Below are 115,343 nucleotides of genomic sequence, written 5' to 3' on the forward strand. Positions count from 1 at the left end.
TTGTTGCAAAAGGTCAGCAGCGCCTGGCCGTCGACGACCGCCAGCGGCCCTTGCGGGCTTTGCAGCAGCGGGCGCTGACGATACAACTGCGCGGCGCGCCGCTCCGCCAGGCGGACACTTAGGTCAAAGCCCATATCGGTCAGGCCGAGACGGCGTTGTAGAACATCGAACTGCTCTTTTGCTCCACCAGTGCCTGCTCGATGGCGGCCTGATGCACTTCGTCGGCATGCTCCTCACGCTCTTCGGGCTTGATGCCCAGGCGGGCGAACAACTGCATGTCGCGGTCAGCCTGCGGGTTGCCGGTGGTCAGCAGTTTCTCGCCGTAGAAGATCGAGTTGGCGCCGGCAAAGAACGCCAGTGCCTGCATCTGCTCGTTCATTGCTTCGCGGCCCGCCGACAGGCGCACGTGGGATTTGGGCATCAGGATGCGCGCCACGGCCAGCATGCGGATGAAGTCGAACGGATCGACGTCTTCAGCGTTTTCCAGCGGTGTGCCGGCAACCTTGACCAGCATGTTGATCGGCACCGACTCCGGATGCTCGGGCAGGTTGGCCAACTGGATCAGCAGGCCGGCCCGGTCGTCCAGCGACTCGCCCATGCCCAGAATGCCACCAGAACAGATTTTCATGCCCGCGTCGCGCACATAGGCCAGGGTCTGCAGGCGCTCGCTGTAGGTGCGGGTGGTGATGATGCTGCCGTAGAACTCCGGCGAGGTGTCGAGGTTGTGGTTGTAGTAGTCAAGGCCCGCATCGGCCAGGGCTTCAGTCTGTTCACGGTCGAGCTTGCCCAGCGTCATGCAGGTTTCCAGGCCCATGGCCTTTACGCCTTTGACCATTTCCAGCACGTAGGGCATGTCTTTGGCTGACGGATGTTTCCAGGCCGCGCCCATACAGAAACGGGTCGAGCCAATCGCCTTGGCCCGTGCCGCTTCCTCAAGCACCTTCTGCACTTCAAGCAGCTTCTGCTTGTCGAGGCCGGTGTTGTAGTGGCCGGACTGCGGGCAGTACTTGCAGTCTTCAGGGCACGCGCCGGTCTTGATCGACAGCAGGGTCGAGACCTGAACCCGATTGGCATCGAAGTGCGCACGGTGCACGGTCTGCGCCTGAAACAGCAAGTCATTGAATGGCTGTACGAACAGCGCCTTGACCTCGGCTAAAGTCCAGTCGTGACGCAGGGTAGCTGTAGTGCTGGCGCTCATCGGCGGCTCCTTTTATTGAACGGACTCTGCGCCCGGGCGAAAGACCACAGACACGACACGGTTGTCCGGCGAGATTTTTCGGAATGATTAGGGAACGGCCATGCCATGTCAACCACACAAAGAAACACAGGTTTACATCTGGTTAAATTTCACTCAATTCTGTTTGTTATGCGATGAGCCCAGCGATACATCGCTGGCCATCTGTGTGGCTTGCGAAGCCGAGCTGCCCTGGCTGGGCGATCATTGCCTGTGTTGCGCGCTGCCGCTGACAGGATCAGGCTACGGGGCTGGCGAATGTTGCGCGCAGTGCGATCAACGGCCACCGGCGTTCAGCCAGGTCATCACGGCCTGGACCTACGAGTTTGTCGTCGACCGACTGATCACCCGCTTCAAGCATCGCCAGCAGTGGCCATTGGGCAAGCTGTTGGCAGAGTTACAAGGCCAATACCTGCAACATCGCTTCGACGAAGGCCTGCCAAGACCCGATGCGTTACTGCCGGTGCCCCTGGCCAGGCAGCGCTTGCGCCAGCGCGGTTTCAATCAGTCGGCGATGCTGGCCAACTGGCTGGGTGAACAGTTGCAACTGCCCGTGCAAGCGCGGCAATTGCTGCGCACCCGCGATACGCCCTCACAACAAGGCCTGAGTGCCAAAGCGCGCAAACAGAATCTGCAAGGTGCCTTCAGCCTGACCGACAGTCACTGGGTACAGGGTAAGCACCTGGCGCTGGTCGATGACGTGCTGACCACCGGCACCACAGCCCATAGCCTCGCGCAACTGCTGACCGGCGCCGGGGCGCGGCGGGTGGATGTGTATTGCCTGGCCAGAACACCCGCGCCCGAGGACTGAACACTAGGGGCTGTTGCCGTTTCATCACAGCCGCGCCGAGGTCTGTTTTGTCGGCTTGCACAATCTTCATTCAGTTGGAGACGGGGCGACAAAACAGCCACGGCCCTACGGGTTGCGCCCCAAATCGCGTCATGCTTCGTCGGAGGACTTGAAAAGGGAGTGACCATTTCCTGCGTCCTCCGCCTCGCCTGACACGATTTGGAGCTGCAACGCAATCTGCACTGAAACGGCAACAGCCCATAGGTTTTGGCATAGACTCTGGCAATCTCTGCTTTGCTGGTCGTCTGGTCATGCCGCTATCGTCTTCCCTGAGCCAATACATGGTGCGTCGCCCGCAGCGCCTCGCGCTGTTGCAGCACATTGCCGAGCAAGGCTCGATCACCCGCGCAGCCAAGAGTGCCGGGCTGAGCTACAAAGCCACCTGGGATGCGATCGATGAGCTGAACAATCTTGCGCAAAAACCGCTGGTCGAGCGCAGCGTCGGCGGCCGCGGCGGTGGTGGTGCCAGGTTGTCGGTCGAAGGCGCACGTATCCTGCGTCTTTATCAGCGCCTGCAAGCCCTGCAGGCTCAGGTGCTGGAGGCTGCCGAACAGGACAGCGACCTGCAATTGCTCAGCCGTCTGACCCTGCACACCAGCGCCCGCAACCAGTTGCTCGGTAGCATCCAGAACATTACCCGGCAAGGCATCAATGATGTTGTGCGCCTGACCCTGGCCGGTGGTGAATGCATCGACGCGCAAATTACCCATGACAGCACCCAGCGCCTGGCGCTGGAAAACGGCAGCGAAGTGATGGCCCTGATCAAGGCCGGCTGGCTCGAACTGCTGGCCCCTGAGCAGACGCCTGAAACGGGCTACAACAGTTTGCGGGGCCAGTTGCAAAGCATTCTCGATGCGCCCGACGGTCCCAGCGAAGTGCGGATCGCCCTGGCCAATGGTCAGACGCTCTGTGCCCTGGCTGCGCCGCAGCGGCTTGCGGCACTGGGGTTGACCCAAGGCAGCGCAGTGCAGGCCCGGTTTTTGCCCTCACAAGTGCTGTTGGGCACCGTGGTGTGAAGCATCCGGGCGTCATACCGCCGACATAATTTAGTAATACTGAATACTTAATGTTACGGCCACATTCGTGGGAGCCGTGATGATGAAATTATTAGAAGAAAACCAGTCTACCGACCTCGAAAAAATGGTCGGCCTCACCCGCCGCAGTTTTATCGGTGCAGGCACCCTGGCCGGTGCCGCGCTGTTTCTCGGCGGCGACCTGCTCAGCCGCAGCGCCCTGGCCATCGGGGTCAGCGAAGCCAACAGCAAACTGCTGGGGTTCGACAGCATCAAGGCCAGTGTCGATGACAGCATCAGCCTGCCGCCTGGCTACCGCTCGTCGGTGCTGATCAGTTGGGGCCAGCCGCTGCACAAGGACGGCCCGGCCTTTGACCCCAGTGGCAAGGGCACCGCCGAAGCGCAGGAGTTGCAGTTCGGCGACAACAACGACGGCATGAGCCTGTTCCCGATGACCGGCCAGCCTGACCGCGCGCTGCTGGCGATCAACAACGAATACACCAACTACCGCTACCTCTTTGAGCACGGCAAGAACCCGGAGTCTGCCGAAGAAGTGCGCAAGGCACTGGCCAGCGAAGGCGTTTCGGTCATCGAGATCAAACGCAGTAACGGTCAGTGGCAGTTCGTTCAGGGCTCGTCGTATAACCGACGCATCCACGGCAACAGCCCGATCACCCTCAGCGGCCCGGCGGCCGGCCACGACTGGCTGAAAACCAGCGCCGACGCCAGCGGTCGCCACGTGCTGGGCACCTTCCAGAACTGCGCCAACGGCAAGACCCCATGGGGCACCTACCTGACCTGCGAAGAGAACTTCACCGACTGCTTCGGCAGCAGCGATGCCCAGCAGAAGTTCGATGCCGGCCTCAAACGCTACGGTGTAGTGGCCGCCAGCAAGGACATCAACTGGCATCAGCACGATCCGCGTTTCGACGTGGCCAAGAACCCCAACGAGGTCAATCGCCACGGCTGGGTGGTGGAAATCGACCCGTTCGATCCCAAGTCTACGCCGGTCAAACGCACAGCCCTGGGCCGCTTCAAGCACGAGAACGCCGCCCTGGCGCAGACCAAAGGCGGCCGCGCCGTGGTCTACATGGGCGACGACGAGCGTGGTGAGTTCATCTACAAGTTCATCAGCCGCGACAAGATCAACCACGACGATCCGCAGGCCAACCGCACCCTGCTCGACCACGGCACCTTGTATGTCGCGCAGTTCGATGACGGCGACAACAACCCGGATCATCCGAAAGGCAAAGGCCGCTGGGTCGAACTGACGCATGGCAAGAACGGCCTGGACGCCGCCGCCGGTTTCAACAGCCAGGCCGAGGTACTGATCCATGCGCGGCTGGCCGCCAGCGTGGTCAAAGCCACCCGCATGGACCGCCCGGAGTGGATCGTGGTCAGCCCCAAGGACGGCCAGGTGTATTGCACCCTGACCAACAACGCCAAGCGCGGCGAGGACGGCCAGCCGGTCGGCGGGCCAAACCCGCGAGCCAAGAACCAATACGGGCAAATCCTGCGCTGGCGCGAAAACGCCGATAACGCCTCGGCGATGGCGTTCGACTGGGACCTGTTTGTGGTGGCTGGCAACCCCACGGTCCATGCCGGCACGCCGCAAGGCGGATCGAGCAATGTCACGCCGCAGAACATGTTCAACAGCCCCGACGGGCTGAGCTTCGACGCGGCGGGCCGGTTGTGGATTCAGACCGACGGCGACAGCAGCAACAAAGGTGATTTTGCCGGCATGGGCAATAACCAGATGCTCTGCGCCGACCCGGTCAGCGGCGAGATCCGCCGCTTCATGGTCGGGCCGATCGGCTGTGAAGTCACCGGCATCAGCTTTACGCCGGACTACAAAACCATGTTCGTGGGCATCCAGCACCCTGGCGAAAACGGCGGTTCGACCTTCCCAGAGCACCTACCCAACGGCAAGCCGCGCTCTTCGGTGATGGTCATCACCCGTGACGATGGCGGTGTGATCGGCGCCTGAGGCATCGCCCAACGTGCAGGAGCGGCTTCAGCCGCGAATAGCCCCACGCCAGGCGAAAGATGTATTGCCCGGGCGGCAACTTTCGCGGCTAAAGCCGCTCCTACCGGGCCGTTGTCTGCGTTACCATCAGCGGTCTACGCAGCTGTTCGTTGCGCATAGGAGTCCGCATGTCCCATCCTTTCGCAGCACTCACCCCTGATCTGGTTCTCGACGCAGTCGAGAGCATCGGTTTTCTCAGCGACGCCCGGGTACTGGCCCTCAACAGTTACGAGAACCGCGTCTATCAGGTCGGTATCGAAGACCAGCAGCCGCTGATTGCCAAGTTCTACCGCCCAGGGCGCTGGAGCGACGAGGCGATTCTCGAAGAACACCGTTTCACTGCAGAACTCGAAGCCGTCGAGGTTCCGGTGGTCGCACCGTTGACGCATGACGGCCAGACCCTGTTCAAGCATGGCGACTTTCGCTTCACCCTGTTCCCGCGCCGTGGCGGTCGCGCCCCGGAGCCGGGCAACCTCGATCATCTGTACCGGCTGGGGCAGTTGCTCGGCCGCTTGCATGCGGTAGGCACCGCGCGTGATTTCGAACACCGTGAAACCCTCGCTGTGCAGAACTTCGGCCGCGACTCGCTGGACTACCTGCTCAATAACAATTGCATCCCCCGCGACCTGCTGCCCGCTTACGAGTCCGTCGCCCGTGACCTGCTCAAACGCATCGAAGACGCCTACGCCGCAACGTCCCACAGCAACATCCGCATGCACGGCGACTGCCACCCCGGCAACATGATGTGCCGCGACGAGATCTTTCATATCGTCGACCTGGATGACTGCCGCATGGGCCCGGCGGTGCAGGACATCTGGATGATGCTGGCCGGCGACCGCCAGGACTGCCTGGGGCAACTGTCGGAGCTGATCGACGGCTACGGCGAGTTCCACGACTTCGACCCGCGCCAACTCGCCTTGATCGAACCGCTGCGCGCCCTGCGCCTGATGCACTACAGCGCCTGGCTGGCACGCCGCTGGGACGACCCGGCGTTTCCACGCAGCTTTCCCTGGTTCGGCAGCGAACGGTACTGGGGCGATCACATTCTGGCCCTGCGCGAACAGCTCTCGGCGTTGCGTGAAGAGCCGCTGAAGCTGTTTTGACGTCACTGTTTTATCGCCAGGCTCTCCCTCACAACAGGGCAGCACCAAGGACCATCATGCAAACTGCCAACCTGCGTCGCGGCTACATTCTGGGTCTGACGGCCTATACCATCTGGGGTCTGTTCCCGCTGTACTTCAAAATCGTCCAGTCGGTTCCGGCCCTGGAAATCATCATTCACCGGGCACTGTGGTCGGCGCTGTTCGGCTCGCTGCTGTTGATGGTCTGGAAACACCCCGGCTGGTTCCGCGAGCTGCGCGACAACCCGCAGCGCCTGGCAGTGCTGGCCTTCAGCGGCACGTTGATCGCCAGCAACTGGCTGATCTACGTCTGGGCGGTGAACAACGGTCGTATGCTTGAAGCCAGCCTGGGCTACTACATCAACCCGCTGGTCAACGTGCTGCTGGGGCTGTTGCTGCTCGGTGAGCGCCTACGCCGCCTGCAATGGCTGGCCGTCGGCCTGGCCGCGACCGGTGTCGCGCAACAGGTCTGGCAGGTCGGCAGCTTACCGTGGATCTCCCTGAGCCTGGCACTGACCTTCGGCTTTTACGGCCTGATCCGCAAGAAAGCCCCGGTCGCGGCGCTGCCCGGCCTGGTGGTGGAAACCTGGATGCTGGTACCGTTGGCCCTGGGCTGGCTGTTGCTGCACCCCGACGCCAGCAGCCTGCAACCGCCGATCATCGACAGTTCGATGATCTGGTGGCTGGCCGCCGCAGGTCCCGTGACACTGGTGCCGCTGGTGTGCTTCAACGCCGCCGCGCGCCACCTGCCGTTTGCCACCCTGGGCTTTCTGCAATACATCGGCCCGACCCTGGTCATGCTGCTGGCGGTGCTGGTGTATGGCGAGCATCTGGCCACCAGCACATTGGTAACCTTCGCATTTATCTGGGCCGGGCTGGCGATCTACAGCGTCGATGCCTGGCTCAGCTTGCGCAAACGCCGCTGATCAAAAAACGAACAACTCTTTGCAGACCTTGAATCACAAGGCCTGCAAAGGGTTACCCCAACCTTATCCACAGCCTCGCTCAATGTAATTGTGCACAAGCCTTTGAAATTGCCGGTTTTTTAACCAAAGTTCGGCAAGCCTTGCCACACAAGGCCCGGCGCCGGGAACCCCCAGGTTATCCACAGGCACATGCAAGAAAAAGCTGAATAACCCTCCTTCTCCTCCTGCTTCATTTCGAAAGCGTTTTCTAACGGATGTCTCTCTTATCCGTATAAAGACAGCCATCACCACGCTCAAATTATCTGATTTAATTTTTAGCGAGACAAAATGAAAACATTTGAGAAATTTGAAGACTACACCGAAGCAGAGTTTCTAGAGTTTGTCACAAAGATTTGCATGGCCGATGTCAAATCGGAACGAGAGCACATTCAACTCGTAAAACACTTTGAAAAAATCACAGAGCACCCTCAAGGAAACGGTGTGATTTTCTATCCAGATCCTGAGATTGAAGACAGTCCGCAAGGCATTACTGATTTTATAAAGCGCTGGAGAGAAGCTAACGGCAAACCCGGTTTCAAGCGCTCGCATTGACATCCTCCCCGCCCTAAAGGGCGGGGATTCCCACAACTGGACGCTCATGCCCGAGCGCGAGAATGTTCTTTGCGGCGTTGACGTCGCGGTCGTGGGTGGCACCACACCCACAACAAGTCCATTCCCTTATTCCAAGCCCTGCGATACCTCTCGGCCTCGAGTCCGGCAATTGCTTGCAGCTCGAACAGGTTTGGGTGGTGTTTCTTTCGCTGACAACCTTGAAAACCGTGCCTGCGTGATCGCATTTGTATTCCAGCATGGTTTTCAATTGGCCCCAGCCGGCGTCCAGCACCGACTTGGCCATCCTGGTTTTCGCGAGTTTCAGTGAGCTCACATCGCCCACCACAATGACGCCACAACGCGCTACCAGCGCGTTGCTGAACTTATGCAGGCAATCCTTGCGGCGGTTCGCAATTTTGGCGTGAATCGCCCGCACACGGGCCGTCTTGCCGGCCCGCTGGGCCGTGCCCAGGGCGCTCTCCAGATCCCGGTAGAACCTGCCGCTTTCAAGGCGATCACCGTCGCTGCAGGTGGCCGTGGTTTTCAGTCCGAGGTCGATACCCACCGCGTCCTGGCCTGGCGATAACTGCCGGTCGACCTCGACCACGACGTTGAAATACCAGCGTCCACGGCTGTCCTCGTTGAAGCTACCGGATCTGAATTTAAAGCCCGCCAGGCCGTAGCTGTCCCAGACCTTGAAGTGCTGTCTGTTGAAGACGACCTGGCCGTTTTTCCAGACAGCCGCGCCGACCTTGAAGGGCACCCAGCCCAGACTGCGCCGGGCGCCGCCCGAGCAGCGCCAGCGTAGCTGGCGCTTTTTGAACTGCTTGCGCCGTGTGACATATTCGTCGGCAACAGCCTGCACCGATTGGCTGTGCAGTCCCAGGTCTTTGCCGGCCCCGTTGGTGTACTTGTGAATGTCGAACGCCGACAGAAAACGACCATGCTCACGAATCGAGCGACAGCTCAACTCGTTCACGTAGTTCCACACAAAATTCACAGCGCGAGAAGCTTCACGCAGCTGCGCTGCGTGCTTGTCTCGCACTCGAACCTTGAGGGTTCTGGTCGCGTTCATTTCAGTCATGAAACACAGAATAGGGGCGATTTTTGGGATCTTAACCCCTATGACCGCTTCGCGGTTCCGCTTTCATCCCCCACCTGAAGGAAGGGGCTTTTCGCACCAGCTTGGTAAATATCAAACTCCAGCCTCGACGTTGAGTCGAGGCCGGCCCCAAATAACTACCTTCAATAACCGCCTCACTCCTCCTCGCGTAACACCAGCTCCACCATCAGATCATCCGCCAGGGTCTCCAGCTTCGCCTGCAGTTCATCCAGGCTCAGGCTCAGCGGCACGCCCAATACCGCGTCGGCGCGAAATAGCCATTCGCCGCTCATCGGTGCGGTATGCACGTCAGTCACCAGTTTTTCGACGTTGACGCCTTGCCCGGCCAGCAGGCGGGTAATGTCGCGCACGATTCCCGGCCGGTCGTTGCCGACCAGCGACATCTGGATCGGTTTGCAGCTACCAGCCGGTTCTACAATGCTTTCTGCCAGCAGCACACGGATGTCGTAGGCGGCCAGTTGATGCAGGGCGGTGATCAGTTCGTCGTGCTGCTCAGGCGGCACACCGACTCGCAGGATGCCGGCAAACTGCCCGGCCAGCCGTGACATGCGGCTCTCCAGCCAGTTGCCACCGTGCTCGGCGATGCAGTGGGCGATGCGTTCAACCTGCCCCGGTTGGTCAGGGGCAACCACGGTAATGACCAGATGATCCACAGGCGAGTCCTCATTCAAGCGATGGTCAAGCCAGTATAGGCAAGCCTTGCAGTTCGACCTTGGGGGCGAGCATTCGTGACCAGAAAGAAAAATCCAGTCGCTTGGTGACGTATTTAGTCGCATGTTCACCCGGCAAATGATCATGTAGTATTCGCCAGCGCGCACTACATAAACCGTCCCCCATCATCAATGTGCTCGTCAAAGGGGCGCAATACCGCTGAGCAAAGTGAGGCAAGTGCAATGACTGAATACGTTCAAGTCGGCGACCTGCAGGTCGCCAAGGTACTGTTCGACTTCGTGCAGAACGAAGCAGTCCCCGGAACCGGCGTCGATACTGCGGCGTTCTGGAGTGGGGCGGATGCACTGATTCACGAGCTGGCACCGAAAAACCGCGCACTGCTGGTCAAGCGCGACGAGCTGCAGGCCCGGATCGATGCCTGGCACCGGCAACAGGCCGGCCAGGCGCACGACGCGGCCGCCTACAAGGCCTTTCTGGGCGATATCGGTTACCTGCTGCCGGAGCCGGCAACGGTGCAAATAAGCACCAGCAACGTCGACGAGGAAATCGCCAGCATGGCCGGCCCGCAACTGGTGGTGCCGGTGATGAACGCCCGCTTTGCGCTCAACGCCGCCAACGCCCGCTGGGGTTCGTTGTATGACGCGCTGTACGGCACCGACGCCATCAGCGAAGAAGGCGGCGCCGAACGCGGCAAGGGCTACAACAAGGTACGCGGCGACAAGGTCATCGCCTTTGCCCGCGCGCTGCTGGATCAGGCCACACCACTGGCCAATGGCTCCCATGTCGATTCCACCGCCTACGGCCTGATCGACGGCAAGCTGGTGGTGACGCTGCAAGACGGCAGCCAGACCTTGCTCAGCGAGCCCACCCAACTGATCGGTTTTCAGGGCGAGGCCAGCGCGCCGATTGCCATCCTGCTCAAGCACAACGGCCTGCACCTGGAACTGCAGATCGACGCCAGCAGCCCGATCGGCCAGACCGACGCCGCCGGGGTCAAAGACATCCTGATGGAAGCGGCGCTGACCACCATCATGGACTGCGAAGACTCCATCGCCGCCGTGGACGCCGACGACAAGACCCTGGTCTATCGCAACTGGCTGGGCCTGATGAAAGGCGACCTGGCCGAAACGGTCACCAAGGGCGGCGAAAGCTTCACCCGCACCATGAACCCCGACCGCGTCTACAGCACGCCGGACGGCGGCGAAATCACCCTGCATGGTCGTTCGTTGCTGTTCATCCGTAACGTCGGTCACCTGATGACCATCGATGCGATCCTCGACAAGCACGGCAACGAAGTGCCGGAAGGCATTCTCGACGGCCTGATCACCAGCCTGATCGCCATCCACAACCTCAAAGGCGACACCACACGGGCCAACAGCCGCAGCGGCTCGGTGTACATCGTCAAACCGAAGATGCACGGCCCCGAAGAGGCGGCGTTCACCAATGAGCTGTTCGGCCGCATCGAGCAGGTACTGGGCCTGGCACGCAACACCCTGAAAGTCGGGATCATGGACGAGGAGCGGCGCACCACGCTGAACCTCAAGGCCTGCATCCAGGCGGCCAGCGAGCGGGTGGTGTTCATCAACACCGGCTTCCTCGACCGCACCGGCGACGAGATCCACACCTCCATGGAAGCCGGCCCGATGGTGCGCAAGGCGCAGATGAAGGCCGAGAAATGGATCGGTGCCTATGAGAACTCCAACGTCGATATCGGCCTGCGCTGCGGCCTGCCAGGCCGGGCCCAGATCGGCAAGGGCATGTGGGCCATGCCTGATCTGATGGCGGCGATGCTCGAACAAAAAATTGCCCACCCGCTGGCCGGCGCCAACACCGCCTGGGTGCCCTCACCGACCGCTGCGGTACTGCATGCCCTGCACTACCACAAGGTCGATGTGTTCGCCCGCCAGGGCGAGCTGGCCAAGCGCGAGCAAGCGTCGGTCGATGACATCCTGAGCATTCCACTGGCCAGCGATACCGGCTGGTCGGCCGATGAGCTGCGCAATGAACTGGACAACAACGCCCAGGGCATTCTCGGTTACGTGGTGCGCTGGATCGATCAGGGCGTGGGCTGCTCCAAGGTGCCGGATATCAACGACGTGGGCCTGATGGAAGACCGCGCCACCCTGCGTATTTCCAGCCAGCACATTGCCAACTGGCTGCACCACGGTGTGGTCAGCCGCGAGCAGGTGCTGGAAAGCCTTGAGCGCATGGCCGTTGTCGTGGACCGGCAGAACGCCAATGACCCGCTGTACCGCCCGCTGGCGCCAGACTTCGCCAGCAACATTGCGTTCCAGGCGGCGCTGGAGCTGGTTCTTGAAGGCACCCAACAGCCTAACGGCTACACCGAGCCGGTGCTGCACCGTCGGCGCCGGGAGTTCAAGGCCAGCCAGAAGTAACCGCTCTCTGTAGGAGCGACCTTGGTCTGGGCGCATTGCGACGAAGAGGCCGGGACAGCCACAGCAGATGCTGCGGCGTTACCGGCCTCTTCACGAGCAAGCTCGTTCCCACATTATTTCAAGTCACAACCGAAGTGGGAGCGGCCGGGCGGCGATCCGTCGAGGTCGCTCCTGCTAGTCAAGCGATCCCCAATTCCCGCTTCACCACCTTCACCAACTGCTTGGTATTGAGCGGTTTCAACAGGAAATCGACCACGCTCAGGTGCATGGCGTCGATGGCGTCGCGCACGCTGGCATCGCCCGAGACGATGATGATCGGCAGTTCGGCACGTGCCGAGTCGCGCACTTTGCGGATCAGCTCCAGGCCGTCGCAAGGCGCCATGCGCAGGTCGGTGATCAACAGGCCGATCGATTCGCGGCTCTGCAACAGCTGCAAAGCGCTGCTGCTGCCCGCCGCCGTCAGGCAACTGATGTCATTGAGGTTGAGAATCTCAGCCAAGACTTCGCGCGCATCGGTGTCGTCATCGACGATCAGGACACGTTGCGGCACATCACACTGAGGCGCAGACATCACTTCGTTGAGTGCGTCGCGCTCTTCGTCGCTGAGAATATCGTGATCGGACATGGAAATCTCATCATTGCCTGGGCTTATCCTGCCAGCCGTTCATAACTATCCTGTGACGCCTTGCAGGCGCCGGGGTCTGGTCCTTAAGACTTACGTCCAATGGGCACTGGACGCCAAGCGACCGACCATGGTCATGAATAACAAAAAAAGCGGTGCACGTCATGAGTAAAGCAGATGCCTTCACCGAAGCAGGAAAAACCGCCGTGTTGCAGAACATTCACGGCACCATGCAGTTCCTGCAGCGGTTCCCGCCGTTCAACCAGATGGAAAGCGCGCACCTGGCGTATCTGGTCGAACAGTGCCAGTTGCGTTTTTATGGCGCTGGAGAAAGCATCATCAAGCCTGCCGACGGCCCGGTTGAGCACTTTTATATCGTCAAGCAAGGCCAGGTGGTCGGTGAGCGCCCACATTCGGCCCGGCGCGGAACCGAGACCACCTTCGAGATCACCAGCGGCGAGTGCTTCCCGCTCGCTGCGCTGTTGGGCGAACGCGCCACCCGTACCGAACACCTGGCCGCCGAAGACACCTTTTGTCTGCAACTGAACAAGCAGGCGTTCATCAAGCTGTTCTCATTGTCGACCTGCTTTCGCGACTTCGCCTTGCGCGGCGTCAGCAGTCTACTCGATCAGGTCAATCAGCAAGTCCAGCAACGCGCCGCAGAAACCCTCGGCACTCAATACTCGCTCAATACCCGGCTGGGCGAACTGGCCATGCGCCACCCGGTCATGTGTGCCCCGGACATGCCCATGCGCGAAGCGGTGAAGCTGATGCATGACCAACAGGTCGGCAGCATCGTGATCGTCGATGAACGGCAGGCACCGCTGGGCATCTTCACCCTGCGTGATCTACGTGAAGCGGTGGCTGACGTAAATGCCGACTTCAGCGAAGGCATCAGCCAGTTCATGAGCCCCTCGCCGTTTTACCTGAGCCCGGATGCCAGCGCCTTCGATGCGGCCATTGCCATGACCGGCCGACATATTGCCCATGTCTGCCTGGTACGCGACGGGCGACTGTGCGGGGTGGTTTCAGAGCGCGACCTGTTCTCGCTGCAACGGGTCGACCTGGTCCATCTGGCGCGCACCATCCGTAACGCGCCACGTATCGAAGCGCTGGTGCATCTGCGTGGCGATATCGTGCAACTGGTCGAGCGGATGCTGGCCCACGGGGCTTCATCCACGCAGATTACCCAGATCATTACCCTGCTCAACGATCACACCGTGTGTCGGGTCATCGAACTGACCCTGGAAGAAAAAGGCGACCCCGGCATACCGTTCAGCTGGTTGTGCTTCGGCAGTGAGGGCCGTCGCGAGCAGACCCTGCACACCGATCAGGACAACGGCATTCTGTTTGAAGCCAGCGATGCCAAACAGGCGGCTGAAATCCGTGCCCTGCTGCTGCCGATCGCTGAACGTATCAACCAGAGCCTGGCCCTGTGCGGTTTCAGCCTCTGTAAAGGCAACATCATGGCCGGCAACCCCGACCTGTGCCTGTCACGCAGCGAATGGGCGCGGCGCTTCTCGGCGTTTATCCGCGAAGCCACCCCGGAAAACCTGCTGGCGTCGAGTATCTACTTCGACCTGCGGGTGGTGTGGGGCGAAGAAAGCGGCGGCGAGTACCTGCGCCGCAGCATTCTCGATCAGGTCGCCGATAACCGACTGTTCCAGCGCATGCTGGCCGAAAACGCCCTGCGCCATCGTCCGCCGGTCGGGCGCTTCAAGGACTTCGTGCTGGCCCGCAAGGGCAGCGACAAAGACACCCTGGACCTCAAGACCGAAGGCCTGACACCGTTCGTCGACGGCGCCCGCCTGCTGGCGCTGGTCAACAATATTGAAGCCATCAATACCCTGGAGCGCCTGCGTCAACTGGTCGAGCGTGAGGTCATCGACCCGCTCGATGGCGCTGCCTACGAAGAGGCCTACCACTTCATCCAGCAGACCCGCATGCAACAGCATCAGTTGCAGAGCCGGCAGAATCTGCCGTACTCCAACCGCATCGATCCCGACACCCTCAACCATCTGGACCGGCGCATCCTGCGTGAGTCCTTCCGTCAGGCTCAACGCCTGCAATCGAGCCTGAGCCTGCGCTATCAACTATGAACCTGTTCCAATGGCTACGCCCCGTCGTCAAGAAAACGCCTCTGGATGAACACCAGAAACAGCGCCTGGCCGCACTGCCGGGCGGTGCAGTGCTCGATGAGCGGCCGCTGCGCCAGCAGCGCTGGGTGGTGCTGGACCTGGAAACCAGCGGGCTGAACATGAACCGCGATCAGGTGCTGTCAATCGGGGCGGTGGTCATCGAGGACGGCGCCATCGATCTGGGTCAGCTATTCGAATGCACGATTCAACGCGTGGATCACAAGCTCAGCCCCGCCGTGCTGATCCACGGTCTGGCGCCCAGCGCGATTGCCGCTGGCAGCGAACCGGTCGCAGCGCTGCTGGATTTCATGGAGTTTGTTGGCGACAGCCCGGTGTTGGCGTTCCACGCGCCATTCGACCAGCACATGCTGGCCCGGGCCCTGAAGGAAAGCCTCGACTACCGCCTGCAGCATACCTTTTTCGACGTTGCCGAGATTGCCCCGATGCTCTGCGAACAGGCCAACCTGCGCAAGGCCGGCCTGGACGACTGGACCCGCCACTTCGGCCTGCATGCCGAAGAGCGTCACCATGCCAGCGCCGATGCCCTGGTCACCGCAGAACTGGCGCTGATCCTGTTCAGCCACGCCCGCCGCCAGGGCATCGACAGCCCGGCCCGCCTGGAGCAAAGCCTGAGCCAGTGGCGCAGGCGCATGCAAACGCATTCCTTTTAGGGGCTGTTGCCGTTTCATCACAACCGCTGAAACGGCAACAACCCCTAGCCAACAATTGCAGAGCCACGAGGCGCTGACTAGTCTATGACTCTGTCGCCATCGAGGATCATTCATGTCAGCACCTACCATGACCCTGTACACCAACCCGGCATCGCCGTTTGCCCGCAAGGTGGTCATCCTGCTTCATGAAACCGGTCAGCTCGACAAGGTTCAATTGCAGTCTACGGTCCTGACTCCGGTAAGCCCCTCTGCCGAGCTTAACCATGACAACCCGGCGGGCAAGATTCCGGCGCTGCGTCTGGCCGACGGCAATGTGATCCATGACAGCCGGGTGATCCTCGACTACCTGGACCACCAGCACACCGGCACGCCATTGATTGCCCGTGACGGCCCGGCGCGCTGGCGGCGCCTGTCCCTGGCCTCGCTGGCCGATGCGCTGCTTGATGCGGCCCTGCTGATCCGCTACGAAACCGCGCTGCGCCCCAAGGAGCTGCACTGGCCGGTATGGCTGGACAACCAGCAGAGCAAGATCGAACGCACCCTGACCTACTTCGAACAGGAGGCGCTGACCGAACTGGGCGCCACTTTCGACATTGCCTCGATCAGTGTCGCGGCGGCACTGGGTTACCTGGATTTCCGCCAGCCCGATCTGAACTGGCGTAACAGCTACCCGCGCCTGGCCAACTGGTATTTTGACGTCAGCCAGCGGCCTTCGATGCAGGCCACCCAGCCTTCGGCCTGAGCACCTGCCCGGCTGCCCGCGGCGCTGCGGGCAGCAAACCGATCAGCCCGTCCAGCAGCCGCCTGGCCTGGCGGCGCTCCTGACGCAACAGCGACTCTTCGTTCATGGCGCTGGCTCCGCAGCCGGTTTGTGGCTGATGCCCGGCGCAATGCCGTACCAGTCGAGCTTGCGGGTCAGGACCATGAACACGCCCAACAGGCCGAACAGCAACAACGAGCCCATCAACAATGCGTAGTCCTCAGCACTGAGCAAGCCGTACAGCAGGCCATACAGCGCCGCCAGCCCCAGCGCAAATCCCACGCCCTGGCGCACACCACGCAGCACATGGCTGACATAGAAGCCGATCAACAGCACGCAACCAGCCGCTGACAACAGGTAAGCCGTGGCAAAGCCCAGATGCTCGGACAGCGACAGCAACATCAGGTAGAACAGCGCCAGCGCCGCGCCCACCAGAGCGTACTGCACCGGGTGCACGGCCATGCTCTTGAGTACCTCAAAGAGAAAGAAGCCGGCAAAGGTCAGGGCGATGAACAGCAAGGCATATTTGATCGCTCGGTCACTCTTCAGGTATTGATCCACCGGATCGATGAAGCTCACACCGAAACTGCGGCCGTGCAAATCTGCGCACTGATCGCTGCGCAGGCATTTGTCGAAGGCCTCTTCAAGGTTGGTGGAGAAGAACGAGGTCTGCCATTGCGCGCTGAACCCTGCTGCGCTGACTTCCCGCTGGGTCGGCAGGTAGTTGCCGATAAAGCTTGGATGCGGCCAGTCAGCGACCAGTTTTACCGTGCTGGACTTGCCCACCGGGGTGACGTTCAGCTGCCCGGTGCCTTGCAGGTTCAGGTCAAAGGCAAAGCTCAGGCGGGTCGGCTGCTTGCCGTCAATGGCCGGCAGAGTGGCACTGACCCCCTCACCGAGACGACTCAGCCGCGTGCCCGGCTCGAACTCCAGCGTCTGGCCGTTCATCTGCAGGGTCAGGGCATTTTCGATGCCGCGGATATCACTCAGGCCCACCGCCAGATAAGGCCGCTCGAAGCTGTACTCCTCGAAGCTGTCATCCAGGCCAAGCTTTTCCGGCAGCGCGAAATGCCCGCTGATCTGGCTTTGCGCATGGTACAGGCGCGCCTCGTAGATGCCGCGTGAACGCAGCTCGGTGCGCACCTTGCCATCCACCTCGAAACGCTCGGGCAGAAAGTGCAGGTAACCGCGCTCAATCTCGGTTTCCTGGTAGCGCTCATCGCTTTGCGCCTTGACCTTCCAGACCTGCACGCTACGCCGGTAAGGAATCACGACCACCGGGCCGGTGATCTGCTGGCTGTAACTGGAACTGCGCGCAATGTCATCAAGCACCGTATCGCGCTGCGCCTGCCGCTCGCTGATCAGCCCGCCGATCATCATCAATGGAATCAACAACAGCATGATCAGCAAAGCGATCATGCCCAACTTCATGGCCAGACTTCGATTCATGCTTGTATTCATGGGGACTCTCCCTGTTTGCTATGGGGAAAGTCTGCGCGGGCTATGTGGGGTGATGATGGGGGCTGTGTGGAGATTGTGTGGAAATACGTGTGGCATAGCGGACCGGCATCGTCTGCGTAGGAGCTGCTTCAGCAGCGAACAGCATCATTCGCGGATAAATCCGCTCCTACGCCAGCCACAGGCTCACCAACACCCCACCCTCCACATTCTCGATCCGCAGTTCGCCGCCATGCAGCTGCACCACCTCGGCGACGAAGTTCAGCCCCAGTCCGGTGCTTTTACGCCCGGTATGCGGACGCGGCAGGGAGTAGAAGCGCTCGCACAAACGCGGCAAGGCATAGTCGGGAATCGGTTCGGCGGTGTTGAACAGCGAGAGGTAAATACGCCCGTCCCGGGGTTCGGCCGCCAGGCGCAGTAACCCGCCGGTCGGGGTGAAGTCCAGCGCGTTGTCCAGCAGGTTGGCCAGCGCCTGGCTGAGCAGAAAGCGTTCACCGTGCAGGCACAGCGAGGTGTTGATCTGCCGCTCGACCTTCAGATCCAGGCGCTCGACGGCCAGGCTGCGGGCCAGCAGCAGTTCATCGAGCAGTTCGGCCAGCGGCAAGGCCACTCGCTCTTCAAGCTCCTGGCGCTGCTCGACCATCGCCAGGTTCAGCAGGCGTTCGATCAACTGCTGCATGCGCTGGCTTTCATCTTCGATATTGCCGGCAAAGCGCTGGCGCTGGGCCGTCGGCATATCGTCGTGCAATAGTTCAGCGGCGCCGCGGATCGCCGCCAGCGGGCTTTTCAGTTCGTGGGTCAGGGTATGCACGTAACGCTCGACATAGGCCTTACCTTCGAGCTGGATGCGCATGCGCTCCACCGCTGTGGATAACTGCTCCATCTCGCCGCCCCGGTAATGCGGCAGCTCAGCGCGCCGCCCTTCGCTGACCGCCTGGGCATAACGGGTCAGGCGCCGCAGCGCAGAGCTGAGCCACCAGGAAAACAACGCCCCCAGCAGCAGGCCCAGCACCATCAACCCGCCGCCATACCACAGCAAACGTCGCTCGGCCCGCTCAATGTAGGGCTGCAACGAGCTATTGGGCTTGGCCACAGTCACCACACCAATAATCTGTCCTTGGTCACGAATCGGCGCACCGACATGCATCACCGACGAGTTGGGGTCTTCAGGGTCGCTGCGAGTCGAGCGTGCACCGTATTGGCCGCGCAGGGTCAGATACACGTCGTTCCAGCGCGAATAGTCCTGGCCGACCGCCTCGCCACTGGAGTCCAGCAACACGACGCCCTTGGCATCGGTCACGTAGATACGGTTGCTGACCTGATTCTTCGGCAGTTCCCAGATGGTTGCCTGCGGCTGACGCACGCCGTAATCCTGCAGCACTTCGTTGAAGCGGCTCTGCCCGAGCGTGCCATCACGCACGTCAGCGCGGAAGATTTCCGCCAGCAGGTTGGCGGTGTCTACCAGGGTTTCCTCGGTTGACTGACGCACGCCGGGGCGAACTTCCTTCATCACCGTGCTGAGCACGAAATAGCCGGTCAGGGCGATGAAGACCGCGTAGACCAGAAATATCCGGATGCTCAGCGACATTCAGCTGTTGCCCGGACTGAAGCTGTAACCGATACCGCGATGGGTCTGGATCGGCTCGGCATCGGCGGCGACCGCCCGCAGCTTGGCGCGCAGGCTCTTGATGTGGCTGTCGATGTTGCGCTCGTAGCCGGCATCGGCGACCACCCCCAGGGCATCGAGCAACTGCTCGCGGCTGAATACCCGCTCAGGCTGCTCCAGCAGGCATTGCAACAGGCGAAACTCGTGACGGGTCAGGCTCAGCGGCTGCTGGCGATAGCTGATCTGGAAGCGCTCCAGATCGACCTGAAACAGCCCGCTGCCGCTCGCAGATACCACCACCGGCAGTTCACGGGGCAGCATGCGCTTGAGAATCGCCTTGACCCGTGCCGCCACTTCACGGGGGCTGAACGGCTTGACCACATAATCGTCGGCGCCAATCTCCAGGCCCACCACCCGGTCGATCTCGGCATTGCGCGCAGTGAGGAACATCACCGGCACATCGCTGAAGCGGCGCAATTGTTTGCAGGTTTCAAAACCGCTGATATCCGGCAGGCCGACATCGAGAATGATCAGGTCGGCCGGGGTCTGACGCTGATGTTCGACCGCAGCCTGGCCGAGGCTCAGCCAGGTGCTGGTAAAACCCTCGCCTTGCAGGGCATAGATCAGGGTGTCGGCAATCGCGACTTCGTCTTCGACAATCAGGATATGCGGCATGATTTCGGGCATTGAACGGGACCGACAGAAGGTGCGCGATCCCACCCTGTTCGTCAATCAGGTGCCTTTAAAACGTAGGCGAGGCAGTCAGCGCAAGGCAAAAACAAGCGAGGAAGCGGAGTGTACTGGAGTACATGAGCATTCCGAGCGTGTTTTTAACGCAGCGCTGACGCGCGTAGCGCCACAGGCGCCCAGCCAGTAGGTAGTTTTAAAGGTGCCTGATCAGCAATCCGGTTGTTTGGCGGTATAGCGCTTGGCCGGGTCCACCGCTGCATCAAACTCACGCAGTGCCTTGGCGCCGATCAACAGCGGATAGTTGAAGTGGCTGCGGTCTACCAGATTGACCTCGACGGTGCGCTGCTGCTTGCCCAGGCACAGTTGCAACTCGACCACCGGGCGCTTGGCCGGGTCGATGCGGTCTTCGTCCTCGTCGTCTTCGTCGGCACGGCCTTTGATCTTGCTGACCCGCGCGACCTTGTGTTCGAACAGCTTGTTACTGGCGCCGTCAGCGGCCAGGCGAAAACGTACCCACTGCTCACCGTCGCGCTGGAACAGCTCGATATCCTTGGCCGATAACGAAGCGGTCAACGCACCGGTATCCATCTTGGCCTTGAAGGTTTCGCCCACCTCCGCAATCTTGATGTGCTCGTAGCGGCCGTACAGGGTCGGGTCGGCCGCCAGAGCCGGCATCGCCAGCAGAGACAACAGCACGAGAGTGTTCTTCACTTGGAGGACTCCTTAGAGTATCGGGCGCCCGGTTGGCGTCCGGTTTTAGACAGCAGCGCCGTGCTTGGTTCGCCGACCGGAAACATTTGTCAGCATCTGTTTCATTGGCGCGTCAGACCGGGCTATTTATCATGACTGACCGCCAATATCCCAGAGATGCCTATGCGCCGCGCCCTCACCGGCTGTTTCGTCACCCTCTTGCTGCTGCTCAACACCCTGATCCTGATCGGGCCGCTGCTGGCATTCGCCCTGCTCAAGCTGATCTTTCAGGGCGACATGCGCGACCACTGCTCCAGGGCCGTGATGTGGATCGCGGAAACCTGGGCAGAGATCAATAAACGCATTTTCGCACTCACCCTGCCCACCCAATGGGACATTCGTGGCGCCGCACAACTGCGCCGTGATACTTCCTATCTGGTGATCAGCAATCATCAGTCCTGGGTGGATATTCCGGCGCTGGTTCAAGCGCTGAACCGCCGCACGCCATTTTTCAAGTTCTTCCTGAAAAAGGAGCTCATTTGGGTGCCGTTTCTGGGGCTGGCCTGGTGGGCGCTGGATTATCCGTTCATGAAGCGCTACAGCAAGGCTTTCCTGGCCAAAAAACCGCAACTCAAAGGCCAGGATCTGGAAATCACCAAGGCGGCCTGCGAGCTGTTCAAGCGCCAGCCGGTAACCATCGTCAATTATCTGGAAGGTACCCGCTTTACCCAGGCCAAACACGCCGCCCAGCAGTCGCCGCATCAATACCTGCTCAAGCCCAAGGCCGGTGGCGTGGCCTTTGTGCTGGCGGCGATGGGTGAGCAACTCGATGCGATCCTCGATGTGACCGTGGTCTACCCCGGCAGCCCGCCGCCCGGTTTCTGGGATTTGCTGTGCGGGAGCGTGCCCAAGGTGGTTGTCGATATCCAGACCCGCGCGCTCGACCCCGCACTGTGGCAGGGCGACTACGAGAACGATCCTGAATTTCGTGGCCAGGTCCAGACCTGGGTCAACCAGCTATGGGTCGAGAAGAATGCGCGGATCGCGCAGTTGAAGCAGGAAATGAATCGCGGTGAATGAAGCGGATCGCGGCTGAAGCGGATCGCCGCCCGGCCGCTCCTACAGGTAGGAGCGGCTTCAGCCGCGAATTACATCAAGCGGCGCTGAAGGTCTTGTGCGGGTCGATGACGAATTTCTTCGGCACGCCTGCATCGAACTCGCCGTAGCCAGCCGGTGCCTGATCCAGGCTGATCACCTGCACGCCAACGATTTCAGCGATGTTCAGACGGTCCCACATGATCGCCTGCATCAGCTGGCGGTTGTACTTCATGGTCGGGGTCTGGCCGGTGTGGAAGCTGTGCGACTTGGCCCAGCCCAGGCCGAAGCGGATGCTCAGGGCGCCGTTTTTGGCCGCCGCGTCTACTGCACCCGGATCTTCGGTCACGTACAGGCCCGGAATACCGATCTTGCCCGCCACGCGAGTCACCTGCATCAACGAGTTGAGCACCGTGGCCGGCGCCTCGTGCTTGGCACCTTCATGGCCGTGGCCACGGGCTTCGAAGCCCACGGCGTCGATCGCGCAGTCCACTTCCGGCTCGCCCAGCAGCGCGGCGATCTGTTCATGCAGCGGGGTGTCGGTCGACAGGTCGGCGATTTCAAAACCCTGGGCCTTGGCATGCGCCAGACGCGCAGGGTTCAGGTCACCGACGATCACCACGGCAGCGCCGAGCAGGCGCGCCGAAGCGGCAGCGGCCAGACCCACAGGGCCGGCACCGGCGACATAGACCGTGCTGCCTGGGCCAACGCCAGCGGTCACCGCTCCGTGGAAGCCGGTAGGCAGAATGTCCGACAGGCAGGTCAGGTCACGGATCTTTTCCATGGCCTTGTCGCGGTTCGGCAGTTTCAGCAGGTTGAAGTCGGCGTAGGGCACCAGCACGTACTCGGCCTGGCCACCGGTCCAGTCGCCCATGTCAACGTAACCGTAAGCACCGCCCGGACGGGCCGGGTTGACGGTCAGGCACACGCCGGTGTGCATCTCTTTGCACGAGCGGCAACGACCGCACGCCACGTTGAACGGCACCGAGACCAGGTCACCGATTTTCAGGCTCTCGACGTCCGAGCCTTTCTCGATCACTTCACCGGTGATCTCGTGGCCCAATACCAGACCGATCTGCGCCGTGGTACGGCCACGCACCATGTGCTGGTCGGAACCACAGATGTTGGTGGCGACCACCTTGAGGATCACACCGTGCTCAATCTTCTTGCCGCGCGGGTCCTGCATTTTCGGGTAATCGATTTTTTGTACTTCGACCTTGCCAGCGCCGAGATACACCACACCGCGATTTCCAGACATCTTGTCACCTCTCTAGTTTTTTTTAACGAGGAGTCGCCGCACGCTTGGTGCTCAGTGTCGAATCTGGCCAGGCATCGGCCCGCCACTGAACCTGCCACGCACAACGTGTCGCTTGCAGCTAAGGATGCGCCGATTCAAACCGGGCTTTTTCGGTCACACCGCCCTCAGCTATCTCAAAAACGACAAGCACAGAAATAAGCCGCGATTTTGTCCGGACCTGAATTTCAGCCAGGCCAAAACGCCGGAATTGAGCATAGAAGCTCATCCGGGATTTGCGTGTTTAAAACGACAGAGCCTCAGCCCGCAAAGCGGACTGAGGCACGGAGGTAAACCTGAGAGGCCGGGTTACAGAACGACGGTGCGGTTGGCGTTGAGAAACACCCGCCGCTCGATGTGATAACCCACAGCCCGCGCCAGCGTCAGGCACTCGATATCGCGGCCCCTGGCGATCAGGTCTTCGGGGTAGTACGAGTGGTCGACCACTTCCACGCCCTGGGCAATGATCGGCCCTTCGTCGAGGTCGTTATTGATGTAGTGCGCCGTGGCGCCAACCATCTTCACGCCCTTGTTGTAGGCCTGGTGATAAGGCTTGGCGCCCTTGAAACCCGGCAACAGCGAGTGGTGAATGTTGATGGCCTTGCCATCGAGCTTGCGGCACAACTCCGGCGACAGGACCTGCATGTAACGGGCAAGAATCACCAGCTCTGCGCCGGACTCTTCGACCACCTGCAGCACCTTGGCTTCCTGACCCGGCTTGTCGTTCGGATCCAGCGGGAAGTGATAGTAGGGAATCGAATGCCAGGCGGCCAACGGCTCCAGATCCGGATGGTTGGAGACCACCGCGACCACGTCCATCGACAACTGATTGATCCGCTGGCGGTACAGCAGATCGTTGAGGCAATGATCGGCCTTGGAGACCATGATCACGACTTTGGGGCGGTAGTTGGGGGCCGTCAGCTCGAAGACCATCCCGAATCCCGCGCCACGCTCGGCAAGGCCACTGCGAAAGGCAGCCTCGTCAAAGCCATCTGGCTGGCGGAATTCGACACGAATGAAAAAGCGCGCGGACAACCGGTCATCGAACGAATGATGCTCGGTGACATAGCAGCCCTGCTCGAACAGGTAGCGCGTAACCGCATCAACAGTACCCAAGACGCTGGGGCAGTCGGCGGTGAGAATCCAGGTATCGGGGGCACGGCTCATGAGTCATCCTTTTTGCAGATGTGAAACCGGCAGGAGCGGCTTTAGCCGCGAAAGGGTCAGGCCCGATCGCGGCTAAAGCCGCTCCTGCGACAGATCAATCAGCCCTTGATACCCAGGCCGTATTCCGCCGAAGCATCCTGCAGCCACAGCCACCAGTAGTCGGAGAAGCTGCGGCGCACCAGCAGCTCCCAGGTTTCTTCGCCGGTGCGGCGAATCACCAGTTGCGACTTGGCGAACACCGTACCCACGGCCTTGCAGACCGGGAAGTTGCTGGGGTGAACATCGTAGCTGGTGGATTTTTTCAGCACATCGACCACGTTCGGGCCGCTCAGCTCAAGAATCGACCAGCCGCCGCTGACGTTGACGATAGCAATATGCTGACCGTCCAGCGCAGCGCGCAGCTTCTGCTCGGTTTCCAGTTCGGTCCCGGTCGGTACGATCAGTACCCACTCATCGGGGCCAAGCCATTGCAGCGAGCGCTCGCCGTCGATCACCAAACCCAGCGGGCCTGGCAGTTCCAGACCCAAGGCTTTTTTAACGCCGGTTGCGAAAGCCTTGTCATGACCATTACCACGAATGGTCAGGTGACCCAGCAGGTTCTTGTCGCGCAGCGACACGCCAGGGTTGGTGTTGCCTTTACCAACCAGTTTGTCCAGGCCCGCGTGGAACAGCGGTTGCTCGGCCTTGGCACCGGTGGTTGGACGTTGCTGGTATACGTTGACTGTAGTCATGACGCACCTGTTATCAATTCTGTTGTACAACCGGGCTTCGACTCTGTAGGAGCGACCTTGGTCGCGAAGGTCTTCGCGAGCAAGGCTGCTCCTACAGACCTCCCATTACTCGATGTTCTGGCGCTCGTTCTTCGGATCGAAGAACACGGTCGAAACGATCTCGGCCTCGATCACGCTGCCATCGGCCAGCGGTGCGTAGACCTTCTCGCCCATACGGTTGATACCGCCTTTGACCACGGCCAGGGCAAACGAATAGCCCAACGAGTTGTGCGCGTAGCTGGAGGTCACGTGACCGACCATCTTCATCGGGATCGACTGGTTAGGATCGAACACCAACTGGGCACCTTCCGGCAGCCAGCGTTTCGGGTCCAGCGGCTTGAGACCGACCAGTTGCTTGCGCTGCTCGCGCACGCAGTCTTCGCGGTTCATGCCACGCCAGCCGATCCACGAGAACGGTTTGGTGCGGCCCACACACCAGCCCATGTTCAGGTCGTCCGGGGTCATCGAGGAGTCAGTGTCCTGGCCTACGATGATGAAGCCCTTCTCGGCCCGCAGCACGTGCATGGTTTCGGTGCCGTACGGGGTCAGGTTGTACTTCTTGCCGGCCTCGGCGATCTTCTCCAGCACACCCATGGCGTAGTCAGCCTGGACGTTGACTTCGTACGACAGCTCGCCGGTGAACGAAATCCGGAAGATCCGCGCCGGTACGCCGGCCACTTCGCCTTCTTTCCAGGTCATGAACGGGAACGCTTCACGGCCCAGGTCGATGTCGGTCAGTTCCGACAGCAGTTTGCGACTGTTCGGGCCCGACAGGGTCAGGGTCGCCCAGTGGTCGGTCACGGAGGTGAAGTACACCTTCAGGTCCGGCCATTCGGTCTGCTGATACAGCTCCAGCCACTGCAGAACGCGCGCCGCGCCGCCGGTGGTGGTGGTCATCACGAAATGGTTGTCGCCGACACAGGCGGTCACGCCGTCGTCGAATACCATGCCGTCTTCTTTACACATCAGGCCGTAACGCGCCTTGCCCACATCCAGTTTGGTCCAGGCGTTGGTGTAAACGCGGTTGAGGAACTCGCGGGCATCCGGGCCCTGGATGTCGATCTTGCCGAGGGTCGAAGCGTCCAGCAGGCCGACGCTGTCACGCACTGCCTTGCACTCACGGGCCACGGCCGCGTGCATGTCTTCACCACCTTTGGGGAAGTACCAAGGGCGCTTCCACTGGCCGACGTCTTCGAACTCGGCGCCGTTTTTCACGTGCCAGGCGTGCAGTGCGGTGAAACGCACTGGCTCGAAGAGGTGACCGCAGTGACGGCCGGCGACCGCACCGAAGGTCACCGGTGTGTAGTTGGGGCGGAACATGGTGGTGCCCATCTCGGGGATGGTCACGTTCAGCGAACGGGCGGCGATGGCCAGACCGTTGACGTTACCCAGTTTGCCCTGATCAGTACCGAAGCCCAGCGCGGTGTAGCGCTTGACGTGCTCGACCGACTCGAAGCCCTCACGGGTTGCCAGTTCAATGGCCGCTGCGGTGACGTCGTTCTGCAGGTCGACGAACTGCTTCGGCGCACGGGCGGTGCCCTTGTCGTGCGGCACCTGGAACAGCGCGACAGTCGGCTCTTCGGTACGACTTACGGTTTTCGGCAGCACGCCTTCGACCGCCTGGAAACCGGCTTCGCTGGCCGCACGCACGCCACCTTCGAAACCATCGGCCAGGGTGTCGCCCAGGCTGTAAACGCCGTTCAGACCACCGACGCAAACACGCTTCTGAGGGGCATCGCCGGCCACGAAGCCAAGAATGTCTTCACGCCATACCGGCCGGCCGCCCAGGTGCGAAGCCAGGTGCACGACCGGGCTGTAGCCGCCGGAGCTGGCGATCAGGTCAGCATCGAGCCATTCACCAGGGCTGGTGACTTTCATGCTTTTCAGGTCGATGGCCGCCACGCGGGCACCGGTCACACGCTTGGTGCCACGGGCTTCGATCACCGCACTGGAGGTCAGGATGCGCAGGCCTTTGGCACGCGCCTCTTCAACCAGCGAACCACGCGGGTTATGACGGGCATCGGCAATCGCCACCACTTGCAGTCCGGCATCCAGCCAGTCCAGCGCCACGCGGTAGGCATAATCATTGTTGGTCGACAGCACCAGCTTCTTGCCCGGTGCCACGCCATAACGACGCACGTAGGTCGACACGGCACCGGCCAGCATGTTGCCCGGTACGTCGTTGTTGGCGTAAACCAGCGGCCGCTCGTGGGTACCGGTGGCCAGCACAACCCGCTTGGCACGTACACGGTGCACACGGTGGCGAACCTGGCCGATCGGCGCACGGTCACCCAGGTGGTCGGTCAGACGCTCGTGAATGGTCAGGAAGTTGTGGTCGTGGTAGCCGTTGACCGTAGCGCGAGGCAGCAGCACGACGTTCTTCAGGCCCGCCAGTTCGGCAACCACGCTGGCAACCCATTCGGTGGCCGGCTTGCCGTCCAGGCTTTCGCGGGTGTCGAGCAGGCTGCCGCCGAACTCTTCCTGTTCGTCAGCCAGGATCACCCGGGCACCGCTGCGCGCAGCGGCCAGGGCTGCGGCCAGACCGGCAGGGCCGGAACCGACCACCAGCACGTCGCAGTGCTGGTTGTAGTTGTCGTAACGGTCAGGGTCGTTTTCCAGAGGAGAACGGCCGAGACCTGCGGCCTTGCGGATGTACTTTTCGTAAGTCATCCAGAACGACTGCGGGTACATGAAGGTCTTGTAGTAGAAGCCCGGTGGCATCATCTTGCCGCCGACTTTACCCAAGATACCCATCACGTCGGTGTTCACGCTTGGCCAGCCGTTGGTGCTGGTGGCGACCAGCCCGGTGTACAGCGCCTGTTGTGTGGCCCGCACGTTCGGAATCTGGGTGGCCTCGGTGGCACCGAGTTGCAACACAGCGTTCGGCTCTTCGGCACCGGCGGCAAAGATGCCGCGCGGGCGCGAGTACTTGAAGCTGCGGCCGATCACATCAACGCCGTTGGCCAGCAGAGCGGACGCCAGAGAGTCACCGGCAAAGCCTTGGTAGGTCTGACCGTTGAAGGTGAAGTTCAGCACCTTGCTACGGTCGATACGGCCGCCATTGGGCAGACGATTGGTCTGGCTCATACCTTTTCTCCCTCGGCGGTGAACTGTGGCTTGGCGCCAATCGGATAGGTTTCGAGAATTTCGTAGGTCACGGTATTGCGGGTGACGTTGAAGTACTGACGGCAGCCGGCAGCGTGGTCCCACAGTTCATGGTGAATACCGCGCGGGTTATCACGGAAAAACATGTAGTCGCCCCACTGCTCGTCGGTGCAGGCATTGGGGTCCAGCGGGCGCGGAATGTGCGCCTGGCCGGCCGAGTGGAATTCCTCTTCGGAGCGCAGCTCGCCACAGTGAGGACAGAAGATTTGCAACATGTTCGGACTCTCCTGTTAGTGAGCGACGGCAGCAGCGCCGTGTTCGTCGATGAGGGCACCGTTGTGGAAACGGTCGATGGAGAACGGTGCCGCCAACGGGTGCATCTCGCCCTTGGCAAGACTGGCGGCAAACACGTTGCCCGAACCCGGCGTGGCCTTGAAGCCACCGGTCCCCCAACCGCAGTTGAAGAACATGTTCGGCACCGGTGTCTTGGAGATGATCGGGCAGGCATCCGGCGAAGTGTCGACGATCCCGCCCCACTGACGGTTCATGCGCACCCGCGACAGGATCGGGAACATCTCGACGATGGCCTGGATGGTGTGCTCGATCACCGGGTACGAACCGCGCTGGCCGTAGCCGACCCAGCCGTCGATACCGGCACCGATCACCAGGTCGCCCTTGTCGGACTGGCTGATGTAACCGTGTACGGCGTTGGACATGATCACGCTGTCGATGATCGGCTTGATCGGCTCGGAAACCAGCGCCTGCAGCGGGTGCGATTCCAGCGGCAGACGGAAGCCCGCCAGTTTGGCCATGTGCCCGGAGTTACCGGCAGTGACCACCCCGACGCGCTTGGCGCCAATGAAGCCCTTGGTGGTTTCGACACCGATGCACACGCCGTTCTGCTTGCGAAAACCGGTCACTTCGGTCTGCTGGATCAGGTCGACGCCCAGGGCGTCGGCGGCACGGGCATAGCCCCAGGCCACAGCATCGTGACGAGCCACGCCGCCACGGCGTTGTACGGTGGCGCCGAGGATCGGGTAGCGGGTGTTCTTCGAGCAGTCCAGGTACGGAATCTCGGCCGCGACCTGTTCAGTGTTGAGCAGCTCACCGTCCACCCCGTTGAGGCGGTTGGCGCTGACCCGACGCTCAGAATCACGGATGTCCTGCAGGGTGTGGCACAGGTTGTAGACGCCGCGCTGGGAGAACATCACGTTGTAGTTGATGTCCTGCGACAGGCCTTCCCACAACTTCATGGCGTGCTCGTACAGGTGGGCCGATTCGTCCCACAGGTAGTTGGAGCGCACGATAGTGGTGTTACGGGCGGTGTTGCCGCCGCCCAGATAACCCTTCTCGATCACCGCCACGTTGGTGATGCCGTGTTCCTTGGCCAGGTAGTAGGCGGTCGCCAGACCATGGCCGCCACCGCCGACGATGACCACATCGTAGACCTGCTTGGGCGTTGGCGTGCGCCACATGCGCTGCCAGTTCTCGTGGTGGCTGAGGGAGTGCTTGAAAAGGCCGAAGCCCGAATAACGTTTCATGTAAGGCGACTCCTGACTCAGCGGTAAACCGGGAAATCGGCGCACAGGGCGGCAACATGGCTGGCGACGTTAGCCTCGACATCGGCATCGCCGAGGTTGTCGAGGATGTCGCAGATCCAGCCGGCCAGCTCGATGCATTGGGTTTCTTTGAAGCCACGGCTGGTGACAGCCGGGGTGCCGATCCGCAGGCCCGAAGTCACGAACGGCGACTGCGGGTCATTCGGTACGGCGTTCTTGTTGACGGTGATGTGCGCGCGGCCCAGGGCCGCGTCAGCATCTTTACCGGTCAGGCCCTGACGGATCAGGCTGACCAGGAACAAGTGGTTGTCAGTACCGCCGGAGACCACGTCGAAGCCGCGGTCGATAAACACCTTGGCCATGGCCTGGGCATTATTGATGACCTGCTGCTGGTAAGCCTTGAAGCCTGGCTCCAGCGCCTCTTTGAAGCACACGGCCTTGGCGGCGATGACGTGCATCAGCGGGCCGCCCTGAGCGCCGGGGAATACGGCGGCGTTGAGTTTTTTCTCGATCTCTTCGTTGGCCTTGGCCAGGATCAGGCCGCCACGTGGACCGCGCAGGGTCTTGTGGGTGGTGGTGGTCACCACGTCAGCGAACGGGATCGGGTTGGGGTACAGGCCCGCTGCGACCAGACCGGCCACGTGGGCCATGTCGACGAACAGCAGCGCACCGACCTTGTCAGCGATGGCGCGAAAGCGCGGGAAGTCCAGGGTCTTGGAGTAGGCCGAAAAACCGGCAACGATCATCTTTGGCTTGTGCTCGACGGCCAGGCGCTCGACTTCGTCGTAGTTGATCAGACCGGTGTCGGTGTCGATCCCGTACTGCACGGCGTTGTACAGCTTGCCCGACGAAGAAACCTTGGCACCGTGGGTCAGGTGACCGCCATGGGCCAGGCTCATGCCCAGGATGGTGTCGCCGGCTTGCAGCAGCGCCAGGTAGACCGCCGAGTTGGCCGAGGAGCCGGAGTGCGGCTGGACGTTGGCGTAATCAGCGCCGAACAGTTCCTTGGCGCGATCGATGGCCAGTTGCTCGACCTTGTCGACGTGCTCGCAGCCGCCGTAGTAACGCTTGCCCGGATACCCTTCGGCGTACTTGTTGGTCAGGCCACTGCCCTGCGCTTGCATGACGCGCTTGCTGGTGTAGTTTTCAGAGGCGATCAGTTCAATGTGGTCTTCCTGACGCTGCTCTTCGGCATTGATGGCCGCCAACAGTGCATCGTCATAACCCTGAATCTGGTCTTGTTTGCTGAACATCGCGGTCTCCCCAGCGGCGTCGCGGCGCCATTCATTATTGGATAGGGTGGGTTCATCACCCAGTGGCTGAGATGGTAGGCCGGCGGCGTCCTGCCCAGATGCCTGCACACGCCACGCAAAGGTGCTTTTACGACATGGATTTGACGGCGTGGAACATTCCGCCATGCGCCGTCGTCGCGGCGCCCCTGAAAAGCCCTGCAAGTGACGCGCAAAGCCCTGTAAACCGTGCCTTTGCGCGATCAGCAGGCGAGCCGCAGCAACCGAGGGCTGCGGCGGTTTTACCGGGAAAAAGAGGGGAATCGGGAGAGGAGAATGGCGTATTCAGACAAGTGACGCGGGTCATTGCAGGAGCGGCTTTAGTCTTCGCGGATAAATCCGCTCCTGCAGGCAACGGCTATCAGGCGTCCGGCTTGCCCGGTGCCTGTGCATCAGCACGGAACATGGCGCGGATGCCGCGCACCGCCTGACGGATCCGGTCCTGGTTCTCGATCAGGGCAAAACGCACATGGTCGTCACCGTATTCACCAAAACCGATACCCGGCGAGACGCACACCTTGGCCTCGGCCAGCAGCTTCTTGGCGAATTCCAGCGAGCCCAGATGGGCATAAGCCTCGGGGATCTTCGCCCAGACGTACATCGAGGCCTTGGGGTTCTCGACCATCCAGCCCAGCTCGTGCAGGCCCTTGACCAGCACATTGCGGCGCTGGCGATACTGTTCGGCGATATCCAGCACACACTGCTGGTCGCCTTCCAGTGCCGCGATGGCTGCTACCTGCAGCGGCGTGAAGGTGCCGTAGTCGTGGTAGCTCTTGATTCGCGCCAGGGCGCCGACCAGTTCCGGATTACCGACCATAAAACCAATCCGCCAGCCGGCCATGTTGTAACTCTTGGACAGGGTGAAGAACTCCACCGCAATGTCCTTGGCACCCGGAACCTGCATGATCGAGGGTGCCTGCCAGCCGTCGTAGACGATGTCGGCATAGGCCAGGTCGTGAACCACCAGCACGTCGTACTGCTTGGCCAGCGCAACCACGCGCTCGAAGAAATCCAGCTCAACGCATTGCGCGGTGGGGTTGGACGGGAAGCCGAGGATCATCATCTTGGGCTTGGGAATCGAGCCACGAATGGCCTTTTCCAGCTCGGCGAAAAAGTCCACGCCCGGCACCAGCGGCACCGAACGCACCTGGGCGCCGGCAATCACGGCACCGTAGATGTGGATCGGGTAACTGGGGTTGGGCACCAGCACCGTATCGCCCTGGTCGAGGGTGGCGAGCATCAGGTGCGCCAGGCCTTCCTTGGAACCGATGGTGACAATGGCTTCGCTTTCCGGGTCGATATCGACTTCGTAGCGCTTTTTGTACCAGTTGGAAATCGCCCGACGCAGGCGTGGAATACCCCGTGAAGTGGAGTAACCGTGGGTGTCTTCGCGCTGGGCGACGGTGACCAGCTTTTCCACGATGTGCGGTGGCGTAGCCCCGTCGGGGTTACCCATGCTCAGGTCGATGATGTCTTCACCGCGACGACGAGCAGCCATTTTCAGCTCGGCGGTGATATTGAAGACGTACGGGGGGAGTCGATCGATGCGCGCAAAGCGGCGCGGCGAACCTTGGTCAGCCATGAGAATCTCGCAAACGTAAGCGCCCGGAACCGTCCGAGCGACGCAGGCCGCATGAGGCGGCCTGCGCGCAAGATAAGCGCAGTGCCAGTATCTTGTCTACACCCTTGGGTTTCGAACGCTGGTTGCCAGCAGCGCAGTCCCCACCCAGAGCGGTGGCAGCCTTTGACTGCTGGTCAGCGCTTCAGGCCCCGGCGGCTTCGGCCTTGTCCTTGACCGGGGCTTTTTTCGCCGGTTCGGTCTTGGCGGGTGCCTTGTTGGCCGGTTCCTTTTTCGCAGGTTCTTTCTTTGCCGGTTCTTTCTTTGCTGGCTCTTTCTTGGCCGGTTCCTTGTGCGCTGGCGCCTTATGAGTGGCCTCTTTACTGGCCGGCTCTTTCTTCACCGCGTCCTTGGCTGGCTCGACCTTGGCCGGAACCACCGGTGCAGGTGCTGGCTCCGGCGCCACGACAGGTGCAGGTGCTACCGGTGCAGGAGCGGCTGGAGCTGGCGCTTTCTCGGCAGGTTTGTCTTCGCCACCAAACATCCGCGAGAAGAAGCCCGGTTGCTCGTCCTTTTTCGCCGGCGCCACTGCCGGAGCCGGTGCCGGCGGGATCACTTTCGGCTCGAACGACTTGCCGGCCGCCAGATCCTGCACCTGGCTGGCTGCGCGCTGGCCGCTGCGCAGCGCGCCTTCCAGGGTGCCGGGGTACAGGGTGTCGGTGTGCTCACCGGCAAACGCGACGCGCTGCACCGGTTTTTCCCAGACCCGCCAGAACTTGCTGATCTGCCCCGGACCATAGGCCAGGTACGAACCGCCCATCCCCGGATCGACGCTGTAGCGGCGGATTTCATAACCGGTATAGGCACCGCGTGCCTGTGGATAGAACGCATGCAGGCGGATCAGCACCTGATCGACCAGTTGCTTGTCACCAAACGCCTGCATGATCCGCGCGTTGTCGCCCGACAGGTTGATCACCACGTTGGCGCCGCCTTTGAGCGCCGGTTCGATCCACAGCATGCCAAGCCCGGTATTGCTGAAAATCTCGCCCGACAGGCGCGCCTTGCTATCCCATACCGGGGTTTTGAACTTGAGCATGATCTGGTCGCGCCAACCGTAGTTGGTGCTGCGCAGCGCGCCCAGGTATTTGTCGCCCAGCGCCGGGGTCATCTGGATTTTCGCCAGCGCCCGCAGCGGCACGGCCAGCACCACGTAATCGGCGCTGTAGCCGACGCTGCCAACCTTGACCGTCACGCTGTCCTTGTCCTGAATAATCGCCGACACCGGCGACTGAGTCTTGATCGATTTCAACTGCCTGGTAAACGCCTCGGTCAGCACCGCGCTGCCACCGGGCAACCGCGCCGCACGACGGTCGCGGTCATCGACGCCACGGTACACCCGGGTCTGCTGGGCAAAGTACAGCAGCGACAGGCGCGAAGGCTCGTCGTAGCGGGTACGGATTTGCTGGTTGATCAACTGCCGGGCGGTTTCTGGCAGATTCTGCCGGTCCAGCCAGTTGGACACGTTGATCTGGTCCAAGGCAAACAGCGTGCTGTTGGCTGCCGGGTTCTCCGGGTCGTCGATGGAGCGCGCCAGATTATCCAGCGTCTCTTCGTAACGCTTGAGTGCCTCGGCAGTGGCAGGCTGCTTGACGGCCAGGTCTGCGGCGCTGAAGTGCACGCCGTCGATCAGGTAGCTGGGCGTGCGGACAAACTCCGGCGCAGCAACGCTGGTCAGCTTGAAGGTGTTCAGGTACTGGTTGAGCAATGGCTGAACCTTGTTGCTGCCGATCCACTCGCTGGTGGCCAGGCCCGAACGCCCGCCGGTGCTGCCTTTGGCCTCCAGCACAGTGACCTGCCAGCCCTTGGCCTGCAGTTCATAGGCGGCCGTCAGCCCCGCCAGTCCGCCGCCGACCACGATGGCGGTCCGGGGTTTGTCGCTGGCCAGTGCATTAAAGCTGACCAGCCCTATCACCAACAGCGCACAGCCGCGTAGCAAAGCGAAACGCATTGCGCAAACTCCGATAAAAAATGTGGGAAAGTTCAGGAAATGTCGCGAAGAGCCGCGAGCATACGTGACTGACGAAAGGCCTGCCAGCGATCAAAGGTTGTCCCTGAGCCGGGCATTCACTAGGCTTGCGCGATTCGCTTAATGGAGAGCGCCCATGGGCCTGAATGATCAGTGGATGCAACGTGACCTCAAGGTCTTGTGGCACCCCTGCACGCAGATGAAAGATCACGAACAACTGCCGCTGATTCCGATCCGCCGTGGCGAGGGTGTGTGGCTGGAAGACTTCGAGGGCAAACGCTACCTGGACGCGGTCAGCTCCTGGTGGGTGAATGTGTTCGGCCACGCCAACCCGCGCATCAACCAGCGCATCAAGGACCAGGTCGATCAGCTCGAACACGTGATCCTGGCCGGTTTCAGCCATCAGCCGGTCATCGAACTGTCGGAGCGGCTGGTCAAGCTGACCCCGGAAGGCCTGACCCGCTGCTTCTATGCCGACAACGGATCGTCGTGCATCGAAGTGGCCTTGAAGATGAGCTTTCATTACTGGCTCAACCGCGGCCAGCCCGACAAAAAACGCTTCGTGACCCTGACCAACAGCTACCACGGCGAGACGGTGGCGGCGATGTCAGTAGGCGATGTGGCGTTGTTTACCGAGACCTACAAGTCGCTGCTGCTCGACACCATCAAGGTGCCCAGCCCGGACTGCTATCACCGCCCCGAAGGCGTGAGCTGGGAGCAACACTCGCGCACGATGTTCCAGGCCATGGAGCAGACCCTGGCCGAACATCACGCCAGCGTCGCGGCAGTGATCGTCGAGCCGCTGATTCAGGGTGCCGGTGGCATGCGCATGTACCACCCGGTCTATCTCAAGCTGTTGCGCGAAGCCTGCGACCGCTACGGCGTGCACCTGATCCACGACGAAATCGCCGTGGGCTTTGGCCGCACCGGGACGATGTTCGCCTGCGAACAGGCCGGTATCCGGCCGGATTTTCTCTGCCTGTCCAAGGCGCTGACCGGCGGCTACCTGCCGTTGGCGGCGTGCCTGACCACCGATGAGGTGTACAGCGCGTTCTACGACGAATACCCGACCCTGCGCGCCTTCCTGCACTCGCACAGCTACACCGGCAACCCGCTGGCCTGCGCCGCCGCGCTGGCAACGCTGGATATCTTCGAACAAGACAATGTGATCGAGGCCAACAAGGCCCTGGCCCAGCGCATGGCCAGCGCCACCGCGCACCTGGCCGACCACCCGAATGTCGCCGAAGTGCGCCAGACCGGCATGGCCCTGGCCATCGAGATGGCGCAGGACAAAGCCGGCAAGACCGCCTACCCGTGGCAGCAGCGTCGGGGCCTGAAGGTGTTCCAGCATGCCCTGGAGCGTGGCGCGCTGCTGCGCCCGCTAGGCAACGTGGTGTATTTCCTGCCGCCTTATGTAATCACCCCGGAGCAGATCGACTTTCTGGCCGAAGTGGCCAGCGAAGGCATCGACATCGCCACGCGTGAAACCATCAGCGTGGCAGTACCGGAAGGCTTCCACCCGGACTTTCGCGACCCCGGCTGAACCCGACTAGCCCCGTAGGAGCGGCTTTAGCCGCGAAGCTTCACGGATCGCGGCTAAAGCTTCGCGGCTAAAGCCGCTCCTACAGCCGCAAATAGCTGCCCAGAATATCCAGAGATCCCCCCATGAGACTGTCCCGCTTCTTCATCGATGCCCCACTGAGCCTGGGCGAACACACCTTGCCAGAAGCCCAGGCCCATTACATTGGCCGGGTGTTACGCATGACCGAAGGTCAGGCACTGCAACTGTTCGACGGCTCGGGCAGCGAATATCGCGCCACCCTGCTGGAGGTCGGCAAAAAGCAGGTGCGCGTGCAACTCGATGAGTCATTTGCCGGGCAGCCCGAATCGCCGTTGCGCATTCATCTGGGCCAGGGCCTGTCGCGTGGCGAGCGCATGGACTGGGCGATCCAGAAAGCCACTGAGCTGGGCGCCACAGAGATCACGCCGATTGTCAGCGAGCGCTGCGAGGTGCGCCTCAAGGACGAACGTGCCGAGAAGCGTCAGGCTCACTGGCGGCAGATTGCAATCAGCGCCTGCGAGCAATGCGGCCGTTCGGTGGTGCCGGTGATTCATTCGCCTATACCGCTGGGCGAATGGCTTAAAACCACTCAGGCCGACCTCAAGCTGGTACTGCATCCGGTTGCCGCGCCGCTGACCAGCCATCCAGCGCCGCAGAGCCTGGCCTTCCTGATCGGCCCGGAAGGCGGCCTGAGCGATGCCGAGGTCGAGCAAGCCAAAGCCAGCGGTTATCACGCCGCCCGCCTCGGCCCCAGGGTCTTGCGCACCGAAACCGCCCCGGTGGTGGCCTTGAGCGTGGCGCAACAGCTATGGGGCGATTTTCTGCAGGGCAATTGAAGACCCGTAGGCCCTGCTTCAGTAGGGAAGCCTTCGCGGCTGAAGCCGATCCTACGGATTAAATACAAGCCAGATGCTTCACGATGGGTAGCCGCGCCGCTGTGGTGCGCGATAAGCGTGCATAAATGCACGGCCTCAACCGACGGTATCGAACGGCGCAGGCCAACACGCCTTCATGCGACGGCTGCAAAGCCAGTACCACAAGGGCCTGCGAGGCTTTCACAAAATAGAAAGCGGGTTTCCACAAAACTGGCACGCGACCTGCAATATCTCTTGTACCTACCAGTTTTGGGGGCCTTGGTACAGGCAGGCCGGGGATTCCCCTTTTTATTGCTCACGGAGGCTGACTTTCAGCCTCCAGCGCCCGTCCACCTCGTCAGTGTGCCAGTCACCCTGCAACGGACGGGCCGCCAGCAGCGTCAGCACCAGTCCTTTATCCCCCCGCTCGATGCGCCAGCGCGCCACTTTGTTGTCCATGCGCAACTGGCCGTTCCAGGGCCGTCCGTACGCCAGCAGATGCAACACCACGGCGCCGTCCACGGTATCGCCTTCTACTGTGGGTTCTTCGTCGAACCACAAGGCCAGCCCGGTGGGCAGCTCTTCGATCTGCACCAGTTCAACCGGCTCAGGCTGGGTCAGACGACCGATCATCATGCCCACCGAAAACCCGACAATCGCCATCGAGCCCAACACCCGCGGCCAGAACTTCGGCCTGGGGTCTTCTTCAGGAGTAGAATGCATCCCGTCATTTCGTTCGGAGCCGTGCATGTTTCACGTCATCCTTTTTCAACCAGAAATTCCGCCGAATACCGGCAATGTCATCAGGCTCTGCGCCAATAGTGGCTGCACCCTGCATTTGATCGAACCGTTGAGTTTCGAGCTGGACGACAAACGGCTGCGCCGCGCCGGGCTCGACTACCACGAGTATGCCACGCTGCAAACCCACCCAAGCCTGGCCAGTTGCCTGGAAAAACTCGGCCACCCGCGGCTGTTCGCTTTCACCACCAAGGGCTCGCAGCCATTTCACGACGTCAGCTTTCAGCCTGGCGATGCGTTTATCTTCGGCCCGGAAAGCCGTGGCCTGCCCACCGAAGTGCTCGACACCTTCAGCCCGGACCGGCGCCTGCGCCTGCCCATGCGTGAAGGCTGCCGCAGCCTGAACCTGTCCAATACCGTGGCCGTGGCGGTGTATGAGGCGTGGCGGCAGCAGGGTTTTGCCTGAAGTGCACCTCTAAAAACTACCTGCGTTGCCATCACTGCGTTAAAAACAGGCTCACAATGCTCATTGACAACTGGTCAACTCCGCTTGCTCGCCTGTTTTTGCCATGCGCTGGCTGCCTCGCCTACGTTTTTAGAGGCCCTCTGAAGGACACCTTGAACACCGCTGCATAAAAAAAGCGCCTGCAAAGGCGCTTTTTCATGAGCGGTGCGATCAGGCCGAAGGCGCTTCGCCCGACTCTTGCAGACGCTGCAGCTCTTGGGCATACAGGGCGTCGAAGTTCACTGGCGAGAGCATCAGCGCCGGGAACGAACCACGCACCACCAGGCTGTCGATGGCTTCGCGCGCGTACGGGAACAGAATGTTCGGGCAGAACGCACCCAGGGTGTGGCTCATGGACGAAGCATCCAGACCCTTGATCAGGAAGATGCCGGCCTGTTGCACTTCAACGATGAAAGCAGTCTCGTCACCGTTGTTCACAGTAACCGACAGGGTCAGTACAACTTCGTAGAAGTCGTTTTCCAGCGCTTTCTGGCGGGTGTTGAGGTCCAGGCTGACCGAAGGGGTCCACTCCTGACGGAAGATGGCCGGGCTTTTCGGTGCTTCAAACGACAGGTCACGAACGTAAAGACGCTGCAGCGAGAATTGTGGTGCGTTGTCTTCGTTGGCAACAGCGCCGTTGGTGGTTTGTTCGGTCATGTCGGATCCTTCTCGAAATTAGGGTTTGCAATAAAGTTGAGTCAGGCCTGAAGCAGCTCATCGAGTTCGCCGGCACGCTCCAGAGCAAACAGGTCATCACAGCCGCCCACATGGGCGTCGCCGATCCAGATCTGTGGCACCGAAGTACGCCCGGCCTTCTGGGCCATGGCTGCGCGCACCTGGGGTTGGCCATCGACGCGAATTTCTTCGAAGGCTACGTTCTTGCTCTTGAGCAACTGCTTGGCGCGGATGCAATAAGGGCAATAGTCACTGGAATAGACGAGGACATCGGCCATTTACTTCACCAATGGAAGGTTGTCGGCACGCCAGGTGGAAATACCGCCCGACAGCTTGGCCGCCTTGAAGCCAGCCTTGATCAGCTCGCCGGCGGTGCTGCCTGCATGCTGCCCCATGGCGTCGACCAGAATCAACGTCTTGTCCTTGTATTTGTTCAGCTCCGAAGTACGGCTCAGGACTTTGTCCTGCGGGTAATTGAGCGCGCCAACGATGTGGCCTGCGGCGTAATCCTTGGCGGAACGAACATCGATCACCACGCCCTGGTCGCTGTTCACCAGCGCGGTCAGTTGGCCAGTGCTGATACCGCGGGCACCTTTGCTCACTTCATAAGCGATCAGCAACGCCAGCAGAATCACGAAAGCGCCGGTGATCAGATAGTGGTTTGTGATGAATTCAAGCAGTTGAGCAACCATCTTTAGGTTCCAGGGCGTTAAAATGCCGGCCAGTATACACACCCCCCAAGGACCACCAAAGGGTGCACGGCAGTGACGCCGGGGGAACTTGTCCCTAAAATGCCGATCTTTTCCCTACTTCCCATTTTGCAAAGCAGGCCGTTCGAAACCGGGACGACGTTCCCGACTGAAGCGGCCGGCAAACGAGGGTTTCTATGACTGCTGCGCCCAAACCTCTGGTTCTGATCATTCTCGACGGCTTCGGCCACAGCGAGAACCCCGAAGGCAACGCCATCATGGCGGCCCGGATGCCAGTCATGGAACGTCTCTACGCCAGCAAGTCCCACGGGCTGATTTCCGGCTCCGGCATGGACGTCGGCCTGCCCGACGGGCAGATGGGCAACTCGGAAGTCGGTCACATGAACCTCGGCGCCGGCCGGGTGGTATACCAGGACTTCACCCGGGTCACCAAGGCCATCCGCGACGGCGAGTTCTTCGAAAACCCGGCCATCTGCGAGGCAGTCGACAAGGCCGTTGGTGCCGGCAAGGCCGTGCACATCATGGGCCTGCTGTCGGACGGCGGGGTGCACAGCCACCAGGATCATTTGGTCGCCATGGCCGAACTGGCAGCCAAGCGCGGCGCCGAGAAAATCTACCTGCATGCGTTCCTCGATGGCCGCGATACGCCACCGCGCAGCGCCGAAAGCTCGCTGCAACTGCTCGACGACGCGTTTGCCCGGTTGGGCAAGGGCCGCATCGCGACGATCATCGGCCGGTTCTTCGCCATGGACCGCGACAATCGCTGGGATCGCGTTTCGGCGGCCTATAACCTGATTGTTGACGGCACTGCCGAATTCACCTCAGACAACGCCGTAGCCGGTCTGCAGGCGGCCTATGCCCGTGACGAGAGCGACGAGTTCGTCAAACCCACGGCCATTGGCGAGAAAGTCACCGTTGAAGACGGCGACGCCGTGGTATTCATGAACTTCCGCGCCGACCGCGCCCGCGAACTGAGCCGGGTGTTCGTCGAGGATGACTTCAAAGAGTTCGCCCGCGCCCGCCAGCCCAAGACCCATTACGTGATGCTGACCCAGTACTCGGCCAGCATCCACGCCCCGGCCGCTTTCGCGCCGGGCAGCCTGAAAAACGTGCTGGGCCAGTACCTGGCCGACAACGGTAAAACCCAACTGCGCATCGCCGAAACCGAGAAATACGCCCATGTGACGTTCTTCTTCTCCGGCGGCCGCGAAGAGGAATTCCCTGGCGAAGAGCGCATCCTGATCCCGTCGCCCAAGGTCGCCACGTACGACCTGCAGCCAGAGATGAGCGCACCGCAAGTCACCGACCGCATCGTCGATGCCATCGAAAACCAGCGTTATGACGTGATCATCGTCAACTACGCCAACGGCGACATGGTTGGCCACAGCGGTGTGATGGCCGCGGCGGTCAAGGCCGTGGAGTGCCTGGACGAGTGCCTGGGGCGCATCACCACCGCGCTGGACAAGGTCGGCGGCGAAGCGCTGATCACCGCCGACCACGGTAACGTCGAGCAAATGACCGACGACCATACCGGCCAGGCGCACACGGCGCACACCTCGGAACCGGTGCCGTTCATCTATTATGGCAACAAGCCTTTGAAGGTCCGTGAAGGCGGTGTCCTGGCCGACGTGGCCCCGACCCTGCTGCTGTTGCTGGGCCTGGACAAGCCCGAAGAAATGACCGGCCATTCGATTCTGGTGGCCAAATAGCATCTCAATCGTAGGAGCGGCTTCAGCCGCGAATGCCGTGAAAGGCCGCTCCCACCTACCAGCTTCATTTGTTTTACCGGATAGCGCGGGCATACTAAGCCTGTCGTTCCATTCACCCATTGCCCGGTATCGCCCATTCACATGCTCCGCGCCCTGACCGCCCTTGTTCTGATCTGCCTGCTCAACCCGGCATTCGCCGAGGATGAACGCGCTCAGACACAAAAACAGATAGAGGCTGCCCGCCAGGACATTGCCGAGCTGCAAAAGACCCTGAGCAAACTGCAGGCCGAAAAGAGCGGGGTCCAGAAGGACCTGCGCGCCACTGAAACGGAAATGGGAAAGCTTGAAAAGCAGGTCGAGGTCCTGCAGCTGGAACTAAAAAAGACCGAAGCCGAGCTGCACAAGCTCGACCATGACAAGAAACAGCTCAACAACGCCAAGGTCGATCAGCAACGCCTGATCGCCATCCAGGCCCGTGCTGCCTACCAAGGCGGCCGCCAGGAATACCTCAAGCTGCTGCTCAATCAGCAGCACCCGGAAAAATTCGCCCGCACCCTCACCTATTACGACTTTCTCAGCAAAGCGCGTCTGGCCCAGCTTGAGCAATTCAACGAAACCCTGCGCCAGCTGGCCAATGTCGAAAAAGACATCGACCGCCAGCAGGCGCAACTGCTGGTCCAGAAAAGCGACCTTGAGCGCCAGAACAACGAACTGGCCAAGGTCCGCGAAGAACGCCAGAAGGTGCTGGCTACCCTTAATCAGCAGACCAGGGCCAGCGATCAGAAACTGGCGGCCCGCCAGCAGGACCAGGCCGAGCTGAACAGCGTGCTCAAGACCATCGAGGAAACCCTCGCCCGTCAGGCCCGTGAAGCCGAAGAAGCACGCCAGAAAGCCCTCGCCGCCGCCCGTGAGGCCGAGGCCGCCGCCGAGCGTCAGCGCCAGCAGGCACTGGCCCGCAACAATCGCAGTGACGATGAAGAGCCTGCGCCCAGGCGCCCGGCCAGAACCCCCGGCATTGCCGTGTCCAGCGACGGCGCGGTGTATGGCGGCGTTTTTGCTGAGGCCAGGGGTAAACTTCCATGGCCGATCAATGGTCGATTACTTGCACGGTTCGGCGAAGCCCGCGGCGACGATGAACGCTCACGCTGGGATGGCGTAATGATCAGCGCTGCCGCTGGCAGCCAGGTCCGCGCTGTCCATGGTGGCCGGGTGGTTTTCGCTGACTGGTTGCGTGGCGCCGGACTTCTGGTCATTCTCGACCATGGCAACGGTTATCTGAGCCTGTATGGCCACAATCAGAGCCTGCTCAAGAAGGCCGGTGATATCGTCAAGGCCGGTGAAGCGATCTCCACAGTAGGTAGTAGTGGCGGTCAGGACACCGCAGCGCTGTACTTTGCCATTCGTCAGCAGGGTCGTCCGACCGACCCGGCCCAATGGTGCCGTTCTCAAGGATAAGTCGGCACCACTCAAGATCAGGAGCTTGTCACATGCTGCATTTGCCCCGCCTTACCTCGCTGGCCCTGGCGATTGCCCTCGTGATCGGGGCACCGCTGACTCAGGCCGCCGAGCCAGCCCCTGCCGCCCGAGCGGCGGAGCCTGCCGCTGCGGCCAACGCCAAGGCACCGTTGCCGCTGGACGAGCTGCGCACCTTTGCCGAGGTACTGGACCGGGTCAAGGCTGCCTACGTCGAGCCCGTGGACGACAAAACCCTGCTGGAGAATGCGATCAAGGGCATGCTCAGCAACCTTGACCCGCACTCTGCCTATCTCGGCCCGGAAGACTTCCAGGAGCTGCAAGAGAGCACCAGCGGTGAGTTCGGCGGCCTGGGCATCGAAGTGGGTGTCGAGAACGGCATGGTCAAAGTGGTCTCGCCCATCGACGACACCCCGGCCTCGCGCGCCGGCATCGAAGCCGGTGACCTGATCGTCAAGATCAACGGTGCACCGACCCAGGGCCAGACCATGCAGGAGGCCGTGGACAAGATGCGCGGCAAGGTCGGCGAGAAGATCACCCTGACCCTGGTGCGCGATGGCGGCAACCCGTTTGACGTGACCCTGTCGCGGGCCATCATCCAGGTCAAGAGCGTCAAGGCGCAGCTGCTTGAAAGCGGCTATGGCTATGTGCGCATCACCCAGTTCCAGGTCAAGACCGGCGACGAAGTGGGCAAGGCGCTGACCAAGCTGCGCAAGGACAACGGCAACAAGAAACTCAGCGGCATCGTCCTGGACCTGCGCAACAACCCAGGCGGCGTGCTGCAATCGGCGGTCGCCGTGGCCGACCACTTCCTGACCAAAGGCCTGATCGTTTACACCAAAGGCCGGATCGCCAACTCCGAACTGCGCTTCTCTGCCGACCCGGCCGATGCCAGCGAAGGCGTGCCACTGGTGGTGCTGATCAACGGCGGTAGCGCGTCGGCCTCGGAAATCGTCGCCGGTGCCTTGCAAGACCAGAAGCGCGGCATTCTGATGGGCACCGATACCTTCGGCAAAGGCTCGGTCCAGACCGTGCTGCCGCTGAACAACGACCGCGCCCTGAAGCTCACCACCGCGCTGTACTACACCCCTAACGGTCGCTCAATCCAGGCGCAGGGCATCAACCCGGACATCGTGGTGCGCCGTGGCAAGGTCACCAGCGAAGCCGATGGCGAGAACTACAAGGAAGCCGACCTGTACGGCCACCTGGGCAATGGCAACGGCGGGGCCGACAGGCCGACCGTCAAGGGCAGCGCAGCCAAGAGCCGTCCGCAGGATGAAGACTATCAGCTCAATCAGGCGCTCAGCCTGCTCAAGGGCCTGAGCGTCACCCGCGGCAACTGATGCGCGGGTTCCTTCACCTTGGGCTCGCTCTGGTGCTGGCGGCTGTGTCTTGCGCAGCCGCTGCCACTGAGGCGCCGAAAGCCTACCTGAGCCTGATCATCGACGATCTGGGCCAAAACCCCAGCCGCGATAGCCGGACCCTGGCCCTGCCGGGGCCGGTGACCCTGGCGATCATGCCTGACACACCGCATGCCACCGACTTCGCCCGGCAGGGCCATAAGGCCGGCAAGACGGTGATCCTGCATATGCCCATGGACCCGGCCACCGGCCCCTACGCCTGGCATCCTGGCCTGCCCACCAGCGAGCTGGAAAGCCGCCTCAACGCGGCATTGCTCAAGGTGCCCTACGCCGCCGGCATCAACAACCACATGGGCAGCCGCATGACCGCCGAGCCTGAGGCCATGAGCTGGCTGATGGCCGAACTGCAACGGCGCCACCTGTTCTTTGTCGACAGCCGCACCAGCGCCCGCACCGTGGCCGCCGCCAAGGCTCAGGAACTGGGCCTGGCGAGTGTCTCGCGGGATGTGTTTCTCGACGACGAGCGCACTGCCGAGGCCATCACCCGGCAACTGCACAGCGCCGTGCGCCTGGCCCGCGAGAAAGGCACTGCCGTGGTGATCGGCCATCCTTACCCGGTGACCCTCGACGTCCTGGAACGCGAAATGCCCAGGCTCAAGGCCCAGGGCGTGGAATGGATCGAGTTGCGCCACATGATCAGCCTGCGCGGCAACAAGGCCATGCCGGCTCATGGCAAAAATGGTGTGTATCGCTAAGAGGGTGCCTACAAAATGGCTGCACTCGGCAATACTGCGTTGAAATCGACCTCAAAATGCTCATGTACTTATGTACACTGCGCTTTTTCGCCCGATTTCGCCTTGTCTTGCCTTCGTTCGCCTATTTTGTAAACACCCTCTGAGAGGGCGCCTACAAATACTGATCGGTGATCTTGTCGATCAGCCCTTCACGGCGAATCTGATCGAGGGCTTTTTGCAGCCGCTCGACGATCGGCTGCGGGGTGTCTTTATTCAAGGCCAGGTACAGCTCGGCCCTGTTGAAGCGCAGTACGCTCTTGAGGCCGGTGATGCCGTCCTGACGCGCCAGCCAGCGCCCGGTCGGGTCGGCGGTGGCCCACAGGTCGATCTGGCCGCTGACCAGCCGGCGCGGGTTGTCCTGGTCGCGCAGCATCAATACCGGATCAAAGCCTTTGAGCAACAGATGCTCGGCCACCGCATCGCCTTTGTAGGCGCCGACCCGGTAGCTTTTCGCCTGTTCCAGGCTGCTGAGCGAGACAATCGGGCTGTCGCCACGGGCCAGCAGGACCCATTGGACCGTCGAGATCGGCCCAACCCATTTGAACAGGGGCTCGCGTTCCGGGGTGCGGACGGTGGAGAACACCGCATAGCCAGGCTTTTCCAGCGCCAGCTTGTAGACCCGTTCCCAGGGAAAGCGCAGGGTCAGGTTGTACTCGACACCGGCACGCTTGAAGGTTTCGCGCATCACCTGCACGGCGATGCCGTCGAGGTTGTCGCCCTGAGCGAAGTTCTTGCCATCCAGGGCCATGTTGTACGGCGGGTAGTTCTCGGTCAGCAGGACGATCTTGCGCACTGCCGCTTCGCTGCCAGACACCAGCGGGCTGAGAAACGGGATGAGGCCAATCAGTACAAGCAGAAGACCCTTGAACATATTCCGGGACTCGAACAAGACGACCGATGCAGAGTGCCGTGAAGCGGGTGGACTGTCTACCGGGATGACTACTTTTGATACATCCCGGCAGAAAATCGTTTCAGCGCACCACAATGCCCCGTGCGGCCATGTAGGCCTTGGCTTCGGGAACCGTGTATTCACCGAAGTGGAAGATGCTCGCCGCCAGCACCGCACTGGCGTGGCCTTCCAGTACACCGGCTGCCAGGTGCTCAAGGTTGCCGACGCCGCCTGAGGCGATCACCGGAATACCCAGCGCATCGCTGATGGCGCGGGTGACGCCCAGGTCGAAGCCGTTCTTCATACCGTCCTGGTCCATGCTGGTCAGCAGGATTTCTCCGGCGCCCAGATCTTCCATTTTCTTCGCCCACTGGACCGCATCCAGCCCGGTCGGCTTGCGCCCGCCATGGGTAAAGATCTCCCAGCGCGGCGCTTCGCCCGGCCCGCTCACCTTCTTGGCATCAATGGCAACGACGATACACTGCGAACCGAAACGATCGGCCGCTTCACCGACGAACTCGGGGTTGAACACCGCTGCTGTGTTGATCGACACCTTGTCGGCGCCAGCGTTGAGCAGGTTACGGATGTCCTGAACCGTGCGTACACCACCGCCGACGGTCAGCGGAATGAACACCTGGCTGGCCATGCGCTCGACAGTGTGCAGCGTGGTGTCACGGCCATCGACGCTGGCCGTGATGTCCAGAAAGGTGATCTCGTCCGCGCCCTGCTCGTTGTAACGCCGGGCGATTTCCACCGGGTCACCCGCATCGCGGATATTTTCGAATTTCACACCCTTGACCACCCGACCGTTGTCGACGTCCAGGCAAGGGATGATGCGTTTGGCTAGAGCCATTGGGTCTGATCTCCGATTCTCGTAGGAGCGGCTTTAGCCGCGAAGGCCGCGAATGGTCATGAATAGCCACGACCTGGCCAGCCTGCTTCGCAGCTAAAGCTGCTCCTGCCGGGTCTGTCAATTGCCGTAGTTATCGCAGAAGGCCTGGGCCTCGGCGACGTCGAGGGTGCCTTCGTAGATCGCCCGGCCAGTGATGGCGCCGATGATGCCGGGGGTTTTGGCGTCCAGCAGGGCCTGGATGTCGCCCAGGTTGTGGATGCCGCCCGAAGCGATCACCGGAATTCGCGTGGCCTGGGCCAGTGCGGCGGTGAAAGGTACGTTGCAGCCCTGCATCATGCCGTCTTTGGCGATGTCGGTGTAGACGATGGCCGACACACCATCGGCTTCGAAGCGCTTGGCCAGGTCGATGACCTGTACGGTGCTGACTTCAGCCCAGCCGTCGGTGGCGACGAAGCCGTCTTTGGCGTCCAGACCGACAATCACTTTGCCAGGGAACGCGCGGCAGGCTTCAGCCACGAACTCGGGCTGCTTGACCGCCTTGGTGCCAATGATCACGTAGCTCACACCGGCCTTGACGTAGTGCTCGATGGTTTCCAGCGAGCGAATACCGCCGCCGATCTGGATCGGCAGCTGTGGATAACGCTTGGCGATGGCGGTGACCACCTCACCATTGACCGGCTGACCTTCAAAGGCGCCGTTGAGGTCAACCAGGTGTAGGCGGCGGCAGCCACCGTCGACCCACTTGGCCGCCATGCTCACCGGATCGTCGGAGAACACCGTGGAATCTTCCATACGGCCCTGGCGCAAGCGAACACAGGCACCGTCTTTGAGGTCGATTGCAGGAATAATGAGCATGCTTTTTTCCTTTGTCGTAGGAGCGGCTTTAGCCGCGAATCGCAGTGTCTGTTTCGCGGCTGAAGCCGCTCCTACAGGGTCATCACGATCGTTAATCTTTTTCCAGTGCCCACAGGTCGCTTTCAACGGCTTCGAAGCGTTCCTTGAGCAACTGCTGGGCATCGAAAATCGCCCGGTTGTAGTAGTACGGGGCGATCTCGCGCCCGAACAGCTCCAGTACCTCGGCCACCTCAAAGGTGCCCAGCTCCAGCTCGAAGCGCTCGGCGAACAGGCGCTTGAGCTTGTGGGTCGCTTCCTGCTCCTGTTCCGGGGTCAGCTTGAGAATCGGCGCGCGGGTTCTGGAGCGGCTCATGGTCTTACCAGCGCCCGTCCCAGGCCACGAAGTTCTGCAGCAGTTGCAGGCCGTGGGTATGGCTCTTCTCGGGGTGGAACTGCACGGCGAAGCGCGAACCGTCGGCCAGTGCTGCGGCGAAGTCCACGCCGTAATGACCACGGCCCACCACCTGACCGGGTTTGCCGGCTTCGATGAAGTAGCTGTGTACGAAGTAGAAGCGGGCCAGATCCGGAATGTCGTGCCACAGCGGGTGGTCGACACTCTGGCTGACTTCGTTCCAGCCCATGTGCGGCACCTTGAGGTGTTCGCCGCCTTCGCTCAGATCCTTGCCGAAGAACCTGACCTGGCCGGGAAACATGCCGATGCAGTCAACGCCGTCGTTTTCTTCACTGCGATCGAGCAATGCCTGCATGCCGACGCAGATCCCCAGAAACGGACGGTCCTTGCTGACTTCCTGCACCAGGCTGTCAAAACCCAGCCGGCGGATCTCGGCCATGCAGTCGCGGATCGCGCCGACACCGGGAAACACCACGCGGTCGGCTTCACGGATGACCTTGGCGTCGCTGCTGATCAGCACCTTGCCGGCGCCGACGTGCTCAAGCGCCTTGGCAACCGAGTGCAGGTTGCCCATGCCGTAGTCGATGACCGCAACGGTCTGCATCAGAGCACCCCCTTGGTGGAAGGCATCTGCCCGGCCATACGCTCATCGAGCTCGACAGCCATGCGCAGTGCGCGGCCGAAGGCCTTGAACACGGTTTCGATCTGGTGGTGGGTATTGGTGCCGCGCAGGTTGTCGATGTGCAGGCTGACCAGCGCATGGTTGACGAAGCCCTGGAAGAATTCCTGAAACAGGTCGACATCGAACCGGCCGACCACCGCACGGGTGTAGGGCACGCGCATCTGCAGGCCGGGGCGGCCGGAGAAGTCGATGACCACCCGCGACAGCGCTTCGTCCAGCGGCACATAGGCATGGCCATAGCGACGAATGCCTTTCTTGTCACCAATGGCCTTGGCAAACGCCTGACCCAAGGTGATGCCGACGTCCTCCACGGTATGGTGGTCGTCGATGTCCAGGTCGCCCTTGCACTCGATATCCAGGTCGATCAGCCCGTGCCGGGCGATCTGGTCAAGCATGTGCTCAAGGAAGGGAACCCCGATATCGAATCGGGCCTTTCCGGTGCCATCCAGGTTGATCGAGACCTTGATCTGGGTTTCCAGAGTATCGCGCTCGACGGATGCCTTACGTTCGGCCATCACCAGCTCCGCAAAATCAGTAGCGAAAAAGGCGAGCATTATAGGCGCAGAAGCGCCCGGCATGAAGTAAAGAGGCGACGAGAAGGCAAGATGATAGCGACCAGGCTGCTCAGAACTACCTGAAACCGCTCAACCGATGGGCGAACAAAGCTCTACCAGCGTGCCGTCCGGGCAGCGCACATACGACACCGTTTGCCCCCAGGGCTTGGTCTGCGGGCTGGCCAGTTCGGTTGCACCGGCCTGCACGGCACGCGCGTGAGCCGCCGCAACATCGTCGGTGACCAGCGCGACTTCCATGCCCAGCGGTTTGCTGGAACTGTGTGCGGCAACGTGACCGGTGCTGAAATTTGATTGCGCCAGTTCATCGGCAGCAAAGGCCAGCGCGGTTGCACCGGTTTCCAGCTCGCCGTAGGTGCCGGACTCATGGACAAAGCGGGTTGCCAGGCCGAACGCCTGGTTGAAGAACGCCAGGGACGCGGCAACGTCGGGGACGTAAATGATGGTGTAGCCGAATTTCATGCGCTGGACTCCTTGTCTGGATGCAATGGTATTCGTATCGCGACATCGGCAACGACACCCCGTAGGAGCTGCTTTAGCAGCGAGCCCTTTCGCTGCTGAAGCAGCTCCTACGGGCGAGGCCAGGTGTCGGGCCGCAATGCTTACGCGAACAGGCTGGCGATGGCGTCGGCGACTTTGTCGACGTTGCTGTCGTTCAGGCCGGCCAGACACATCCGGCCGCTGCGGATCAGGTAAACGCCGTGTTTGTCGCGCAGTTCATCGACCTGTTCGGCGCTCAGGCCGGTATAGCTGAACATGCCGCTCTGCTCCAGGATGAAGCTGAAGTCCTTTTGCGGCGCCTTCTGCGCCAGCACCTCTACCAGGCGTTGGCGCATTTCAATGATGCGCACGCGCATGGCCTCAACTTCGGCCAGCCAGTCAGCACGCAGCGCCGGGCTATTGAGTACCCGCGCCACGATCTGCGCGCCATGCACCGGCGGGCTGGAGTAGTTGCGGCGCACGGTGGCTTTCAATTGGCCCAGCACTCGCTCAGCCAGTTCGGCGCTTTCGCAGACGATCGACAGGCCGCCGACCCGCTCGCCATACAGCGAGAAAATTTTCGAGAACGAGTTACTGACGATGGTGGTGGCGCCCGCCTCGGCCATGGTGCGGATCGCGTAGGCATCCTGCTCCATGCCTTTGCCAAAGCCCTGATAAGCAATGTCGAGGAACGCGATCAGTTCGCGGCCTTTGACCACCTCAACCACCTGATCCCACTGCGCTGGCGTCAGGTCGGCGCCCGTCGGGTTATGACAGCACGGGTGCAACAGCACGATGCTGCGCGCCGGCAGGCCTTGCAGCGTGCCGAGCATGGCCGCGAAGTCGACACCGCCGGTACGTTTGTCGAAGTACGGGTAGCTGTTGACCTTGAAGCCCGCACCGCCGAACAGCGCGATGTGGTTTTCCCAGGTCGGGTCGCTGACCCACACCTGAGAATCCGGGAAGGCGTATTTCAGGAAGTCCGCGCCGACCTTCAGCGCGCCCGAGCCGCCCACGGTCTGGATGGTCGCCACACGGCCAGCCTTGAGCAGCGGGTTCTCGGCGCCGAACAGCAGGTTCTGAATCGCCTGACGATAAGGTGCCAGGCCCTCCATCGGCAGGTATACGCAAGCGCTCTGCTCACCGGCATCGATCTCGTGCTGGGCGCGGACGGCGGTGTCCAGGCGTGGAATGTGACCCACGGCGTCATAGTAGAGGCCAATACTCAGATTGACCTTGTCAGTGCGCGGATCCTTGCCAAAGGTTTCCATCAAGGAAAGGATCGGGTCACCGGCGTACGACTCCACGTGGGCAAACATGCGGACAAACTCCTGAAAGTAAGGGAAATCAGGCCGAGTAACGGTCGGCCCGGTGGTTCTGCGCAATGATGAAGTTCAGCAGTATGGCGCCCAGCACCGAAACGCCCAGCACCGGCAAACTGATGAACGCCAGGGACGCGATCAGCACGCTGATGTCCACGCCCATCTGCAACCAGCCAGCCTTGAAGCCATACCGGTCCTGAACATACAGGGCAAGGATGTTAACACCACCCAGACTGGCCTTGTGACGGAACAACACCAGGAACCCGACGCCCAGCATCACGTTGCCCACCAGCGCGGCATAGAACGGCTGCAACTGATCAATGTGGATAAACAGCCCGTGGCGATCAGAGAAGTACGACACCAGCCCCACCGCACAAAAGGTCTTGAGGGTGAACACCCGCCCCATGCGCCGCAACGCCAGATAATAGAACGGCAGATTGAGCATGAAGAAGGCAGCACCGAACGGTAAGGCCCAGGCGTAATGCAGGTACAGCGCAATGCCCGCCGTGCCGCCAGTCATCACCCCTGCCTGACGCAGCAGCATGACGGCGAAGGAAATCATCGCGGTCGCGATAACAATCGCAAAGATGTCTTCCTGGAGCGAGTGGCGGGTATCGACAGGTTTGGCGGCGGCAACGGTCGTGGTCATGGGTGTCGCTCGGGCAGGATCGGGGCTCATAAGGACGTACGCCACACAGCGCGCGCCTCACACAATGAGCGCCAATACTATCCACAACATCAATTTTGCGCGAATAAATAACGATAAACGCACAAACAAGACACAAAACAAATAATAAATGCACTAATTACGCGCAAAATTGATTTTCATGCATCAACACAGCGCAGTCTTGCCCCCGACCAGCGCGGTGACCTCGCTGTTTTCCTTCAGGCGCTCCAGCACCACTGCGGTCTTGATATGCGCCACCGCATCGCTGGCGGTGATCAGCTCCATCAGGCGATTGAGGCTGTCCAGATTGTCGACCGCGACCTTGAGGGTGTAGTCCGCATCGCCGGTGGTTTTGTAGGCATCGATGATCGAATCAAGGGTCGTCACCAATGAGTGAAATTGTTCGCGATGCTCGGTGCGGTGGCTGGTCAGGCGCACCTCGATCATCGCCAATACCTCGCGGCCCATGGCCTGCGGGGCAATGCGGGCGTGATAGCCCTGAATCAACAGGCTCTGCTCCAGGCTGATACGGCGCCGTGAGCATTGCGAAGCGGACAAGCCGACCAGATCGCTCAACTCCTGATTGGTCAGGCGGCCATTGGCTTGCAAGAGCGTAAGGATTTTCAGATCAAAGTCGTCGATTTCATTCATTTTCATTGTGGTAATCGCCCAGGCTTTAAATGTTTCCAGGCCGCGCAGCCTATCAGCTTAAATGACCTATCCGCGAACCCGCTCAGAGTGCAGAATCACGCCCCTGAAAAATGGCACCGCATTTGCTGTGTCAGCGCCTTACAAGAGCCCGGCTGCAAGCGGGCCATTTGTCATTCATTGCTATGGAAAATCCAATGACCCAAGCAACGCTGCACCGCGGCCTGAAAAACAGGCACATCCAGCTGATCGCCCTGGGCGGTGCCATCGGTACCGGGCTGTTTCTGGGCGTCGCCCATACCGTCAGCATGGCCGGCCCGTCGGTCATCCTCGGCTACGCCATCGCCGGCCTGATTGCCTTCTTCATCATGCGCCAGCTCGGCGAAATGGCCGTCGAAGAGTCGGTGGCCGGGACCTTCAGCCACTTTGCCAACACCTACTGGGGGCCGCTGGCCGGTTTTATGTCGGGCTGGAACTACTGGGTGCTCTATGTGCTGGTAGGCATGGCAGAACTCACTGCCGTGGGCCTGTACGTCCAGTACTGGTGGCCAGAGATTCCGACCTGGATGTCGGCGGCAGCGTTCTTCGTGATCATCAACCTGCTGAACCTGAGCAGCGTGAAAACCTACGGTGAGACAGAATTCTGGTTCTCGATCATCAAGGTGGCCGCGATCATCGGCATGATCGTGTTCGGCGCCATTCTGCTGGCCAGCGGCAACGGCGGCCCGCAAGCCTCAATCAGCAACCTGTGGCAGAACGGCGGCTTCTTCCCCAACGGGGTCAAAGGCCTGCTGATGGCAATGGCCTTCATCATGTTTTCGTTCGGCGGTCTGGAACTGATCGGCATCACCGCCGCCGAAGCCCAGGACCCCAAGCGCAGCATTCCCAAGGCCACCAACCAGGTGATCTACCGCATCCTGATTTTCTATGTAGGCGCGCTGACCATTCTGCTGAGCCTCTACCCGTGGGAAAAGGTCGTCACCGGCGGCAGCCCGTTCGTGCTGATTTTCCATGACCTGGACAGCAACATCGTCGCCACCGTGCTCAATATCGTGGTGCTCACCGCCGCGCTGTCGGTCTACAACAGTTGCGTGTACAGCAACAGCCGCATGATGTTCGGCCTTGCTGCGCAGGGCAACGCGCCCAAGGCGATGCTCAAGGTCAACGCCCGTGGCGTGCCGGTCAACTCGCTGGCCGTGTCGGCCACAGCCACCGGCCTGTGCGTACTGATCAACTACCTGATGCCCGGCGAAGCCTTCAAGTTGCTGATGGCCCTGGTGGTCGCCTCGCTGGTGATCAACTGGGTGCTGATTACCATCACCCACCTGAAATTTCGCGCCGCCAAGCGTGAGGCCGGCCAAGTCACTCAATTCCAGAGCATTGGCTACCCGTTCACCAACTACCTGTGCCTGGCATTTCTGCTCGGCATCCTGGTGATCATGTACCTGACGCCAGGCATCAGCAGTTCGGTGGTCATCATGCCGTTCTGGCTCGCCTTGCTGATCGCGGCCTACAGGCTCAAGTGCAAGAGCGCAGCACAGCTGTCCAAGTCGTCCTGAGTTTTACAGCGCCCACAAAAAAGCGCCTGCATGCAGGCGCTTTTTTTATAACTTCTGACTGATCGGTATATCTGTAGGAGCAGCTTTAGCTGCGAAGCCTTCGTCGTATTCGCGACAAACGTGCCGAGGCTACAGACCTCTTCGCGACTAAAGTCGCTCCTACGTGGATCAGTTAAACAGTACCGCTGTTTTCTGCAGGGTCACCCACACACCCCACGCCAACGGGATGCCCACGGCCAGCCAGGCCGCGATCACAAACGGCGTGGTACCGGCAGCGGCTTTCCATTCCAGCACGGTAGTGCCTTCGCTGCTCTTGTCGTGACCGATGGCGCGCTCGGCGGCCAGTTCGGCGTCGGTCATGAAGTACTTGTCGGCCACCGGACGGATCATCAGGTTGCAGATAAAGCCCAGCACCAACAGACCGGCAAGGATGTACAGCGTGATGTCATAGGCATCGGCCCGCGCCACACCGTGGCTGAGCTGGTACTCACGCAGGTAGTTGACCAGTACCGGACCCAGCACACCGGCTGCCGCCCAGGCGGTCAGCAGACGACCGTGGATCGCACCGACCATCTGGGTACCGAACAGGTCAGCCAGGTAAGCCGGCACAGTGGCAAAGCCGCCGCCGTACATCGACAGCACCACACAGAAGGCCGCCACGAACAGCGCGATGCTGCCCCAGTGACCCAGCGTTGGCACCGAGGCGTACAACACGAAGCCCAGCGCGAAGAAGATGAAGTAGGTGGCTTTACGGCCCAGGTAGTCCGAGCACGAGGCCCAGAAGAACCGGCCACCGATGTTGAACAGGCTCAGCAGACCGGTGAAGCCGGCGGCGATCGCCGCAATGGCCTTGAGCTGGTCAGCATTCAGTTCGCTGAAGGTCAGGTCATTGCCCAGCAGCTTGCCGGCGAACACTTCCTGCAGCAGCGGCGATGCCATGCCCAGGATGCCGATACCAGCCGAAACGTTCAGGCACAGCACCAGCCAGACCAGACGGAACTGCGGGGTTTTCCAGGCCACACTGACATGCACGTGGCGGTCAGTGATCATCGCGTTGCTGGCTTTCTTGGCAGGCGCGGTCCAGCCTTCAGGCTTCCAGCCGGTTGGCGGTACGCGGTAGCCCAGAGCGCCACCCATCATGAACACGAAGTAGATCACCGCCATGACCGCGAAGCTCTGCCATACACCTACGCCGTCAGCGCTGGCGAAGTGGCTCATCAGTGCAGTGGCCAGCGGTGCACCCACCATCGCGCCGCCACCGAAGCCCATGATCGCCATGCCGGTAGCCATGCCGCGCTTGTCCGGGAACCATTTGATCAGGGTCGACACCGGAGAGATATAACCCAGGCCCAGACCGATACCGCCGATGACTCCGGAACCCAGCCACATCAGCCAGATCTGGTGGGTATAGATACCCAGCGCGGAAATCAGCAGACCGCCACACCAGCACAGTGCCGAGACGACACCGGCCTTACGAGGACCTGCGTGCTCCAGCCAGCCACCCCAGATAGCTGCCGAACAGCCCAGGAAAATGAAGAACAGCGTGTAGATCCAGCCCAGCATGGAGATCTGCCAGTCACAGCTCGACGCAAACATCTGTGCGAAGAAACCCATGTCCGGGGTGCAGGCGACAGGAGCGGTGATACCGACAGCCTTGGACAACGGCAACCAGAACACCGAGAAGCCGTAAGCCATACCAATACACAGGTGGATGGCCAGAGCGGCGGGCGGAACGAGCCAGCGGTTGAAACCCGGCTTGGCAATAATGCGTTCTTTGGACAAGAACGCAGGCTGGGCAGATTGGCCACCCAACGCTGTGCTTGTACTCATTGTATTAACCCCAATGTATGCAATGCTCGCAGGACTTTTAACGCCGACCCACCCTCAGTCTTCCATGAACGAAAGCCCGGAGCTTTTATATTCAATAGGTTACGGTTATGTGGCAAAAAGCCGCACCTGATCAGCGATGGCGCAAGAGTAGCACTTACAAGAGGCAGTTAGTGTTTTGTTACAGGTTTTTTTCGACTTTTCTCAATAAGCTTTTTCTATGATGCAATAGATCTAACCGATCATAAAAAACATGCCCCATAGATCAATAAATCAGGGCGCTTAGTTGTCACACAAAGTCCGTTGCTTCGTGCAATTTACCCGACCCAATCGGCGACCAGCCGGCAGACCGACCGCCATCCTGCCGGCTTGTGCGCCCGACAGCCTGACGACAACGGTATACTCACTGACCCATTTCGAGCGACCGACCACAAGGACCCGCCCATGAAAGCGTTCGGCAAAATCCTGGGACTGTTTATTCTCGGTTTGTTGCTGATCATCGTGGCTCTCGGCTTTGCCTTGACCCATCTGTTTGATCCCAACGACTACAAAGACGAAATCCGCCAACTGGCCCGCGAGAAGGCCAATGTCGAGCTGACCCTCAACGGCGATATCGGCTGGAGCCTGTTCCCCTGGCTGGGCCTGGAATTGCACGACGCCCGGGTCGCAACCCTCAATGCGCCAGACCAACCGTTTGCCGACCTGCAGATGCTTGGCCTGTCGGTCAGGGTGCTGCCGCTGATCCGGCGCGAAGTGCAGATGAGCGATGTTCGCGTCGAAGGCCTGAACCTGACCCTCAACCGTGACAAGAACGGCCATGGCAACTGGGAGGACATCGGTAAACCGGCGACCCCGGCCAGTACCACGCCAACCGCCCCGGCCGGCGAGAGCACTCCGCCAGCACAAGACACTGCGCAAAAACCTTCCAGGCCCGTCAAGCTGGATATCGACAGCCTGACCGTCAACAATGCCCGCGTGCTGTATACCGATGAAGCGAAGAACCAGACCTATACCGCCGAAAGCATCCAGCTGAGCACCGGCCCGGTTCGTGAGGGCAGCGACATCAGCCTGAAGCTCACCGCGTTCCTCAGCGGCAACCAGCCTGCATTGCGCGCCCGCACCGAACTGACCGGCAACCTGCGCCTGGATCGGGCCCTGCAGCGCTACCAGTTCGAAGACATGCGTCTGTCCGGTGAACTGGCCGGCGAGCCGCTGCAAGGCAAGACCGTCACCTTTGTTGCTCAAGGCCAGTTGCTGGCTGACCTGGCGGCCAATGTGGCCGAATGGAACAGCCTGAAAATCACCACCAATCAACTGCGCGCGCTGGGCGAACTGCGCGCCCGCGATCTGGACAAGACCCCGCAGCTCAGCGGCGGCCTGTCGGTGGCGCAATTCAACCTGCGCACCTTCATGGACGGTATCGGCCAGCCACTGCCGACCATGGCCGAAGGCAGCCTGAGCAAGGTCGAGCTGGTCACCCGCCTGAGCGGCACGCCGACCAGCCTGGTGCTCGATGAGCTGAACCTCAAGGTCGACGACAGCACTTTCAGCGGTCGCGTCGCCATAGAAGACTTCAGCAAACAGGCGCTGCGCCTGCAACTGAAGGCCGACAGCTTCGACGCCGACCGCTATCGCCCGGCCGCAACCGAGACCGAAAAAGGCGCCAAGGCGGCGCGCAAGTCCGAAGTACAGAACAGCGAAGCCACAGCCATCGCCGGCGCGGGCACCACCCCACTGCCCGAGCCGCCGACCAAGACCGCCTGGAGCACCGAGAAGCTGTTGCCGCTGGAGCGCCTGCGCAGTCTCGACGTCGAAGCCGAGCTGAGTTTCGGCAAACTGATCGTCAACAAGCTGCCGATCGACAATGCCGCGCTCAAGACCCAGGCCGCCGGCGGCGTGATCCGTGTCGACAGCCTGCGCGGCGGTTTGTACAACGGCGACTTCGAGATCAAGGGCAACCTTGATGCCCGCCAGGACATCCCGACCGCCAGCGTGCAGACCCGGGTCAACAAGGTGCCGGTCGAGCGCGTGCTCGATAGCCAGGGCCAGACCCCGCCCGTGCGCGGCCAGTTGATCCTCAACAGTGATCTGAGCGGCAAGGGCAACAGTGAGAAAGCGCTGATCGACAGCCTTAACGGCACCGCCAGCTTCGTCGTCAACAATGGCGTGCTGGTCAATGCCAACCTCGAACAGCAACTCTGCCAGGGCATTGCCCTGCTCAACCGCAAGCCGCTGACCGGCGAGCCACGCGGCAAGGACACCCCGTTCCGACAACTGAGCGGCAGCCTTGCCGTGCGTAACGGCGTGGCCAGCAACCCGGACCTCAAGGCGCAGATCCCCGGCCTGACCCTCAACGGTAAAGGCGATGTCGACCTGCGCGTGCTGGGCATGGATTATCGCGTCGGCATCATCATCGAAGGCGACAAGGGCGAAATGCCCGACCCGGCCTGCCAGGTCAACGAGCGCTATGTCGGCATCGAGTGGCCGGTGCATTGCCGTGGCCCGCTGGAGCTGGGTGCCAAGGCGTGCCGGGTCGACAAGGAAGGCATCGGCCAGGTCGCCGCCAAGCTTGCGGCCAATGAAGTGCGCAACAAGCTCGATGAAAAGATCGAAGAAAAACTGGGCGACAAAGTCAGCCCTGAACTCAAAGACGCTCTGAAGGGGCTGTTCAAACGATGAATGCTGTACACGCCCTTGCGCCTGAGCAGTTCTCTCAGGCGGTGCTGGACTGGTTCGATGTCCATGGCCGCCACGACCTGCCCTGGCAGCAGGACATCAACCCTTACCGGGTATGGGTTTCGGAAATCATGCTGCAGCAGACCCAGGTCAGCACGGTGCTCAACTACTTCGACCGGTTCATGACCGCCCTGCCCACCGTGCAGGACCTGGCTGAAGCAGCCGAAGACGAAGTGCTGCACCTGTGGACCGGGCTGGGCTACTACACCCGCGCGCGCAACCTGCAGAAGACCGCGAAGATCATCATGGCCGAACACGGCGGTGAGTTTCCGCGCAGTGTCGAGCAGCTCACCGAACTGCCTGGCATCGGCCTGTCCACCGCCGGGGCCATCGCCAGCATCAGTATGGGCATTCGTGCGCCGATCCTCGACGGCAACGTCAAGCGCGTGCTGGCGCGTTATGTGGCGCAGGAGGGCTACCCCGGTGAACCGGCCGTGGCGCGCCAGCTATGGGCGGTTGCCGAGCGCTTTACCCCGCACGCCCGCGTCAACCACTACACCCAGGCGATGATGGACCTCGGCGCGACCTTGTGTACGCGCAGCAAGCCCAGCTGCCTGTTGTGCCCGCTGGAGCGCAGTTGTGAAGCGCACCTGCTGGGCCTGGAAACCCGCTACCCGGTGCCCAAGCCACGCAAGAGCATCCCGCAAAAACGCACCCTGATGCCGTTGCTGGCCAACGCCCAAGGCGAGATTCTGCTTTACCGCCGCCCGTCTACCGGACTCTGGGGCGGCTTGTGGAGCCTGCCAGAGCTGGACGCCTTCGATGACCTGCAGCACCTGGCCAGCCAGCACGCGCTGGAGCTGGGCAGCCACCACGAGCTGCCAGGCGTGCTACACACCTTCAGCCATTTCCAGCTCAGCATCGAACCCTGGCTGGTCAGGGTTCAGACGCCGGCCAGCCACGTGGCCGAGGCCGACTGGCTCTGGTATAACCTCGCCACCCCGCCGCGCCTGGGCCTTGCCGCCCCGGTGAAGAAGCTGCTCAAACACGCAGCCGACGTATTGAATGCAGGAGAGTCCTCATGACCCGCACCGTAATGTGCCGCAAATACAAAGAACAACTGCCAGGCCTGGAGCGCCCGCCGTACCCGGGTGCCAAAGGCGAAGACATCTTCAACAATGTCTCGCAGCAAGCCTGGGCCGACTGGCAGAAGCACCAGACCCTGCTGATCAACGAGCGTCGGCTGAACATGATGAACGCCGAGGACCGCAAATTCCTGCAGACCGAAATGGACAAATACTTCTCGGGTGAGGACTACGCCAAGGCTGAAGGCTACGTCGCGCCGGAAAACTGATCATTTTTTGAACAAAACACGTAAGCATCGAAAAATATTCAGTTTTTTCTAAAAAAAAGTTGACGCATCTCCGGAAAACGCTTTTAATGCGCCCCGTAGCCCAGATAGCTCAGTCGGTAGAGCAGGGGATTGAAAATCCCCGTGTCGGCGGTTCGATTCCGTCTCTGGGCACCATCTTCAAATCAGGTGGTGCACGCATCACCCGATCAGTAAAAAACCCGCCCAGTGCGGGTTTTTTATTGCCTGCAGGAAATGCCTTTGGCAGCGTTGCGTTCGATTCGCCAGCATCCCGACCAACGATAACAGGCAGGCGGTTTGCCGAACGGGCGCGAAGACAACCGCAACCCGCTCTCAATGCGCATCAAGGTTCAAACCAGGCAACCCTCAAACATCGGTAGGAAAAAAACCACCCGCGCGCTAATCATGAGTGAAATCAATATATTGAACTTTCAATTTCATACGATTGAAACATCCCGTTCTTTATATATTCACCGCCATTACCGGACTCGCCACCAGCGCCTGTTTTCCGACTACCAGTCAAAGTAATGACACGCCAGGTAAAAACCCGACAAACCGCCAAAAATGGGCTACCAGCGGCCAACCGGCTGTTTCCGGGGCAGGTGCTGGCATAGTAGTATCGTATTAATACTTTCTTCTTTTGCGATGTTCGATATGCGTGCTACAGCCTGCAATAAACAAAGCGGTTTTACCCTCGTCGAATTGCTGGTGACCGTGGCTGTGGTCGGCATCCTGGCAGCCATCGCCATCCCCTCCTACGAGAGCTACGTGACCAAGAGCAAGATCAAGGGCGCGCAGTCCGATCTCGCCGCACTGAGCCTGGTGATGGAGAACTTCTACCAGAAGCAGCTCAAGTACCCGACCAACACCGCCAGCACCACTGCCGAGTCGCGCTGCGTGGCCGCCACCGGCACGACCACGTGTTCCGTGTCGGGCTGGCAGCCTAGCCAGGACGGGTTCATCTACAAGATCGTCACCGCCACCGCCAGCACCTACAAGCTTGAAGCGTTGGGCAGCAGCGGCAAAGTCAACGGCTGCAGCATCACCCTGACCCAGGACAACGTGCGTGCCATCGCCAGTTGCAGTGGCTACAACGGCGGCTGGCAATGAACCGCAGCCGTGGTTTTACCCTGATCGAGCTGATGATCACGTTGGCGATTTTCAGTTTTCTGATCACCATGGGCTCGCAACTGACCAAATCCTGGACCGACAGCGCCAGGCAGCTAGAAGCGGCCAACCTGCTCAAGCAAGGCATCAGCCGCGCCAAGGCCACCGCCCTGCGCAACCCCGGCGCGGCCCAAAGCAACGCGCCAGCCGCCGCGCTGTGCAGCTCTGGCCAGACACTCAAGCTGTTCAGCGTCGCCGACCTGGCCAGCATCAACTGCGCAGCCACCGACAACATTCTCTGGCAAGCCAACCTGCCCGGCTCCGCAACCCTGCAGAGCAGCGGAACCAATATCACCTGCATCGCGTTCAACAGCCGGGGCCTGCCAGTCACCGGCAGCAACTCGTGCACGACCAGCACCATCAACGTAACGGTTGGCAGCGAAGCGTCAGTCAATGTCGAGATCATTTAAGCCCGCACGCCACCGTCAACGTGGCGACATCCTGCTGGAATCGTTGATCGGCATCGTGCTGATGTCGATCATCGGCCTGGGCATGACCTACGCCACCTCCCGCGCCGCCGTGGCCCAGCGCGACATGAAGGTGCAGAACATTGCGGTAAGCCAGATGCGGGATTTGATCAGTCGGTATGGCAAGACGCTGTGTGCGGGCAATGCTGCCCTGGCGAAGATCACCGTACCGATGCAGACCGCAGCGCTGACGCTGGATGCCAGCTGCACCAACACCGCCAGCATTACCGTGGACGGCATGACGATAGACACCTCTGGCGCCGTCGTCCTCACCACGCGCAGCAGCGACAGCACTGTGTTCGGCGGCGTGATTCGGGTCGGTGACGAAACGTGAAACGCCCCCAGCGCGGGTTCAATCTGATCAGCTTGATGATTGGCATGACGCTGTCGCTGATCAGCATCCTGGCGATGCTCGCGCTGTACAAGAACATGGTCGGCATCTCGGTGCGCTCGATTCAGGATGCGCAGCAGGACGGCCAGGTCAGCGCGGGTTTTCTGACCGCGCAACTTGAGATGCGCAATGCGGGATTTGGCATGGATTTACCCATTTCCAACAGCATCGTGCTGCTGGCTGGAGCGACACTGACAAACAACACTTTAAGGGCAACCAACGAGTACCCCCAGCCGGTCGAGAACACAGGCAACGCTTTGGTCTGGGTTTCCCAGTTGTCGTCCACAGTCGCCCCCAGTTGCGCTGGATTACTAGCTCAGGATGGCCAACTGTTTTATCTAAAGGGCGCTAGTAGTTGTACTGAGATTGCACATTGGCGCACTACCAACTGGACGAGCACGGTATTAGTAGCCGCCCCCAAGAGCCCTACCGATGACAGCAATTACGGAAATCTCCAGCCCGCAGGCTTTTTCAAGACAGAATCCGCACCGTGCTGGCCATTCGGCAAGACCGAAACCCTGACCAACCGCCTGAAAGTCATCATGACAGCCTCAATCAGTGCCAAGGACTCAGCCGGTAACGCGGTAAAAAGCGTCAGTGAAATCTGCCTGCCCAACCTTCCCACCTCGTAGCAGGATTGCACCATGAGCCTTTCACGCCTGCTACCCGCCATGCCTCTGCCCACGCGACAACGCGGCATGGCCACGACCCTGATCATGACCCTGACCGGCGTGGCCCTGACGGCCGCTACGGTGGGAATGATGTACAGCATCCAGGGCGCAGGGGAGCAACAGATGGCCAGCCACGCCAACGTCCCGGCCGAGTCACGCGCCTGGGAAGGGGTTGAAGTGCTGCGCAAGTACCTTGCCGAAAAGAACCCGGACGCACCCGCCTGCACTGACACCACCACACCGCGCAGCAAACTGATCGATACCCCGGCCATTGCTGCGACCATCGTGTGCAAGGAAACCGCGAACGGCAAAACCCTGTTCACGGCCAACATCACCGGCTACAGCAACGTCAGCAGCCAGCGCGCCAAAGCCACCTCAACCCTGCAAGCGGTATACGAGAAAGGCGCGGGCGCCAGCCCGGCCGGGCAGACCCTGGGCAATGCCCTGACCTTCAACGGTGACCTCAATTACAGCGGTGGCTCGCTGTCGATCGTCAACGGCCCCTACCTGGCTTACATCAACCTCAATGGCACGCTGAGAATCACCAACGGTGCCAGAGCGTCAGTGTCCGGTTGCGCCAAGGCCGGTATCGAACTGTCCGGCGGCGGGGTCGCCGACAACGCGATCCTGCGCACCGAAGGCACCTTCAGCATGAGTTCGGCCAGCCCGCCCAACAACCTGACGCTGGGCGCCAAGAACATCAATATCACCCAGGATGGCGGCAGCTACATCTCGATCAAGGCCGGAGCCTTCAGTGCCGACGTGATGTCCGGCGGCAGCAAGATCGGCACGGCACTGGTCGGCGGCGTGATCAACACCGACACCGCCAGAACCATCACCCCTGTCACAGAAGGCACCTCGCTGATAACCCTGAGCGGCTCACCTGCCACGGTGTATGCGCTGGACCTGAGCAAGATCAGCCTGTCGGGCAGTACCATCACCACCACCGCTGCGGGCGCGGCCAAAAAGATCTCCGGCGACGCCAGCCTGCCGGCGACGATCACCATGACCTACAACGCGGTGTATGGCGGCGAAGTTGCCTTCCGCAACTCCACGGTCGGCACCTTCTGGGCCAACAACATCAACTTCACCGGCTGGAGTGCCAACTACTCGCTGCTCAAGGCCCACGGCAACGTCTCGATCCTGACCGCGACAATTGGCCAGTTCCAGGGCGGCGGCAATCTGTCGGTAACCCAGTGGAATACCCCGACCTTCAGCAACGCCAGCCGGATCTCCGGCGCCATACTCAATAACAGCGGCGGCACGCCTTATACCGGCAACCCGATTGCCAACCTGAGTTTTGCCGTCCCCAATTCGTCTCCCGGCTTGCCCGGCGTGCCGTTCTGCGACCTGACCCTCAGACCGGTCGATGTCTCAACCTTGCGCGACCAGGCCAACTACGTGTTCTATTTCGATGGCAACACGCCGATGCTGAGGATTCAGAACGTCAAAAGGGCCAACGGCACAGCGGTCGACCCAGGCCCGTATAACCTCACCACCTTTGACTTGCAGCGTATCGGGGGTGCCGATTTTCTGATCTGTAACTGGTACTACAACAGTGGTGGCAACAACACCTGCGGCAAGAATGCTACGCCCAGCAACGGCTGGGTATTCAACGGGATCATGGCATTCCCGCCCGGCGTCGCCTGGTTTCAGGGCAACGTGACCCTCGACGGCGTGCAAATGGCCCGCTTCAGCAATACCTTTCTCAGCACCGGTGACGTGACCTTGACCAGTTCGTCCAACGCACCGATTTACGCGCCGAACTTTTCCGGCCCCAGCTTCACCTGCGGCGGCGCCTTCTATGCCACTAACCTGTGCAAGAGCACCACGGCCCTGGCGACCTGGACCGACTCCACCGGCACCACCCGCACCGGCATGCCCATCGGCAATATCGCGGTCGAGGCCGAACGTGCGCTGTACACCAACGGCTGGACGATCTGGGGCAACGTGATTCTCGGTGGTCTGGTCAATGCTTCTGGCGCGACCACCAACATCAAAGGCGGGCTGTCCACCGGCAACAACGGCGTGACCGCTACCACCATCGGTGCGGGCGGTATCGCGGTGGACGTATCCAACATGAGCAGTGACCAGAGCATCGTCGGCACCACCACCGCAGGCTCTGGCAGTACGACAGGCGGAACAGGCGGATCGGGCACCACAACCGTGAAATGGGTACGCCCTCTGTAGACATCGCACTTGGGTTTTACCGCCGTCTGCGTTTCAATGGCGGCCCACGCCACACCGACACCCAAGGACACCTTCATGGCCTCCTCAGACAAGCAGCAAAAGCGCGCCCAACGCGCAAAACTCAAGGCCAAGCAGAATCGCTCCGGCCAGAAGCCGAAGACGTCGGTGCATTCGCTGTTCGATTCGCCGTTGGTCGATCAGCCGTTCGATGACGTGAAAATCGACCTGAGCACCTTTGACTTCCAGGACCTGGTCGAGAATGGCTTCGACCCGGCCGATTACGAAGACCTGTTCGAAACCATGCATCAGGCCGAGGCCATCAGCCAGATCGCGCTGTGCGCGGTATTCCTGCAATACCCGGTACTGGAACTGGTATTGGCCGAGCAGAACGACGAAGAAGCCACCGACTTCATGATGGGCCTGCTGATCACCTATCGCGCGATTTTCCATAATGAAGACGAAGACACCGCGCTGGAATGGATCAGCACACCCGCATTCCAGGCTGCCTACCAGAAGGCTTCGGACCTGCTGGTGATGCGCAACGAAAGCCAACGCCGCGGGCGTTGAGGCAATTCCTTTCAAGCCCTTGCCTGGGCTTTGTGACTGACAGAAAGCAGGCAGTTGCGCCTTGATCGTCTGGCCGAAGAGCTTGCCGGGAAGCTGATGGCTTACCGGCAATAGTCAGAAGAAGCCGGCGAGACCGCTGCCGAGGCACGCGCGAGCGCAGAACAGTTCGCGCAGGACCTGATACGCGCCACAGAGCGCTTGCTGGCTATATCACCGGCGCCCTGAGAAACCGCAGGAGCTGCTGTAGGAGCTGCTTCAGCAGCGAACAATACAACCTTGTTGCGGCTAATGTTCGCGGCTAAAGCCGCTCCTACGGGCCAGTCGGCCCCGATGCGCCGGGGCCGATCATGCGGTCAATTCAGCGCCGCAGCACCCTGCTCACCCGCCGCCTTGCGGCGCCGTGAAACCAGCAAACCGGTGGCAACCACACCCAGGCTCAGCAGTGCGGTGGCGACGATTTCCATGCGGTGTTTTTCCATGAACAGCATGGTGATCAGCACGCCGCTGATGAAGATGATCACCGCCCAGGTCAGCCACGGGAACAACCACATGCGGAAGGTCAGCGGCTCGCCGCTGGCGACCAGTTTGCGGCGCATGCGCAGTTGCGACACGGCGATCACCAGGTACACCAGCAAAGCGATGGCGCCGGAGCTGGCCAGCAGGAACTGGAACACGGCCTCTGGGGCGATGTAGTTGGCGATCACGGTCAGGAATGCCGCAGCGGTCGACAGCATCACCGCCCAGTAAGGCGTACCGGCCTGGGTGGTGCGCTTGGCAACGGCTGGTGCATCACCGCGTTTGCCCAGCGAGTAGAGCATGCGCGAGGCGGTGTACAGCGCCGAGTTCAGGCAGCTGGTCACGGCGATCAAGACGATGATGTCCACCACCATCTTGGCGTTGGGAATGCCCATGCGCTCCAGCACGGTCTGGTAGGAACCAACCGAGGCCAGCAGCGGGTCGTTCCACGGCACCAGCGCGACCACGATGAAGATCGACACCAGATAGAACAGGCAGATCCGCCAGATCACCGAGTTGGTGGCCTTGGTGATCTGTTTCGCCGGGTCTTTGGACTCGGCCGCTGCAATGGTGACGATCTCGGTGCCCATGAACGAGAACATGGTGGTCAGAATCGCTGCGAGCACCGCACCCATACCGTTAGGCATGAAGCCGCCGGTGTCGAACAGGTGGCTGACGCCGCTGACCTGGCTGGTCGGCAGAAAGCCGAAAATCGCTGCCAGGCCCAGCGCGACGAAGGCGACGATGGACAGCACTTTGATCAACGCGAACCAGAACTCGAACTCGCCGTAGTTCTTCACACTGAACAGGTTGGTCGCGGTCAGCAGCAGGGTAATGACCAGCGAGTAGACCCAGAACGAGATGTTCGGCCACCAGGCATGCAGGATCGCTGCGGCCGCGTTGGCTTCCAGCGGGATCACCAGTACCCAGAACCACCAGTACAGCCAGCCGATGGTGAAGCCGGCCCAGCGACCGATGGCGCGGTCGGCATAGGTCGAAAACGAGCCGGTGTCCGGAGAAGCCACGGCCATTTCGGCCAGCATGCGCATCACCAGCACCACCAGCGTACCGGCAGCGGCATAGGCCAGCAGCACGGCCGGGCCAGCGGCGGCGATGGCATGCCCGGAGCCGACAAACAAACCGGCACCGATTACCCCGGCAATCGACAGCATGGTGATGTGCCGAGGTTTCAACCCTTGGTCGAGGGTAGAGAAATTTGCGGAATTGCTCATTTAAAGCACCTTTGCGAGACGAGCCAGACACATCGGAGCGCTTCGTAAAAAGAATGCTACGGCGATGTTCTTTATTCTTTACGCAAATTCCGCGCCAGAATGTTCCAAAAACGACGTCGCTCAGGAACCACCTGACTTACAGACGAAAAAACGATCGAGATCTTTTACGGGGCTGTTCGGGATTTGTTACCGAATACCACAAGCGAACGGGCGTCAACGCACCAGCGAGAAACACTCTGTAGTAACAGGCACTGTTATGGTGCACAGCAAAACGTAACCACCGGGCACAAGCGGCTTCCCTGTACCGACCAAAGCTGGCAACATCGCGCCTTTTTTGCGCAAGGCCGTCGGCAATGGGGCAATCCCCCGGCATGAACGGTTTCTGTTGCGGCGACAGTCCCCTGCATCCATGCGACACGCCGCCACATCCTGCACCTTTGGCACTATGGTCCGATTCTGGCGCTATGCTAGCTTGGCGCACGCCAAGGAAGGCCACCAACAAGCAGGAGCGTATCTATCTATGAGGAACCCACATGGCCGAGGCCACGCCCGCCCTGGAAATCCGCAATCTGCACAAGCGCTACGGCAAGCTTGATGTACTCAAGGGCGTCTCGCTGACCGCCCGCGATGGCGATGTCATCTCGATTCTTGGCTCGTCCGGCTCTGGCAAGTCGACCCTGCTGCGCTGCATCAACCTGCTGGAAAACCCGCACGAGGGCCAGATCCTGGTCGCCGGTGAAGAGCTGCGCCTGAAAGCTGCGCGCAACGGCGAGCTGGTGGCCGCCGATAACCGGCAGATCAACCGGCTGCGCAGCGAAATCGGTTTCGTGTTCCAGAACTTCAACCTCTGGCCGCACATGAGCGTGCTCGACAACATCATCGAGGCGCCGCGCCGGGTGCTGGGCCAGAGCAAGGCGGAAGCCATCGAGGTGGCCGAAGCGCTGCTGGCCAAAGTCGGTATTGCCGACAAGCGCCACGCCTTCCCGACCCAGCTCTCTGGCGGTCAGCAGCAACGTGCGGCGATTGCCCGGACCCTGGCCATGCAACCGAAAGTGATCCTGTTCGACGAGCCGACTTCGGCACTCGACCCGGAAATGGTCCAGGAAGTGCTCAACGTCATCCGTGGCCTGGCCGAAGAAGGCCGGACCATGCTGCTGGTGACCCATGAAATGAATTTCGCCCGGCAGGTCTCCAGTGAAGTAGTCTTCCTGCACCAGGGGCAGGTCGAAGAGCAGGGCACACCCCAGCAAGTCTTCGAGGCCCCACGGTCGGTAAGGTGTCAACAATTCATGTCGAGCAATCGTTAAACGGAGCAACACCCATGCAGACGTACAAGAAGTTACTGCTGGCCACCGCTGCCACACTGGCAATCACCGGCAACGCGTTCGCCGAAACCCTCAAATTCGGTATCGAGGCAGCCTACCCGCCGTTCAACAACAAGGACGCCAGCGGCCAGGTCGTGGGCTTCGACTATGAAATCGCCCAGGCCCTGTGCGCCAAGATGAAAGTCGAGTGCCAGGCGGTGACCTCCGACTGGGACGGCATCATCCCGGCCCTGAACGCCAAGAAGTTCGACTTCCTGGTGTCGTCGCTGTCGATCACCGAAGAGCGCAAGGTGGCGGTGGACTTCACCGACCCGTACTACTCCAACAAGCTGCAGTTCATCGCGCCGAAAAGCACTGAGCTGAAAGCCGACAGCGTCGCCACGATCAAGAAAGAGCTCGACGGCAAGACCGTTGGCGCCCAGCGCGCCACCCTGGCCGCCACCTGGCTGGAAGACAACCTGGGCAGCGACGTGAAAGCGACCCTGTATGACACCCAGGAAAACGCCTACCTGGACCTGACCGCCGGCCGCAGCGATGCGATCCTGGCCGACAAGTACGTCAGCTACGAGTGGCTGAAAAGCAAAGACGGCGCGAACTTCGAGTTCAAGGGCAACCCGGTCGAAGAAAACGACAAGGTCGGCATCGCCGTCCGTAAAGGCGACGCACTGCGCGAGAAGCTCAACGTAGCCCTGAAAGAAATCATCGCTGACGGCACCTACAAGAAGATCAACGACAAGTACTTCCCGTTCAGTATCCTCTGATTCGCCCTGCGCCAGCCGCTGCCCCGCGAGGGCGCAGCGGCTGGCCACGGTGGCCTGAAAAAGCCTGCCCATGAACTTCGAACTCCACGAATTCGGCCCGGCCCTTGCGGCTGGCATGCTGATGACCGTCAAGCTCGCCCTCTCGGCCCTGTGCCTGGGGCTGGTGCTGGGTCTGCTTGGCGCCCTCGCCAAAACCTCATCGCACCGCGGCCTGCAATGGTTCGGCGGCGCCTATTCGACGCTGGTGCGCGGCGTGCCCGAGCTGCTCTGGGTGCTGCTGATCTACTTCGGCACGGTCAACGGCCTGCGGGCGCTGGGCGAGCTGATCGGTATTCCCGGCCTGGAACTCAACGCCTTCGCCGCCGGGGTCATCGCGCTGGGCCTGTGCTTCGGCGCTTACGCCACTGAAGTGTTTCGCGGCGCCCTGCTGGCCGTGCCCAAAGGTCACCGCGAAGCCGGGCTGGCGCTGGGCATGTCGCGGCCACGGATCTTCTTTCGGGTGGTGATGCCGCAGATGTGGCGCATCGCCCTGCCCGGTCTTGGCAACCTGTTCATGATCCTGATGAAAGACACCGCGCTGGTGTCGGTGATCGGTCTCGAAGAGATCATGCGCCACGCGCAGATTGCCGTGAGCGTTACCAAAGAACCGTTCACCTTCTACCTGGCGGCCGCCTTCATGTACCTGGCGCTGACCGTAGTGGCCATGACCGGCATGTACTTTCTGGAAAAACGCGCCGCACGCGGCTTCACGAGGAGCGCCTGATGAACTGGGAAGTCATCATCAAGTGGCTGCCACGCCTGGCCCAGGGCGCGACCCTGACCCTGGAACTGGTGGCCATCGCGGTCATTGCCGGGCTGATCCTGGCCATCCCGCTGGGCATCGCCCGCTCATCGAAGCACTTGCCGATCCGCGCCCTGCCCTACGCTTACATTTTCTTCTTCCGTGGCACGCCGCTGCTGGTGCAGCTGTTTCTGGTCTACTACGGCCTGGCGCAGTTTGAGGCGGTGCGGCAAAGCGCGTTGTGGCCGTACCTGCGCGACCCGTTCTGGTGTGCAGTCATCACCATGACCCTGCACACCGCCGCCTACATCGCCGAGATTCTGCGCGGCGCGATCCAGGCCGTGCCACCCGGCGAAATCGAAGCCGCCCGCGCCCTGGGCATGTCGAAGAACAAGGCGCTGTTCTACATCATCCTGCCCCGCGCCGCGCGTATCGGCCTGCCGGCGTACAGCAACGAAGTGATCCTGATGCTCAAAGCCAGCGCCCTGGCCAGCACCATCACCCTGCTGGAACTGACCGGCATGGCCCGCACCATCATCGCCCGCACCTACCTGCCGGTGGAGATCTTCTTCGCGGCGGGGATGTTCTACCTGGTGATGTCGTTCTTGCTGGTGCAAGGCTTTAAATTGCTGGAGAAAGCGCTGCGGGTGGACATGACCCACGGGCGCTGATCAAGCTGGCGGCACGCATACCCCGTAGGAGCGGCTTCAGCCGCGAAGCTTTTCGCTGCTAAAGCAGCTCCTACGGGGTATGCCACCGTACCCATCGCCCTCCACCCTTCTCCCGCTGAGCGGCCCAACCACCATGTCCACCTCCGACCTGCTCAGCCGCTTCCAGGCCCTGGACCGCTTCCTCATCGCGCACCAGGCACTTTGGCGACCCAAGCCCTTCACTGAACTGTGCCTGCCATGGGAAGCCACTTACCCACAGCTCTCGCAATGGCTGCGCAGCCGCACACTGGAGCAGGCCGAGGCCGCGCACAACCACCCCGAACACCTGCAAGCCCCGCCGCCGTTCAGCCAACTGGCCGCGCAAAGCGTTGCCTTGGCACGGGCTGACGAGTTGCCCAGCCAACCGCTAAACCCGGTGGAGCCACGCCTGAGCGTCGATGTACCCGGCCGCAAATGGCAACAGATCGAAGCCTTCGCCAGCCACCTGAACCTGCCGACAACCCCGACCCGCTGGCTCGACTGGTGCGCCGGCAAAGGTCATCTGGGCCGCCGCCTCACTGGCCCCGATCAGCGCCTGACCTGCCTGGAGTACGACCCGGCATTAGTCGAGGCCGGTCGTGAGCTGAGCCTGCGCCATCGGGTCAATGCCCAGCATGTGCAGCAAGACGTGATGGCTGCCGAGACCGCCAGCCATCTGCACGCCGATCACACCGCCGTCGCGCTGCATGCCTGCGGCGACCTGCATGTGCAATTAATGCGTCTGGCCAGCGCCACCGGCTGCCCGCAACTGGCGATTGCGCCGTGCTGTTACAACCGCACCGCCCATGCGCAATATCAGGCGCTGTCGCAAGCGGGGCAGATTTCGGCGCTGCAACTGTCTCGGGATGACCTTGGCCTGCCATTGAGCGAGACCGTCACCGCGCCCGCCCGGGTACGTCGCCAGCGCGACCTGTCGATGGCGCGGCGGCTGGGCTTTGATCTGCTCCAGCGCCGGTTACGCTGTGTGGACAACTATTTACCCACCCCTTCGCTGCCGGTCGCGTGGCTGGCGAAACCTTACGCCGATTACTGCCATGAACTGGCCGCCCGCAAACAATTGCCCATACCAGGCCCGCAAGACTGGGCTGCACTGGAGGCACAAGGCTGGCAACGGCTGGCAGAAGTCCGGAATCTGGAGCTTCTACGCAATTTGTTCCGTCGGCCGCTGGAGATGTGGCTGGTGCTGGACCGGGCACTTTACCTGCAAGAACAGGGCTATAACGTGCAACTCGGCACCTTCTGTGCGCCTGAACTGACCCCGCGCAACCTGCTGTTGATTGCCCGACAAATGACCGCACAACCTGTGGATAACTCTGTTGATTAAATTCCGGAAGCTGGGGAAAACGTCTGTAGAAAGCGCCCGACAATGCCGGGCTTTCGGCGTGTATCCAAAGTCAAGCCCGTTCTGGCTCAATGGTTTGCGGCCGGGCACTGCTCAGAACCCGGACCGCACATCAGAAAAATTTCATGTTTACGGAACTTGTGAATAAACCTGTAAACATGCCGCCATCAGGGTTGCTCGACGCACGCCAGTGAGCGCTCCACCATCACTCTGGCCATCTCCGCCATGTGCATCGACGAGAACGCCAGGCTGCGCTGGGCACCGCTAAGCCCCTCGCCTAACTCACAGGACGTCGCCGCCGCGCAGCGCAGGAAATCCAGCGCGTGAAGCAGTGTGGTCTCAAGATGCGGAGGGATAGTGGCGGGGTTGTTTTCTACAACGTCGGTGGCGGGCAGGTAATGCGCCAGGGCGCGTTCTACGATGGATTGATTCAAGACAGGAAGCAGCGTCTTGCTGCCGGGTTTATCGGAAGTATCGTTGACCATGTGCTTTAGCTCCTTACAGTGAGCTGCCACCTGATCACGACTAAACGATAGGGTGGCGGCTGTACGCAGGTTAGTCGTCCGGTGAGCTAAAACCGGTGCATCCGAAGATGCCCTGGCACAGCCGCCATAGAACGTTGGCCTTTGAACAAGCCAACGGAACGGCGGCGCTATGCGCTTTAACTCAATGCGGGCGACTAAACCCGTTCACCGGAAATCGGTGACTGGCGCAGACTAGAAGCGCATTGGGCGGGGCGCAAGCGGGTCGGGATTCTGTCGGAAATGTCTGTCAAAAGAAAGGGACGCATCCCGCAAAAACGTCCCGGAAACCATTGCAAATCATCACCGCAGCCCGCGATCAGAACTGATTGAGCTTGAGTTGCGTCGGTGCAAACGAGCGGCCTTTGAGCTTGCTCAGCGTCAGCCGGTAGACACTGGATTTCACCTGGCTGCCCATCGGCGTCTCTTCAAGCAGAATGCGGTTGGTGGCAAACACACAGCCGGTTTTGAGCATCTGGTACTTGAGCTGATAATAACCGGCGTCCATCCGGGCAAAACTGAACTGCTCACCCGGCGGCACATAGGCATGCCGAAACGCATTGCGCCCCACCGCATCAGTGACCTTGGCATACACCGCCGAATCGCCACCGCGGTTATCCACCACAATCTGCGACCAGCCATTGCTCCTCATCAGCGGCATGCCTTGCAGGTAACCCGCATCCAGCGGCCACGCCGCCCCCAGCGGGTCCAGCGCCGGCACCGCACACTCAGGCTCGGCCGGCACAGGCGGCGACACCGGCAACACACGCTCGACCCGCTCCGGCTCCGACGCAGGCCGGACATACACCGGCAACGCCTCGGTCGGCGTATACGACAGCCTGGCATTGTGGTCGTAGCCCATCCAGGCACCGGCCGCGCAGAAGGTCATGAACAACAACACCCAACGCACCAACGTGCGCCGCCGCCGACGCTTGGAAACCGGCTGCCCGCCACCCGCAGCCGAAGCAGGCCGCGCCTTGGCCGCCCGCGCAGCAGGCGCCGTCGCAGACGAACCCGCCTGAGCCGCCGCCGCATACACCGCCGCACCCTGGCGGCCCTGCACCACCACCGCCTGAGCCCTCTGCTGACGCCGCTCCTGCTCTAGCAGTTGCGCGTCATACAACAAGCGCCGCGCCGGATTGGCCAACACCTCATGCGACGCATTGACCCGGCTCATCAACTCCGACGCATCCTCAGCCGGATTGCGATCAGGATGCAGCTGCTGCGCCAGCTTGCGATACGCCCGCTTGATCTGCTCAGGCGTCGCATCCCGCGCAACGTTCAACTGCTCGTAATGGGTGAGGGTATTCTGCATTGCACCTGCATTCCATGGCCACATGCCAGCTCGGCAACTGTATCGGCCTCAAACGCCAGAGCTTCAATGCCCGACGACCAGCGACACCACATGGCGATTTTTTCAAGCTAATCAGGCAGGTAGGCTTTACAAGCGCGCCAGACTCTATATACTCCTTCGCCATTGCCGGTATAGCTCAGTCGGTAGAGCAACTGACTTGTAATCAGTAGGTCCCGAGTTCGATTCTTGGTGCCGGCACCATACAAGGTTGCAGAGAAGGCTTTGAAAATCTCTGGAATCCACGAAAAACCCGCCTTCTGGCGGGTTTTTTCGTTTTGGGGTTTTGGTGGAATCCAACCGACTTAAGGGTAGGTTTTGGGGTAAAGATCACTTCGATGAAAGCGAGTACCCTTATATCGCGCGCCACTGCCCCCTCTCTGATACAGCTCGCTGCTCAAGCAAGCCCACCGACCGTGCCTATAAGCTTTTCGATGCCGACTGCCTCTACCTCCTAGTGTGGTGTTTCACAAGTACCAATGAAAACCTGGTCTATGCTCATCTGAAAGCAACTCGTGAGAGCTGAGCATTTATATGGGCCGACCAGCGACTGTCATTGTCTTGTCTGAAGCCGAAAAATCAGAGCTTCTACGCCGCGTTAAACAGCGTAAGGGTGCGCAGGATGCCGGTGTTCGTGCCGAAATTATCCTGGCATGCGCAGAGGGAGAGTCTGGAAATGCCATTGCCCAGCGCCTCAACATCAGCAAGGACGTGGTCTCGCGGTGGCGGACGCGCTTTTCAAAGTGGGGGCTGATTGGCCTGAATGATGAGCATCGTTCGGGCCGCCCGCGGACAATCAGTGATGAACAAGTGCAGAAGGTGATTGATCAGGTTCTGAAGAGCAAACCCGAAGACGCCAGCCATTGGAGTACCCGGCAAATGAGCCGGGAGACAGGAATATCTCCGGCCAGCGTGATGCGTATCTGGCATGTCTTCGGGATCAAACCTCACTTGGAAAAAACGTTCAAGCTTTCTACCGATCCTCTTTTCGTCGACAAAGTGCAGGACATCGTGGGCCTTTATTTGAACCCGCCTGAGAGAGCACTGGTGTTATGTGTTGATGAGAAGAGCCAGATACAGGCGCTGAACCGCACACAACCAGGGCTGCCTTTAGCGCCTAGAAATCCTGCGACACGCACGCATGATTGCAAGCGTCACGGAAGGACTTCTCTGTTTGCGGCTCTGGATGTAGCAACGGGCGAAGTCATTGGTCGGTTAAAGCGCCAGCATCGCAGTGTCGAATTTCTATCCTTTCTCAAAGAGGTTGATGCTTCGGTGCCGAGCGATGTGCCGATCCATCTGATTATGGACAACTACGCAACGCACAAGACCGACAAGGTCAAAGCGTGGCTAGCCGCGCGTCCTCGTTACAGCGTCCATTTCGCCCCCACGTCTGCCTCATGGATGAATCTGGTGGAGCGCTTTTCTCAACACTGAGAGAGAAATGGATCAAGCGCCAGGCTCATGTCAGCGTGAAGGGTCTGGAGGCCTCAATCGAGTACTACCTGGAAACCTACAACCAGAATCCGAAGCCATTTCGCTGGCATAAAAAAACGGACGAGATCTTGGGTTCCGTAGCTCGTGCAGCAAAAGCATTAGGTAAGTAGTTTTATTCCTTACTTGTGAAACACCACACTAGTTCAACCCAGTGGTCGTAAAGGCTGGCAGCTTCGCCAGGAAAAAAATCTGAGGGGGGGACTGACGTCGTCACAAAACGATCCCGTCATAGGCTCCGCCTATGTGCGCCGCAAGCGTTTGGAGGTAATGGCAGACGGCAATGTCGGCCAAGTGGGCACTAGTCCACTCGGAGACTGTAATTAGCTACCTCACAGCCTACATGTCCACGCCGAAGGCGCACGCGTCATTGTTGATCTCAACACCCATGGCCTTGTGCAACCTGTAGAAGCGATCAAGAAGCGCGGAACAATCGACGTCGCTAAATGTACACAACTACGTGTCAAGCATCATGCACGAGGCAAAGTGAGCTGACGCCACCTATCTGACTGAACCGTCCCCTCCGCCCAGCTCCTTCATCACTGCCCCCCCTGCAAAATCAAACATGCCAAGCAAGCCTCCACGCCAACGCAAAACATCTCAGCAGGCGACGGAGAAAAGATGGCAATATAGCATCATCGACTTGGCTGGTAGATCTGAAGTCGGTTTGAGGCCAGTACAACTCAACATCCATTTATGGACGCTAAGGGAGACCCAATGAAAACCTTTGACATTGATGGCATAAAACAAACTTTTGAAAACTACGGTTTCGAGTTTCGCTCTGAATTTTCTAGTAATGACCTAATGATTTTTGCCATTAATCAAGGGATATTTGACAACGCTGTAATTTTACAGAGATGCGATGTATCAGCCTCCACACTCAAAGAAGAGCTCTCAGAACTAGGATACCAAGTCAAGATATATAAATACATATCTCTTAAAGCGTTAGAGGACGAGCTATTTAACGGCTTCTTCTCGATTGCACGCACAAAAAGAAACTTCAAGTCCGACTATCATGATCACATCAGAAAAATAACTGAATCCTTCCCGGAAAGTGCCAGCGAATATAGCTATATATCTGCGCCATATGTAAAAAACTTTATCGAACATAGTCCTCATGAAGGATTGCTAGAAGATATCAACAAAGAGCTACAAATTTCTGGTCCAAGACTAATCCTGCTAGAGGCAGCAGCAGGTTATGGAAAGACTTGTACAGCTTACGAAATCGGAAATATGATTTCTGACGGTTCCAAGGAGAAAATAGTTTTATTTGCTGAGCTTTCACGAGATCGTAAGGCTAAAATTTTCAATCATGTACTTCATAAAGAGCTGGCGCGATCGTTCCCCGCCGTGGAAACTGGCCTTGTCTTAAGAGAGATAAAAAACGGTAAAATCATCGTAATCCTCGACGGCTTTGACGAACTGCTTAAAGAAAGGGATGAAGAAGAAAATAGTTTTGAAAAGTCTCAAGCTATGCTTGAGACAATAGGTGAAATTCTCGATAGCCATGCAAAGGTAATTCTCACCACCCGAAAAACAGCAATTCTCCAAGGTGATGAATTTGATGACTGGGTGAGCTCTCACGAAAAAGACTTTGATTTCGTAAGGTATAGCTTAAGAGAACCGGAGATAAAACATTGGCTGACCTATGAACGCATTGAAAAATTAGAGGCAGCGCGTATCAATGTCAGAAACCTCTCGAATCCAGTTCTTCTTACTTTCCTAAAGTCGGTATCCGATGAGGAGTTTGAAAATATCCTCGAGTCTCCAGACGGAATTGTAGATCGATATTTCTCATCTCTGTTCATGCGAGAAATCAAACGACAAGATATTAAAATAACTGCTACCGAGCAGTCAGATTTATTAAAGCGCCTAGCTCAACACATGATGTATCATGACTACACAAGAACGAGTAAAGAAAGCATAATAAGCTATTTCTCCCATACAGAATCCAGCCTCATTGAAGTTTCTAGATCAAGATATAATGCTGAGATGCGTCCAAGCTACGACGAAATGGTAGATAGGTTTTCCAACCATGCACTATTGGACAGGTCAACTGCTGACAATAAAATAGGATTTATTAATGATTTTGTTCTGGGGCATTTTGTAGCATTAGATGTAAACACATCCAACAGTAGCGACTGGGTTGCCGAGAGTATCTTTATCGAAGCTGCGGTCAACGCTTATTCATCTCGCTCGCTAGACTCTAGACAACACATTTGGTCGAGGCTTTCAGAAGCCTTGAAATTCATGAGCACAGAAGAACGAGTAAGACTTGAATTGAGACTTCTCGACCGCGTTTCAGGCGATGTAGATTCAGTGCAATTTAACGGCTTTAATTTTGACACTGAAGATTTTTTCAATGAGGATGAAGTCTCTAAGTGCTATTTCATTGATTGCACATTTATTGCCAGCAATCTCAACTTTGACCAAATCAAAAACTGCGTATTCCTCTCTTGCTCCTTTTACAATTGCACCACAACAGGCGCTAACACAAGCAATGAATTTGTTTCGTGCGAGCATATTGGTGGAGATGTAATCTGCGAAGCCACTAGTGAAATAAAACTTGAGGCCGAAAACCCTGAGAAAACTGACACAATAAAATTAATTAAAAGCTATATACTTGAAAAATTTTGGCCCATTGGAAACAAAGGCGTGCCATTCGCGCATCGACCAATTTTCTTTTTCTATCGCGGTAGTCCCTATCCTTCGATGATGACCTCCAAGGCAATCGACGAACTTAGAAAAGATGGATTCTTAGTCGCCGCCAAAAAGAAAAACTGGATTGGACTTGACCTAACAAACCCAAATTTTGCACTCGTAAAAGAAATGCTGGGACGCTAAAATGCAAACATTTCAATCGAGCCAGACAACAATTCTCGTAAAAGAAGTTGAAAAAGCCGTTTCAAAAATCGGCATTATGTTTCGGCTTTTTTATCGCGAAAAGACAACTGAATCGCTATCCAAGAAAGCAACAAAAGTCCCTGGAAAATATGGGAAAGAAAAAAAATCCAAGACATTGTTGGAATCCGCATTGCACTATATTTCATAGACGACGTTATTGCCGCGCAAGAAATTCTTGAAAAGACTTTCGAGCACCTCAGTGAATTCTCACAAATCGACAAACTTGAAAACGAAAGCTTTAAAGCAATTCGCAGAAACCTAATATTCAAGCTTCCAGATTACTTCAACGAAAAGGCATTGGTCGGAGAGGAACACCACAACATAATCGATCACACTTTTGAAGTTCAAATTAGAACAATTTTGTCGGAGGGCTGGCACGAAGTTGATCATGACCTACGCTACAAGTGCGAGGAAGATTGGATAGGGCTAGATTCAGAAAACAGGGCATTAAATGGTGTTTATGCGACACTGGAAACTAGTGAATGGACTTTATTGAAGCTTTTCGAAAACCTATCGTACACTCACTACAAATCTGGCAACATCAAGGCAATGTTACAAAACAAATTCAGACTTCGCATGAAACATTCTTCAAAAGACTCTGAAATTATCGCCATCCTAAATAAACGCCCCGATTTGGTGAAATCTATATTCAGGTATGATAGATCTCGTTTCTTCAGTTGCATAGGCGCCCGCCCAGCAGTCCCCATCACTCTTGCCAATATAATCTACACAGTAAATCTCGACGAACTCAAAGATCAGGAGTTATTAGACTTTATGCCGGAAACTTTTGCTAGATGGTGGAGCCAAGCTTAATCTGAATTTATTTCGACAGAAACAGTAACCACCTCACAAACCCCACATTCAAAACCCTGCACTGATCCCCGATGCTGAGCTCCCGAACTCTTTCAGGAGCCAGCCGCTCATGATGCGCCCCGACGCCAAAGTCGAAAAAGTCTATCTTTACCCCAAACCGGTGGACTTCCGAAAATCCATCGACGGGCTAGCCGCTCTGGTCGAACTGGATATCAAAGTGGCCGTGTTCGACCCGGTTCTGTTCGTCTTCCTCGATCGCCACCGTAACCGAGTGAAAATTGGGCTTCGTGACTCGATCTGCCAAGGGCGGAATTCTTCACTTACCCTCACCTATCCATGGACGCACATAACGGCCGGACAGCCACCATTCGGCATGCAACCGATTGAGTCGCACAATTCAGAAGTTGTGCGACAAAGAGGATATGCAAGCGGCGCTCAAAAGCAGCGTATCGAATACGCCGCCATAGGCGGGTACGGAAATGGTCGAGCCAAAAAAATACGCATATTTGTCGGCTGGTCGTAGTCTTCAGATATGCGTATAACCACCTGCTTACAAGGAAGGTGCTTTAACTATTGAAATCAATAGATTAAAGATTTCCTAATTACGTGAAATCCCCCTTTAAACCAGCCAATTATCTATGATCATAGAAGCTTATTACGTACCCATAACGCTCCACCTCCTAGGCACGCCTTGCCTATCCAATTCGATTTGGGTCAGATGCACTTACAGCTACTGCTCCGGAACGTACCCAACAGAATGTCGATAAAGTTATTTGTTTGCGGCCATTAAAGCAGCCGAAAATAAAGAAAACTCCTTCGAACTATCACTTTCGGCTTCCAATGCGTGGAGCAGAATATTTTGCAGTGCTACGTTCGAGGTTCTATAGCACGCATCAAGCGCGTGTTGAAGATCCGCTAAGCGCATCGCCCTGCGTTCGATGAGCTCCGCACGATTTAAATCAGTTGTAATGATGGTGATGGCCCCTCGTTCACTTCCAGCTTTGTGACGCATGATCGTCCCAAATGCTATAAGGTGTTCAGAAGGGTCTTCAGAGTACGGGTCTATCAAAGGGCAGTTTTCATCAAATTGATCTTTTTTAGCATTATTGCACCGAGCACAACAAAATCCAAGATTGCTCCATTCAAACTCTAAGTGCGGGAATCTATTTTCAGCTTTCGGTTTTATATGCTCTACATCTCCGAAATACACGTGAGACACATGACTTTCACAGTACATGCATTTACCATTAGAAGCACCTTCCAACGCTGCTTTGTTCTCAGAGTTTTTATAGTTGGCCCGAAGAGCTATCGGGTTTGGACATGCCGGGCGATGAAGTCGTATCATTTATTATCCCCTGCAATAGTTGCAATTGCTTGGGGGAACAGCCGACCGAGCCCATTGCGCTCTAAGTCATCGCGCATATTAACCAAGGATTCAGCCGTGGGGTCGGCGTCGGCATACTTCCTTATTATGGAAGTAAGCTTAACTATTGCCCAGTCTGGAATCGTTGTCGAAACACCTAGAACCTCATCGAGAATATCAACAGCATTTTTAACCTCACTTTTGAAATCCAGTAAATAGGAGCGGACTTTCTTATTCTCATCATAGCGAAGCGCATATACATGGGAGTTCTCGACCGATGTCACGATCAGAGGGCTATGGGTCGTTACGATAAATTTAGCATGTGGGAACGCAGCCACCAAGCTGGGTAACAGAGTGCGTTGCATGCTTGGGTGTAAATGGTTTTCGACCTCGTCAATTACAACCGCGAAAGGCTCTTTCGCGTCGTTGTCAAACATGTAGATCTGCCAGGCAATATCAATAAGCGCAGCGATTCCTCCCGACGCGGTTTCCAGCAGGAATTCATCTGCCCCTTTGTTGCAACAAAAAACGATTTCGTAATCCCTTACTTCGAGGTCTTCAAATCCGAGCGTTTTTGGAAGTATAAGTCTGAGCGCGTCCCGAAAACCCTCAAAATTTTTTATTTGTTGAGGGTCTGAGGGCATTATGACCTTGGTTTCGCTTTTGACACCATATCCATTAATCATCCAGCTTAGCAAGGTGCTTTTCATTAGAAAACTCTGAGGCTCTCCCCCTGCACCTGCATGCCTGTTAATTAGGTTCGATTGGATTTCAGAAAAAGCGGTTTGCCGTTCTTTTCTTGTCGTAGCTATCTGCCCGACGCGGCGATAGGAAAAAACCTGTCGATGTGATGGTATGAAAAAGAAATTTGCATGTTGTTGATTTCTTATTTCTACCTGATATTGAGCGCCGCCGGCTTCGGGCGCTATTAGATCTGATGCTGCATTATTTGTGTATATTATTGAGCCAATATTCCGATCGCTAGTCACGCTTTTGCTAAACATTCGCGTAAGAGAAAAATATTTAAGTGCTTTAGTTAAGATATCAGTTTTAGGTGTTGCTAGTGAGATATGGCTCCACCCCATGTGTCGGGCGAGGAGCGACAATATCGTCGTTTTTCCGCTACCGTTGGATCCGGTAATTATTGTGGCTTGAGGATGAAATTTAATGTCGACTTCCCCAAACTGTTGCCAATCTTTCAATTTTAATCTATCGAAATCCATGTTCTTTACTCATTTAGTTATTAAATTCCGCACGGTGAAGAACATCCGTCCGTATCCGATCCTAAACTATTGCTTCAAATTCTGCATCTGTGCCACTCTCTTATCTAAGAAATGCCAAATGCCTACGAGCAACCTCTATGAGTCATTGGTGCTGTTCGCGCCGAGGCTACCGGGACAGCAAGCGGTCGTAGGTCTGAAGTTCTTGAGGTACCTATAACGGGTGCTATGTTCAATCGCCCCCTCACAGACAAGCCCGCCTCGGTGGGTTTTTCTCTACCTGCTGGAAACCAGCGCTCCTATCTGAGACCTGCCGCTGCTTGTTTTCGCTGCCTGGCAGTGCAGACCATCAGGAGAAACGTATGTCCTCACACATCATCGCCGGGTAACTGACCGCACTGCAGGTATTGCAATCAGGGGGCAGCGAGCTCGACGAGCTGGTAGTCCACGAGCACATAAAATATCCACACATACAACGGATATCTGGCCCAAATATCCTTATATGTTCGTTAAAAACAGATAGTTAAGACAACACCCCAATGTCCGCAGGACATTTTTATGGACTTGTAATCAGTAGGTGCCGAGTTCGATTCTTGGTGCCGGCACCATATTCAAAAGCCCCGCTTCGCGGAGCTTTTACGTTTCCGAGACTCTCAATTCTCTTCCCCTCCCTTCTCCAACGTCCACGTGCTGTCCACGCGCAGATCAAAATCCGACCTACCCAGCCTATTGCAATCAGCCTGCCCAATCGTCCACCCAAACGCGACAATCATTCCCATTCCAGCCGATTACTATCGCGGTAAACACTCTTTAAGCTCTCTCCCATCACATCGGCACCCCTCCACACCGAACCTGTTACCCCTATCTCTCAGCTTAAGGAATCCAACCATGTCTACCGCCCAACCAGCCCTGACCAAGAAAACCGCCAGTTTCGGTGTCGCCTGGGAAGGTCTTTACGGCTACGTCCAGGCTGTTCAGGTCAAAGACACTATTTACCTGTCCGGCCAGCTCAGTCATGACCGCGAAGGTAATCTGGTCGCTCCTGCGGCTCTGGACAGCTCCGGTAAGCCGGCTGACTTCTCCACGATGGAGGCGCAGATGCAGCAGACCTACGTAAACATCGTCGATCTGTTGGCGGAGTTTGGTGCGACGCTGGATGACGTGGTGGAAGAGACGATTTTCGTCATTGATGTACCAGCGGCCTTTGCGGCTGCGGGCAAGGTGCGTAAGGCATTTTATGGCGCAGACATCCCGCCGGTGGCCAGCAACCTTATCGGCGTTTCCGGTCTGGCGTTCCCAGAGCAACTGGTCGAAATCACCATCCGGGCGGTGGTCGCGTAAATTATCGATGCCCTCTCCCAAAGGCCGAGCGTTCGGACAACGCTCGGCCCTGCCGCGGTCTTCAGATGCGGCTTGAAGCTGCGCCTGATTTGATCACCCTACCCGCACTACACGCCCCCAAACCACCCATCCCGCCCCAGCACAACTCCGTTGAACTCGCGCCGCCCCACCCACTCCCTCTCTCAAGCAGCACCCAAAAATCCAAGAAGGAGTTCACCATGAAAAAGGTATTTCGCGCTGGCGCCCTGAGTCTGTTCGTGGCCATGGCCAGCACCACTGCTTTCGCCGCAAGCCCTGCGGCGTTTGTCGATGACGCCTCGGCCAAAAGCATTGCGGAGATCGAGAACGGCAAGCTGGCGGTGGAGAAGAGTCAGTCGGCTGATGTGAAGACGTTTGCCGAGATGATGATCAAGGATCACACGGCGGCGAATGAGAAGCTCAAGGACATTGCTGCCACCAAAAAGCTGGAGATCAGCGACGACGCCGAGCTGATGGACAAGGCCAAGAAGATGATCCTTGAATACCGCGATGCATCCTTCGACAAGGCGTATGCCGAGAATCAGGTAACGGCGCATGAGCAGACCATCAAGCTGTTCGAGGATGAGGCCAAGAACGGTGACGATCCCGAGGTTAAGGCCTTTGCGGCAGAAACCTTGCCCAAGCTTAAAACCCATCTGGAAGCGGCCCGGAAGCTGGCGACCAGTCATGGCGGCAAGGCCGAATAATTCGGATTACCGCGCTTGAACCCAGCAGCCCAGTCTCATACCTGGGCTGCCCCTCCTCTGCCCCTCAAATCCAGCCCAGCCAGTTCCAGTAAGTGCTGGCGAATACCATCAGCAACACATAGCCCACCAGCGTGACGACGATGCCGACCCTGGCAAATTGCTTGGGGGTGAAGGTGTCGGTGCCCAGGCAGACCATGTTCTGCGGGGCGTTGATTGGCAGGATAAAGCCAAAGCTCACCACAAAGCCGAGCAGCATGGTCATGCCGATGCGGCTGAAGTCGCCGGGCAGGGTCAGCAGCACGGCCATGAGGATCGGCAGCAGTGCCGAGGTCAGTGCGGTGGCGCTGGCGAAGCCCAGGTGGATGAGGATCAGAAAGGCGCTGAGGATGGCGAACACACCGAGCGGGCCGAGGCTGTCCAGGCCGGTGTGGGCAACCACTTGGGCGCCCAGCCATTGCCCGGCCTGGGTCGTGAGCAGTGCGGTGCCCAGGCTAATGCCGACCCCGAACACGATCACCGTGCCCCACGGGATGCGCGCTTGCAGGTCTTTCCAGGTCATTACGCCGAAGCGCGGCAGCAGCAGGATCACTAATCCTGCGTAGGTGGTCGAGGTGGTGTCGAAGGCGTGCAACCGGCCTTCGCTGGCCCAGGCCAGTAACAGCAGCAGCGAGACGCTGGCCAGGCGTTTTTGCGCGCCGCTCATGGGGCCAAGGTCGGCCAGGCTTTGGTTTACCGCGGCCATGCCGCCGGGCACGCTGTCGCTCTCGGGCGGCAGCATTTTCAGGACCAGGAAGATCAGCACCAGCGACATGATCAGCGCCCACGGTGCGCCAGCGATCAACCAGTCGATCCACGACACTCGCTGGCCGAGCATTTTGTCCATGAAGCCAACGGTCAACAGGTTCTGCGCGGCGGCGGTCTGGATGCCGACGTTCCAGATGCTGGTGCCGTGGGCGACGATGATCATCAGCCCGGCGGCGATATTGGAGCGCTGGGCGACGCCAAATGCGGCGATCACCCCGACCATGATCGGCACCACGCAGGCACTGCGCGCCGTGGCGCTGGGCACCAGCAGGCTGAGCAGGATGATCACCAGCATGGCGCCGAACAGAATCCGCCGGGTGCTGGCGCCGACCTTGCTCAGGGTCAGCAGGGCGATACGGCGGTCCAGCCCGGTGTGGGTCATCGCGGCGGCGATGAACAGGGCGCCGACCACCAGCGCCAGCGCCGGGTTGGAGAAGCCGTTGAGGGCCATGCTGATACCGGCCGATGAGCCGTAGGTTTGAGCGGGGTCTTGCAGGGTGGGTGCGGTGCCGATCAGCAAGGCCATCAGCGAGGTGATCATGATGGCGCTGGCTTCGTAAGAGACCGCTTCGGTGACCCAGACCGTGACCGCGAAAGCCAGGATCGCCAGCATGCGCTGCCCGGCGACCGGTAGTGCGGCGGGCAGCGGCAGCAACAGTACGATCAGCATGGCCAGTACGGCGACGATCAGGCCGGGTGGAAAGCGTACCGGCTGAGGCAGGGTTGCGGGTGAGGGGGTGTCGTTCATCAGCGTGCTCCGTCTGGCGCCAGATGTGCGCTGGATCAACGATACGCGTGATGGAGGTTTTGGCACTGACACGGGTCAGGTGGGGCTGTGTTGGTAGAGAAAAGCGCAGCCGAAGCCCCGACTGCCGCACAGTACACCGGGCCCCGTAGCTGTTTAGCAGCGAAAAGGCTTCGCTGCTGAAGCAGCTCCTACGGAGGTCCGAGGGTATACAGGCAACCGGCCCCGAATGGGGGCCGGCCTGCCTGCCGGTTATTTGATAAACCGCACCTGGCTGTTGATCTTCTCGATCACCGAGCCTTTGCGCTCGTTGAAGCGGGCCTTGTTCTGTTCGAACAGGTTGTTGCCCTTGGTATCGATGGAGATGATCAACGGCCCGAACTCGCGTACACGGTTGACCCACAAGGTCTCGGGCATGCCGAGGTCTTGCCATTCGGCGCGTTCGATTTCTTCGACCTGGGTCGCGGCCAGTACTGCGCAGCCGCCAGGGAACACCGCATGCACGGCTTTGTTTTCCAGGCAGCCGGTGGTGGTTTCCGGGCCCATGCCGCCTTTGCCGACGATCAGTTTCACACCGGTTTCTTCGATGAATTGCTTCTCGAATTTTTCCATCCGCATGCTGGTGGTCGGGCCGATGGAGACCATTTCAAAGCTGCCGTCGTCCTTGGTCCGCACGATCGGGCCGGCGTGGAAAATCGCTCCACCGCGCAGGTCGACCGGCAGTTCACGCTTGAGCTCGATCAGGCGACGGTGCGCCACGTCACGGCAGGTGACCAGTTGCCCGGTGAGATACACCACGTCGCCCACGTTCAGTTCTGCCAGGTCTTCATCGCGGATCGGCGTAGAGAGGATCTTTTTCACAGGCGCGCTATTCACAGGACCACTCCTTCGTGGGACAGGATGTCGTAAGACAGGTCGGCATTGATGCGGATCTTGCCGCGGCGGTGTGCCCAGCATCCGGTGGACACGGCAACACCAATGGTCGATGGGTGGCGGGCGGAGGATTCGATGTTCACGCCCATCACGCTGCTGTTGCCGGTCAGGCCCTGCGGGCCGATGCCGATTTCATTGAGGCCGTCTTCGAGCAGTTTTTCCATCAGCGCAGCGCTTTCGTTGGGGTGGCTGGAGTCCACTTCACGCAGGATCGCCCGCTTCGACAACCGCGCAGCGGTCTCGACCGAGGTCGAGACGCCCACGCCAACCAGCAACGGCGGACAGGCGTTGACGCCCCGAGAGGTGATCACGTCGAAGACAAATTCGGTCACGCCTTCGTAGCCCTGGCCCGGCATCAGCACCTTGGCCGAACCCGGCAGGGTGCAGCCGCCACCGGCCATGTACACGTCCACAATGGCGTGGTCGGCATCGGGGATGATTTCCCAGTCCAGCCACGGGATTTTCGAGCCGGTGTTGGTGCCGGTGTTTTTCTCGATAAAGGTTTCCACCGCGTTGTGGCGCAGCGGCCCTTGAATGGTCGCTTCCTTGGTGGCGTTTTCCAGAATGCCTTCCAGCTCGCTGAGCAACGGAAAGCGCGCACCAGCGGAGATAAAGTACTGGATCACCCCGGTGTCCTGGCAGCTCGGACGGTTGAGCTTGTCGGCGTATTCCTGGTTGTCGGCCATCGAGTCGTATACAGCGATGGCCAGCGGGTTGGTTTCTGCGGCGCGCAGTTTGGCGGTTTTTTCTTTCACGTCTTTGGGCAGACGCTTGCCGATATAGGCGGTGAATTTCGCCATTACATCGGTCAGTGATTCCACGGCCAGTTGTTTATCCACGGTTTATCTCCTCACATCACAAGGCTGTCATTTCTGGTTTTTATTCATGAGTTCAGGCTGGCGGCGGTGCTGCCGCCGGTCACGCTGCCGGGTTCGGCATGCGGGCGCTTGGCCAGGCTCGGGGCGGCAGTGCTGGCTTCGGGTTCCAGCTCTGGTACGGGCTGGCCGTCGAGCACTTTGTTCATGCGGTCGTGGTCGAGGGCGCCGACCCACTTGGCGATGGCCATGGTGCCGACCGCGTTGCCGATGGTGTTGGTGATGGCGCGGGCTTCGGACATGAAGCGGTCCACCCCCAGCAGCAGCACCATGCCGGCCACCGGAATACTGCCCAGCGAGGCCAGGGTTGCCGCCAGGGTGATAAAGCCCGAGCCGGTGACGCCCGCCGAGCCTTTGGAGGTCAGCAGCAGCACACCCAGTACGATCAACTGGTCGGTCAGCGACAGCGGTGTGTTGGTGGCCTGGGCGATGAAGATCGCCGCCATGGTGTAGTAGATGCACTGGCCGTCCGGGTTGAAGGTCAGCCCCGACGGGATTACCAGGCCAACCACCGGCCGCGACACGCCGACTTTCTCAAGCTTGGTCATCAGTTGCGGCACCACCGACTCCGACGAGCTGGTGCCCAGTACGGTGAACAGTTCCTCTTTGAGGTACTTGAGAAATTTCCACAGGCTAAAGCCCGACAGCCGGGCAATGAAGCCGAGCACGAAGACCACGAACAGGAAACAGGTGATGTACATGGTCGCCATCAGCTTGCCGAGCGACACGATCGAACCCAGGCCGTACTTGCCAACGGTGAACGCCATCGCGCCACAGGCGGCAATCGGCGCAACGCGCATCACCAGGCCGACGATGTAGAACATGCCATGAGAGAAGGTCTCCAGCATGTCCACGAACGGTTTACCGCGTGGCCCGAGGTGCGACAGGGCGATACCGAACAGGGTCGAGAACAGCAGGATCTGCAGGATTTCATTCTTGGCAAAGGCGTCGGTCACGCTGGCCGGAATGATGTGCAGCAAGAAGTCGGTGAAGCTCCCCGAACCACTGGCCGCCGCGGCGGTGTAGCTGGAGATGCTCTTGATATCCAGCGTCGCGGGGTCAACGTTCATGCCCACACCGGGCTTGACGAAGTTGACCACGATCAGGCCCAGCACCAAGGCGAAGGTGGAGAGGATTTCGAAGTAGATCAGCGCCCGCATGCCGACGCGGCCAAGCTCCTTCATGTTGTCCATCTTGGCGATGCCAAGCACCACGGTGGCGAAGATGATCGGTGCGAAGACCATCTTGATCAGTTTGATGAACGCATCGCCCAGGGGCTTGAGATCGGTGCCGACCTGGGGCCAGAACACACCGATCAGCACACCGGCCGTCACGCCGATCAATACCTGGATATACAGCTTGCTTAAGAGTCGTAAGACCATTGCCTTCTCCGCATTATTTTTGTGTCGGATGTACGGGCGGCCCGGTTATCCAGTGGCTGAGTCAGCGGCCACTAATAACCCGGATTTTTTGTGGTTAATCACGGGAGAGAAAGTTACTGGTTTTTCAGAAATGCGGTAATACAATGAAATTCACTTCATTGTTGCTTGCAGGTTAATGATGAACCCGGTATCGGAACTCGGTTTTTTCACCCTGCTGGTCAAGCTCGGCAGCCTGGCCGCCACTGCCCGCGAGCTGAATCTCACCCCGCCAGCGGTTTCCAAACGTCTTGCCCAAATGGAATCGCGCCTCGGCGTGCGCCTGCTCAACCGCACCACGCGCAGCATCAGCCTGACCGCCGAGGGCGAGACGTACCTGGTCAACGCCCAGCGCATCCTTGGTGAAATCGAAGAGATGGAGCGCCAGGTGTCCAGCAGTCGGGCAGCGCCCAAGGGGCTGCTGCGGGTCAACGCGCCGTTGGGGTTTGGCCGTACCCATGTGGGGCCTGCGGTGTCCAGCTTTGCCAAGCGTTACCCGGAGGTCGAAGTGCAACTGCACCTGACCGACCGGCCCATTCACCTGCCCGATGACGCCATCGACGTGGCCGTTCGTTTCGGTGAGCTGCCCGACTCACGGCTGATTGCACGCAAGATCGCCAGCAACCGCCGCCTGCTGTGTGCCGCACCGGAGTATCTGAAAGCCTGCGGCACGCCAGAAACGCCCAGAGACCTGGCGCAACACACCTGCATCGTGCTGCGCCAGAACGAGTCGGCCTTTGGCAGTTGGCGTTTGAGCCGGGGCAAGCACAGTGAATCGGTGAAAGTGCGCGGCAACCTGAGCACCAACGACGGTGAGGTGGCGCTGAACTGGGCACTGGATGGCCACGGCATTCTGATGCGTGCCGAATGGAACCTGGCCGACCATTTACGCAAAGGGCGGCTGGTGGAAGTGCTGCAAGAGTACGAAACACCGCCGGCCGATATCTACGCGGTGTACCTGGAACGGTTGAATCTGTCGGCCAAGGTGTCGTGCTTTATCGAGCACCTGCGTGAGTATTTCCAGCGCCGGGCCGGTGAGCCGGATGGCAGTTTGGGGGGGTGGAGATGATCGCAGTAAGTCGTGCCAAAATAACAGGCACTACTCCGGATCGCTGGGAGATTCTATGGCCCCATACAAGCCCTAAGCAGTGTCGTTGGATGTGCCACAGCATTCGTCGGCTGAGCCGACTCCCACCGAGTTAGCGACGTGCTCAAGTAGTGGGCATTACGCCGGACAGGTGGGAGTTGGCTTGCCGACGAATACTGCTGTGCATCCACAACAGATACAGCGGTTTTACTGGCCCTATCGCTGTAGTCCGGCATTCCGGCAACTGGAGCGTCGGCCGGCCACTCCCACCGAGGCCGCCTCAGATCGGCATTAGCGCTACGGTGCGTTTAACGAGCCGCTTCGGCCGTAGGTGCGCGGGCAGCCTCGGCGGCCACCTCTTCCTCATGATGCTCGCGCTCCAGGGTCGCCTGCACCAGCTCGTCGGTAACCCGAATTTCGGCACCCACCGGCGACATCTGCACGGTCGGCTCGAACGGTGCGGTCGGCGTGCAGGCCGGGTGGACCTTGCGCCGCCACAGGAAGAACAGTGCCATCAGGCTGTTGAGCGCTACAAACGACCAGAAGAAGCCGCTGTCGCCCATCTGTTTCATGGCCGGCGAGATGATCAACGGGCTGAGCGCCGAACCGACCGAGTTGATCAGCAGCATGCCCTGGATCACCCGCACCAGTTCGTTGGACGCCACGTTGTCCGTGGCATGGGCGACCGCCACCGGGTACAGGGCGAACACCCCGCCCCCGAGCAGAAACAGCATGACGGCCAGCAGAATCATCGAGCTTGGCAGCACCAGGATCAGCACCGACAGCACGGTACAGAAGGCGCTCAGGGCAATCAGCACCACTTGCCGGTCCTGGCGGTCGGACCAGCGGCCCACCGGGTACTGCAGCAGCATCGCGCCGCAGATCACGCAGGCCATCAGGTAACCGACCTGGGTGATGTCCATGCCGACCCGTTGCAGGTACACCGGCAACAGCGCGTACATGCCGGCGATGGTGATACCCGAACCAAAGGTGCCCATCACCCCGGTGGGGGTGATGCGCAGCAAGTCCTGGGGCATCAGCGGCTCAACGTTGCCCATTTCCGGGGTGTTGCGCGGCAGGATCACCATTGGCAGCACCGACAGCGAGGCGAGCATGCCGGCAATCATGAACGGAGCGGTGTCACCCAGGGCATTGATGACGCCCAATTGCATCTGGCCGAACATGCCCGCGCCATAGAACGAGATCATGTAGATCGCCAGCAGGCGGCCGCGCATTTTCTGGTCGCCCGACAGCAGCAGCCAGCTTTCCACGACCAGGAAGATACCGACGATGGCCAGGCCGTTGATCAGGCGAAACACCAGCCAGGCCCACGGATCGAAAATCAGCCCCTGCAGCAGGAAGGTCACGGCTGTCAGCGACGCGAAGCTGCTATAGGCACGGATATGCCCGATGCGCTCGATCAGGCGGTCGCCGAACAGCGCGCCGATGGCCAGGCCAAAGAAGTAACCGGAAGAGATGAAACCGATCAAGGTGTCCGACACACCGGCGGAATCGAGCCGCAAGGAGGTCAGGGAAGAGATGAATCCGTTACCGAGACTGACAATGAACAGCCCAAGCAATGGCCCCAGGACCAACGCCAACAATTTACGAGACACAACGCCCTCTGAGTTTTCAACAACCACAACGATGATGCGTGCAATTGTTTGACGGGCAGTCGGTTGGGTCCGTCCTGTCGACGATCTGGCAATTCAGCATCCGGAATTTGGCGCGGATTCTAAGGCGCGAGTTAGACAAAAGATATAACGAACGGACGTGCGTAAAGGGACAATTTGTCGCATGCCTGACCGTTATTGAGCGGCCCTGTCTGAGGCCACGGCAAAGCTCCTCGAACTGCTATGGGCGCGTACTGCAATCGGCCGTTTGCAAACCGCCGTGTGGTTGCTTCGTTCAGCCTGTCACTGTCTTTATCCGCACCCAGTAATCGCTGTGGCGAACCACTTCAACCGGCAGGCTGCGGCTGAGCATGTCCAGAGAGACGTTCATATTGTCCAGCGGGAACAGGCCGTTGACCCTGATTCTGGCTGTTGCCTCATCAATCACGACGATCCCTGGCAAGTAAGGCCGGAAGGCTTCGGTCACCCAGCCCAAAGGTTTGTCATGGACCTCCAGCCAGCCACTGGCCCAGGAGCCTTCGCCTGGCTGCAAGGTTTCACGCTGTTTGACGCCCTGGCCGTCGAACAACAAGGAATGCGCACCAGGCACCGCAATGCGGGCACCGCCGGGCAGGTGCAGCAAGGCCTCGCCGCGTAGCGTCAGCAAACGAATGCCATCGCCCTCCTCACCGACCTGTACCTGTCCCGCCTGACTATGCACTGCACCGTGCGCCGTTGCGATTTCCAGCGGCAGGTTTTGTTCTGCCACCTCGACCAGCAGAGTGCCTCTGCGCAGTTGCAGCCCCCGGTAGCGGTCATCAAACTTCGGCACTACGCGGCTGCGTGCATTGAGTTCCAGATGGCTGCCATCGTCCAGTTGCCATCGCCGCCGCTCGCCGGTGGCAGTTACCAGCTCACCGGGCAATCCCATCCCCGCTTGCATCCAGCGGGCAAACAAACCTGCGCCCAGCAACACACCCGACAGCGCCAGACTGTTGCCAATGAAGCGCCGACGGCTGAAGGGTTCTTCGATGGCGCGCAACAGCGGCTCACTGTGCCGGCCTCGCCAGGGCGACGCCTGAACGCTGGCCAGCCCGGCCAACAAGCGGTCGAACACCCGCGCATGCTCAGGTGATTGATTGCGCCATTGCTCCAGGGCCTGCTGCTGGTGCTCGTCGAAACTGCCAGACTGGATCTGCGCCATCCATTCGATCGCCTCTTCGAGCAAAGTCTGCTCTGAAGAACTCATTCGCCAAGCTCCCGATAGCAGCAGCGCAGGGCATCTTTCATCAGTTGATGAATACGGGCCACCGATAAACCGACCCGCTCACTGATCTGCACATAGGTCAGACCTTCAAGCTGGCTGAGCACGAAAACGGTCTTGGCCTGGCTGGACAAACCGTCCAGCAGCCGGTCGATGGCCTGCAGACTTTCGATCAATATCCACTGCTCGTGAGGTGAGGGGTGCACCTGCTCGGGCGTCTCGGCGAGAAACTGCAGGTAGGCACGCTCCAGATCCTTGCGGCGCCAGCTCTCGTACATCAGTCGCTGGGCAATGGTCGCCAACAGTGCGCGCGGTGAACGAATGGCGCCCGGGTCGGGCAACATCCACACCTGCAAAAAAGCCTCGGCGGCCAGATCTTCGGCGCTGTGGTTACAGCCGGTGTGCTTCGACAGGCGCTTGCACAGCCAGTTGTAGTTCTGGTTGAACAAGCGAGCGATCAAAGTGTTTTTGATTGTCGACGTGCTATCCATATTCATTGAGCCCAAAAACGGATACTCACGCCAACAGGTCAGACGGTAGTGAGCTTGCCAGGTTGTAGTGTTCTCGACGTTCAGTCGTTGTCCTTGTACCGGGTAATGCGCGATGACAGCCAGGCGCAGAAGGCGCTGCCCAAGACCAGTAGAGCGGCCACCCAGGGCAGGGCGTTGACACTGTAGTGATCGACCAGCAACGCACCGACAAAGGCCCCCGACGCTACCCCCATTTGAATGGCGCTGGTGTTGAGGCTGATCTGTACTGCGGCATCATCGGGCTGCAACTGGACCAGATACTTTTGAATACCGGGGCCGGGCGCCATATTGAAAATACACCAGACCACCACCAGCACCAGCAAGCTGAGCAGACTGGCGGTAGCCAGCGGCAGCAGACTCATGGCCAATGCATGCAGCAACAGGCATACGCCAAACCCCAACGGCCCTGGCCAGCGGTCAGCGATCCGCCCGCCCAGCAATGCACCGATGATGCCTCCCACCCCGTAGACCAGCAGCACAAGGCTGATCAGCGGCTTGGACAACGTCATGCTGGCAACCAGAAACGGCACGATGTAGGTGTACAGGGTGAACTGCCCGGTCATTTGCAGCAGCGCAGCCAAGTGCGCCAGCAACACGTTGCCCTGTACCAGCGCCGCCAGTTGTCGGGCCGGTGCGATCCCCGGTGCGCCGGGCGGGTCGGGCAGCCAGCGCGACAGCATTGGCAGGCACAACAGCGCCAACCCGGCCAGCAGAATGAAAAGCGTGCGCCAGCCCCAGTATTCTCCGATCAGAGTGCCCAGCGGTACGCCCATGACCAGCGAGGCGACGATACCGGCGAACACCAGGGCAATGGCCTGGCCACTGCGTTGGGCTGGCACCATGGCAACCGCCATGGTGATCGCCACAACCACTACCACCGAAGCGGCGGTCGCCACCAGCAGGCGCGCCAGCAGCAACCACACAAAGCTGACGGCGGCGGCACTGAACAGGTTGGCCGCAATGAACACCAGCAGTGCCACGTACAGCAAGCGGCGTCGCGCAACCCTGGCAGTGAAGTAGATCAGCACCGGACCAATCAAGGCATAGACCAGCGCGTAAAGACTCATCAACAGCCCGGCCTGACCCTGGGTGACGTTGAAGGCTGCCGCCAGTTGATCGAGGATCCCGGCCACCACCAGCTCGACGGTGCCGACCACAAAGGCCAGGCCGGCCAACAGCCAGACGCCGGGGGCGAAACGTTGATGGGTGGCAAGCGCTCGTGCAGTCTGGTTCATGAACGGCTCTCTGTAGGTAGCGGGGCCCATGGGCGCGGGTCAGCCTCTGGATAGGGACGAAAGCCCAGCAGGCTCAGGGCAGCCAGCAGAAAAGCGACCGTCAGCGTCCACTCAGCCACCGCATAGCTGCCAGTCAGGTCATAAAGCAGCCCCAACAGCCAGGCGCCGAAGCTGATCGATACCGCGAAAGTGAATGGCTGCACGGCGCCGTAAATCACGCTGAAGCGCCGCAGGCCAAAGTAGCGGGCCACGAAGTATTTGGTGGTGCCGCTCTCGCCCCCGCCGCCCAGACCGATCAGGAACACTGCGAGCCACAACTCGACAAGCCCGCCGCCGTGCAGAAACAACAGCATGCCAAGCAGTGCCAGCAAAGCGAATGGCAAGGCCACGCGCGGGGTCTGCAAACGATCCATCAGGCCGCCCATCAACGGCTGGGAAACCGTCATGCCCAGCGACAGCGCCGCCAGAACCGTCGCCCCCTCGGCCCGTGACAGACCGCGCTCCACGAGCATGGGCACGCCATGGGTGATGATGCCGGACATGACGAACACGCAAAGCACCTGATTGACCAGCACCAGCCAGAAGGTCGCCGTACGCCAGGCTTCGGATGCAGAAACACCCAGCTCAGCGGACCGGGCCGCCTCCTCCTGCTGACCGGCAGGCTCGCGGAACAGCCAGTACAGCAACGGCAAGGCCACCAGCAACTCCAGCAGGCCATACACCAACCAGGCGCCGCGCCAGCCCCAGGTTTCGATACTCAGGTGGCCGATGAACAGCCCCAGCGGCCCACCGAGGCCGAACCCCAGGCCCAGCAATCCGTAGGCCATGCCGCGCCGTCGATTAAACCAGGCGCCCAGCAGCTTGCCGTAAGGCATGTTGCCGGGGGTCAGGATACCCAACACCAGAAACAGAACACGGACCTGCCAGGTCTGCTCCACGATTGCCAGCGCCATCAACAATGGCGCCAGCAATGCCGTACTGATCAGCATCAGCCGGCGGGCTCCCCAGCGGTCGATCAACCAGCCCTTGAGCGGGCTGGTGACGGCCACCGCCAGACCGAACACGCTGACCAGTACGACCACCTCGGCCCGCTCCCAACCGAACGCCAGGCTCAACGGCTCGATGAACAGGCTGAAGGTGCCCAGTAGAATGCCAGCCGGGCCAAAAATGATCGCCACCACCGAGACCAGTAACAGGCCGACCGAACCGGGTGTCCACTCCGATGCCGAAGGCTCGCCAGCGTAACGGGGCGCATCACTCATCATTGCTCAGCCGTCTCAGTTCACTGACCAACTGACGGCGTAGCCGCAGGTCCTGTTCGTCCTCAAGCGCCGCCTCGATCTGGATGATGTCGATGCCCGCTCGATAGAACGCCAGCAAGCGCTCGGCCACAGTCGCCACCGAGCCCACCAGCCATTGAGCAAAGTTGTCTTGCAGATCCTTGCGCGCCCAGTGCTCCAGGCTCTGGGTTTGCAAAGTCTCAGGCGCGGCGCGCTCTCGGTCTCTGGCCACCTGCGGTGAGGTATCCAGCTGCCGGGCACTGCGTTGTTGCAACTGGACCCCGGCCTGCTCCAGCAAATGGCTGGCGCGTTGCTGCGCGTGGGCATCATCGGTGCCGAGGATAACCTTGAAGTGCCGCCAGAAACGCAGTTGCCGGTCGTGTTCACGCGCCAGCAACTGCAACTCTTGCACCACCGTTGCCGCCTGCTCGGGGCTGGCGTAAGAGCCGGCGTAGATGTCGGCAAACTGCGCCGCCAACGCCTTGGCTTGTGGCGATGCTCCACCAATGGAAACTGGCGGCCGGGGTTGCTGCACCGGCCGTACCCCCGAGCTGCTATCGGTGACCCGGTAGAAGCGGCCCTGGTAGTCGAATGGCTCGCTGTGCTGCAGGGTGCGGGTGAAGATTTCCAGGTATTCCCGCGCCCGCTCGTAGCGTTGTTCCTTGCTCAGGAAATCGCCATCGCGCTGCACGTCGGCATCGCTGGAGCCGATCACCAGATGCACCGCCGCGCGGCCGCCGGATAATTTATCCAGGGTTGCCAGCGCACGCGCAGCTGCCGTGGGCTGCACCACGCCGGGCCGATGGGCCACGGTCAGGCGCAACTGCTGGCTGGCCGCCAAGGCCCAGCCGGCCACCAGCCAGGGATCAGGCCAGGCGCTGTAGACCGTGACCAGTGCACTGTCCAGGCCATCGGCCTCCAGTTGCCGCGCCTGCTCCTGAATGTACTGCGGGTCGGCGTCGCGCTCACGCAAATCCCCCAGCAGCCGCGCCGCCTGGCGCTGCAAGGGAGTGTCACCGGGCAAGGCTGCTGCGCGTACACCGCCACGAATTTCGAGTGCCATGAAGCTTCCTTCTGCTGTCCGCTGGTCAGAACTCGTAGCGAGCCTTGAGGTAATAGAACGCGCCGTTGAAACCGATCTGCGAGGCGTAGGTGTCATAGCGCAAAACATCGCCGTAGGTGGTGTTCTGGGCCGGAAGTTTGTCGGGGCGCACATCGAACAGGTTGTCGGCCCCGGCCGTGAGCTGCAGCTGGCGGTTGACCGCGTAGCGCACAGCGATATCGGTGATGTATTTGGGGCTGTTGACGAAGTGATTGAACTCGGTGGCCGACCAGGCATTGGGGCCGACGGTGTAGTCCAGTTCTGAGGTGGTTCTGCCGTAACGGGTTACTCGCAGGCTCAGATCCAGGTCGTCGATACTCCAGGTGCCGCCCAGCGACACCTGGCTGCGCGGGGTCGAGGTGGTGATCCAGGCAATCTGCTGGGCATTGAGCAGTTCGTCGCCATTGGCGCCGCGGTGGTTCTTTTCCAGCTTGGTGCGATTGAAGTTGGCCGACACTTCCCAGTTGATTTCGCCCCATGCTCCCAAAGAGGTCAGGTAATTGCCGGTGATATCCACCCCGCGGGTCAAGGTGTCGGCACCGTTGGCCAGATAGTGGGTGCTGATGGTGTCCAGCCCGGTGGGCAACGAGATGCCGGCGGCGGTCAAAGCGTCAATGGCTGGCTGGCCGGAGTAGGTGCCGCTGTCGACGATCCGGTCGCGGATCCTGATCTGGTAGGCATCGATGTTGAGTGTCGCGTTGGGCAGCGGCTTGAGCGCCAACCCGATGTTGAAGTTAGTGGATTTCTCTGGCTTGAGATCTTCAGCTCCGAGCAAGCGCGCCGCCGAGGAATTGGCCGCCAGCAGGCCCAGAGCGATGTCCGGGCCGACGCTAAGCCCGGTGTAGTGTTCCTGGACCAGCGACGGGGCACGAAAACCACTGCTGATACTGGCGCGCAGCGCAACCTGCGGGTTGAATTCGTAACGGGTGGCCAGCTTGCCGTTGGTGGTGCCGCCGAACTCACTGAAATCCTCGTGCCGACCTGCCACGTTGATTTCCCACTGCTCGGTGAGCGAAGACGACAGGTCGATATAGCCTGCCAGCACGTCCCGCGACCATTTGCCGGCGCTCAACGGCGACAGCCCGGCCAGCGCCTCGGCACCGCCCTGCTCATAAGACGCCAGGTCCCCGGCATGAATCGAATAGGTATCACGCCGCTGTTCCAGGCCCAGCGAGACATTCAGCGGCCGGGCCAGAAAACTCACATCAAAGCCGCGGCCGATATCCAGATTATGGGTCCACTGACTATTGCGGTAACTGGCCAGGTCAAACCGGGTAGGGCTGTCGCCGGTGGCGCGGTAGATGGCGGCGTTGACCGACTGGGTCATGCTGATCTGCGGCTTGTCGACACCATAAGTGGTGCTCAGATCCCAGTGCCAGTGGTCGAACAACGCGTCACCCCGCACACCGAGCACCAGCGAATAATCATCTTCGTCACTGTTGGGCCTTGGGGTGAACCCTGCGGGGTAAAGACCCGGCGCGACCGATGCCAGCCGATAGTTGGCGGCTGACGAGCCCTGACGCCGGGTGTAAGTGCCGAAGCTGTAGAGCTCAACAGCATCCCCCAGCCCATAGCCCGTGTTGTAGGCCAGCGACTGGCGGTGAAACACCGGATCACCGATGGAGATGTTGTCGCGTCGGCCGGTACGGTTATCGATACCGCTGCGCACCGTGCGCTCCTGCTCGCGGTATTCGGCACTGAGGTTGAGAAAACCGCTGTCGCCAAACGCCAGTCCACCGTTGACCCCGGAGCCATGGGCAAGGCCGTCTCCGGCACCGTACTGGCCGATGTCGGCAGTCACCTGTGCACCCTGATCGGCGGACTTGAGGATGATATTGATGACCCCGGCAATGGCGTCGGAGCCGTACTGCGCCGAGGCGCCGTCGCGCAACACCTCGATGCGCTCAATGGCGCTGATCGGAATCATGTCCAGATCGGCACCGGTGGTGCCCTTTTGCAGGCCGCCGCTGATGTTCAGGTTGGCCGTCTCGTGGCGGCGCTTGCCATTGACCAGCACCAGCACATGATCGGGACTCAGGCCACGCAGCGATTGCGTGCGGGTCAGCGCCGATGCATTGAATGGCTGCGCCTGACGGGTCAGTGAGGGCAACAGTTTGACCAACGCCTCGCGCAGATCGGTAGCGCCGCTGCGCTGCAACCGGTTGCTGTCGACCACGTCGATCGGGCTCAGGCTGTCGGCCGCCTGGACATCGGCTTGCCGGGTACCGGTGACCACTACCGTTGCCAGCGCAGCGGCCGGGGCGCTAGCGCGTGCCGGTATCGCCGATGTAGCTGCGGCAGGTGTGCCCAGCGGATGCAAGGTCAAAATGCCCGTGGCACTGCGGCTGTACCCCAGACCGCTGCCTTGCAGCGCCTGTTGCAGTGCCTGATCAAGACTCAGGGCACCGCGCACCGCAGGTGCCTGCAGCCCCTGAACCAGTTGCTGATCGAAAGAGATCGGCGTGCGGCTCTGGCGCACGATACTCAGCAGCACCTCGGACAGCGCCCCGGCGGGAATATCGAAACTCAGCGTCTGGACATTAGGTGCCGCGCCGACTGGCTGTGCGAGCACCTGCTCGCTGGCCAGCAACCAGGCAAAGCCGACGGCATAGCACAGAGGCGTCAGGCGTCGGTGAAACGTACGGTCAAGGCTCATCATCAACTTACCCCAGGCAATCACGTACAGATGAGTGCAACTGGCGCGGATGTTTTTCACCCCGGCACGAGACCGATTGCTCATAAGGTTATGCCCGCGCCGCCAGCGCCGGGACCGCCCGCCAGACATTGACCGGTATGTCGGTCACATAGCCCTGGCGAGTCATGCGCTGCTGCGCGATCTCTCCAAGCCGGCTGAAAAACTCTTCAACCCGCTCAGCAGGCACCAGCGGCGTGAAGTAGGTGCCGAAGGTCGCCGCATGAAACTGCTGATACTCCTCGACACTGGCGATACGCAGCGCCGCAGAACGGCTCGCCACCGAGGTGATCCTGAAGTAGCGCTGCACGATCTCGCGCAGCGCATCGGCCGGTCGGGTCCGCAGCCCCATCGGCAAAACATCATGGTCCTCGAAGTGTTGCCGCGCAGTAGCCGGGCTAGCCAGTTGCATGGACTGCAAGGCTTCCACAACCAACTCGTCCTCCCCGCCCAGCCCATTGCGCGAACGAGGGTGATGGGAGGTGAAAATGAATTCGCCCTGCGCCTGCAGATGCCCGGCCACCCATTGGAACAAGCGTTCTTCGTGGGGATACAGCCAGTGCAGGACGGCGGTCATGCTGATCAGGTCGAAGCGTTGCTCCAGGCTGGGCAATGCCAGCAAATCACCCTGTTTAACGATCACATCGGCCTTGGCGCCCTGAAGCTTTTGCCGGGCCTTTTCGACTCTTTGCGGCGAACGCTCGATTCCCCACACCTGTTGCAGGCCAGGCCATCTGGCCACCGCACCTTCAAGCAGCGAGCCGATACCGCAGCCCAGGTCGAGCAGGTGACGAGGCTGATGCAATGCCCGGTCAAGCACCCAGTCACGATCACGCAGTTGCAACAGCCGGCTGGAGGTCTCGTAGCCTGCGAGGGTACGAGCCTGCTCAATAATCGCGCTCATGTTCAAGACGTCCTGTGAGGGTGGAGTTAAGGCTGTCCGGCGTGATAGTCCATTCGCAGCCATGGTCTTGCGGGTCACTGAATAACTCCCAGCGGGCATTACAGCCCTTGGCCTGGACCAATGACGACAACAGTTTTGTGCAGTAGGTACAGGCCGATTTGAGGGTGATCGGCACGCCTCTGGCTCGGGCCCGCTCGCGGTAATCCCAGATGCCACAGTGATGCACCTTGAACAAAGCCCCTTTGGCTGATAGCGCTTGAATGTCGAAGCGGGTGCCGTACAGGGACGCCTGACGCCCCAGACGTTCGGCCGCCACCTGCGGATCACCCTGCCCGGCTGGCTCAAGAGCGCGGTACACCTGCCCGGTGGCCGTGGCCCAGTCATCCAGGTCATAAACCCCGGCACGCTGCACGATAAATTGCTCAATCAACGCTTGGGCACGGAAAAAAACCGCCTGCCACTGGGTGCTGTCACCGACCTGGGGCGAAGGGAGGTCGTGATAGATTTTCTCGGTGACCTGCACCCAATCTGCCAGATCCTCCGGGCGGTGCTGCTCGATCAGGTATGCGGTCATGGCGCTGTGGGCCTCGAACATCCGCTGGCGCCATAACGCCCCTTGCTGGTCCGGGGTCAGGGCAATGGGGCTCATGGCTTCACCTTCTGCTGCAGGAAAGGCAGTACCTGTTCCAGCACGGCGTCTGGGGCCTCCTCGGCAAGCATATGACTCGACTGAATGGCCGCGCCCTGAACATCCGCCGCCCATGACCGCCAGACCGTCAATGGATGGCTGGCCTGCGGGTAGGGTCGGTCCTGCCACAACACCAGAACCGGAGCCTGCACGTGCCGGCCGGCGTCGCGATCAGCCTGGTCGGCAGCGGCATCGGCCCCCGTGGCGGCGCGATAGTCTTCGCACATGGCGTGCAGCACCTCGGGGCGGGCGAAGGCCTCGTGATAGCTTTGCAGCGCCAGCGGATCGTAGATCGCGCGGCCCTGCGCCATGCGTTGCAGCGTCCAGTCCAGAAAGTAACGAGGGTCGGCACCGATCAGCCGCTCTGGCAGGTCAAATGGCTGGGCCAGAAAAAACCAGTGGTAGGCATTGAGGGCAAAGTTCTTGTTGACCGTGCTCCAGACATCCAGGATCGGCACCACCGTCAGCGACACCAGTGCACTGACCGCCTGCGGATGCTCCAGCGCCAGCCGGTAGGCTACCCTGGCGCCCCGGTCATGTCCGATCACGGCAAAGCGCCGGAAACCAAGCTGCTGCATGACCTCCACCTGATCCAGCGCCAAGGCAGTTTTTGCATGGCTGCCGGTCGCGTCTGGTTGCAAGGCGCGCGATTGACCGTAGCCGCGCAGATCGGCCAGTACCACGGTGTAGTCTTCAGCCAGCCTGGGGGCCACGCGATGCCAGGCAAGATGATTCTGAGGATAACCGTGCAGCAACAGCAGCGGTGGACCGCTGCCTTTAACCGCAATGTGAATGTTCGCCCCACTGGTGGTCAGCGTCGAGTACTCAAAACCCGGAAGCAATGGATGACTCATGGCAGGCTCCTGTCTCAAAGGATGATGCTGATACGCCGCTGGGCATTGATGGTTTCGTGATCCAGACGGATATCACGGCGCACGATGCGCAGGCCTTCGTCGCCGTCGCGCAGTACATGAGTGGCTTCGCCGACGAAGTTCCAGCTTTGCCGATGACGGAACTGATGAACGATGAAGTTGCTTTTGATCGTCAGTTGCTCGCCTTCGCGAGCCTTGATGCGTACGTTGCTCACCAGCCGTCGGGTACGGGACAACGGCTGCTCCATCCAGGTGTGGCCACTGAGCAGGCTGTCGACCCGTTCACGCAGGCGCACGTAGTCGTCGGCAATAATGAACAGGCTGTGATCCGGATCTTCTTCAGCCAGATGACTTTGCAGCGGCAGAACCCGGTACTGGGCCGGCTGATCGAACAGTCCGAACCAGGTTTCCAGCTCCCGGTTATCCAGCAGCTCAGCTTCATTGACCAGAAAGTCACTGACACGCAATTGCAACGCCGGAGCGCTATCGGTAAGTGGCACACTCATGGATGTTCCCCTTGAAAATTTGCAAGACGCGCTACAGGCGAATATCCACCTGATACTGGCGCAGCCATTGATCGAGGTTCAGCAGATAGGCCAGGCCCGCCGTGGGACTGCTGGACGCCCTGGGGCTGGGCAGCGGCTGGCCAAGTTCAAGGAGTTCGCCGACGCGGCGGGCGTCGAGCAACTGGAAGACTGGCGAATCGCCCTCGATCAGCAGCTTCTTGACCTTGTCACGCAGCAGTTCCAGGTAACGAGGGTCCGGGTTGGCAGGAAAACCGCTTTTTTTGCGCTCGACGATCTCGCCGGGCAAATCGTCGCGCGTCGCATTGCGCAGCAGGGTCTTGCCCTCTCCGGCCACACTGCGGATCGACCAGGGCACGTTCCATACGTAATCCACCAAACGGTGGTCACAGAACGGCACGCGCACCTCCAGCCCTACCGCCATGCTGATACGGTCCTTGCGGTCGAGCATGGCAGGCAGCCAACGCGTCAGAGCCAGATAGGTGACCTCCCGTTGTCGTTGCTCGGTCGGGCTTTCGCCTTCAAGGCGCGGCACCTCCGACAGCGCTTCGCGGTAACGTCGATCGATATATTCTTCAGGAGCCACCCGTGTGGCCACCTCCGGGCGCAACAGCTGCCACAGGCCGCTTTTGCCGGCCAGCCACGGAAAGCCGTCATAGGCCAGAGCCTGTGGGTCATGAAAGAACGGATAGCCGCCGAATACCTCATCGGCCGACTCGCCGGAAAGCGCCACCGTGGCATGCTGGCGGACCTGCTGAAAAAGCAGGTACAACGAGCTGTCCAGCTCTCCCCAACCCGGCAGATCACGTGCACGCAGGACGGCCAGTTCCTGCTCCAGAACCTGTTCTGGAGCTACCTGCAGCGTGGTATGACGGGTCTGCAGAGAGGCGGCTGCCAGTTGCGCGTAAGGCTCGTCCCAACTGCTTTGCCAGGGTGTCGGGACGAACCCCTGACCACCGCCGGTGAAGTCCACGGAAAAGGTCGGCAATTGTCGGCCATGCTGCTTCAGCGCATCGGCGGCATAGGCCGTAATGGCACTGGAGTCCAGGCCGCCGGATAACAGGCTGCCCAGCGGTACGTCAGCCACCAGTTGTTCTTCAACCACCCGGCGCAACAAGGTGCTGACCTCACGGGCAGTCTGGTGCGGGTCATCGGCATGCGCGTGAGCCGTCAGAGACCAGTAGACCCGGTCCTGCCGACCGTTGACATCGAACCGCAGCGCATGGCCCGGCTTGACCTGATGAACCCCTTGATAGATCCCGTGCCCCGGAGTGGGTGCGGTGCTCAAGGCAAACAGTTCGGCCACGCCGCTGGCATCGAGCACTGGTTGCACCTGAGGATGAGCGAGAATCGCCTTGGGTTCCGAACCGAACAGCACCCCGCCGCCGTTGAGCGAGTAATACAGTGGCTTGACGCCGAAGCGGTCGCGCACCAGCCAGAGGCTCTGATCACGCTCGTCCCAGAGGGCAAAAGCGAAAATGCCATTGAGCCGGGCGAACGCCTCTTCACCCCATTGCAGGTAAGCGCGCAGCACCACTTCCGTATCTGACAGGGTGCTGAAGATCTGCCCGAGCGCTTGTAAATCGCGACGCAAGACCTGGTAGTTGTAGACCTCGCCACTGTAGGTCAGCACCACCTCATCCCCGCTACTGGCCATGGGTTGCGCACCATGGGCCAAGTCGATGATCGACAGGCGTCGATGGCCGAGCAACGCATGGCAAGACGTCCATACACCTTGCGCGTCGGGTCCACGGCGGACCAGGGTGGCCGTCATTTCATCAATAACCTGACGCTGCGTCTGCAGGTCCTGGGTCCAGTCAATCCATCCAGCAATTCCACACATGATCAAAGCCCTTGCAGTGCCCGATATTCCCCACGTAGCCAGTCCGGTGGCGCGTGGCAGATCTGCCAGGAGTCAGTAACGGTGGTTGGCGAACAGCGCGTTAAACGGCCAGCGCGAGATGACGCAGAGGAACTTGTCTGCTCAGACGACGGCTCCATTCGCGCCAGAAGCTGCGGTTCTGTTCTTCGTCGGTATGGCGCTGGGTGCCCGGCCCCAGCCCGCGGGAAAAGTCGCTGTAGCCCAACGCCGAGTGGGCATAGGCCTGCTGGCAGGACTCAAGAATCTCCACATCGTCAGGCGTGCCGAAACCGCCGGGGCCGATGAATGAAATCAGGCCGTTGATACGCGCAGCACGCTCTTGCTGGCTCTCGTCGCTGAACCCGGCACCCCACACCGTCACGTTGACCTGAGTCGCCGACACCGGAAAGAAAGTGCGGATGTTGAGCCCGAGAATGTCGTTGATCACCAGATTGGGAAAGATGAACAGGCTTTTGTTGGTGTGGGCAATGGCCTCGGCGCGGTCCTGGCCAAAACGTTCGACCAGCTGTTCGAACCTGGTGGCGATGGAGGCTTTCAGTTGCTCCGGGAACAATGGGCTCCAGTAGGCGATCGGCCGGCCGGTGGAGGGCGGCCCGCTCATGATCAAGGCGTGGCCGTTGCCCAGCGCCAGCCCCAGCCCCGTGCGTTTGTGTGAAGCTGGATCGGTGCCTAGCGTATTGAGGTACTCCAGGTAGCGCTTGTGCGCGAAAGGCAAGTGATAGGCATCGACGCCGTTCTCGGCGAGCAGTTTCCAGTTGGCCTCAATGGCGTGTTCAAAGGCCCCGGGAATGATCTCAAGTGACGCTTGCGACTGATCGAGAATCAGATCGATGTAATCGGCCGCCTGCCCGAGGTACTCGCGCAGTGATTGCTGACTGGGCGCAAAATGAATGAATACAAAGCCCTTATAGACCTCATGTGTCACCTGGTGCAGCTTTAGGCTCCGGTCACACTGGCCGCGAAACTCATAAGCGGCCTTGTCGGGCTGGCCGACCAGCGCGCCACGGCCGTCATAGGTCCAGCCATGATAGGGGCAGGTAAAGCGTTGAGTGTTGCCCTGCGACTCGGCACATACCCTGGCGCCACGGTGGGCACATGCATTGAGAAACACAGTGATCTCATCGTTGTCCTGGCGCTGAATGATCAGGTTGCGACCGCCGACATCACGGGTCAGAAAATCACCCGCTGCCGACAACTCACTCAGATGAGCGAGGTACAACCAACTTTTCTCGAAAACCTCGTCAAGTTCCTGTTGATAAACCTGACTCGATACATAGGCCTGCCGATTGACTCGAAAGTAACTAAGGTTATCGGTTTCTACAAATCCATTCACGCCAACACCTCCATTAACGCGCCGATAGAAACAATTCCAACCTAGCATGGAAAATTTCCATCAGATATAACCTTTCACCATTACCTAATAACCCCTCATATAGAGGAGCGGCCTATTAAAATATTTTTCGACGCCGACTAGAAAAAGCCGCAATCAATTGCACTCTCTATAGGGGCAGTGCGTCACACGGGAAGAGCCAGGCACTGACGCACGTAAAAATATTCATTAAATACAGTAAGATATAGCCTAAATCAGATAAAAATGAGGCCTTTTGACATCCTTCTGCAACGGGGTGTGTTCAATCGAGCGGACAGATCAACGTAATGAGACATAGCCGAAAAATTCCGACCAACGTCACGTAAAGCGGTAACTAAACCCCGCTCGAAATCTTTCAGGCAGCCCTACCGAACAACGAGTGGCCTACCTATCGCTCGATATTGCCAGCCGCTCTATCGCGCCAAACTTGTACCGAGGCCTAACATCTGAAACAGTATCAACCGTGTACCGGGCCCAAGGTCGTCACGAACATGGCACGCCTTTTTTGAGCAACATGCTCAGTTGCTGCGGCTCATGATGCACCAGCCCATTGGCTGACTCGCAGACCCGCTGGATGAAGTTGTCACTGAACAGCAGCTTGCCATGCACGAAGTGCTCGCCCGGCTTGAGGTTCGGGTTGTCGATACGGGTGCCCAGCCGTTTCGCCAGCCAGGTAGCGGCTTCGTTATGGCTGATCCAGCGTTCGCGCCTGATGCTTTCCAGTGCCTCGGCCGGCGCACCACCGGCGACCACAATCACCGGCACGTCACTGACCTCGGGCACCAAATCGTTATGACCCCATTTGCCGTCCTCGCCGAGCCGCTGGCCGTGGTCGCCGGTGATGATCAGGTAACGCTCGCCCTCCAGCCGGTCGAAGTCGGCCAGGATTTCACCCAGCAGGCCATCGAGGTAATGCACCGAGTTGTCGTAGGCGTTGGCCTGGCCGTTCGGGCCGCGGTCTGGCCAGGGGCGCGGGGTCTGTTCGTGGCGGTAGTTCTGCGCGTACGGCAGGTGCGCGGTGCGCAGGTTCATGACCACGAAGTTGCGCTCGGCCCAACGCTGTTGATCGAGGATGTCCAACAGCGCTTTGTCCTGACGTTGCAGAAAGCGCAGCGGGTGGTCTTCACGGGTGATCGACACGTCCAGGTAGCGGCTGCCCAGATGCGCCAGCAACTTGGATTCCTGGGACGAAATCCAGTGGGTACGAAACCCCGCCTCGCGGGCAAAACGGAACAGGTTGATCCGCCCGCTGCGCATCAGGTTGTCCTGGCCCGGCTCACGAATCGGATTGAGCAGGTACGGCAGGCTGACGTCAGTCGCGACCCCGGCGGAAACACCGGGGCGCACCACCACGTGCGGATTATTTTGCAGATAGGCATGCAGGTTCGGGGTGGTGTCGCGCTCGTAGCCAAACACCCCCAGCCGGTCGCTGCGCAACGAGTCAGCCACCACCAGCCACACGTGTCTGGCGCTGGTTGGCACCGCGGTCATGCGATAGGGCGCGTAGGCCATTGGCGGCAGCACCGGCTCCGGGCGCAGCGCCAGCCGCACCGACCAGGCCGAAAAGGCATTGAGGCTGTTATGCAGGCCGCTGCGGCTGGCGCTGGCGGTGAACGAATCGAGATTGCGGTAGGTGGCACGGTAGGGTTTGGACAGCAACACCAACGCAATCAGCACCAGCGCCCAGCGGCTTGATGGCAACGCCACGCGGCCTGGCAAACGCAGGTGCAGTAGCAACAGCGCGGCATAGGGCAGCGCAACGCAGAGCAGCACCGGCCAATGCTGGCTGAAGCTGTGCAACGCCGCCTGCCGAACCTCGGCACCGTCACCCAGCATGGCCTGGATGTCGATGGCATTGAGCGGCTCACCGAAGAAACTGATATTGGCCAGTTGCAGGGTCTGCATGAACGCGAAAAGCAGCAAGATACCCGCCACCAGCCAGCGCAGGTTGCACAACCACAAGGCCAGGCTGAACACCCACAGACCGGCAACGAATGACGCCTCCAGTTCGGCGCGATTGTTCGCCGTGTACAGCTGTTGCAGAAAGTCGTCGGCCAGCAGCAACACGCAACTCAACGTGGCCAGCGCCAGCAGGGTCAGCCACGGCCGCGCCCCGCTGTGCTGCGCGGGGCCAGAACGCATCAAGGTCAAAAGCATGGGAGGTCCTGGGTATCAGTGATCGTCGGGGCGTGCCCGGCGGCGGCCGGTGAGCATCGACAGCGGCAGGTTTTCGCGCAGCCGCAGGCTTTCCACTACGGCGGCCAGCAGGTGCAGGCTGACCAGCCCGGCCAGGCTGTTGGCGATCCAGCGGTGCAGGTCTTCAGGCCAGTCCACGCCCCACAGGACGTCGACTTCCTGCATCAGAAAGCCGGTCACGGCCAACCCGCCGAGCGCGATCATCATCAGCACCATGACCAGTGCCCCCAACGGTGAGTGGCCGAGACGGTGATGGTCACGGCCCTGACGCAGCGCACTGAGATGCGCGTGCAAGCGCGCCGGGGTCGGCCAGAAGTCGGCCCAGCGGGCGCTGCGCGGGCCGACAAAGCCCCACACCGTGCGCACCGCCAGCCAGCCGGCAACGTAATAGCCGAGCCAGACGTGCCAGCTGTCACCGGCTTCGTTGAAGAAATAGTTGGCGACGAACACCCCGGCCACCGAGAGGTGGAACACCCGCACTAAAGGGTCCCAAAGGCGGATCGTCGCCGCAGCCATCAGCCTTTGACCTCAGTCTTGACCGCCTTGCCGCTGACCGGGTCGTGGTAGATCTCGACCTTGCGTTTGTCTTTGTCGAAGCCGTAGATCTCGTAGCAGTTGCCGTCGGTGATCTTGAACTTGTTGATCTGGTAACCCTGCTCGCGCAGCTTGGCCTGGAACGCTTCGGCGTCCTGCCAGGTGGAGCGTTCGGCAGTGGTGCATTGCGGGCCGGCCATGGCACCGGCACTGACCAGCAACAGGGAAGGAAGCAGAGCAAAACGCAGCAGACGGGACATTGACAGCACCTCTTTTGGGATGGATGCCGCTACGGTGCCGCGCGAAGCTTAATGAAGCCTTAACGAGTAACGAGCTGTAACATTTGCTGACTGGCAGACGGCGTTTGAATCGCGATGATGGCCGGGCCGCAACCGGAGGACAGACCATGCGGGTATTGCTGGTAGAGGACGATCGCTCACTCGCGCAGGGCATCCGCGTCGCGCTGCGTGGCGAAGGCTATACCCTGGATTGGGTGGCCGATGGCGTGGAGGCTGAACACGCCCTGCACTGCGAACGCTTCGACCTGGTGTTGCTGGACCTGGGCCTGCCACGTCTCGATGGCATCAGCTTGCTGCGCAGTATTCGCGGGCAAAGCGAAGGCAGTGTCCCGGTGCTGATCCTCACTGCCCGCGATGCAATTGCCGACCGGATTCAAGGCCTGGATGCCGGGGCTGACGACTATCTGGTCAAGCCGGTAGACCTGGACGAACTCAAAGCCCGTATCCGCGCCCTGCTACGCCGCAGCCAGGGACGCGCACAACCGCGTCTGGAATACGCAGGCGTCAGCCTCGACCCGGCCACCCAGCAGGTTTTTTACCAAGGCCACACGGTGCCGATGACGCCTATGGAATATCAACTGTTGCATCAGTTACTGGCCCGCCCCGGCGTGGTGGTCACCCGCGAGCGATTGAGCAGTACGCTCTATGGCTGGCAGGAAAGCGGTCCGGGCAACACGCTCGAAGTGCTGATCCATAACCTGCGCAAGAAGCTCTACACGGGGCTGATTCGTACCGTGCGTGGCGTCGGCTATCTGGTGGAGCGCCAGCCGTGATTTCCATCCGCACGCGCATTCTGGCCCCAACCCTGTTGTTGATGATTGTCGGCAGCCTGACTCTCGCCTGGCTGGCTGTGCGCGACAGCCACCGGGAAATCGAAAACGTTTATGACGCACAACTGGTGCAGGCCGCACGGTTGCTGCAAGGCGTACTGCAGCAAGCGCCGCCCCAGCGTGACTGGCCAGCCTTGCAAGAGGCGCTGGAGACGGCGCTGAACCGCTCAGGCCAGGGCATTCTGTCCCACCCTTACGAGATGAATCTGGCCTTCCAGATCTGGGCCGCTGATCAATCGCTGCTGGTGCGCTCCGAAACCGCCCCGGTCATCGAAGACGTACCGGCGCCCGGCCTGCATGACCTGATGTATCAGGGCCAGGACTGGTGTGGCGTACTGCTGGAAGACAAGACCCTGGGTATCCGCATCTGGGTCGGGGAGCGCGATGACTTGCGTCAGGACCTGATCCAGAAAATCGTCCACCACACCTTGCTGCCGATGCTGCTTGGCCTGCCGGTGCTGACCCTGCTGATCTGGGCACTGCTGGGCTGGGGGCTGCGCCCGTTGCAACGCCTGGCCCGGCAGTTGCGCAACCGCCCGCACAGCAGCCTCGACCCGCTGCCTGACGAGCCGCAACCGCCGGAGCTGGAGCCGATGCGCTCGGCACTCGACCACCTGCTTGAGCAATTGCGCGCCATGCTCGATCGCGAGCGACGCTTCATCGCCGATGCCGCCCACGAACTGCGCACGCCGCTGGCGATCCTCGACATCCACGTACGTAACGCACAGCAGGCCAGTGACCCGCAAGAACGCGCCGAAGCCCTGGCCTTTCTGCAACAGGGCGTTGGCCGCATGACCCGTATCGCCAGCCAGTTGCTGACCATGGCCCGTCTGGAGCCGGGTATTCAGGAAAACCGAGCACTGAACCTCACCGAACTGATGCGCGAAGAACTCGCCGAACTCACCCCGCTGGCGTTGCGCAAAGACGTTGAACTGGTGCTCGACAGTACAGACGATTGCCAACTGAACAGCGAGCCGGCCTCGCTGAGCATCATGCTGCAAAACCTGATCAGCAACGCCCTGACCTTCTCCCCGGCCGGCAGCGAAGTGCGCGTGCATCTGAGCCGTAACAGCGCCAGCCAGATGCGCATGCAGGTGCTCGATCAAGGCCCGGGGGTGAGTGAAGAAGCACTGCAGCGCTTGTGCGACCGCTTTTACAGCGCCCACAACCCCGAAGGCGCCGGGCTGGGGCTGGCTATCGTCGAGATGATCTGCCGCCGCCTGGGGTTGACCCTGAACTTTGCCAACCGGCCACAGGGCGGGTTTTGCGTGGAAGTGCTGATTCCGGTCGGGGGCTCGTAGGAGCGGATTTATCCGCGAAGCACTTCGCGGCTCGAGCCTACTCGTAATGCCGATCAGTTAAGGTCCGCGCGGTCCTGTAGGACTCTATAGTTTTGTGCAAGACCATCGCTTTCGTTGTGGATGTGCCGATGCATTCGTTGGCAAAGCCAACTCCCACCGGGACCGAGCAAGATTCGATAATTTTTTATCTGAGGCGATGATTCCGTGGTCCATGTCGTGAATACGTGACAACACAGATGCGATGTAACGTATACGCAACGTGCTGCGGACTCAAAAGCCAGCCGCCAGATGGTCAGCCGATCACGCCATGGAAGCAGGTGACACTCCCCGCCCCTTCACCACCTTCACTGTTGCCACCAGCAACACCAACGCCAATACCACGCACAGCAGGTTACTGCCCTGCCAGCCCAGGCTGCTCAGCAACAGCGCTGGCGCGAAGGCACCTGCCGTGGCAAAGATGGCGATCAACAGATCGTTCTGGCCCTGCACCTTGAATGTCTGTCCATGTCCCTCAAGCAGTTGGGCCAATAGCGCCCCGCCACCGACGTAAGTCAGGTTCCAGCCAAGGCCGAGGATGATCAGCGCACTGCTCATCGCCCAGTATCCATGGGCAATCATATTGAGCAGCGCGCAGCCGGCCAGCATCAGCAACCCCAGGCACAAGGTGGTGCGCAGCCCCAGCCGCTCGATGATCACGCCGGTGAAGAACGACGGGGCGAACATGGCGATCACATGCCACTGGATGGCCAGGCGCATGGCGGTGAAGTCTTCGTGCATGTGCTGCATGTGCAGCGAGGCCTGGATCATCAGCAGGTTCATGATGAAATAACTCAGCGCAGCCACCGCCATGGCCAGCATGATCGGTGCGCTGGGCAGCGATAACAGGCTGGCCCGTGCCAGGGATGGCTTGGCCACGGGCGCGGGAGTCTCCGGCAGGCACAGGGTCACCAGCGCAGCGAATATCGCAAGACCGATGAACGCGGCATAGCACAGGGAAAACGCCTGATAGGCACCGGCTTCGCGCAGTACTTGCGTGAGGGTCGGCCCAACCACGGCGGCGATTACACCACCGGCCACCACCAGCGAAATGGCCTTGGGTTTGAGGCCGGGTTCCAGGTTGTCAGTGGCCGCGAAGCGGTTGAAGTTGGCAAAGGCCACATAGATACCCAGCGCCGCGTGGCTGGTGATCAACAACCCAAAGCTCTGCTGCACCACCGCCAGATAGCCGCTGATACCGGCCAGTGCCAACGGCACACACCCCAACAGAAACGACCGCTTGCGCCCCAACCGGCTCATCAGCCATGAAGCCGGGTAGGTGGCGAGCATCAGCAGCAGAAACTGAAAACCGTAGGGTACGGTGGACAGTGCCGGGGTCGGTGCCAGCGCGGCGCCCACTGTGGCAGCCATGGTCACCGACATCACTGCGGCGGTGAGGTTGATCGATTGGGCGGTGAAGTACAGCCAGGTTGTGCGGGGCAATCGGCTCATTGTTTGGCTCGTCGGTTCGGGTGGGGCCAGACTGCGATAGTGCACCCTGCCAAACCGACATACGCGCACAGTCGACACGCTTTGTAACGAACTGTTAGGCTAATTTTTCTAACAGTTCGCCAGGGCAGGCCGTGACCGTAAATCTTTTCCATGCCGCACTGAAACGACGCCTGGAGGCCGGTGAATGGACCGCCGGGCAACGCTTGCCGTCGATCCGCAAGTTCGTGGCCGAGCGGGCCGCCAGTTATCACCAGGCCGTTTCAGCCTGTACTCAACTGGTCAGCGAAGGCTGGCTGATCGCGCAACCGGGCCGTGGCTATTTCGTCGCGCCCAGCGTGCATGCCCGGCCACCACAAGCAGAACCTGAGAGCATGGCCGGCGATCCGCTGTTCAACCTGCTACAGGGAGGTCCGCACCTCACCAAGCTTGGGTGTGGCTGGCTGCCCTCGGCCTGGAAAGACACCGAGCTGCTGACCAAGGCCATACGCCGCACCGCGCGGCTGGAGCAAAGCTCGCTGGTTGAGTACGGCGACATTTGCGGCCACCCGGCACTGCGTCAGCAACTGTGTGTGCACATAAAACGCCTGACCCGCATCGATCCGCGCCCTGGCCAGATCCTCACCACCCTGGGCGCGACCCACGCGCTGGATCTGGTGGCCCGGCTATTGATCAAGCCAGGCGATGCGGTGTTCGTCGACGAGCCCTGCAATGGCAACCTGATTCGCCTGCTCCAGCTGGCCGGTGCCGAGGTGCTCGGCATTCGCCGCACGCCACAGGGCCCGGACATCACCGAGATGGAAAGTCACCTGGCACGGCAGCCGGTCAGGGCCTTTTTTTGCAACAGCACCTTCCATAACCCCACCGGCGGCAACATCACCCCGAACAACGCCTTCAATGTGCTGCGCCTGGCGATCAAGCACGATTTTCATATCGTCGAGGACGACGTCTATGGCGACTTCAGCCCCACCCCCCGGCAGACCTTCGCCGAGCTGGACAACCTGCAGCGGGTGATCTACATCGGCAGCTTTTCCAAGTGCCTGTCAGCCTCGCTGCGGGTCGGCTACATCGCCTGCCCGCCCGCGCTGGTCGAGCCGCTGACCCGCCTGAAGATGCTGACCTGCGTGGCCGTACCGGCGTTCTGCGAGCGCTTCGTCAACACCATCCTTGCCGACGGCACCTACGCCGGGCACATGAAGCAGATCCGCCAGAAACTCATCGAACAGCAGAACAAGACCCAGCGCACCCTGAGCAAACTCGGCTGGCAGTTCGAGATAACCCCAGAGAGCGGCATGTTTGTCTGGGCGCAGCACCCTGACATTGCCGATCAACAGCCCTTCATCGACCGGCTGGCCCGCCACAATATCGTGCTGATGCCCGGCTCGGCGTTTGCCGTCAGCCGCGATTACCGGGCCATGCTGCGGATTAACTGCACGCATTTCAGTGCCGGGCTGAGCGCACATTTCAGGGTCTGAGACTGTCCTGAATCACCGCTTGCCTTGCTCGTCTGTCTTATCAACACATCAACACTGGAACGCACTCGACATGGACTGTATCCCGACCTTCACCACCGAGCGCCTGATCCTCACGCCGTTGCAGCTTGAGGATGCCGCGGATATCCAGCAGTTGTTCCCGCACTGGGAAGTGGTGCGCTATCTCGCTCATCTGGTGCCCTGGCCCTACCCTGCAGACGGCGCGCTGACTCATGTACGCGAGCGTTCGCTACCGGCCATCGCCAAGGGCACCGAGTGGCACTGGATGGTGCGTCTTAAAGCCTCCGGGCAAAGCATCGGCAGCATTTCCCTGTATGACACACCGGGCAACAACCGTGGCTTCTGGCTGGCGCCGGCGTGGCAAGGTCTGGGCTATATGAGCGAGGCCTGTGAGGTCATCAACCGCTACTGGTTCGAGACCCTCGAGCGGCCGCTGATGCAGGTGCCCAAGGCGCTGGACAACCAGGCCTCGCGGCGGATTTCCGAGCGCGAAGGCATGCGCCTGGTGGAGGTGCAGAAAGGCCGCTTCGTGTGTGGCGAGATGGACAAGCAGATCTGGGAATTACGCCGCGAACAGTGGCAGGCCAACCAAGGCGTCTGATCAAAGTATCGGGTCCCAACGCTGCGACCAGTCCGGGTCATTGCGCACCAGCTCACGCAGCAGGCCAAAGGCTTGCTGCAACGGCGCCGAATCGCGCTCGCGCGAGTACACAAGCCAGGTCGGATAACTGAACTCCGGTGCGCGAGGCACCCGGTGCAGCACGCCCTTGTCGAGATAGCTCTGCACCACCCGGGTACGGAAATAACCCGAGCCGCCGTGTTCCAGCAGGTACTGCAAGGCCAGCGGCCCGAGGTTGAACGACACCGCCGCGCGGGCCTTGTCGGGCAAGGCAGTGTCGTGTTGCTGCCGAAACGCCTCGCCCCAGTCGATATACACATAAGGCTCTGGGTTATTCGCTGCCACCAGAATCAGCTTCTCTTCCAGCAATTGTTCGACCTGCAAGCCCGGCCAGTAATGCGGCTGATAGACCAGCGCCGCATCCAGCACGCCGATTTCCAGCTGCCGCAGCAGGTAGGCCGCATCATGCACCTGGGCATGCACCGCGTGGTCACCAATGTGCTGGCGGATCAGCCCGACCCAGCGCAGCATCAGCGGGTTGCACAGGCTGACCTCGCCGCCGATGCGCAGCACCTGATTGAAGCCTTCGGGCAACGGCAGATTGCGCTGCGCCGCTTCCCAGGTCTGCACCACCTGATTGGCATACACCACAAACGCCTCACCATCGGCCGTCAGCCGTGCACCGGCGCGGTTGCGGATGAACAGCGTGCAATTGAGATGGCTTTCGAGCTTCTGCACCCGTGCGGTGATGGCCGTCTGGGTGATGTGCAAACGCTCGGCGGCAGCGACAAAACTGCCGTGCCGAGCGATGGCCAGAAAAGTGCGGGTCAGGTCGATATCCATATGCAACCACTGAGCTGACGAAAGACGCATTCTGACAGGCCAATGGCGCCATTAATATCAACAGAAGTTGATTGATAGCTCATTATTATTGATTGGATGAATGCAAACGGACGTAGCACACTGCTGGTGAAGGGTGCCTCTAAAAACGTAGGCGAGGCAGGCAGCGCTAGGCGGAATCAGGCTAAAAAGCGGAGTTTACATATTGTAAATGAGCATTTTTAGCTTGATTTCAACAACGCGATGGCCACGCAGGTAGTTTTTAGAGGTGCCCTCAAGCCAACCGCTTTCCTCCATCTAGGGATGGATGCTCCAAATGTGCCTCGCAGGGCACCCCTTCAGGCTCTCCTCTGATCAGGAGAGCCTTTTTTATGGGCGAACAAAAAGGCGTTTTTCGGGTCTATCGGCCCCATCCCCCAAGGAAGAACGATGCGCCTGCTCTCGACCCGACCGT

At 60.1% G+C, this 115,343-nt stretch carries 105 protein-coding genes, 2 tRNA genes and 2 pseudogenes (2 of these 109 cut by a window edge); 49 read left to right on the top strand and 60 right to left on the bottom strand.

Translation table 11 applies throughout. The features are described from left to right. Together bioF and bioB are read right to left on the bottom strand one after the other, a co-directional pair. Positions 1-134 carry the start of an 8-amino-7-oxononanoate synthase gene (gene bioF / locus PSCI_RS06575; RefSeq protein WP_045484412.1) on the bottom strand. It extends 1,057 nt beyond the left edge of the window, so 134 of the gene's 1,191 nt are visible here — the first part of the coding sequence; it begins with the start codon at positions 132-134; its stop codon lies off the left edge, out of view. Between the two features lie 5 nt (positions 135-139). Further along, entirely contained in the window at positions 140-1,198 is a 1,059-nt protein-coding gene (gene bioB / locus PSCI_RS06580; RefSeq protein ID WP_045484415.1) for a biotin synthase BioB, read from the bottom strand. A gap of 100 nt (positions 1,199-1,298) precedes the next feature. Between bioB and PSCI_RS06585 the strand changes: the two genes are divergently transcribed. The 6 genes from PSCI_RS06585 (at position 1,299) to PSCI_RS06610 (ending at position 7,761) form a co-directional block, all read left to right on the top strand. After that, on the top strand, positions 1,299-2,045 hold the full coding sequence (locus PSCI_RS06585; RefSeq protein ID WP_045484418.1) for a ComF family protein: 747 nt from the start codon (positions 1,299-1,301) through the stop codon (positions 2,043-2,045). Between the two features lie 290 nt (positions 2,046-2,335). Further along, complete coding sequence (locus PSCI_RS06590) at positions 2,336-3,100, top strand: TOBE domain-containing protein (RefSeq protein ID WP_045484421.1); 765 nt, start codon at positions 2,336-2,338, stop codon at positions 3,098-3,100. An 82-nt stretch (positions 3,101-3,182) separates the two neighbouring features. Then, the gene (locus PSCI_RS06595) at positions 3,183-5,084 is read left to right on the top strand and encodes a PhoX family protein (protein ID WP_045493922.1); all 1,902 of its coding nucleotides are present in this window, start codon (positions 3,183-3,185) and stop codon (positions 5,082-5,084) included. 167 nt (positions 5,085-5,251) lie between these two features. Beyond that, on the top strand, positions 5,252-6,226 hold the full coding sequence (locus tag PSCI_RS06600) for a serine/threonine protein kinase (RefSeq protein ID WP_045484424.1): 975 nt from the start codon (positions 5,252-5,254) through the stop codon (positions 6,224-6,226). 56 nt (positions 6,227-6,282) lie between these two features. After that, entirely contained in the window at positions 6,283-7,170 is an 888-nt protein-coding gene (gene rarD / locus PSCI_RS06605; RefSeq protein ID WP_045484427.1) for an EamA family transporter RarD, read from the top strand. A 327-nt stretch (positions 7,171-7,497) separates the two neighbouring features. Beyond that, on the top strand, positions 7,498-7,761 hold the full coding sequence (locus PSCI_RS06610) for a bacteriocin immunity protein (protein WP_045484430.1): 264 nt from the start codon (positions 7,498-7,500) through the stop codon (positions 7,759-7,761). 13 nt (positions 7,762-7,774) lie between these two features. Here the strand turns inward: PSCI_RS06610 and PSCI_RS06615 are convergent, their stop codons facing one another. After that, positions 7,775-8,836, bottom strand: a complete 1,062-nt coding sequence (locus tag PSCI_RS06615) for an RNA-guided endonuclease InsQ/TnpB family protein (RefSeq protein ID WP_045484433.1) — start codon at positions 8,834-8,836, stop codon at positions 7,775-7,777. A gap of 182 nt (positions 8,837-9,018) precedes the next feature. Further along, positions 9,019-9,537, bottom strand: coding sequence for a glycine cleavage system protein R (locus tag PSCI_RS06620; protein ID WP_045484436.1), 519 nt, complete (start codon positions 9,535-9,537; stop codon positions 9,019-9,021). A 240-nt stretch (positions 9,538-9,777) separates the two neighbouring features. Between PSCI_RS06620 and PSCI_RS06625 the strand changes: the two genes are divergently transcribed. Beyond that, positions 9,778-11,952 (top strand): malate synthase G, encoded by a 2,175-nt coding sequence (locus PSCI_RS06625; protein ID WP_045484438.1) that lies wholly within the window; start codon positions 9,778-9,780, stop codon positions 11,950-11,952. Positions 11,953-12,130: 178 nt separating this feature from the next. Here the strand turns inward: PSCI_RS06625 and PSCI_RS06630 are convergent, their stop codons facing one another. After that, on the bottom strand, positions 12,131-12,577 hold the full coding sequence (locus PSCI_RS06630; protein WP_045484440.1) for a response regulator: 447 nt from the start codon (positions 12,575-12,577) through the stop codon (positions 12,131-12,133). Between the two features lie 161 nt (positions 12,578-12,738). Between PSCI_RS06630 and PSCI_RS06635 the strand changes: the two genes are divergently transcribed. The 3 genes from PSCI_RS06635 (at position 12,739) to PSCI_RS06645 (ending at position 16,125) form a co-directional block, all read left to right on the top strand. Further along, complete coding sequence (locus PSCI_RS06635) at positions 12,739-14,673, top strand: putative nucleotidyltransferase substrate binding domain-containing protein (protein WP_045484442.1); 1,935 nt, start codon at positions 12,739-12,741, stop codon at positions 14,671-14,673. Continuing rightward, complete coding sequence (locus PSCI_RS06640; RefSeq protein ID WP_045484444.1) at positions 14,670-15,383, top strand: 3'-5' exonuclease; 714 nt, start codon at positions 14,670-14,672, stop codon at positions 15,381-15,383. The genes PSCI_RS06635 and PSCI_RS06640 overlap by 4 nt, the downstream gene beginning before the upstream one ends. Positions 15,384-15,495: 112 nt before the next feature. Continuing rightward, complete coding sequence (locus PSCI_RS06645) at positions 15,496-16,125, top strand: glutathione S-transferase family protein (RefSeq protein ID WP_045484446.1); 630 nt, start codon at positions 15,496-15,498, stop codon at positions 16,123-16,125. A gap of 102 nt (positions 16,126-16,227) precedes the next feature. On the opposite strand, the gene creD is transcribed toward PSCI_RS06645, so the two are convergent. The 4 genes from creD to rloA2 form a co-directional block, all read right to left on the bottom strand. Beyond that, on the bottom strand, positions 16,228-17,592 hold the full coding sequence (gene creD, locus PSCI_RS06650) for a cell envelope integrity protein CreD (RefSeq protein WP_045484448.1): 1,365 nt from the start codon (positions 17,590-17,592) through the stop codon (positions 16,228-16,230). Between the two features lie 178 nt (positions 17,593-17,770). After that, positions 17,771-19,189: a two-component system sensor histidine kinase CreC gene (gene creC, locus PSCI_RS06655; protein WP_045484451.1), complete on the bottom strand. Its 1,419-nt coding sequence runs from the start codon at positions 19,187-19,189 to the stop codon at positions 17,771-17,773. After that, positions 19,190-19,882, bottom strand: a complete 693-nt coding sequence (gene creB, locus PSCI_RS06660; RefSeq protein WP_045484454.1) for a two-component system response regulator CreB — start codon at positions 19,880-19,882, stop codon at positions 19,190-19,192. Between the two features lie 222 nt (positions 19,883-20,104). Beyond that, on the bottom strand, positions 20,105-20,608 hold the full coding sequence (rloA2, locus tag PSCI_RS06665) for a retropepsin-like aspartic peptidase RloA2 (protein WP_045484457.1): 504 nt from the start codon (positions 20,606-20,608) through the stop codon (positions 20,105-20,107). Between the two features lie 162 nt (positions 20,609-20,770). Between rloA2 and PSCI_RS06670 the strand changes: the two genes are divergently transcribed. Beyond that, positions 20,771-21,667: an acyltransferase gene (locus PSCI_RS06670; protein ID WP_045484460.1), complete on the top strand. Its 897-nt coding sequence runs from the start codon at positions 20,771-20,773 to the stop codon at positions 21,665-21,667. A 73-nt stretch (positions 21,668-21,740) separates the two neighbouring features. Here the strand turns inward: PSCI_RS06670 and fdhA are convergent, their stop codons facing one another. The 9 genes from fdhA to PSCI_RS06715 form a co-directional block, all read right to left on the bottom strand. Beyond that, positions 21,741-22,940, bottom strand: a complete 1,200-nt coding sequence (gene fdhA, locus PSCI_RS06675; RefSeq protein WP_045484463.1) for a formaldehyde dehydrogenase, glutathione-independent — start codon at positions 22,938-22,940, stop codon at positions 21,741-21,743. A 345-nt stretch (positions 22,941-23,285) separates the two neighbouring features. Further along, positions 23,286-24,143, bottom strand: a complete 858-nt coding sequence (locus PSCI_RS06680) for a formyltetrahydrofolate deformylase (RefSeq protein WP_045484466.1) — start codon at positions 24,141-24,143, stop codon at positions 23,286-23,288. A 98-nt stretch (positions 24,144-24,241) separates the two neighbouring features. Then, positions 24,242-24,874, bottom strand: coding sequence for a sarcosine oxidase subunit gamma (locus tag PSCI_RS06685; protein WP_045484469.1), 633 nt, complete (start codon positions 24,872-24,874; stop codon positions 24,242-24,244). A gap of 105 nt (positions 24,875-24,979) precedes the next feature. Further along, complete coding sequence (locus tag PSCI_RS06690) at positions 24,980-28,000, bottom strand: sarcosine oxidase subunit alpha (RefSeq protein WP_045484472.1); 3,021 nt, start codon at positions 27,998-28,000, stop codon at positions 24,980-24,982. Further along, positions 27,997-28,293, bottom strand: coding sequence for a sarcosine oxidase subunit delta (locus PSCI_RS06695; protein WP_045484475.1), 297 nt, complete (start codon positions 28,291-28,293; stop codon positions 27,997-27,999). The genes PSCI_RS06690 and PSCI_RS06695 overlap by 4 nt, the downstream gene beginning before the upstream one ends. 15 nt (positions 28,294-28,308) lie before the next feature. Then, positions 28,309-29,559, bottom strand: a complete 1,251-nt coding sequence (locus tag PSCI_RS06700) for a sarcosine oxidase subunit beta family protein (RefSeq protein ID WP_045484477.1) — start codon at positions 29,557-29,559, stop codon at positions 28,309-28,311. Between the two features lie 17 nt (positions 29,560-29,576). Further along, positions 29,577-30,830 (bottom strand): serine hydroxymethyltransferase, encoded by a 1,254-nt coding sequence (gene glyA, locus PSCI_RS06705; protein ID WP_045484479.1) that lies wholly within the window; start codon positions 30,828-30,830, stop codon positions 29,577-29,579. 397 nt (positions 30,831-31,227) lie between these two features. Beyond that, positions 31,228-32,448: an alanine transaminase gene (alaC, locus tag PSCI_RS06710; RefSeq protein ID WP_045484480.1), complete on the bottom strand. Its 1,221-nt coding sequence runs from the start codon at positions 32,446-32,448 to the stop codon at positions 31,228-31,230. Between the two features lie 181 nt (positions 32,449-32,629). Beyond that, the gene (locus tag PSCI_RS06715; protein WP_045484481.1) at positions 32,630-34,432 is read right to left on the bottom strand and encodes a flavin monoamine oxidase family protein; all 1,803 of its coding nucleotides are present in this window, start codon (positions 34,430-34,432) and stop codon (positions 32,630-32,632) included. A 154-nt stretch (positions 34,433-34,586) separates the two neighbouring features. On the opposite strand from PSCI_RS06715, the gene PSCI_RS06720 reads away from it, so the two are divergent. Then, a complete protein-coding gene (locus PSCI_RS06720; protein ID WP_045484482.1) occupies positions 34,587-35,993 on the top strand; it encodes an adenosylmethionine--8-amino-7-oxononanoate transaminase in 1,407 nt (468 codons plus the stop codon). A 122-nt stretch (positions 35,994-36,115) separates the two neighbouring features. Then, the gene (locus tag PSCI_RS06725) at positions 36,116-36,847 is read left to right on the top strand and encodes a 16S rRNA (uracil(1498)-N(3))-methyltransferase (RefSeq protein ID WP_045484483.1); all 732 of its coding nucleotides are present in this window, start codon (positions 36,116-36,118) and stop codon (positions 36,845-36,847) included. A 327-nt stretch (positions 36,848-37,174) separates the two neighbouring features. On the opposite strand, the gene PSCI_RS06730 is transcribed toward PSCI_RS06725, so the two are convergent. Continuing rightward, positions 37,175-37,615, bottom strand: a complete 441-nt coding sequence (locus tag PSCI_RS06730; RefSeq protein WP_045484485.1) for a hypothetical protein — start codon at positions 37,613-37,615, stop codon at positions 37,175-37,177. Between PSCI_RS06730 and PSCI_RS06735 the strand changes: the two genes are divergently transcribed. After that, positions 37,614-38,069: a tRNA (cytidine(34)-2'-O)-methyltransferase gene (locus PSCI_RS06735; RefSeq protein ID WP_045484488.1), complete on the top strand. Its 456-nt coding sequence runs from the start codon at positions 37,614-37,616 to the stop codon at positions 38,067-38,069. The two genes, PSCI_RS06730 and PSCI_RS06735, sit on opposite strands and share 2 nt — an antisense overlap. A gap of 210 nt (positions 38,070-38,279) precedes the next feature. On the opposite strand, the gene secB is transcribed toward PSCI_RS06735, so the two are convergent. Genes secB through PSCI_RS06750 form a run of 3 tightly spaced genes read right to left on the bottom strand, consistent with a single transcriptional unit; the run spans position 38,280 to position 39,475 of the window. Further along, positions 38,280-38,765, bottom strand: coding sequence for a protein-export chaperone SecB (gene secB, locus PSCI_RS06740; RefSeq protein WP_045484490.1), 486 nt, complete (start codon positions 38,763-38,765; stop codon positions 38,280-38,282). A 41-nt stretch (positions 38,766-38,806) separates the two neighbouring features. Continuing rightward, positions 38,807-39,061, bottom strand: coding sequence for a glutaredoxin 3 (grxC, locus tag PSCI_RS06745; RefSeq protein ID WP_045484493.1), 255 nt, complete (start codon positions 39,059-39,061; stop codon positions 38,807-38,809). Beyond that, positions 39,062-39,475, bottom strand: coding sequence for a rhodanese-like domain-containing protein (locus PSCI_RS06750; protein WP_045484496.1), 414 nt, complete (start codon positions 39,473-39,475; stop codon positions 39,062-39,064). A 194-nt stretch (positions 39,476-39,669) separates the two neighbouring features. On the opposite strand from PSCI_RS06750, the gene gpmI reads away from it, so the two are divergent. The 4 genes from gpmI to PSCI_RS06770 all read left to right on the top strand — a co-directional run bounded on the left by gpmI (position 39,670) and on the right by PSCI_RS06770 (position 44,791). Beyond that, the gene (gpmI, locus tag PSCI_RS06755; protein WP_045484499.1) at positions 39,670-41,202 is read left to right on the top strand and encodes a 2,3-bisphosphoglycerate-independent phosphoglycerate mutase; all 1,533 of its coding nucleotides are present in this window, start codon (positions 39,670-39,672) and stop codon (positions 41,200-41,202) included. A gap of 141 nt (positions 41,203-41,343) precedes the next feature. Continuing rightward, the gene (locus PSCI_RS06760; RefSeq protein WP_045484502.1) at positions 41,344-42,657 is read left to right on the top strand and encodes a murein hydrolase activator EnvC family protein; all 1,314 of its coding nucleotides are present in this window, start codon (positions 41,344-41,346) and stop codon (positions 42,655-42,657) included. 32 nt (positions 42,658-42,689) lie between these two features. After that, positions 42,690-44,018: a S41 family peptidase gene (locus PSCI_RS06765; protein WP_045484505.1), complete on the top strand. Its 1,329-nt coding sequence runs from the start codon at positions 42,690-42,692 to the stop codon at positions 44,016-44,018. Further along, on the top strand, positions 44,018-44,791 hold the full coding sequence (locus tag PSCI_RS06770; protein ID WP_045484509.1) for a divergent polysaccharide deacetylase family protein: 774 nt from the start codon (positions 44,018-44,020) through the stop codon (positions 44,789-44,791). Before PSCI_RS06765 ends, PSCI_RS06770 begins: the two co-directional genes overlap by 1 nt. Positions 44,792-44,942: 151 nt before the next feature. Here the strand turns inward: PSCI_RS06770 and PSCI_RS06775 are convergent, their stop codons facing one another. From PSCI_RS06775 to PSCI_RS06820, 10 genes are all read right to left on the bottom strand, one after another. Continuing rightward, positions 44,943-45,701, bottom strand: coding sequence for a substrate-binding periplasmic protein (locus PSCI_RS06775; RefSeq protein WP_045484512.1), 759 nt, complete (start codon positions 45,699-45,701; stop codon positions 44,943-44,945). A 100-nt stretch (positions 45,702-45,801) separates the two neighbouring features. Next, a complete protein-coding gene (gene hisF, locus PSCI_RS06780) occupies positions 45,802-46,572 on the bottom strand; it encodes an imidazole glycerol phosphate synthase subunit HisF (RefSeq protein ID WP_045484515.1) in 771 nt (256 codons plus the stop codon). Between the two features lie 117 nt (positions 46,573-46,689). Beyond that, a complete protein-coding gene (gene hisA, locus PSCI_RS06785; RefSeq protein ID WP_045484518.1) occupies positions 46,690-47,427 on the bottom strand; it encodes a 1-(5-phosphoribosyl)-5-[(5-phosphoribosylamino)methylideneamino]imidazole-4-carboxamide isomerase in 738 nt (245 codons plus the stop codon). 91 nt (positions 47,428-47,518) lie between these two features. Then, positions 47,519-47,779 (bottom strand): DUF2164 domain-containing protein, encoded by a 261-nt coding sequence (locus PSCI_RS06790; protein WP_045484522.1) that lies wholly within the window; start codon positions 47,777-47,779, stop codon positions 47,519-47,521. Between the two features lie 4 nt (positions 47,780-47,783). After that, positions 47,784-48,422, bottom strand: a complete 639-nt coding sequence (gene hisH, locus PSCI_RS06795; RefSeq protein WP_045484524.1) for an imidazole glycerol phosphate synthase subunit HisH — start codon at positions 48,420-48,422, stop codon at positions 47,784-47,786. Beyond that, positions 48,422-49,015, bottom strand: coding sequence for an imidazoleglycerol-phosphate dehydratase HisB (gene hisB / locus PSCI_RS06800; protein ID WP_045493925.1), 594 nt, complete (start codon positions 49,013-49,015; stop codon positions 48,422-48,424). The genes hisH and hisB overlap by 1 nt, the downstream gene beginning before the upstream one ends. Before the next feature lie 129 nt (positions 49,016-49,144). Next, positions 49,145-49,534, bottom strand: coding sequence for a VOC family protein (locus PSCI_RS06805; RefSeq protein ID WP_045484527.1), 390 nt, complete (start codon positions 49,532-49,534; stop codon positions 49,145-49,147). Between the two features lie 140 nt (positions 49,535-49,674). Continuing rightward, complete coding sequence (locus tag PSCI_RS06810; protein ID WP_045484530.1) at positions 49,675-50,871, bottom strand: amino acid aminotransferase; 1,197 nt, start codon at positions 50,869-50,871, stop codon at positions 49,675-49,677. 28 nt (positions 50,872-50,899) lie between these two features. Then, a complete protein-coding gene (locus tag PSCI_RS06815; protein ID WP_045484533.1) occupies positions 50,900-51,523 on the bottom strand; it encodes a YitT family protein in 624 nt (207 codons plus the stop codon). 183 nt (positions 51,524-51,706) lie between these two features. Further along, positions 51,707-52,198 carry an Lrp/AsnC family transcriptional regulator gene (locus PSCI_RS06820; protein ID WP_231906377.1) on the bottom strand — a complete coding sequence of 164 codons (492 nt, stop codon included), beginning with the start codon at positions 52,196-52,198 and terminating at the stop codon, positions 51,707-51,709. Between the two features lie 176 nt (positions 52,199-52,374). Between PSCI_RS06820 and PSCI_RS06825 the strand changes: the two genes are divergently transcribed. Continuing rightward, positions 52,375-53,748: an amino acid permease gene (locus tag PSCI_RS06825; RefSeq protein ID WP_045484535.1), complete on the top strand. Its 1,374-nt coding sequence runs from the start codon at positions 52,375-52,377 to the stop codon at positions 53,746-53,748. A 168-nt stretch (positions 53,749-53,916) separates the two neighbouring features. On the opposite strand, the gene PSCI_RS06830 is transcribed toward PSCI_RS06825, so the two are convergent. Next, positions 53,917-55,578, bottom strand: coding sequence for an OFA family MFS transporter (locus PSCI_RS06830; RefSeq protein ID WP_045484538.1), 1,662 nt, complete (start codon positions 55,576-55,578; stop codon positions 53,917-53,919). Positions 55,579-56,019: 441 nt separating this feature from the next. On the opposite strand from PSCI_RS06830, the gene PSCI_RS06835 reads away from it, so the two are divergent. From PSCI_RS06835 to PSCI_RS06880, 10 genes are all read left to right on the top strand, one after another. Beyond that, positions 56,020-58,254: an AsmA family protein gene (locus PSCI_RS06835; RefSeq protein ID WP_045484542.1), complete on the top strand. Its 2,235-nt coding sequence runs from the start codon at positions 56,020-56,022 to the stop codon at positions 58,252-58,254. Beyond that, the gene (mutY, locus tag PSCI_RS06840; RefSeq protein ID WP_045484545.1) at positions 58,251-59,336 is read left to right on the top strand and encodes an A/G-specific adenine glycosylase; all 1,086 of its coding nucleotides are present in this window, start codon (positions 58,251-58,253) and stop codon (positions 59,334-59,336) included. The genes PSCI_RS06835 and mutY overlap by 4 nt, the downstream gene beginning before the upstream one ends. After that, the gene (locus tag PSCI_RS06845; RefSeq protein WP_045484547.1) at positions 59,333-59,605 is read left to right on the top strand and encodes an oxidative damage protection protein; all 273 of its coding nucleotides are present in this window, start codon (positions 59,333-59,335) and stop codon (positions 59,603-59,605) included. Before mutY ends, PSCI_RS06845 begins: the two co-directional genes overlap by 4 nt. A 98-nt stretch (positions 59,606-59,703) precedes the next feature. After that, positions 59,704-59,779, top strand: a tRNA-Phe gene (locus tag PSCI_RS06850). A gap of 498 nt (positions 59,780-60,277) precedes the next feature. Beyond that, positions 60,278-60,733 carry a type IV pilin protein gene (locus PSCI_RS06855; protein WP_045493931.1) on the top strand — a complete coding sequence of 152 codons (456 nt, stop codon included), beginning with the start codon at positions 60,278-60,280 and terminating at the stop codon, positions 60,731-60,733. Beyond that, positions 60,730-61,200 (top strand): pilus assembly FimT family protein, encoded by a 471-nt coding sequence (locus PSCI_RS06860; RefSeq protein WP_045484550.1) that lies wholly within the window; start codon positions 60,730-60,732, stop codon positions 61,198-61,200. Before PSCI_RS06855 ends, PSCI_RS06860 begins: the two co-directional genes overlap by 4 nt. Continuing rightward, entirely contained in the window at positions 61,184-61,591 is a 408-nt protein-coding gene (locus PSCI_RS06865; RefSeq protein WP_045484553.1) for a type IV pilus modification PilV family protein, read from the top strand. Before PSCI_RS06860 ends, PSCI_RS06865 begins: the two co-directional genes overlap by 17 nt. Next, complete coding sequence (locus PSCI_RS06870; protein WP_084709872.1) at positions 61,588-62,280, top strand: PilW family protein; 693 nt, start codon at positions 61,588-61,590, stop codon at positions 62,278-62,280. Before PSCI_RS06865 ends, PSCI_RS06870 begins: the two co-directional genes overlap by 4 nt. Before the next feature lie 12 nt (positions 62,281-62,292). Further along, entirely contained in the window at positions 62,293-64,509 is a 2,217-nt protein-coding gene (locus PSCI_RS06875; RefSeq protein WP_231906381.1) for a hypothetical protein, read from the top strand. A 75-nt stretch (positions 64,510-64,584) separates the two neighbouring features. Beyond that, positions 64,585-65,076, top strand: a complete 492-nt coding sequence (locus PSCI_RS06880) for a hypothetical protein (RefSeq protein ID WP_045484556.1) — start codon at positions 64,585-64,587, stop codon at positions 65,074-65,076. Between the two features lie 353 nt (positions 65,077-65,429). On the opposite strand, the gene gabP is transcribed toward PSCI_RS06880, so the two are convergent. After that, the gene (gene gabP / locus PSCI_RS06885) at positions 65,430-66,824 is read right to left on the bottom strand and encodes a GABA permease (RefSeq protein WP_045484559.1); all 1,395 of its coding nucleotides are present in this window, start codon (positions 66,822-66,824) and stop codon (positions 65,430-65,432) included. A gap of 533 nt (positions 66,825-67,357) precedes the next feature. Here gabP and PSCI_RS06890 point away from each other — a divergent pair. The 5 genes from PSCI_RS06890 to PSCI_RS06910 all read left to right on the top strand — a co-directional run bounded on the left by PSCI_RS06890 (position 67,358) and on the right by PSCI_RS06910 (position 71,725). Beyond that, positions 67,358-68,131 carry an ABC transporter ATP-binding protein gene (locus PSCI_RS06890; RefSeq protein ID WP_045484562.1) on the top strand — a complete coding sequence of 258 codons (774 nt, stop codon included), beginning with the start codon at positions 67,358-67,360 and terminating at the stop codon, positions 68,129-68,131. Positions 68,132-68,145: 14 nt separating this feature from the next. Next, positions 68,146-68,910, top strand: a complete 765-nt coding sequence (locus PSCI_RS06895) for an ABC transporter substrate-binding protein (protein WP_045484565.1) — start codon at positions 68,146-68,148, stop codon at positions 68,908-68,910. A gap of 70 nt (positions 68,911-68,980) precedes the next feature. Continuing rightward, a complete protein-coding gene (locus PSCI_RS06900) occupies positions 68,981-69,673 on the top strand; it encodes an ABC transporter permease (RefSeq protein ID WP_045484569.1) in 693 nt (230 codons plus the stop codon). Then, a complete protein-coding gene (locus PSCI_RS06905) occupies positions 69,673-70,362 on the top strand; it encodes an ABC transporter permease (protein ID WP_045484571.1) in 690 nt (229 codons plus the stop codon). The genes PSCI_RS06900 and PSCI_RS06905 overlap by 1 nt, the downstream gene beginning before the upstream one ends. Positions 70,363-70,495: 133 nt before the next feature. Next, a complete protein-coding gene (locus tag PSCI_RS06910; protein WP_084709874.1) occupies positions 70,496-71,725 on the top strand; it encodes a methyltransferase in 1,230 nt (409 codons plus the stop codon). A 185-nt stretch (positions 71,726-71,910) separates the two neighbouring features. On the opposite strand, the gene PSCI_RS06915 is transcribed toward PSCI_RS06910, so the two are convergent. Together PSCI_RS06915 and PSCI_RS06920 are read right to left on the bottom strand one after the other, a co-directional pair. Further along, positions 71,911-72,228: a DUF6124 family protein gene (locus PSCI_RS06915; protein ID WP_045484573.1), complete on the bottom strand. Its 318-nt coding sequence runs from the start codon at positions 72,226-72,228 to the stop codon at positions 71,911-71,913. 355 nt (positions 72,229-72,583) lie between these two features. Continuing rightward, positions 72,584-73,579 carry a J domain-containing protein gene (locus tag PSCI_RS06920; RefSeq protein ID WP_045484575.1) on the bottom strand — a complete coding sequence of 332 codons (996 nt, stop codon included), beginning with the start codon at positions 73,577-73,579 and terminating at the stop codon, positions 72,584-72,586. Positions 73,580-73,743: 164 nt separating this feature from the next. Here PSCI_RS06920 and PSCI_RS06925 point away from each other — a divergent pair. The 7 genes and pseudogenes from PSCI_RS06925 (at position 73,744) to tnpB (ending at position 79,349) form a co-directional block, all read left to right on the top strand. Then, positions 73,744-73,819, top strand: a tRNA-Thr gene (locus PSCI_RS06925). 330 nt (positions 73,820-74,149) lie between these two features. Continuing rightward, positions 74,150-75,222, top strand: a pseudogene (locus PSCI_RS06930) (IS630 family transposase). Positions 75,223-75,250: 28 nt separating this feature from the next. After that, positions 75,251-75,596 (top strand): annotated as a pseudogene (locus PSCI_RS29730) (tyrosine-type recombinase/integrase); the annotation flags it as partial. 230 nt (positions 75,597-75,826) lie between these two features. Further along, entirely contained in the window at positions 75,827-77,953 is a 2,127-nt protein-coding gene (locus PSCI_RS06935; protein ID WP_045484577.1) for an NACHT domain-containing protein, read from the top strand. A 1-nt stretch (position 77,954) separates the two neighbouring features. Beyond that, on the top strand, positions 77,955-78,161 hold the full coding sequence (locus PSCI_RS28980) for a hypothetical protein (protein ID WP_144403206.1): 207 nt from the start codon (positions 77,955-77,957) through the stop codon (positions 78,159-78,161). Further along, positions 78,158-78,826 (top strand): hypothetical protein, encoded by a 669-nt coding sequence (locus PSCI_RS06940; protein WP_231906568.1) that lies wholly within the window; start codon positions 78,158-78,160, stop codon positions 78,824-78,826. Before PSCI_RS28980 ends, PSCI_RS06940 begins: the two co-directional genes overlap by 4 nt. A 109-nt stretch (positions 78,827-78,935) precedes the next feature. Beyond that, positions 78,936-79,349: an IS66 family insertion sequence element accessory protein TnpB gene (gene tnpB / locus PSCI_RS29735; protein WP_045484579.1), complete on the top strand. Its 414-nt coding sequence runs from the start codon at positions 78,936-78,938 to the stop codon at positions 79,347-79,349. Positions 79,350-79,595: 246 nt separating this feature from the next. On the opposite strand, the gene PSCI_RS28450 is transcribed toward tnpB, so the two are convergent. Beyond that, on the bottom strand, positions 79,596-80,171 hold the full coding sequence (locus PSCI_RS28450) for an HNH endonuclease (RefSeq protein ID WP_084709878.1): 576 nt from the start codon (positions 80,169-80,171) through the stop codon (positions 79,596-79,598). Then, on the bottom strand, positions 80,168-81,412 hold the full coding sequence (locus PSCI_RS06950) for an AAA family ATPase (RefSeq protein WP_045484582.1): 1,245 nt from the start codon (positions 81,410-81,412) through the stop codon (positions 80,168-80,170). Before PSCI_RS06950 ends, PSCI_RS28450 begins: the two co-directional genes overlap by 4 nt. Before the next feature lie 885 nt (positions 81,413-82,297). Between PSCI_RS06950 and PSCI_RS06960 the strand changes: the two genes are divergently transcribed. Then, entirely contained in the window at positions 82,298-82,750 is a 453-nt protein-coding gene (locus tag PSCI_RS06960) for a RidA family protein (RefSeq protein WP_045484588.1), read from the top strand. 218 nt (positions 82,751-82,968) lie between these two features. Beyond that, a complete protein-coding gene (locus tag PSCI_RS06965; protein ID WP_045484591.1) occupies positions 82,969-83,475 on the top strand; it encodes a DUF4142 domain-containing protein in 507 nt (168 codons plus the stop codon). A 64-nt stretch (positions 83,476-83,539) separates the two neighbouring features. Here the strand turns inward: PSCI_RS06965 and PSCI_RS06970 are convergent, their stop codons facing one another. From PSCI_RS06970 to PSCI_RS06985, 4 genes are all read right to left on the bottom strand, one after another. After that, positions 83,540-85,027: a DASS family sodium-coupled anion symporter gene (locus tag PSCI_RS06970; RefSeq protein WP_045484594.1), complete on the bottom strand. Its 1,488-nt coding sequence runs from the start codon at positions 85,025-85,027 to the stop codon at positions 83,540-83,542. 249 nt (positions 85,028-85,276) lie between these two features. Then, the gene (ttdB, locus tag PSCI_RS06975; protein ID WP_045493943.1) at positions 85,277-85,885 is read right to left on the bottom strand and encodes a L(+)-tartrate dehydratase subunit beta; all 609 of its coding nucleotides are present in this window, start codon (positions 85,883-85,885) and stop codon (positions 85,277-85,279) included. An 11-nt stretch (positions 85,886-85,896) separates the two neighbouring features. After that, positions 85,897-86,796, bottom strand: coding sequence for a L(+)-tartrate dehydratase subunit alpha (ttdA, locus tag PSCI_RS06980; protein ID WP_084709880.1), 900 nt, complete (start codon positions 86,794-86,796; stop codon positions 85,897-85,899). A 44-nt stretch (positions 86,797-86,840) separates the two neighbouring features. Next, positions 86,841-88,214 (bottom strand): dicarboxylate/amino acid:cation symporter, encoded by a 1,374-nt coding sequence (locus PSCI_RS06985; protein ID WP_045484597.1) that lies wholly within the window; start codon positions 88,212-88,214, stop codon positions 86,841-86,843. Positions 88,215-88,392: 178 nt separating this feature from the next. Between PSCI_RS06985 and PSCI_RS06990 the strand changes: the two genes are divergently transcribed. Next, the gene (locus PSCI_RS06990; RefSeq protein WP_045484600.1) at positions 88,393-89,319 is read left to right on the top strand and encodes a LysR family transcriptional regulator; all 927 of its coding nucleotides are present in this window, start codon (positions 88,393-88,395) and stop codon (positions 89,317-89,319) included. Between the two features lie 326 nt (positions 89,320-89,645). Here the strand turns inward: PSCI_RS06990 and PSCI_RS06995 are convergent, their stop codons facing one another. The 16 genes from PSCI_RS06995 to PSCI_RS07070 form a co-directional block, all read right to left on the bottom strand. Next, positions 89,646-90,953 carry an MFS transporter gene (locus PSCI_RS06995; protein ID WP_045484603.1) on the bottom strand — a complete coding sequence of 436 codons (1,308 nt, stop codon included), beginning with the start codon at positions 90,951-90,953 and terminating at the stop codon, positions 89,646-89,648. 292 nt (positions 90,954-91,245) lie between these two features. Then, the gene (locus PSCI_RS07000; protein WP_045484606.1) at positions 91,246-92,199 is read right to left on the bottom strand and encodes a FecR family protein; all 954 of its coding nucleotides are present in this window, start codon (positions 92,197-92,199) and stop codon (positions 91,246-91,248) included. After that, the gene (locus PSCI_RS07005; protein ID WP_045484609.1) at positions 92,196-92,705 is read right to left on the bottom strand and encodes a sigma-70 family RNA polymerase sigma factor; all 510 of its coding nucleotides are present in this window, start codon (positions 92,703-92,705) and stop codon (positions 92,196-92,198) included. Before PSCI_RS07005 ends, PSCI_RS07000 begins: the two co-directional genes overlap by 4 nt. 80 nt (positions 92,706-92,785) lie before the next feature. After that, entirely contained in the window at positions 92,786-93,979 is a 1,194-nt protein-coding gene (locus tag PSCI_RS07010; protein WP_045484612.1) for an MFS transporter, read from the bottom strand. Continuing rightward, entirely contained in the window at positions 93,976-95,241 is a 1,266-nt protein-coding gene (locus PSCI_RS07015) for an MFS transporter (protein ID WP_045493949.1), read from the bottom strand. The genes PSCI_RS07010 and PSCI_RS07015 overlap by 4 nt, the downstream gene beginning before the upstream one ends. Next, positions 95,234-96,322: an LLM class flavin-dependent oxidoreductase gene (locus PSCI_RS07020; RefSeq protein ID WP_045484615.1), complete on the bottom strand. Its 1,089-nt coding sequence runs from the start codon at positions 96,320-96,322 to the stop codon at positions 95,234-95,236. Before PSCI_RS07020 ends, PSCI_RS07015 begins: the two co-directional genes overlap by 8 nt. Positions 96,323-96,347: 25 nt before the next feature. Next, on the bottom strand, positions 96,348-99,017 hold the full coding sequence (locus tag PSCI_RS07025; RefSeq protein ID WP_045493952.1) for a TonB-dependent receptor: 2,670 nt from the start codon (positions 99,015-99,017) through the stop codon (positions 96,348-96,350). An 88-nt stretch (positions 99,018-99,105) separates the two neighbouring features. Beyond that, a complete protein-coding gene (locus tag PSCI_RS07030) occupies positions 99,106-99,957 on the bottom strand; it encodes a class I SAM-dependent methyltransferase (RefSeq protein WP_045484618.1) in 852 nt (283 codons plus the stop codon). Next, positions 99,941-100,606 (bottom strand): hypothetical protein, encoded by a 666-nt coding sequence (locus tag PSCI_RS07035; protein WP_045484621.1) that lies wholly within the window; start codon positions 100,604-100,606, stop codon positions 99,941-99,943. Before PSCI_RS07035 ends, PSCI_RS07030 begins: the two co-directional genes overlap by 17 nt. Beyond that, positions 100,603-101,499 carry an alpha/beta fold hydrolase gene (locus PSCI_RS07040; RefSeq protein WP_045484624.1) on the bottom strand — a complete coding sequence of 299 codons (897 nt, stop codon included), beginning with the start codon at positions 101,497-101,499 and terminating at the stop codon, positions 100,603-100,605. Before PSCI_RS07040 ends, PSCI_RS07035 begins: the two co-directional genes overlap by 4 nt. A 14-nt stretch (positions 101,500-101,513) precedes the next feature. Next, positions 101,514-102,023 carry an aromatic-ring-hydroxylating dioxygenase subunit beta gene (locus tag PSCI_RS07045; RefSeq protein WP_045484627.1) on the bottom strand — a complete coding sequence of 170 codons (510 nt, stop codon included), beginning with the start codon at positions 102,021-102,023 and terminating at the stop codon, positions 101,514-101,516. A gap of 31 nt (positions 102,024-102,054) precedes the next feature. Next, positions 102,055-103,884 (bottom strand): asparagine synthase (glutamine-hydrolyzing), encoded by a 1,830-nt coding sequence (gene asnB / locus PSCI_RS07050; protein ID WP_045484630.1) that lies wholly within the window; start codon positions 103,882-103,884, stop codon positions 102,055-102,057. 100 nt (positions 103,885-103,984) lie between these two features. Further along, on the bottom strand, positions 103,985-105,256 hold the full coding sequence (locus PSCI_RS07055) for an aromatic ring-hydroxylating oxygenase subunit alpha (protein ID WP_045484633.1): 1,272 nt from the start codon (positions 105,254-105,256) through the stop codon (positions 103,985-103,987). 519 nt (positions 105,257-105,775) lie between these two features. Then, positions 105,776-107,449, bottom strand: a complete 1,674-nt coding sequence (locus tag PSCI_RS07060) for a phosphoethanolamine transferase (protein WP_045484635.1) — start codon at positions 107,447-107,449, stop codon at positions 105,776-105,778. Positions 107,450-107,464: 15 nt separating this feature from the next. Then, positions 107,465-108,004 (bottom strand): cytochrome b/b6 domain-containing protein, encoded by a 540-nt coding sequence (locus PSCI_RS07065; RefSeq protein ID WP_045484638.1) that lies wholly within the window; start codon positions 108,002-108,004, stop codon positions 107,465-107,467. Next, positions 108,004-108,270: a PepSY domain-containing protein gene (locus tag PSCI_RS07070; protein WP_045493955.1), complete on the bottom strand. Its 267-nt coding sequence runs from the start codon at positions 108,268-108,270 to the stop codon at positions 108,004-108,006. Before PSCI_RS07070 ends, PSCI_RS07065 begins: the two co-directional genes overlap by 1 nt. A gap of 158 nt (positions 108,271-108,428) precedes the next feature. Between PSCI_RS07070 and PSCI_RS07075 the strand changes: the two genes are divergently transcribed. Both PSCI_RS07075 and PSCI_RS07080 read left to right on the top strand, forming a co-directional pair. Beyond that, a complete protein-coding gene (locus tag PSCI_RS07075; RefSeq protein WP_045484641.1) occupies positions 108,429-109,094 on the top strand; it encodes a response regulator in 666 nt (221 codons plus the stop codon). After that, positions 109,091-110,452 (top strand): sensor histidine kinase, encoded by a 1,362-nt coding sequence (locus PSCI_RS07080; protein ID WP_045484644.1) that lies wholly within the window; start codon positions 109,091-109,093, stop codon positions 110,450-110,452. Before PSCI_RS07075 ends, PSCI_RS07080 begins: the two co-directional genes overlap by 4 nt. A 300-nt stretch (positions 110,453-110,752) precedes the next feature. On the opposite strand, the gene PSCI_RS07085 is transcribed toward PSCI_RS07080, so the two are convergent. After that, complete coding sequence (locus PSCI_RS07085) at positions 110,753-111,940, bottom strand: MFS transporter (RefSeq protein ID WP_045484647.1); 1,188 nt, start codon at positions 111,938-111,940, stop codon at positions 110,753-110,755. 131 nt (positions 111,941-112,071) lie between these two features. Between PSCI_RS07085 and PSCI_RS07090 the strand changes: the two genes are divergently transcribed. After that, entirely contained in the window at positions 112,072-113,412 is a 1,341-nt protein-coding gene (locus PSCI_RS07090; protein WP_045484649.1) for an aminotransferase-like domain-containing protein, read from the top strand. 70 nt (positions 113,413-113,482) lie between these two features. Continuing rightward, positions 113,483-114,031 (top strand): GNAT family N-acetyltransferase, encoded by a 549-nt coding sequence (locus PSCI_RS07095; RefSeq protein WP_045484651.1) that lies wholly within the window; start codon positions 113,483-113,485, stop codon positions 114,029-114,031. Here PSCI_RS07095 and PSCI_RS07100 read toward each other — a convergent pair whose 3' ends face one another. Beyond that, the gene (locus PSCI_RS07100) at positions 114,032-114,892 is read right to left on the bottom strand and encodes a LysR family transcriptional regulator (protein ID WP_045484653.1); all 861 of its coding nucleotides are present in this window, start codon (positions 114,890-114,892) and stop codon (positions 114,032-114,034) included. It lies immediately after the preceding gene. A gap of 426 nt (positions 114,893-115,318) precedes the next feature. Here PSCI_RS07100 and PSCI_RS07105 point away from each other — a divergent pair, with 426 nt between their 5' ends. Beyond that, positions 115,319-115,343: the 5' portion of a hypothetical protein gene (locus PSCI_RS07105; protein ID WP_144403207.1), read on the top strand. The gene runs 554 nt beyond the window's last position; 25 of the gene's 579 nt are visible here — the first part of the coding sequence; it begins with the start codon at positions 115,319-115,321; its stop codon lies beyond the right edge, outside the window.

This window comes from Pseudomonas sp. StFLB209 (genome assembly GCF_000829415.1).
Taxonomy (GTDB): Bacteria; Pseudomonadota; Gammaproteobacteria; order Pseudomonadales; family Pseudomonadaceae; genus Aquipseudomonas.

Bases quoted from the DNA above. Each gene is read 5' to 3' on its own strand.
- PSCI_RS06835 (WP_045484542.1), top strand. From the start codon at position 56,020: ATGAAAGCGTTCGGCAAAATCCTGGGACTGTTTATTCTCGGTTTGTTG.
- PSCI_RS06725 (WP_045484483.1), top strand. From the start codon at position 36,116: ATGAGACTGTCCCGCTTCTTCATCGATGCCCCACTGAGCCTGGGCGAA.
- PSCI_RS06990 (WP_045484600.1), top strand. From the start codon at position 88,393: ATGAACCCGGTATCGGAACTCGGTTTTTTCACCCTGCTGGTCAAGCTC.
- PSCI_RS06905 (WP_045484571.1), top strand. From the start codon at position 69,673: ATGAACTGGGAAGTCATCATCAAGTGGCTGCCACGCCTGGCCCAGGGC.
- PSCI_RS06920 (WP_045484575.1), bottom strand. From the start codon at position 73,579: ATGCAGAATACCCTCACCCATTACGAGCAGTTGAACGTTGCGCGGGAT.
- PSCI_RS07030 (WP_045484618.1), bottom strand. From the start codon at position 99,957: ATGAGCGCGATTATTGAGCAGGCTCGTACCCTCGCAGGCTACGAGACC.
- PSCI_RS06875 (WP_231906381.1), top strand. From the start codon at position 62,293: ATGAGCCTTTCACGCCTGCTACCCGCCATGCCTCTGCCCACGCGACAA.
- PSCI_RS06750 (WP_045484496.1), bottom strand. From the start codon at position 39,475: ATGGTTGCTCAACTGCTTGAATTCATCACAAACCACTATCTGATCACC.
- gpmI (WP_045484499.1), top strand. From the start codon at position 39,670: ATGACTGCTGCGCCCAAACCTCTGGTTCTGATCATTCTCGACGGCTTC.
- PSCI_RS06855 (WP_045493931.1), top strand. From the start codon at position 60,278: ATGCGTGCTACAGCCTGCAATAAACAAAGCGGTTTTACCCTCGTCGAA.
- PSCI_RS06695 (WP_045484475.1), bottom strand. From the start codon at position 28,293: ATGTTGCAAATCTTCTGTCCTCACTGTGGCGAGCTGCGCTCCGAAGAG.
- PSCI_RS07015 (WP_045493949.1), bottom strand. From the start codon at position 95,241: ATGAGTGATGCGCCCCGTTACGCTGGCGAGCCTTCGGCATCGGAGTGG.
- tnpB (WP_045484579.1), top strand. From the start codon at position 78,936: ATGATGCGCCCCGACGCCAAAGTCGAAAAAGTCTATCTTTACCCCAAA.
- PSCI_RS06895 (WP_045484565.1), top strand. From the start codon at position 68,146: ATGCAGACGTACAAGAAGTTACTGCTGGCCACCGCTGCCACACTGGCA.
- PSCI_RS06790 (WP_045484522.1), bottom strand. From the start codon at position 47,779: ATGAGCCGCTCCAGAACCCGCGCGCCGATTCTCAAGCTGACCCCGGAA.
- PSCI_RS06820 (WP_231906377.1), bottom strand. From the start codon at position 52,198: ATGAAAATGAATGAAATCGACGACTTTGATCTGAAAATCCTTACGCTC.
- rarD (WP_045484427.1), top strand. From the start codon at position 6,283: ATGCAAACTGCCAACCTGCGTCGCGGCTACATTCTGGGTCTGACGGCC.
- PSCI_RS07060 (WP_045484635.1), bottom strand. From the start codon at position 107,449: ATGCTTTTGACCTTGATGCGTTCTGGCCCCGCGCAGCACAGCGGGGCG.
- PSCI_RS06960 (WP_045484588.1), top strand. From the start codon at position 82,298: ATGTCTACCGCCCAACCAGCCCTGACCAAGAAAACCGCCAGTTTCGGT.
- PSCI_RS06965 (WP_045484591.1), top strand. From the start codon at position 82,969: ATGAAAAAGGTATTTCGCGCTGGCGCCCTGAGTCTGTTCGTGGCCATG.
- secB (WP_045484490.1), bottom strand. From the start codon at position 38,765: ATGACCGAACAAACCACCAACGGCGCTGTTGCCAACGAAGACAACGCA.
- creB (WP_045484454.1), bottom strand. From the start codon at position 19,882: ATGCCGCATATCCTGATTGTCGAAGACGAAGTCGCGATTGCCGACACC.
- bioB (WP_045484415.1), bottom strand. From the start codon at position 1,198: ATGAGCGCCAGCACTACAGCTACCCTGCGTCACGACTGGACTTTAGCC.
- PSCI_RS06610 (WP_045484430.1), top strand. From the start codon at position 7,498: ATGAAAACATTTGAGAAATTTGAAGACTACACCGAAGCAGAGTTTCTA.
- PSCI_RS07035 (WP_045484621.1), bottom strand. From the start codon at position 100,606: ATGAGCCCCATTGCCCTGACCCCGGACCAGCAAGGGGCGTTATGGCGC.
- PSCI_RS06890 (WP_045484562.1), top strand. From the start codon at position 67,358: ATGGCCGAGGCCACGCCCGCCCTGGAAATCCGCAATCTGCACAAGCGC.
- gabP (WP_045484559.1), bottom strand. From the start codon at position 66,824: ATGAGCAATTCCGCAAATTTCTCTACCCTCGACCAAGGGTTGAAACCT.
- grxC (WP_045484493.1), bottom strand. From the start codon at position 39,061: ATGGCCGATGTCCTCGTCTATTCCAGTGACTATTGCCCTTATTGCATC.
- PSCI_RS06690 (WP_045484472.1), bottom strand. From the start codon at position 28,000: ATGAGCCAGACCAATCGTCTGCCCAATGGCGGCCGTATCGACCGTAGC.
- creC (WP_045484451.1), bottom strand. From the start codon at position 19,189: ATGTCGCTGAGCATCCGGATATTTCTGGTCTACGCGGTCTTCATCGCC.
- PSCI_RS06845 (WP_045484547.1), top strand. From the start codon at position 59,333: ATGACCCGCACCGTAATGTGCCGCAAATACAAAGAACAACTGCCAGGC.
- PSCI_RS06590 (WP_045484421.1), top strand. From the start codon at position 2,336: ATGCCGCTATCGTCTTCCCTGAGCCAATACATGGTGCGTCGCCCGCAG.
- PSCI_RS06715 (WP_045484481.1), bottom strand. From the start codon at position 34,432: ATGCGTTTCGCTTTGCTACGCGGCTGTGCGCTGTTGGTGATAGGGCTG.
- PSCI_RS06775 (WP_045484512.1), bottom strand. From the start codon at position 45,701: ATGTTCAAGGGTCTTCTGCTTGTACTGATTGGCCTCATCCCGTTTCTC.
- PSCI_RS06730 (WP_045484485.1), bottom strand. From the start codon at position 37,615: ATGCACGGCTCCGAACGAAATGACGGGATGCATTCTACTCCTGAAGAA.
- PSCI_RS06640 (WP_045484444.1), top strand. From the start codon at position 14,670: ATGAACCTGTTCCAATGGCTACGCCCCGTCGTCAAGAAAACGCCTCTG.
- PSCI_RS06935 (WP_045484577.1), top strand. From the start codon at position 75,827: ATGAAAACCTTTGACATTGATGGCATAAAACAAACTTTTGAAAACTAC.
- PSCI_RS07065 (WP_045484638.1), bottom strand. From the start codon at position 108,004: ATGGCTGCGGCGACGATCCGCCTTTGGGACCCTTTAGTGCGGGTGTTC.
- PSCI_RS07075 (WP_045484641.1), top strand. From the start codon at position 108,429: ATGCGGGTATTGCTGGTAGAGGACGATCGCTCACTCGCGCAGGGCATC.
- PSCI_RS06585 (WP_045484418.1), top strand. From the start codon at position 1,299: ATGCCATGTCAACCACACAAAGAAACACAGGTTTACATCTGGTTAAAT.
- PSCI_RS06700 (WP_045484477.1), bottom strand. From the start codon at position 29,559: ATGAAACGTTATTCGGGCTTCGGCCTTTTCAAGCACTCCCTCAGCCAC.
- PSCI_RS06880 (WP_045484556.1), top strand. From the start codon at position 64,585: ATGGCCTCCTCAGACAAGCAGCAAAAGCGCGCCCAACGCGCAAAACTC.
- mutY (WP_045484545.1), top strand. From the start codon at position 58,251: ATGAATGCTGTACACGCCCTTGCGCCTGAGCAGTTCTCTCAGGCGGTG.
- PSCI_RS06595 (WP_045493922.1), top strand. From the start codon at position 3,183: ATGAAATTATTAGAAGAAAACCAGTCTACCGACCTCGAAAAAATGGTC.
- PSCI_RS07045 (WP_045484627.1), bottom strand. From the start codon at position 102,023: ATGAGTGTGCCACTTACCGATAGCGCTCCGGCGTTGCAATTGCGTGTC.
- PSCI_RS28450 (WP_084709878.1), bottom strand. From the start codon at position 80,171: ATGATACGACTTCATCGCCCGGCATGTCCAAACCCGATAGCTCTTCGG.
- PSCI_RS06970 (WP_045484594.1), bottom strand. From the start codon at position 85,027: ATGAACGACACCCCCTCACCCGCAACCCTGCCTCAGCCGGTACGCTTT.
- PSCI_RS06900 (WP_045484569.1), top strand. From the start codon at position 68,981: ATGAACTTCGAACTCCACGAATTCGGCCCGGCCCTTGCGGCTGGCATG.
- PSCI_RS07025 (WP_045493952.1), bottom strand. From the start codon at position 99,017: ATGAGCCTTGACCGTACGTTTCACCGACGCCTGACGCCTCTGTGCTAT.
- PSCI_RS06825 (WP_045484535.1), top strand. From the start codon at position 52,375: ATGGAAAATCCAATGACCCAAGCAACGCTGCACCGCGGCCTGAAAAAC.
- PSCI_RS07040 (WP_045484624.1), bottom strand. From the start codon at position 101,499: ATGAGTCATCCATTGCTTCCGGGTTTTGAGTACTCGACGCTGACCACC.
- PSCI_RS06770 (WP_045484509.1), top strand. From the start codon at position 44,018: ATGCGCGGGTTCCTTCACCTTGGGCTCGCTCTGGTGCTGGCGGCTGTG.
- PSCI_RS07000 (WP_045484606.1), bottom strand. From the start codon at position 92,199: ATGAGTTCTTCAGAGCAGACTTTGCTCGAAGAGGCGATCGAATGGATG.
- PSCI_RS28980 (WP_144403206.1), top strand. From the start codon at position 77,955: ATGCAAACATTTCAATCGAGCCAGACAACAATTCTCGTAAAAGAAGTT.
- PSCI_RS06600 (WP_045484424.1), top strand. From the start codon at position 5,252: ATGTCCCATCCTTTCGCAGCACTCACCCCTGATCTGGTTCTCGACGCA.
- PSCI_RS06645 (WP_045484446.1), top strand. From the start codon at position 15,496: ATGTCAGCACCTACCATGACCCTGTACACCAACCCGGCATCGCCGTTT.
- PSCI_RS06625 (WP_045484438.1), top strand. From the start codon at position 9,778: ATGACTGAATACGTTCAAGTCGGCGACCTGCAGGTCGCCAAGGTACTG.
- PSCI_RS07095 (WP_045484651.1), top strand. From the start codon at position 113,483: ATGGACTGTATCCCGACCTTCACCACCGAGCGCCTGATCCTCACGCCG.
- PSCI_RS07085 (WP_045484647.1), bottom strand. From the start codon at position 111,940: ATGAGCCGATTGCCCCGCACAACCTGGCTGTACTTCACCGCCCAATCG.
- PSCI_RS06815 (WP_045484533.1), bottom strand. From the start codon at position 51,523: ATGACCACGACCGTTGCCGCCGCCAAACCTGTCGATACCCGCCACTCG.
- PSCI_RS06950 (WP_045484582.1), bottom strand. From the start codon at position 81,412: ATGGATTTCGATAGATTAAAATTGAAAGATTGGCAACAGTTTGGGGAA.
- PSCI_RS06810 (WP_045484530.1), bottom strand. From the start codon at position 50,871: ATGTTTGCCCACGTGGAGTCGTACGCCGGTGACCCGATCCTTTCCTTG.
- PSCI_RS06630 (WP_045484440.1), bottom strand. From the start codon at position 12,577: ATGTCCGATCACGATATTCTCAGCGACGAAGAGCGCGACGCACTCAAC.
- PSCI_RS07100 (WP_045484653.1), bottom strand. From the start codon at position 114,892: ATGGATATCGACCTGACCCGCACTTTTCTGGCCATCGCTCGGCACGGC.
- hisB (WP_045493925.1), bottom strand. From the start codon at position 49,015: ATGGCCGAACGTAAGGCATCCGTCGAGCGCGATACTCTGGAAACCCAG.
- PSCI_RS07010 (WP_045484612.1), bottom strand. From the start codon at position 93,979: ATGAACCAGACTGCACGAGCGCTTGCCACCCATCAACGTTTCGCCCCC.
- PSCI_RS06615 (WP_045484433.1), bottom strand. From the start codon at position 8,836: ATGAACGCGACCAGAACCCTCAAGGTTCGAGTGCGAGACAAGCACGCA.
- PSCI_RS06635 (WP_045484442.1), top strand. From the start codon at position 12,739: ATGAGTAAAGCAGATGCCTTCACCGAAGCAGGAAAAACCGCCGTGTTG.
- PSCI_RS06760 (WP_045484502.1), top strand. From the start codon at position 41,344: ATGCTCCGCGCCCTGACCGCCCTTGTTCTGATCTGCCTGCTCAACCCG.
- PSCI_RS07020 (WP_045484615.1), bottom strand. From the start codon at position 96,322: ATGGCACTCGAAATTCGTGGCGGTGTACGCGCAGCAGCCTTGCCCGGT.
- PSCI_RS06915 (WP_045484573.1), bottom strand. From the start codon at position 72,228: ATGGTCAACGATACTTCCGATAAACCCGGCAGCAAGACGCTGCTTCCT.
- hisA (WP_045484518.1), bottom strand. From the start codon at position 47,427: ATGCTCATTATTCCTGCAATCGACCTCAAAGACGGTGCCTGTGTTCGC.
- alaC (WP_045484480.1), bottom strand. From the start codon at position 32,448: ATGGCTGACCAAGGTTCGCCGCGCCGCTTTGCGCGCATCGATCGACTC.
- fdhA (WP_045484463.1), bottom strand. From the start codon at position 22,940: ATGTCTGGAAATCGCGGTGTGGTGTATCTCGGCGCTGGCAAGGTCGAA.
- PSCI_RS06670 (WP_045484460.1), top strand. From the start codon at position 20,771: ATGCGCCGCGCCCTCACCGGCTGTTTCGTCACCCTCTTGCTGCTGCTC.
- PSCI_RS06765 (WP_045484505.1), top strand. From the start codon at position 42,690: ATGCTGCATTTGCCCCGCCTTACCTCGCTGGCCCTGGCGATTGCCCTC.
- PSCI_RS06860 (WP_045484550.1), top strand. From the start codon at position 60,730: ATGAACCGCAGCCGTGGTTTTACCCTGATCGAGCTGATGATCACGTTG.
- creD (WP_045484448.1), bottom strand. From the start codon at position 17,592: ATGAATCGAAGTCTGGCCATGAAGTTGGGCATGATCGCTTTGCTGATC.
- hisF (WP_045484515.1), bottom strand. From the start codon at position 46,572: ATGGCTCTAGCCAAACGCATCATCCCTTGCCTGGACGTCGACAACGGT.
- PSCI_RS06985 (WP_045484597.1), bottom strand. From the start codon at position 88,214: ATGGTCTTACGACTCTTAAGCAAGCTGTATATCCAGGTATTGATCGGC.
- PSCI_RS06805 (WP_045484527.1), bottom strand. From the start codon at position 49,534: ATGAAATTCGGCTACACCATCATTTACGTCCCCGACGTTGCCGCGTCC.
- PSCI_RS06735 (WP_045484488.1), top strand. From the start codon at position 37,614: ATGTTTCACGTCATCCTTTTTCAACCAGAAATTCCGCCGAATACCGGC.
- PSCI_RS06910 (WP_084709874.1), top strand. From the start codon at position 70,496: ATGTCCACCTCCGACCTGCTCAGCCGCTTCCAGGCCCTGGACCGCTTC.
- PSCI_RS06685 (WP_045484469.1), bottom strand. From the start codon at position 24,874: ATGACTACAGTCAACGTATACCAGCAACGTCCAACCACCGGTGCCAAG.
- PSCI_RS06680 (WP_045484466.1), bottom strand. From the start codon at position 24,143: ATGAGCCGTGCCCCCGATACCTGGATTCTCACCGCCGACTGCCCCAGC.
- hisH (WP_045484524.1), bottom strand. From the start codon at position 48,422: ATGCAGACCGTTGCGGTCATCGACTACGGCATGGGCAACCTGCACTCG.
- asnB (WP_045484630.1), bottom strand. From the start codon at position 103,884: ATGTGTGGAATTGCTGGATGGATTGACTGGACCCAGGACCTGCAGACG.
- PSCI_RS06865 (WP_045484553.1), top strand. From the start codon at position 61,184: ATGTCGAGATCATTTAAGCCCGCACGCCACCGTCAACGTGGCGACATC.
- PSCI_RS06720 (WP_045484482.1), top strand. From the start codon at position 34,587: ATGGGCCTGAATGATCAGTGGATGCAACGTGACCTCAAGGTCTTGTGG.
- PSCI_RS07005 (WP_045484609.1), bottom strand. From the start codon at position 92,705: ATGGATAGCACGTCGACAATCAAAAACACTTTGATCGCTCGCTTGTTC.
- PSCI_RS06830 (WP_045484538.1), bottom strand. From the start codon at position 55,578: ATGAGTACAAGCACAGCGTTGGGTGGCCAATCTGCCCAGCCTGCGTTC.
- glyA (WP_045484479.1), bottom strand. From the start codon at position 30,830: ATGTTCAGCAAACAAGACCAGATTCAGGGTTATGACGATGCACTGTTG.